Origin of the sequence: Paenibacillus plantarum, from assembly GCF_013141695.1 — a bacterium.
GTDB lineage: Bacteria > Bacillota > Bacilli > Paenibacillales > NBRC-103111 > Paenibacillus_E > Paenibacillus_E plantarum.
Genome location: NZ_WHNY01000059.1, coordinates 1 through 115,343, shown reverse-complemented (window position 1 = coordinate 115,343; position 115,343 = coordinate 1). Strand labels below are relative to the sequence as shown.

The following is a 115,343-nucleotide window of genomic DNA, read 5'->3' as shown; positions in this document are numbered from 1 at the left end:
GTTCACGGATTTAGGACTAGAAGATATTCGGACCATGGGCAAAGAAAAACAGCATTTGAAGCTGGGGCTATCTCAAGCTAAGGAAGAAGTTAGCTGTACGGTAGAAGCCGTAGGCTTTGGTAAAGGTAGTTTAGCAGCATTAATTGCTCCCTCGGCCAAAGTAGATGTCTTGGGCGAGCTCTCGATAAATGAGTGGAATGGTGTTCGAAAGCCACAGATCATCATGCAGGATCTGCGAATCCCGCACACGCAGGTATTTGATTGGCGTGGCACGGGACAATTGCACCTGAAGCTTGCAGCGCTTGTGAGCAATCTCTCAGCGGGACCAGCGGCGCCACTACGCTCTCCCGGAATCGTGCTGTTTGATGAAGCGGATGCAGCGTTGTATCAAACCGTAGCTGTACAAGTCGGACATCAAGTGCCGTATTGGATCGTGCAGGATACTGGGCAAGTAAGGCCAGCCAATGAGGCTGCGAACGGAGTGGCGTTCGACGAGCTGCAAGATGTCATTCTGTACACGTTGCCCCGTCGTATTGATAGTTTGAAATCAGTACTTCAACAGGCGACAGGGATGATGCGGTGCTACCCTGTATTTGCTGAGCTAGGGCAGGATAGCGGCAATACGTTGCCTTCAAGGGATATGTTCAAGATGCTCTATGGCACCTTGCAGAAGGAGAAATCACTTCAACTCCAAGATACCAGAATGATGACATCTTTCAGTAAACGGTCAGGATTATCACTCGGAATGATTCATTTTATTTTATCTGTTTTTGAGGAATTAGAATTTGTCGTAAAACATGATAATATGGTTACATTAAGTGCCACTCCGGCCAAACGAGATTTAACAACATCACGATTGTACCAGCATCGATTGCATCGTCAAGAAGTTGAAGCCATTGTCATGTATTCTTCAGCGAAAGAGCTGGAGCAATGGATCGCTGATAACATAATAAAAACAGAGTTTACATTGGAGGAAATCATATGAATTTCAAAGATTATATTCGCGTTATCCCGGATTATCCACAGCCAGGCATTCGTTTTAAAGATATAACAACGCTGTTGCAGAATGGCCCTGTGTACAAAGAAGCGATCGAGCAATTAAAACAACTGATCCAAGACAAGGAAATTGACGTAATTGCAGGTCCGGAAGCGCGTGGATTTGTCATTGGTGCCCCTCTAGCTACAGCACTCGGCGTGGGCTTTATTCCAATTCGCAAAAGCGGCAAATTGCCTGGCGAAACGATCGAAGCGGATTATGCCCTTGAGTACGGCAAAGATAAGCTAGCTATGCACAAGGATGCGATTAAGCCTGGACAGAAAGTGCTTATTGCAGATGACTTGCTTGCAACAGGCGGAACGATTCAAACATCCGTTGATTTGATCAAACAGCTTGGTGGAGAAATCGTCGGAGCTGCTTTCTTAATCGAGCTTACGTACTTGGACGGCCGCAGCAAATTCGAAGGTTTTGATGTCGTTTCACTTGTTCAATATTAAGACAGGGTTGGAGAATCGAATGTTCGTTATTCGATTCTCTTTTTCATAGCATTTTACGGAGTAAATGTGAAGTGTTCGCGGCAGCTATGATGGTTTTTGTCGAAGCCTGTACGTGAATAGTTGACGAGGGGCCTGACTTGCAGGCATAATGAATAAAAATCGACTAAAGGGAATGGGTAGATGCATGGGTATAGAGCAGCTGCTGGAAAAGGCCGCCACCTATCTGAAAGAGAATGATTTGCAGAGGATTCGGGAGGCCTATGAATTCGCGGATGAAGCCCATCATGGCCAAGTGCGCAAATCAGGTGAGCCCTATATTCTGCATCCACTCGCTGTTGCAGATATATTGGTGAATATGCAGATGGATGTCACTTCGGTGATTGCCGCGCTTCTGCATGATGTGGTTGAAGACACGACAGTTTCATTGGAAACTGTTTTAGATAAATTCGGGAAAACCTGTGCGATGCTCGTTGATGGTTTGACGAAGCTGGAGCGCATTAAGTTCAAATCCAAAGAAGAGCAACAGAATGAGAATTACCGCAAAATGTTCGTTGCGATGGCGCAGGATATTCGGGTTATTCTGATTAAGCTTGCGGATCGTCTGCATAACATGCGGACACTCAAGTATCAATCGGAAGAAAGCCAGCGCCGCATTGCGGAAGAAACGCTGGAGATTTTCTGTCCGATTGCCCATAGACTCGGTATTTCCACAATCAAATGGGAGATGGAGGACATTGCCCTCCGTTATTTGAATCCGCAGCAATACTATCGGATTGTGAATCTCATGCAGAAGAAACGGACTGAGCGTGAGCAATACATTGAAGATGTCATTCACAGCATCAAAGAGAAGTTAGATGAGATGGGAATTCAGGGAGATATTTCGGGAAGACCGAAGCATCTCTACAGCATTTACAAAAAAATGAGCTCCCGCGGCAAGCAGTTTAACGAGATCTACGATCTCATGGCATTACGCGTCATTGTTGACGGCATTAAAGATTGCTATGCTTCTTTGGGTATCATTCATACGTTATGGAAACCGATGCCTGGCCGCTTCAAAGATTATATTGCGATGCCGAAGCCCAATATGTATCAATCCTTGCACACGACCGTTATTGGGCCGAAGGGTGAGCCGCTTGAGGTTCAGATCCGGACGTGGGAAATGCATCGTACGTCCGAGTTCGGGATCGCCGCACATTGGGCGTACAAAGAAGGCGGCACTGTTGTTCCATCCGGCACCTTCGAGGATAAAATGAGCTGGTTCCGCGAAATTCTGGAGCTTCAGCATGAAACGAACGATGCGTCTGAGTTCATGGAATCCATGAAGATGGATTTCTTCTCTGATCTTGTTTTCGTCTTTACGCCAAAAGGGGAAGTTATCGAGCTTCCAGCAGGTGCAGTTCCGTTGGATTTTGCCTATCGGATTCATACAGAAATCGGCAACCGTACGATTGGTGCCAAAGTCAATTCGCGGATCGTTCCGCTCGATCATAAGCTTAAAACCGGCGATATTATTGAAATCCTAACTTCTAAGCATTCCTATGGGCCAAGTCAAGATTGGATTAAAATCGCCCAATCCTCCCACGCACGCAGTAAAATTAAGCAGTGGTTTAAGAAAGAAAAGCGTGAAGAGAACGTTGAAAAAGGTAAGGATATGATTGAACGTGAGCTTAAACGCTTAGCCATCGATCCTCCAACCTTAATGAGCGATGATAAAATGCTGGAAGCGGCGAGAAAGTTTAATTTTAGCGATATTGAAGACATGCTCTCTGCGGTTGGCTTTGGTGGCATTACGGCCGCACAAATATGTACCAAGCTAACGGAGAAGCTGCGTAAGGAAGCGGAAGAAGCTCAGATTATTAAGCTGAGCAGTGAAGTGAAAGAGGTCAAAGCACCCCCATCCACGGAGCGCAAAAGCCGTCCTACAAACGGTGTACGCGTCAAAGGTGTAGATAACCTGCTTGTCCGATTTGCTCGTTGCTGTAATCCGGTTCCGGGGGATTTCATTATTGGTTATATTACTCGCGGACGCGGCGTTTCTGTCCATCGCTCGGATTGCACGAACATTCCGACGAGTATGGGCGAGGAAGAACGGGTTATTGAGGTGGATTGGGCAGAGGCTGTTGAGTCTAATTTCAATGTGGAAATTGAGATTACAGGCCACGATCGCCGCGGCTTCTTAAACGAAGTGCTGCAAGCTGTATCCGAGAGCAAGACGATGATTTCAGCTGTTTCTGGGCGTTCCGATAAGAACAAAATGGCGACCATTCATATGACGATTTTGATTAAAAATATTGATCATCTACAGTCCGTTGTAGAAAAAATAAAACGTGTCAAAGATATTTATTCCGTTCAACGGATTATGCAGACCTAGCTAGTAAGGGGATTTAGGAACGATGAGAGTTGTTGTTCAACGTTGTAAGAGCGCGGAAGTAACCGTCAATAATCAAACGATCGGTCGCATTGAGCAGGGGCTTATGCTGTTGGTTGGCATCACCTATGAAGATACCGAACAGGATGCGAAGTATCTTGCGGATAAAGTGGCCGGGCTTCGAATTTTTGAAGATGAAACAGGTAAAATGAATTTGTCTGTCCTTGAGACAGGGGGAGCCATTTTGTCTGTGTCACAATTTACGCTATATGGGGATTGTCGCAAAGGCAAGCGGCCGAATTTCATGTCAGCAGCGAGGCCAGAACAAGCAGAACCGTTGTATCAGGAATTCAACAGAATGCTCAGAGAGCAGGGGTTACAAGTTGAAACGGGTGCATTTGGTGAAATGATGGATGTTTCCCTGACGAATTGGGGACCTGTTACCTTGATGATCGATAGTAAATAAGCTACTTTGGTGAAGGATTCAGGATAGGCAGCCTGGTCACTGGTTATACTAGACATGTATAAACTAGCGGTTAGGAGCCTACAGATGCGTCAATCCATAAAAGAAAAGATGATGACTGCCCCGATACAGCAACTGTTCCATTCCTCTATGGCTGAGCGGATGAGTCAAGGGAATGCTTTTGCGGATGTTGAAATCAGCGCAGAATTCACTTCGGATCAGGAAAAAATGAAGAGTATCCCAAAGAAATCGTTCCGGTAATTCATAAAACCACGTGTGTGCTGTATATCAGCTCTGCGTGGTTTTATTTGTGCCGAAGGTAGAATTTCTCTCCTCCATCAAATTGTGGTAAACTAGCCTATGGAATTATTGTAAGACATGCAGGAGATAAGGTGGGTGCTAAAAGTCGTAATGGCAAATTCAAATCGGAACAAATCCACATCCAGAGGTTGGCTATGGTTAATGGTAGTATTGATTGTACTTACGCTGGTTGCTGCAACGGCCGCCATGTACTATCAATATAATCACCATAAGAACGGCGCCAAAGGACATAGTGATCAGCAACAAGCCCTTGAAGAAGTGAAATCGGTAAAAAAGGCCAAAGAAGCCTATGATGTCATTGTAATTGGTACGGACCCGGAGGGCATTGCCGCAGCGGTTTCGTCAGCTCGGAATGGATTAAGCACGCTGCTTGTTGATGGCCGGGATCGTGAGATTTTTGGCGGATTAATGACGCTAGGCTGGATTAACTCCTTGGACATGAATTATTCCACGAGCAAAACGTTGCTCGGCAAGGATGATGTATGGAATAAAGGGTATTTCTCGGAATGGTATGCCAAAACGGAAGGCGATTCCTTCGATGTGAATACAGCGGCGAATGCCTTCTACGATGCCGTAAAGAATGAAAAGAATATCGATGTCTTGATGAAAACGAAGAAAATTGATCCGCTGCTTTCGCAAAATAAAAATGCGGTGCAGGGCGCGACGATCACACTTGAGAATGGCAGTACGCAAGATGTTAAAGCCGCGTCGGTCATTGATGCGACACAAGATGGTGACTTCGCAGCAGCAGCAGGGGTTCCTTTTACCATGGGACATGAGGATATCGGAGATCCAAAATCGAAAATGGCCGTCACACTGGCGTTTCGATTGAAGAACGTCACACCTGAAGTATGGAAATTGATGGCTAACCGATTGAATGGGGATGACAATTCGGGTACGGGTGTTACTGATGTGAGTGTATTTGGATACAGCGAAATGAGCAATTATCCTGCACTTAACAAGGATAGAGCCAAAATGAGAGGCCTCAATATGGGGAGGCAAAACAACAATACGGTGCTTATTAATGCCTTGCAAATTTTTGGCGTTGATACCTTTGATCCGAAGTCGGTTCAAGTGGCATTCGATATTGGGAAAAAGGAACTGCCGAATATTGTTGCTTATATGCAGAAAACGTTCCCGGAATTCTCATCCGTTGAGCTCGATGGTTCAGCACCAGAGCTTTATGTGAGGGAGACCCGACATATGCAGGGCGAATACCGACTCAGTATCGTCGATGTTTGTACAAATGCAGATCAGTGGGATCGCATCGGATTCGGGTCTTATCCCGTTGATATCCAGCGTATAGCGCCTACAGACTCAGGTAATGTCGTGTGTAAGCCGAAACAATACGCGATACCATTCCGCAGCATCGTTCCACAGAAAATTGATGGCCTACTCGTAGTAGGCAGAGCGGCAAGTTATGATACACTGCCACATGGAAGTGCTCGCGTTATGCCGACGGGCATGGCAGAGGGTGAGGCAGCTGGAGCTGCGGTGAGTTTGGCGAAAGCAGAGAATATGACGTTCCGTCAGATTTCTGCATCCAAGGACATGATTGCGAAGCTGCAGGCTCAGTTGAACAAGCAAGGCATGGAAGTTCAGCCGATGACCATTAAGCCGCAGCCATTTATGGAACATAAGTCATTCGAAGGTTTGAAAACGGCGATGATGCTTGGATTGGCATCTGGTGCTTATGATAATAACTTCCGTCTAGACGACGCGGCCAATCCGAAGCGAATGGTCAATGTGGTTGGCAGCGCAAGGAAGATGAAGCCGGATGCATTTGCAGGGGATGTTAACCAAGCCATCACTAAGATGGACAGTGCGGACAAAATTCCGTTGACTCTTGAGCAAGCTAGCTATACCTTCACGCAAGCACTTGGCATTAAGGGCACGGCTGCTGAAGCGCAAGCGAAGCTCGTTGAGGGGAAACTGCTAACAGCAGCTACGATCAATGGCATTGCAGATAAGCAAAAACTGACCAATGCAGACACGTACATGATGATTCGCGACGTTAAGATTGGTTTGACAGGCAAGCCTTAGATTACATCAATAAAGAGCCTTATTGCCGCAGTAGATGTGGCTGTAAGGCTCTTAGTTTGTAGTTGGCGATGAGTGTAAAGATGATGGCGGTTACATTTCTTAGTCTTCGTCGGCAGCTTCTTCGTCCGCTTCTGCTTCAGCGGATTCCTCTGCTTCTTCTTCGTCGGCAGCTTCTGCCTCCTCATCTGCGGATTCTTCACTTTCAGCTTCCTCTGATTCCTCAGCTTCTGCTTCTTCCTCATCAGCCGCTTCTTCTTCCGCTTCTTCTGCATCCGTATCTGACTCTTCAATGGCCTCTTCTTCGGCTGCTTCTTCGTCAGCAGTTTGATCGTCTACTTCGGCTTCGGTTTCGGATTCCTCAGAGAAAAGCACCACGAGATCTTGACGTTCCTCTTGAAACTCGTTTTGTAGTGTCATTGTTACAGCCTCCAGATGTTATATTCAAGGCCATCTGCCTTGTTGTACATGTATATGTGAAAATAGCCTGAATATACGAATGAAACGAAATGAAAATGCTTGAAAGTAAACGATATTTTGGTGTAATCAAATTGTAATACGAGCTTCATGTTCCTTTAATCTAGGCGGGATATACTAATAGTCGACCCCCTTTAAAATATAAACATTTGAAAGCCTGTTGCCCCGTGCTGCAGGCTATTTTCTTTGCATACAAAGAAAAACCGCCACAGCCTGAGCTGGACGGTTTGAAAATCATTTATTACATAAGTGCATCAATGGAGTAGTCACCAGCGCCAATTAAAGCAACGCCAAGCGCAATGACTAGTAAGGCTAAATTATATTCAAATCCATTGGAAGTCACCCAGTAGCCGTTTTTGCCATGAACTTTAATAATAGCCATGATCATTGTAATAATAATAAGAGCCGCGCCAACTTCTGTCCATAAACCAGCGGCGAAGAGCAGACCGCCACCTAATTCGATCAAACCAGCAACAACCGCCATCATGACACCTGGTTTGATCCCGATGGATTCGAAGAATCCGCCTGTACCTTTGGGTCCGTAACCACCAAACCAACCAAATAATTTCTGTGTACCATGTGCCGCCATCGTTAACCCAATCACCAAACGAATAATCAATAGTCCTAATGCCATACTAACATCTCCTCTATAAATATATTTTGTTTAACAACTTACTTTATGTTAGTATATTATTACGAAGCACTTACTTTTGTCAAGCGACTATGTTAAAATAGTTATTACAGAAGTGTTTGGTGCCGTAATCGGCAAGAACTCGAAGGAGATGATTAAGATGGAAAATGATCAACTATGTCCCAAATTCGAGCATGCATTCGAACTTCTGGGAAAACGTTGGACAGGACTTATCGTGAATGTATTGCTATCTGGGCCTAAGCGGTTTAAAGATATCTCCGTATTAATCCCAAGTATGAGTGATCGCATGCTCTCAGAAAGATTCAAGGAGCTCGAAGCTGCCGAGATTATTATTCGACATGTTTATCCAGAGACGCCGGTACGGATTGAGTATGAATTAACGCCTAAAGGGAAAGGACTTCAGCCTGTAATGGATGAAGTACAGAAATGGGCGGACACTTTTAACTAAATATAGGTTGAGGACGCAGAGTAAGTGTGGTTGTCTCTTGACTTTGCCCTTACCAATGTTTACAATAACCATAATGTAATTCCATACGAATGTGATCCATTGAAGGGACACAGTAATTCGCCCCCACATGTACAGAGAAGGAAGCCTAGGCTGCAAGCTTCCCATGATGAGTGAATGAACAGACCTCCCCGAGGACCAACTGGGAACAGCCATGAGCTCATGTGCTAAGTAGTAGTTGTGCGAATAGCGGGCGTTAACCGCAAAGAGCAAGATGTGTTTGATTGCGCAAGCAAGCAACATAGCATGCTGAATGTGGGTGGTACCACGGGTGAATTTGTTAATCAAATCTCTCGTCCCTGACGTAAGTCGGGGATGGGGGATTTTTTGCTTTTAGAAAAGACACGAAAGCGTAAGTAGAGAAAAAGGGAGGTTACTTCGATGAGTATTCAGAAGCCGAAAGGTACACAAGATCTGCTTCCAGGCGAGGTGGAGAAATGGCAGTACCTAGAGTCCAAAGCGAGAGACTTGTGTCAACGTTTTAATTACAAAGAAATCCGTTCGCCAATTTTCGAGAGTACTGAGCTTTTTTCGCGCGGGGTTGGAGAAACAACAGATATCGTGGAAAAAGAGATGTACACCTTTCTTGATAAAGGTGACCGCAGCATGACGCTTCGTCCTGAAGGAACGGCGGGGGTCGTTAGAGCGTATGTGGAAAACAAACTGTATGGTATCCCTGACCTGACAAAGTTGTTTTATGTGGGACCTATGTTCCGCTATGAACAGCCGCAAGCGGGGAGATACCGCCAGTTTCACCAGTTCGGTATTGAAGCTTTCGGATCCGTGGATCCGAGCATTGATGCAGAAGTGATCGCACTTGGCTACACGTTCTATAAAGAGATTGGACTCAAAGAGGTAACCGTGGAGGTTAACTCCGTAGGTACACCTGCGGTTAGAACGGCTTATCGTGAGCAGTTGCAAGCTTTCTTTGCCCCAGTGAAGGATCAGCTATGTAAGGATTGTCAGTCGCGCTACGACCGCAATCCAATGCGTATTCTCGATTGCAAAATCGATCAAAAACATGGTGTTGGCGCACCTGACATCCTGGAGTTCTTGGATGAAGAGTGCAGCACTCACTTTGCACAGGTTCAAGAACACTTAACTGCAATGGAGATTCCATTCCGAATTAACCCTCGGCTTGTGCGTGGTCTGGATTACTACACGCACACTGCGTTTGAATATAAGGCAGCAGGTATCGGTGCGATCGACACGATCGGTGGTGGCGGACGCTACAACGGTCTAGTCGAACAGATCGGTGGTCATGGTACAGATCAACCAGGTGTAGGCTTAGGTCTTGGTCTAGAGCGTATTCTACTCGTACTGCAAGCGCAAGGGGTTGAAATTCCGAAACCTGAGCCGCTTGATGTGTACTTGATTGGTCTAGGTGAAGCTGCGGAGAAAGAAGTTACAAAACTTCTGCACCAGCTTAGAGTTCAAGGTTTAAAAGCAGAGAAGGACTATCAGGGCCGCAAGATGAAGGCTCAAATGAAGTCCGCTGATCGTTTCCAAGCTACTTATGTGGCGATTCTTGGTGACGATGAGTTGGCACGCGGCGAAATTACGCTGAAGAAGATGGAAACAGGAAATCAAATCACGCTAAGTTTAGTGGATCTTGCTTCAAACGCTGCAAAGACACTATTCGAATAGATAACTACACCAATATGGACACTACGAGGAGGAAATAACAATCATGATGCTCAAAACACATCATTGCGGGCAGCTAACAAAAGCCCATGTAGGCGAAACAGTAATACTTAATGGATGGGTGCAAGTAAGACGCGACTTTGGCGGACTTCTTTTCATCGACCTACGCGATCGCAGTGGCTTAATACAAACGGTGTTTAGCCCGAACTTCTCTGGCGATGCATTGGCAATTGCAGACCGTGCACGTAATGAATACGTGCTTGCAGTTAAAGGGAAAGTCGTAGAACGTGATGCTGAAACAGTGAACAAAAACATTCCGACAGGTGAAATCGAAATCCAAGTTACAGAAATCGAAATCATGAACGCAGCGAAAACACCTCCATTCTTCATCGAAGATGGCGTAGAAGTGGATGAAGCGGTTCGTTTGAAATATCGTTACCTTGACTTGCGTCGTCCGGAAATGCAACGTACGTTGATGCTGCGTTCCAAAGCATCCAACGTGTTCCGTAATTTCTTGGATGCCCAAGGCTTCATCGATGTTGAAACACCGATTTTGACAAAAAGTACACCAGAAGGTGCGCGTGATTACTTGGTACCGAGCCGCGTGCATCCAGGCGAGTTCTTTGCACTTCCACAATCCCCACAAATCTTCAAGCAATTGTTGATGGTTAGTGGTCTTGAGCGTTACTACCAAATCGCTCGTTGTTTCCGCGACGAAGATCTTCGTGCAGACCGTCAGCCTGAGTTCACACAAGTCGACATCGAGACTTCCTTCCTTTCTCAAGATCAGCTTCTTGATATCCTCGAAGAGCTTGTTGTGAAATTGATGCAAGAAACAGCTAATGTTAAAATCGAGCGTCCGTTCCAACGGATTACGCACGCAGACGCGATGGCGAAATACGGATCCGATAAGCCGGACCTTCGTTTCGACCTTGAGTTGAAAGATGTATCCGATATCGTGTCCACTTCCGGTGTTCAAGTATTCGCGAGCGTAGTGAACGGCGGCGGTCAGGTTAAAGCTCTTAATGCCAAAGGCTGTGGTACTTGGAGTCGTAAAGAGATCGACGATCTTCTTCCATTCGCAGCACGTTATGGCGCGAAAGGTCTTGCTTGGATTCAAGTGAAAGACGGCGAATTCAAAGGGCCTATCGTGAAATTCTTCAACGAAGCTGAAATCGCAGCTTTGACCGAGCGTTTGGGCGCAGAAGATGGAGATCTACTTCTATTCTCTGCGGATAAAAAGAAAGTCGTTGCTGATGTACTAGGTAACCTTCGTCTGAAAATCGGTCGTCAACTAGGTCTTATCGATGATTCCGTATTCAAATATGCTTGGGTCGTAGACTTCCCACTTCTTGGGTATGATGAAGACGCAAAACGCTATGTGGCTGAACATCACCCGTTCACTCGTCCGAACGAAGAGGACATTCATTTCTTCGATACAGATCCAGGACAAATTCGTGCGCAAGCTTACGATCTTGTCTTGAATGGTTACGAAGTAGGCGGCGGATCCATGCGGATTTACCAACGTGATGTGCAAGAGAAAATGTTCACAGCGCTAGGTTTCTCCAAAGAAGAAGCGTACGAACAATTCGGCTTCTTGCTGGAAGCATTTGAATACGGTACGCCTCCACACGGCGGCTTTGCCTTCGGATTTGACCGCTTGGTGATGCTAATCACAGGCCGTACGAACCTGAGAGAAACGATCGCATTCCCGAAAACAGCTAGCGCAACAGACTTGTTGATGGACGCTCCGGGAACTGTTGATGATAAACAACTAGAACAACTATCGATTCGCTTAGCGCTTAAGCAGCCTGCTGCGAAAGCCTAAGAACTTTGAAGAGGAAGTGTTCCCATGCTTCACCAATTTTCGAGAACTGAACTATCGATTGGACCTGAGGGTCTAGAAATTATGAAAAATAGTACGGTTGTCGTGCTCGGCATCGGCGGCGTTGGTTCCATCGCTGCTGAAGCGCTGGCGCGCTCCGGCGTCGGACGTTTAATTCTGATCGACAAGGATGTTGTCGATATTACGAATATTAACCGTCAGATCCATGCGCTTACGACAACGGTGGGTCAGCCGAAGGCTGATCTGATGCGTGATCGCATCAAACTGATCAATCCCGATTGCGATGTCATTTCCCTGCGGATGTTCTACACAGAGGAAACGTATGAGCAAGTATTCGCTTACCCAATCGATTACGTGTTGGATGCGAGCGATACGATCTCCTACAAGATTCATCTGATTAAGCAATGTCTCGAACGCAAAATTCCGATGATTTCTTGCATGGGTGCTGCGAATAAAATGGATCCGACGCAATTCCGAATTGCTGACATTTCCAAAACGAGCATGGACCCTATCGCACGCGTGATTCGTCAACGTTTGCGCAAGGAAGGCATCAAGAAGGGCGTGAAGGTCGTATTCTCGATGGAAGAGCCAATGAAGCCTCGGGAAGACGTTACAGAGCAAATCGTGCCTGCAGATGCACCTGATAGACGTAAGGCGCAGCAGCCGCCTGCGAGTAATTCTTTTGTACCTCCTGTAGCGGGGCTTATCATGGTGAGTGCAGCTGTGAAAGATTTGCTTGCGATTGGTGCGAAGAAGTAATCATAGCAATGAGGGATGCCCGTGAAAATGGGTGTCCCTTTTTTTTATTTTATAATATATCAACTAAGTATATATTGACTCGATATAGGTAATCTGATAAATTGAAAAGAGATCGAGACAGTTACCAGTAAAATGGAGGTTTCACAGCATGAATAGTCAAGATGTGATTTTGGGTTTATTAATGCACCATAGCTTATCTGGCTATGACATCAAGCACAAGATGGAGACGGTTCTATCCTACTTTAATAACGCGAGCTTTGGAACGATTTATCCCATGCTTAGCAAAATGGAGAAGGAGGGCTTGATTACCAAGGAAAGTGTCATCCAAGAAGGCAAACCGAATAAAAATCTCTATTCCATCACGGAGGAGGGGCAGCACCAATTTAAACAGTACATGTATAGTCCAATTGAAAACGATGAGTTCAAGTCGGATGCGATGACACGGTTGTTTTTTGGCGAGTTTGTAGAAGCACATATCATGGTTGGTGTGTTAGAAGAGTTCCTTAAACGCACGAAGGTAGATTTGGAGAGACTACGCCAACTGTACGTGGACTGCCAGCACGAGATGTCGCCTACACAGGAAATTTGTATTCAAATTGGCATCAATAATTCAGAAAGTAAAATCCATACCCTGACACAAGGGATAACACGGTTGGAAAATGTAGAACAGAAGTGAGGTAGATTTCGAAAATGGCGAGTAAGAAAACAGGTTTGATTATTTTGGCGATGGCACTCGGACTTCTCATGTCCGCATTGGACAACACCGTGACATCAGCAGCGATTTCGCACATCATTAGCGACATTAATGGGTTTGATAAAATAAGCTGGGTATTCACCGCCTATATGCTTGCCTCCACAAGCACAATGCTTGTATTTGGAAAGCTATCGGATATGTTCGGTAGAAAATTGTTTTATATGATTGGAATTTCGATCTTCCTAATCGGGTCGGCTTTATGCGGTATGGCACAAGATATGACTCAGCTTATTGTGTTCCGTGCCATTCAGGGTATCGGTTCTGGAGCGATCTTCCCGATTTCGTTTACGATCATTTACACGATATTTGCTGACCCCAAACAGGCGGCGAAACTGTCAGGTGTTTTTGCAGGGATATTTGGATTATCTTCTGTTGCTGGCCCGCAAATCGGTACGCTCTTGGCTGAATCATGGGGCTGGCGCTGGTGTTTCTACGTGAATTTGCCGCTTGGTGTATTGTCGTTCCTTGTCTTGTTCTTTGCTCTAAAAGAATCTCGTTCCGATCGTCGTCCGAAAATCGATTATCTAGGCACGTTGTTTCTCATTGTCACAACGGTATCACTTATGCTGGCGCTGGAGTTCGGTGGTAAGGATTACGCCTGGGGTTCGTGGCAAATCATTAGCTTACTAGCCGTTGCGGTTATCATTGGTTTCTTCTTTATTCAAGTGGAGCGCCGAGCGCATGAACCCATTCTTCCGTTGCCTTTATTCAAAAATCGGATGGTCCTAGCGACAGTCTTAGCTTGTCTATGTCAAGGTGCGATTATGTTTTCGGCCATTGCCTATTTACCTATTTTCTCAACAGCGGTTCTAGGGAATGCGAATTCGAATAGTTTGCTGACGCCTATGATGTTTTCCCTCATGGTTGGTGCTGTCGGCTTTGGGTTCTTGCAGCGGTACTTCAGCTTCCGTGCTGTGTTCGCTTTCAGCATGACAGCGGGTATAGTAGTAAGTTACCTACTCAGCGTAGTAAGTCATGATGCAAGTAAGTTCTATATGATCGTGCTTATGGTCATTCTTGGTGTTGGTGCAATCGGACCATTAATGAGTGTGGCTCAAAATGCCGTTGCGCAAAGTGTAGATCGCAAATATATCGGTGTCAGTTCTTCGATCGTAGGGTTCTGGCGAAATATTGGCGGGGTTCTAGGAGCGTCAATTATGGCAACCATCGTGAACAATAACTACAGTAGCCTCATCCAAGATGGTGCTGCCGCTCATCAAATGCCACTTGATAAACTGGCTACATTGGGCAACCCCGAGCAATTAATACGTGCGGGTTCAGAGCTGCCACCAGCTACATTGAACTTCCTGCGCGATTCGCTTGGAACAGCGATCAATCATGGGTTTATTCTAGCTATAGCCTTCGGTGTTGTGGGGTTAGGTGCTGCCTTTATTGCGGGACCGTTGCGTTTCGCAGCCCCAGCACCTCGACAGGACGTTCAGACCGAGCCGGTTGTTTCTCATTAAATATAGCTCCTCCATGCGGTATCCAGCCGCATTGGAGGAGTTTTTTGTTTGGCTAGACATGACATGCCAATCCAGGCAAGGTATAATGGACAGACCAACTTAAAGCACCAAGTAAAGGAAACTAATCATGGATTTGTTTACATATGCGTCATCCCAAGATCCAGTGGGCAAGCTGCTCGCCGACCGGATGCGGCCAACGACATTGGATGAATATATCGGCCAAGAACAAATTGTTGGCAAAGGCAAGCTCCTCCGACGGGCAATTGAAGCTGATCAAGTGACTTCGATTCTTCTCTACGGACCACCTGGGACAGGGAAGACGACGTTAGCGAACATTATCGCTAATCGGACCCAAGGCGAGTTTATGAAGCTCAATGCCGTTGATGCTTCCGTGAAGGACGTCCGTGAAATTATTGAGCTGGCCAAAAACACCAAAGCGATGTACGGGCGTAAAACGACCCTGTTTCTGGACGAAGTCCATCGCTTCAACACCTCGCGGCAGGACGCGCTGCTTCCTGCGGTAGAGCAGGGCATCCTCATCTTCATCGGGGCGACCACAGAGAACCCCTTTCACCATGTGAACGGGGCCCTCTTGTCGCGCTCGACGCTGTTTCAGCTCGAGCCGCTCACGGCGGAGCATGCGCTCATCGCCATGCGAAGAGCGATCGCCGATCCTGTGAAGGGGCTCGGCTTCATGCGCCTCCACGTGGACGAGGAGGCGCTGCAGCACATCGGGCAGATGGCCAATGGCGACATCCGCCGATCCTTGAACGCGCTGGAGCTCGCAGCGCTGACGACCTCACCTGAACCGGACGGCACGGTTCATATCACGCGCGAGGTGGCGGAGGAGTCGATCCGCCGCCCGATCGTGAAAGCGGACGAGTCGACGCAGTATGACGTCTTGTCCGCCTTTCACAAGAGCGTGCGCGGCTCTAGCGACGCCGCGCTGTTCTGGTTCCTCTATGCCGTCGAGAAGCTCGGCATGGATCCTATGACCTTCCTGCGGCGTCTCATCGTCGCTTGCAGCGAAGATATCGGACTCGCCAATCCGCAGGCGATGGTTCAGTCGGTAACGGCGATGGACGCCTACCATAAGATCGGCTGGCCGGAATCGAAGTACATCATTTCCCAGGCAATTTTATTCGCTGTGGAAAGTCCGAAGTCCAACTCGATCCCGCTCGCCATCATGCGTGCACAGGAGTTGATGGAGCGGGTGAAATCAGCAGAAGTTCCCTTGCATTTGCGTGATACACACTACAAAGGTGCGGAGAAACTCGGTCATAAAGGTTATATGTATCCGCATAATTACCCAGGTCATTTCGTACGACAACAATACTTGCCGGATGACATTCAGCATGAAGTGATCTTCGCGGCAACCAATCAAGGCACAGAAGAGAAGATGAAGCTTAATCAGCATAAAAGAAGAGGGACGCCTACAGATTCATAGAATCCGTAGAGTCCCTCTATTTTCTTGCTCCATCAGAATGGTAAATACCTTTTCTGTAACGGGATCATAACGAATGGAGACGATGAGTGGGAATTCAGCGCCATTCTTTTTGACCCAGAAGCGAAACTGCTGCTGTACGACACCTGGTGCCACGTTGGACTTTCCGATATATTTGTAATCTAGCAACGTATACACCTTACCAGCTTCGTGAAAAGCAAGACGGCTCCACTTGGCATAAGAGGGGTCCTGAATGGGCGCACTTACGATTTGACCGCTATTGCCATGTTGGTTGGCGTCTACTGCAAGTGCAGATGAAGATCCTACCCAGCTCAAGCCAAACATGAGTAAAATAGCTATGATTTTGCTCAGTATCGCTCACACCTTTCGAACTTAGCGTGTGCGACAGTGGGAGCTTGCATGCTTCTTCGTGAACGGTAAATAAAAGCAATAATAGGGTTGATACCCACTCAAGAATTCCTAATTTATTTCCTTCTTCGAAAGGGATCCTAGGAACGCTATTTGTGCGCAATAACCTAGAATTCCTAGTGAGGGGAACGTCAGTGCGCTATTTGTTCAAAAAATGAGCATTTGGCCTTCTTTTCGAGTGAATAGTGCCTCTACGTTCCCTTACGCGTCAAAGTGAGCTTATTTCGCTGGAATAGCGTACTCTCGTTCCCTTGCTCCCTTTGGGGGTAGAATAGAGGCTGAATTAAACGTATGCAATCAACAAAAAAGGAGCACCGAAGTGCTCCCCCCAATTACAGCTTAAAGATTTTAGTTAAATACTTACCAGCAGCCTCGCTGTACTTTTCCTGCAGCAGCGTACGTAGTTGAGCTTTCGCTTCAGGTGTTGGCAGTGTATTCTTCGCAATGCCATGCAGCTCCATCCAATGCGAAGCGGTCATATAACAGGTGCTGTTCCAGCCGTTTTTGGTACCATTGGCGTTCAGACGCTCACTAATCCCCGCAATTACGATATCAGCTTTGCTCTGCAAGTCAATCAAGGCACGATCAAATTCATTCTTGGATTCCTTCGATTTCAAATCGGTCGCAGCGCGCAGAGCTTTCACATCAATGCCTTCATTCCCAGCAATTGCGTGATACACATCTACTGCCGCTTTGGACAGCTCCCCATCCGAATAACGCTCGTCCACCGTATAGGGATCTTCCAATAAGTTTTTGATCAACGGAAATAGCTCAGAAGAAATTAATAAGGGCTTCTTGGCGAAAAACCGTCCATAAGCCGCAAGACCCTCACCTGGAAGGAGATCACGCCATAACCAAGGATCTGTTTCGAGTCCTGTATGCCATTGCTCATGGACCGTTAAGGATTCAAGAGAAGGATGCTCAGGGATAAATGAAGAGAGGGGCAGTATACCAATTTCCTTAACGAGCCTCTTCACATCTTCATACGTATCAGCTTTAATCGTTACCTCATTCATAGCCATACACATTCTCCTCCACACTAATCTTTGCCTGCTATACGCTCAAATCTCCGCGCTCTTACTTATGAACCTTATCAATCACACCGCCGCCTAGACAAATCTCTCCATCATAAAAGACAACGGATTGGCCTGGCGTAACCGCTTTTTGCGGCTTATCGAAGACAACTTCACAGCTGCCGTCGGGCTGCAACGTAATCACAACGCCTTGATCCGCTTGGCGATAGCGGAATTTCGCTGTACAAGTGTAGGCACCTTCTGGCTTTTTCGGTGATATCCAGTTCACATCCGTTGCTGTCAGACCCTTGGAGTAAAGCCCTGGATGCTGTTCACCTTGCACGACGAGCAATTCGTTCGTCTCCAAATTCTTGTCCACAACGAACCATGGCTCACCAGAGCCGGATCCACCAATCCCCAGGCCTTGTCTTTGGCCTAATGTGTAATACATTAACCCATCATGACGCCCTTTGATTTCACCATTGCGTATATCGACCATATTGCCTGGGCGAGCAGGGAGGTATTGGCTGAGGAACGTCTTGAAGTCGCGCTCACCAATGAAACAAATCCCGGTGCTATCTTTCTTCTTCGCCGTTGCAAGACCAGCTGCTTCAGCTATTTCACGTACTTTGGACTTGGGCAAGTGACCGATCGGGAACATCGCTTTGGCAAGTTGCCCTTGATTAAGGACGTTAAGGAAATACGTTTGATCCTTATTGGAATCATTTCCACGCATCAACACGAATTCACCGTCTTGTTCCTTCACTTGTGCGTAATGTCCAGTCGCGATGTAGTCGCCGCCTAGATCGAGGACCTTTTGCAGCAATTCCCCGAATTTAATTTCACGGTTGCACATGACATCAGGGTTTGGCGTGCGGCCTTTGGTGTACTCGTCCAAAAAGTAGGCGAAAACTTTGTCGTAATACTGCTTTTCAAAATTTACTGTATAGAAAGGAATGTCGAGCTGGTCACAGACCCGTCTGACATCCTCTGCGTCTTCTTCTGCGGTACAATGACCAAATTCGTCAGTATCGTCCCAGTTTTTCATGAAAATGCCAATAACTTCATAACCTTGCTCCTTGAGCAGCAGCGCGGCAACCGAAGAATCGACACCTCCAGACATACCTAAGATGACACGTTTTTTTGTTTGCATAGCGTAAACCTCTTTTCCATCTTGCTGGACTTTGGTGGAGCTGTTCATTTTGAACACTACTATTATACATGCCAATTGCTCAAAATTAAAATATTTCATGAGAATGTCATTGTTTTTCCCCCACAATACAAGGGTTTTGTGATAACATAGATACGATATACGGATGTTTTGGAATGTTTTTGCGAAAAATGGAAACGCTGTTTACCTAGATAGGGACGACCCTGGTGTTTAGTGTGGGTAGCAAGGTTGGTAAGCATTTCAAGTTTTAGCGATATATATACAGACTCCTTGATGGCATATCTTGTTGAATGAGGTGTTAATTTTGAAAATTTCCACAAAAGGTCGTTATGGTCTAACGATCATGATGGAATTAGCTAACCGAGTGGGTGAAGGGCCAACTTCACTGAAGAGCATTGCTGAGAGACATCAGCTTTCTGAACATTATCTTGAGCAGCTTGTAGCTCCTTTACGGAATGCGGGTTTAGTAAAAAGTATTCGCGGAGCTTATGGTGGTTATATTCTTTCTAAATCTGCCGAGCAGGTAACTGCAGGTGAAGTAATTCGTGTACTTGAAGGACCGATCAGCCCCGTAGATTTTACGGAAGAAGATGATCCTGCCAAACGTGACTTGTGGATTCGCATTCGCGATAGTATTGCGGATGTACTGGACTCCACGACATTGGCGAATCTGATTTCTTTTGAGGATAAAGGTAAAAACGATAATTACATGTTTTACATTTAAGGTGACACATGGAACCTATTTATCTTGATCATGCTGCAACAACGCCCGTACATGCTGATGTATGGGAGGCTATGTTGCCTTTCTATACAGCAAATTATGGTAATCCATCCAGTACGCATAGCTTCGGCCGTGCGGCAAGAACTGCGTTGAATCGCTTCCGTGACGGTATGGCGAAATCTTTAGGCTGTATGCCTGGTGAGCTTATCTTTACAAGCGGCGGAACAGAAAGCAATAACATGGCGATCTTTGGGATCATGCATGGGGATCAAGCTGGCAGAAAGCATATCGTGACGAGTGCGATCGAGCATCATGCTGTGCTTCATCCCTGTGAACGATTGGAAAGCCTTGGATTTGAAGTCACATACGTCCCAGTAGGTTCAGATGGACTTATTCAAATAGAAGATGTGGAAGCAGCTATTCGTCCCGATACAGCTTTAATCTCTATGATGTATGTGAACAATGAAGTAGGGACTATCCAACCCATTGAGCAAATTGGTCGGTTAGCACGTAAACTTGGCATTACCTTTCATGTCGATGCGGTGCAAGCTTTAGGGAAGATTTCCCTGAATCTTGCCGAACTGCCGGTCGATCTCGTGAGTTTGTCTGCCCACAAAATTTATGGCCCCAAAGGCGCAGGTGCCCTCTACGTTTCCAAGCATACGAAACTGCTTCCTCACGTATTCGGTGGTTCACAAGAACGCAAGCGAAGAGCTGGAACTGAAAATATCCCCGCCATTGCCGGCTTCGCTAAAGCAGTTGAAACCATTCTTCCGCTCCAAGAACGCAACTACACACAAGCTAGTAGGCTTCGCGAACACATGATTTCCATCTTAGAACAGCAATTGGGCTGTGAGGGGTTTGTGATTAACGGGCATAAGGCTTGGCATGTCCCGCACATTCTAAACATTTCTTTTCCAGGTGTTTCTACAGAAACGCTCTTAATGAACCTTGATTTAGAAGGGGTAGCTGCTGCAAGCGGCTCCGCATGCACGTCTGGCTCACTTGAAGTTTCACATGTCTTACAGGCCATGAAACTTCCAGAAAATGTGACACACTCCGCTGTGCGATTTAGCTTTGGAATGGGGAATTCTAAAGAACAAATCGAAACGGCTGCCCAGAAAGTTGCAACCATTATCCAGCGGTTGCGTAATAAGTAGTACTGGGTGGTTCTAGGAGGCGTTACGCTTGCGCAGAGCGCATGAATTAATAGGACTTCCCGTTGTAACCGTTGAGTCGGGCAAGCAAGTTGGTGAAGTAAAGGATTTATTGATTGACCCAACGTGGAACATAAGCGGCATTATACTCGAAGCGAAGACATGGTTCTCGTCCTTACGATATATTTCATGGGATGGAATCGTTTCTGCCGGAGAGGATGCTATAACCATACCGAACGATAGTGTCATTTGCGAATTTGGGCAGAAGAATGAGTGCCATGCTTTTCTTGAGGGAAGCGACAAGATTAAGGGACTCCCGGTCATCACAGTGGGAGGGCACGAATTAGGCGTGGTAGAAGATGTTTATTTAAACCAGAATTGGGGTAAACAAATAGTAGGTTATGAATTGTCCGAAGGGTTTATTTCTGATTTAAAAGAAGGGCGAAAGTGGCTTCCCATGCCAGAATCGGCAACGATGGGGGAAGATGCAATCATCGTGCCTGGACATTGCGCTCAGGAAGTAGAAGAACTCTTCGTATCCAAAGAAGAATAGGGTGAGCATGATGCGTTGTCCAAACTGTAATTCCAAAGATATTGGAAAGATCGGTTCCCATCAATTTTACTGTTGGGGTTGTTTCATTGAACTCAGCGTAAACGGAGATAAGATGTCCGTCTATCAAGTTGAGGAAGATGGTACGTTAAGTTCGCTGGATGATTTGTTTTTTGAGGAAGAAGTTTCTCATATCCACGAGCACGTGAACTAAAGTTAACAAGTTGAAGCGTTATTGGTCAGGCGAGGAATCGCTTGAACAATAACGCTTTTTTGTCATGAGATGCTAAGTCAGGATTAAATTGGACAACTAGTACACATACTGTATGAACGTTACATTGAATTCATATGACAGAGGTGGAGGCAGCATGGAACGATTTTGGAGTAATAAATGGTTTGTGGGGATGATATATGCCTTATTAATCTTAGTCGGGTTATATTTGCTTTTGCTGATTAAACCTATCTTGTTTCACATGTTCACATTCATTAAAGCCATCGTGATGCCGTTTTTTATAGCGATAATTATCTCGTATATATTAAATCCTGTGGTCACGATTCTGAATAAACGCAAAATGCCGCGAACAATTGCCGTATTGCTGATTTATGGTGTGTTTATCACATCAGTGACGGTCATTATTATGAATATGACTCCCATGTTTGTGGAGCAAGCGGCTGAATTAAATGAACATATGCCACAAATGGCGATGAAAGCACAGTCCCTTGTTGATGGCTTCAATCAGAATCAACTGCTGCCTGACAGTGTTCGAAATGGCTTTAATCATTCCATAGGGAAGTTGGAAACGAAGATTTCTATGGCGGTTGCGAATTACATGAATCAAATTGGGACGACGATCAATATGCTGTTTATAGCTTTCATCGTGCCGTTTCTGGCTTTCTACATCTTGAAGGATTTTCAGATTATCGAGAAAACCGCGCTAGCCATTGTACCGATGAAGCATCGCAAAAAAACCGTCTCCCTGCTCATGGACATTGATACGGCGCTGGGCAACTATATACGAGGGCAGCTCCTCGTGTGCTTGATTATTGGCGTGCTAGCGTATTTGGGCTACTGGCTGATCGGAATGCCGTACCCGTTATTGCTTGCAAGCGTAGTCGCGATCTTCAATATCATCCCGTATATGGGGCCTTTTTTTGGCGCGGCACCGGCCATTATTATGGCTTCAACCGTCTCGTTGAAAATGGTGCTGTTCGTCGCACTTGTCAATTTGACCGTGCAGATTCTCGAGGGAAATGTGATATCGCCACAAGTCGTAGGGAAAACGCTGCACATGCATCCGCTATTTATCATTTTCGCCTTGCTTGTTGGTGGCGAAGTAGCTGGAGTTGTGGGATTGATCTTGGCAGTACCCTTCTTCGCCGTAATGAAAGTTATCGTCCAGCATGTGTTCATCCACTTCGTTCATAAGCAAACAACTTAGGCATGCTGATCAGGAAACAGGCCAAAAGACGCACAAAACCCCTTGAGCCATGACTTGCGGGATCATGGTTCAAAGGGTTTTGCACGAGGGTTGAGGAGTTAGAAAAGGTTGTGGCCCATACGTAAACCATGAAATGGACTACGGAATAAGTGAGTAATAAACTTGCTGTTAGTTGTTGCCTCTGACAATGAAAATCATTATCAATAAACTTAGTATACTTCTATTGAGAATCATTGTCAACGGTGAATTTGTGATGAAATTAAACGAAGCAAAGGACTACTTAAGATGCTTATCTTTATCATCACCTTGGCTGTCATCTTCCTCTTTTTGTTCCTTTTGTTCTTGGAATTCGACATGCGATTGCCCCGTAATGTAGTCAAACGGGTTGTAACGGCTGTCCGGAATCTGCTTCCTAATGACTGTTTTCGCCATAATGTAAATGATTAAGACGAATATGGGGAAGATGAGCCCAAGCAAAGTAAGTGTTGAAATGTCCATGTTAAGCACCTCCTTATTTCTACATTCTACAGTATAATGCCCTCATATTGACAGGCCCCTTCCATAAAGTTATAATTTGCCTTATCTATATGTGAATTAAAGCGTTGATGAAACTTAGTAAGCCATAGCTCATCGTCAGAGAAGAGGTTCCGCTTGGCAGCGAAAGCTGCGAAGATCGGCTGGAAGAACCTTGCGATGCTAGGATGGCCCAAAGCTCGTTTCGGAGCGTGGATGAACTCCACCGGTTGGACCCGTTACAGATCCGCACAAGGAGATTGGATTCGCTCTACGCCGTAGGCAAAGGGAGCACGAAACCAATAACCAGGGTGGTACCGCGATGATTCGTCCCTGTTAGCTGCAGGGGCGTTTTTTGTTTTTTGTAATCTTATCCTAAATATGGAGGCTCACAGAGATGAAAGCAAGTGAAATTCGTTCGAAGTGGTTGCAATTTTTCGCAAGTAAAGGGCATAAGGTTGAGCCGAGCTCCTCGTTAGTCCCGCACAACGATCCAACTTTATTGTGGATTAATGCAGGGATTGCACCCTTAAAGCCCTACCTGGATGGACGTGAAATCCCAGAGAATCCACGGATTACGAATGCTCAGAAATGTATCCGTACGAATGATATTGAGAATGTAGGTAAAACGCGTCGTCACCATACATTTTTTGAAATGCTAGGCAACTTCTCTATTGGTGATTATTTCAAGAAAGAAGTTATTCCATGGGCGTGGGAGTTCCTAACGGATCCGCAATGGATCGGCTTTGATCCGAATCGAATCTCGGTAACCGTTCATGAAGATGATGAGGAAGCTTTTGATATTTGGAACAAACAGATTGGCATTCCAGAAGAGCGTATTTATAAGTTGAAAGAAGATAATTTCTGGGATATTGGTGAAGGTCCTTGTGGTCCTTGTACGGAAATTTTCTACGATCGCGGCGATAAATACGGTGACTTGTCGGATCCGGAATGCTGGCCAGGTGGGGAAAATGAGCGCTTCCTCGAAGTGTGGAATTTGGTATTCACACAGTTCAATCATAATTCCGATGGCAGCTACACACCGCTGCCTAATAAAAATATTGATACAGGCGCAGGATTGGAGCGTTTCGCTTCCATTCTTCAGGATGTTGACTCGAACTTCGATACCGACCTGTTCTTGCCGATCATTGAGAAAACGTGTGAGCTTACAGGCGTTGCTTACCACGCGAATGAAGATCATGATGTGGCACTTAAAGTCATCGCTGACCATATCCGTACAGTAGCTTTCTCCGTTGGAGATGGCGTTCTTCCTTCCAATGAAGGTCGCGGCTATATCATTCGCCGTTTGCTGCGCCGGGCAGTACGCTACGGGAAAGTACTTGGGCTGGATAAACCGTTCTTATTCAAACTAGTGCCAACGGTTGGTGACATCATGGGTGTTTACTATCCAGAGGTTGTAGATAAGCGTGAGTTCATCGAGAAAGTGATCCGTACCGAAGAGGAGCGTTTCCATGAGACGCTGAGCGACGGGTTGATCATTCTTGCCGAGATGGTTCAGAAAACACAGCAAGCAGGCACGAATCAAATCAGCGGACCTGATGCTTTCAAACTTTATGACACGTATGGCTTCCCATTCGATTTGACGGAGGACTTTGCGTCGGAGAAGGGATTAACCGTTGATCGTGCGGGCTTTGATGCTTCGATGAAGGAGCAGCGTGATCGCGCCCGAGCAGCTAGCAACAAAGAAGGCGGCATGAAGGTTCAAGGCGGACCCCTGTCCGAATTAACGATTAAAAGCGAATTTGTTGGATATAATGAATTGGTAGTTACTGCTAATATCGAAGCGATTGTGCATGAGAATGAGTTCGTGGAGCTTGTTGGTGTTGGTGAGACTTGTCAGGTTGTTCTAGATCGTACGCCTTTCTATGCAGAGAGCGGTGGTCAAGTTAGTGATCATGGTACGATTCGTAACGATCAAGTAACGCTGCAGGTTGTTGATGTGATGAAAGCGCCGCATGGCCAACATGTACACAAGGTTATTGTTGAATCTGGCGTACTTCGCAAAGGTGACTCGGTAGAGGCGATAGTAGCATCTGCACCACGTACGGATATCATTAAGAACCATACGGCGACTCACTTGCTGCACAAAGCACTTAAGGAAGTGTTGGGCACGCATGTTAATCAAGCGGGGTCCCTCGTTGAACCAGATCGCTTGCGGTTTGACTTCTCTCATTTTGGCTCTATCACTAGTGAAGAGCTGCAAGACGTAGAACAACGTGTGAATCAACAAATTTGGAATAGCACGAATGTAGATATCTCTCTCAAAGCGATCGCAGATGCGAAAGCAATGGGCGCTATGGCGCTGTTCGGTGAGAAATATGGCGATATCGTTCGCGTAGTACAAGTCGGCGATTATTCCTTAGAGCTCTGTGGAGGCTGTCACGTTCAAAATACAGGTCAAATCGGCTTGTTCAAAATTGTAAGTGAATCAGGAATTGGCTCCGGCGTACGTCGGATTGAAGCCGTTTCTGGACGCAGCGCATACGAATATTTAGATGGTCAACTGCAACTGTTAAAAGAAGCAGCTGGCTTGCTGAAATCGAACATCACGGATGTTCCGAAACGCGTTGATGCTACCTTGCAGCAATTGAAAGAGCTCGGGCGCGAGAATGAGTCACTTCGTGGTAAGCTTGGTCGTATTGAGGCTGGCTCGCTTACGGATCAAGTGAAACAAGTTGCCGGTGTTGCCGTTCTAGCAGCGCAAGTCAATGCGGCTGATATGGATTCTCTTCGTAACATCGTTGATGAAATGAAAGGGAAGTTGGGTTCGGCTGTTATCGTTCTTGGCGCTGCTACAGAAGATAAAGTCAATTTAGTGGCTGCAGTAACACCTGATCTGGTTTCCAAAGGCTTCCATGCGGGTAAAATTATTAAAGAAGTCGCTGGGGCCGTTGGCGGCAGCGGTGGCGGTCGTCCAGACATGGCGCAAGCTGGCGGTAAGGATGCATCTAAATTGCAAGCGGCTTTAGCTAGTGTCGAGGGGCTGCTTTCCCAATTTGTATAATTATTTTTCAAATGGACAGGAATTTTTAAAACCATAGAGAATATATCACATGTATAACGCAAGTTTTTTCAATTATTTTACAAAGGTCACAAGGAAGTGGGGTGCTCCTGATGAGTTCCATGGACAAAACGATGAAGTTCAATGTGAAGGCAGAAGAGATCGAAACTTCGCCGAAGGATGTATTGCTGGCGGTGTATGATGCTCTTCAGGAAAAAGGGTATAATCCGATTAACCAGATTGTTGGTTACTTGCTTTCGGGGGATCCTGCCTACATTCCGCGTCACAATAATGCGAGAAGCCTCATTCGTAAACGGGAACGGGATGAACTGATTGAAGAATTAGTTCGTGCTTATCTGGGTCAACACAAATAGAAGAAAAGAGAACCAGCATGAGATGGATGGGCTTGGATTATGGGGATAAAACCATTGGTGTCGCATTAAGCGATGAGCTTGGATGGACAGCCCAAGGGCTTGAAGTGATTCGCCGCAATAAGCCGGGAGAAGACATTGAACGGCTTATACAGATTGTTAATGAATATGGCGTATCGCAAGTTGTTGTGGGGTTGCCCAAGAATATGAATAATACGATTGGACCCCGCGGCGAGATTGCGATTGCCTTTTCGCAAGAATTAGAGCAAAAGATCAGTGTACCAGTACACCTATGGGATGAGCGCTTAACAACCGTAGCTGCGACTCGGACGCTTCTTGAAGCGGACGTAAGCCGGAAGAAACGGAAGTTAGTCATTGACAAGATGGCTGCACAGCTTATTCTACAAGGGTATATGGATGCCAATATGAAGAGGTGATTGAACGTGTCCAAAGAAGAATTGCGTGAAGAAGAACCAGAAATCATTTACATCCCGGACGATGAAGGCAACGAAGAAGAGTTCGAGGTTATCATGAAATTCGAAGTGGACGGTTCAGATAAGAAATATATGATGGTTGTGCCTACAGACGGCGGAGATGAAGAATCCGACGAAGTGTATGCATTCCGTTACGAAGAAGACGACGACGGTGAGGATTTGAAGCTTTTCACCATTGACGACGAAGAAGAATGGAACATTGTGGAAGAAACGTTCAACACCTTAATGGCGGAGTTCGATGAGGAAGAAGAAGCATGAGTTTGACAACACCTTCTGATGTATTGCGCAAAATTTACGGGGATGATATCCTGTTGTCTGACGACCAAAGTGAGTCGACGGTATATCAACTTCTGAAAGAATTCGTCTATGAGAACCAAACCTATGCTGTTATGCAATCGGAAGCTTTGAAGAAAGAAGAGGAAGTTGCTCTCTTTCGTGTCATTTCCAATGCTGACGGTGAATATGAACTAGTTACCATTGACGATGATGATGAGTGGGAAACGGTTTCCGAGTTATATGACGAGATGGTTTTCCCTGAGCAAGATGACTTGTGAGAAGTAGATAACCGAGCGGATGATATCCGCTCGGTTTTGTTGTGCATATGGTTAATGCTAGTAAGGTAAGCTACTGCCAAAGGCTTGATGAGGGACATTCTTAGGAGGAATCGAAGCGTTGTGAATATGGATGATGAGCTAGAAGAATTGCAGAAGCCTAAGCGTAAAGTGTTGAAATGGGTATTGCTTAGCTTTAGTATTGTAGTATTGCTTGTTCTCGGCACAGCAGGCGGCATTGGATTGTTTATTGCGAGTGCGCTGCAGCCAGTTGATGCTTCTGATCAAGAGGTCCGTGTATCTATTCCGCAAGGCTCCAGCTCGATCAAGATCGCAGATGAATTAGAGGCAAAAGGACTCATTAAGAATTCTTCCATTTTCACCTACTATTTAAAATTTAAAAAACAGGGCTCCAAATTTCAAGCTGGAGAATATGCGATGAAGCCAGGCATGACATTTGAAGCGATGATTGATAAGCTCAACAAGGGAGATGTCGTAAAGGAAGAAATGATTCGCATCACGATTCCTGAGGGCTATACAATTGAGCAGATCGCCGCGAAAGTGAGCGAGCAGAGCACTTGGAAGAAAGAAACGTTTCTGGGGCTTGTCGATGATCCTACGGGCTTTAAAACGGAATCGACGCTTTCTATTCCAGACACTAAAAATATCAGACATCGACTAGAGGGATATATATTCCCTGAAACGTACGAGTTTAAGAAAGGCTCTACCGAAAAAGAGTTTGTCGAACGTTCTTTAGATCAACTAGATAAGCAGCTTTCGACGCTTCCAACTGACTGGAAGGACAAGTTGAAGGCGCGTAATCTCACCGTGCACCAAATGTTGACGATTGCTTCGTTGATCGAGCGGGAGGTTGTTGTTGATACGGAACGTGCGCTCGTTTCTGGGGTCATCGTGAACCGCTTGAAAATGAACATGCCGCTTCAGATCGATGCGACGGTACAGTATTTATTTGATAAGTCGAAGGAACGTCTATTGGAAAAGGATCTTCAAATCGAGAGTCCGTATAATACGTATTTGAATACAGGCTTGCCTCCAGGTCCGATCGCGAGTCCTAGTCTAGCCTCGATTAAGGCAGCAATCTATCCAGAGGAAACGAAATATGTTTTCTATGTGACGAAGAAGGATGGAACCATGGGTCATTTGTTTGCAGAAACCTTTGAAGAGCATAAGAAGAATATTGCCAATAGTAAGAAGGCTACGAATTAAGTTGACAGAAGGTAGGTAAGCACGTGAATAAACCAGAATTAGTCATCAGCTGTGGTTCAATCGCTGAGTTGAAACAAATGATCCTTGCAGGTGCAGATGCCGTTATTATAGGGGAAGATCGATATGGACTTCGACTGCCAGGCGAAGTGAAGCTGAACGAGATCGGGGAAGCCGTTGCATGGGCTCACGAACGGAACGCGAAAGTGTATGTCGCGGTTAACAATATTATGGACAATCAAACACTCGAAGGTTTAAAAGCGTACTTAGCCGCCCTTCAGACTAATGGTGTTGACGCCATTATTTTCGGAGATCCAGCTGTCCTCATGACGGTTCGTCAATTGCCTGAGTCGCTGCCGCTTCATTGGAATGCGGAAATGACTTCAACGAATTATGCAACCGCGAATTATTGGGGGAAGCAAGGCGCAGTTCGCGTTGTACTCGCGAGAGAGTTGAATATGGAGCAGGTGCTTGATTTTAAAGCGAAGTCAGAGATTCCTGTTGAAGTTCAAGTGCATGGGATTACGAACATTTATCACTCCAAGCGCGAGCTGGTCAAAAATTATATGGCACATCAAGGAACAACGCCGGAAGCGGACCGTTCGAAAGGACGAGGACTATTCCTCATTGAACACGAACGACGCGACCAACGTTATCCTGTTTACGAGGATTGCAATGGCACGCACATTATGAGTTCTGAAGACTTTTGTATGCTGGAAAATTTGCCAGAACTTATCGACGGAAATGTGGATAGTTTGAAAATTGAAGGCTTGCTTAAATCATCGCAGTACAATGAAACGGTCGTGAGAAGCTATCGTGCTGCGATTGATGCTTATCTTGCGAATCCCGAAGGCTTTGAGTTTCAGCAAGAGTGGCTGGATGCGATTGTGGAACTACAGGATCCTGAACGTGAGCTAAGTTTCGGATTTTTCTATAAAGAACAGGTATATTGATCGAAGAAAGAAGGTGCACTCCTAGATGACGACAGCCGTAGAAGCACGAGCCAGGGGTAAGCGTGTAAGACTTAATAAGCCAGAGCTTCTAGCTCCAGCAGGTAATTTGGAAAAGCTCAAATTTGCGATTCATTATGGCGCAGATGCTGTATATATCGGTGGACAAAAGTATGGTTTGCGTTCGAACGCCGACAATTTCTCCAAAGAGGAAATGCGTGAAGGCGTCGAATTTGCTAAGCAATATGGTGCCAAAGTTTTCGTAGCAACGAATATCTACGCACATAATGAGGATATTGAAGGCTTAGATGAGTACTTACGAGGGCTGCAAGAGGTTGGTATTTCAGCTATCATCGCGGCAGATCCCATCATCATGGAAACGTGTCGACGGGTTGCTCCAGAGCTCGAAGTTCACGTTAGTACGCAGCAGTCGGTGATGAACTGGCAAACGGTCCAATTCTGGAAAGATCAAGGGATCGAACGCGTCGTATTGGCGCGTGAGGTTAGCATGCAGGAAATCGATGAAATCAAGGCGCATGTGGATGTTGAAATTGAAGCTTTTATTCATGGTGCTATGTGTAGTTCGTATTCAGGGCGCTGTGTGTTGTCGAATCACTTTACGGATCGTGATTCGAACCGCGGCGGCTGCTCGCAATCGTGCCGTTGGAAATATGATCTATTCACGAAGGATCAGCCGCTTGATGCACCGTTGGCAACGGATTTCCCTATGTTTGCAGAGGATGATGATGCATTCACCATGGGCTCCAAGGATTTAAGCATGATTGATCATATCGCGGATATGATTGAATCGGGTGTGGATAGCTTTAAGATCGAAGGCAGAATGAAGAGCATTCACTATGTGGCAACTGTCGTGAATGCCTATCGTCAGGCGATCGACGCTTATTTCGAAGATCCTGAGCATTTCAAGCTCAATCCTGTGTGGCAGGACGAAATTCATAAAGCGGCGAATCGACCGTTGAACGATGGATTCTTCTATGAAGCGCCAGGTCATGAGGATCACATTTTTGAACCAGAAGATAAAGTCGTTGGCTTCGATTTCGTTGGATTGGTTATGGGGTATAACGAAGAAACAGGTGTTGCTCTTGTTCAGCAAAGGAATCATTTCAAGCCTGGCCAAGAAATTGAGTTTTTCGGCCCGGAAGGGACGCATTTTAAACAAACAGTTGGCGTTATTCAAGATGAGGCGGGTCAAGAATTAACTGCAGCTAGACATCCCTTACAACTAGTTCAGATAAAAGTAGAGTTTCCTGTAAAAAAATGGGATATGATGCGGAAGAAAACAGGCAAATAGTACCATGGAAGCTTTCTCCAGTGTGAGTTATATTGGAGGAGGCTTTTTTTATTCTTTTATATCGTTTTATAGAGGATATTGGAAATGAATGTCGAAATTCATGTATAACAATGTATGTAAACCTTTTCATTTGAGTAAGTATTCAAAAGAAGGTTAATTAGAAACTAATGGTGGTGAACGAAATGACAAAAAGACTCCAAGGTATGCGCTCCATTTTAAACAAAGTAGTTCAAGCAACTGGTCAAGTTCGAAGGGGTCGAAATGACACGGCAGGTGGTGGATCAGCTTCACCGAATGGTACATACGCATTCAAAGGACCGAGCAACATTAGGCTCGAAAATCCTGTAAAATCAGTTGGTATGAAGTTATTTCTGATGTTTTTTATTAGTATTTTGTTTTTCGTTCTCGTAGTAGGGATGATTTCGTATTCCGTCTCCAAAAGTGTTATTAAGGATAAGGTGTCCCAATCCAGTTTACAAACCGTGACACAAGCAGGTCAGAAATTAGATTTCCTGTATCAGACCTTTGATGATGTATCGTTACAAATTATGCTGAATAAAGAATTGCAGGATTTACTTGATAAGGTTCCTAAAATGGAGGCATCCTCCTATGAAGCACTAGATGTTACACGTCAATTAACAGAGAAATTAAACGTAATTACCTTCTCCAACAAATCAATTAAAACGCTTCATTTGTATCGTCCAGATGGTAAGTTGATTGTGATTACTGGAGCTGGCGGCTCTCCGGCAACTGAAAATTTAGCTTCGACAGAGTGGTTTAAAGCAACTATAGAAAACGCAGGTAAAGTAACTTGGTTAGATAGTCAAGCCAAAGGATATTCTAGCAGCTCCTCGAATACGTTTGCGATCAGCCGTCTGATGCGTAATACGTTAACGAACTCGTCAACAGCTGTTCTAGTTATAGAGCTGAGCACAGACATCTTGACGAAAGAGCTAAGCGGTATGTCTTTAGGAGATGACAGTAATGTCATCATTACGAATCAGAAAAATATGAATATCGCATTAAAAGATATGAGTCAAATTGGCAAAGAATCTTCTATCCAACTAACGAAGGAACAGTTTGAAGAAGAACATGGTTCCTTTATCACGAAAGATGATCATTTAGTAGCTTTCTACAAATCAGCTGTATCGGGCTGGAACTTAGTTGGTGATATTCCGGTCAGTGCGCTCGTGAAAGACGCGAAGAAAATTTTCAACTACACGCTTCTGATCGCATTATTTGCAGCGATTGCAGCGGTCATTATCGGTATCATCGTAGCTAGAATGATTGGTAGTCCACTTATTAATCTGCGTAACCTGATGCAGCAAGGTGCCAAAGGTAAGCTGACAGTTCGCGCCAATTACAAGTCTCAGGATGAGATTGGGCAGCTAGGTGCAAGCTTTGACGTCATGATGCAGCAGATCACGACATTGGTACAGCAAACGAGTACGTCTGCACAAGCTGTATTCGAAACGGCGCAAGAATTAACGAACTCTTCTAAAGTTACGGCAACAGCGGCAAGAGAGATTGCTGTGGCGACGGATGAGATTTCCAATGGCGCAGGCGGTTTGGCGACGGAGTCTGAGAAAGGCAACGAGCTGACGCACCATATCGGCATTCAAATGAAGCAAGTTATTGAAGCCAATCTTGAGATGGGAACTGCAGCGGCGGATGTACAAACGTCCAGTGAGCTTGGAACGAAGTACATGTCAGAGTTGATTGCCAAAACGAATCTGACGGAAGAAATGATCCGCTCCATGGTTGATAAAGTGGATAAACTGAAAGAAAGTACACGTTCGATCCGTAAAATTTTGGATCTTTTGAATAACATTTCGAAGCAAACGAATATCTTGTCTTTGAATGCCACAATTGAAGCAGCACGTGCAGGTACAGCGGGCAAAGGCTTCATGGTCGTTGCGGATGAAATTCGTAAGCTTGCTGATCAGTCCAAACAATCCATCGATGTTGTTGGGCAAATTACGGAAACGATTCAAGGTGAGATTGATGAAACGGTTAAAGTTCTTTCAACAGCAACGCCAATCTTCCAAGAGCAGATTATGGCTGTTAAAGAAGCAGATACGATTTTCAAACAAGTAACGAATCATATGGGTGACTTTATTGTTCAGTTGAGTACCGTTAGTGATTCCATTTCGACACTCGAACAATCACAAGTGGTGCTGTCGGATGCCATGACGAATGTCAGTGCAGTTGCTGAGGAATCGTTGGCGACTTCCGAGGAAGTTGCTTCCCTAAGCTCCGAACAGCTGAGCATTAGTGATGGTTTGGTGAAATTGTCAGACAAGCTGGATCAACTGTCCCAATCATTGACCGATACATTATCCAAATTCGAAGTATAATAGCGAAGACGAGTCCACTCTCCCTTAGGAGGGTGGATTTTTTTATTTAAGCGTGTGAAGATGAGTGGTGGCTCCTGTGCTCCTGGTGAATAGATGGATTTTATGTGGTTAAATTTTGGGATTTTCCGATCAAAAGAAGAATAGATGGAAAATATGCTGTTAATTTTGACCATTTTACTCGATCTGAACGAAAGAGGTTATTTTACCTACATATTTTACAGTTAAATAGAGATTTCGAGGGAATTTCGTGGGAATAGCTGTACATTTTCCAGTTAAATATGTTTAGTACTCGCTTTCTTGATCAGGCAAAAACTATGCATGTGACAATTGTTCGATTGGATTCGATGGGATGCACCTTCAACTCTCTTTGATCGAAGTTTTTCTCGTTATCGTTATACAGATCTGGTTTGATGTGATGCTAGAATGCCGATACTGGAAGCAATAAGGTCATTATGAACCGTATAAAAGGGGATCGTACCATGAGTGAGAATCAATTATCATCGATGGAGAAGAGACGTATGTTTTTGATGCTCTTTTTGATTCTGCTTTTATTTCTAGGTATATTCGGTAAGCTGTTCTGGATCCAAATCGCCGCAACGGAAAGCTATTCATCACGAGGAATCAATTTGGTGAAAAATTCCGTGATTCAAAGGCAACGTGCACTTGTCTTAGAGAGTGGAAGGGGCGAGATACTGGATCGCAATCTGCAGCCATTAACAGGCCAAATTGTGAAAGCATTAGTTGCTTTCCCGATCAATAGCGAGTTTGCGATGAATGGGCAGGAAGTGAGCCAACTAGCACGTATTTTGAAGACGAATAAAGAGAGTTGGTTATCTTTTGCTCATAATTTGAAAGAGCCGCAAGTATGGGGGACGCAAGATGGGGGGAAGGCACTCTCGTTGAGTTCCCAGCAAGTGAAGGAGATAGATGGATTAGGCTTAGCGAATATTAAGGTAGTTGAAATGGAAGACCGCTATCCTACGGGCATGACAGCGCGTCAGCTAGTTGGCTTTATCGGTCAAAATCCAGATCGCGTGATGCAGATCTACGGCTCGGATTTGGAAAAAGGGCGAGTGGCTCTAACTTCGAAGATTGGGGGAGCAGGCCTTGAGAAGTCATTTGACGCATGGCTTCGCGGTGTGGGTGAAACCTCCATATCCTATTTCACGGATGCGGGAAAGAGGCCTCTAGCGGGATTGGACGCACGGATGATCGCACCGGATAACTCTTTCTACCCTGTGAAGCTAATTACGACCTTAGACAGCCGTGTGCAGCAGCAAATCGAAGCGCTAATGGATAAGCTGAATATTCGCGAGGGAGCGGCAGTTGTGCAAGAAGCAGCACATGGCGATGTCATCGCCATGGCAAGCAGGCCGAACTACAACCCTTTACAGGTAGATCTAGCCAGTAATAATTGGAGCAATTATGCAATCAAGGCGACGGCACCTGGTTCGATTTTCAAAACAATTGTAGCCGCGGCAGCGTTGGATGAGAAAGTTGTGACGCCTACGGAAACGTTTGATTGTGAAGGCGCGCTCGGGAAGTACGGCTTTACTTGCTGGCGGAAAGATGGTCATGGACCTTTAACCTTAGAAGAGGGATATGCGCAATCGTGTAATATCGTGTTCGCGAATGTCATGCGGCGTCTGACAGCCACTCAACTAGAGAAATATGCCAATAAGCTAGGTGTACTAAATGAGGTAGGCTGGACAGGGAAAACAGATACGAGAGATGCTTTTGAACAATTTGATTCCGAAGAGAAAGGGCAACTATTTGCTGCACATACCCCAGAGAACGATGAGGGGGTTCTCATGCAAACGGCGATTGGTCAAAGGGATGTCAGAATGACGCCACTACAGGCTTCCAATATGGTAGTGACATTGTTGAATGATGGGAAGGGCTTTACCCCTAGAGTTGTGCAACAAATTCAGTATCAAACGGGGCGTGAGATGGAGGCGTTTCCTGTTAAAAGCCTAACTTCTGATGCTGGCAAAATTTCAGCTGCAACGAGTCGTACCTTGCTGAGTTGGATGAGAGAGGTTGTTACAGAAGGGACAGGTCAAGGCCTGCAAGGTGCGAAATGGAAGCTGGCAGGTAAGTCTGGGACAGCGCAGATTCAAAATGGTAACCAAGAGAAAGTGAATCAATGGTTCATTGGCTATGGACCTGTAGAAACTCCTCGTTATGCCGTATCCGTCGTGATCAAAAATACGGACCCAACTGAAAGTAATAAGGCAATTCCTTTATTTAAGGGGATCATGGATATTTTGGCGAGCCAAGGGTTGTCAAACAGCAAATAACAGGTATGATGGAGGTTAAGCCTATTTGGCTACCCACGCTGATGACACATACTAAACTCAGGAGACTTAACCTTATGGCGACCCAACTGCCTTCAACCTTACGTTTGCTAGATCGTTCAAATGATACCGAATCCCAACCAATTTTATATGCGTTTGCTTTAGAAGAGCTCTTATGCCGTGCAATTGGGCAAGGAACACCTCCCATCTTACATATTTGGCGGCACCCGCGTGCGTTCGTCATGGGATTAAGAGATAGCAGATTGCCAAGCGCAGCGACTGCAGATGCGTGGCTGCGAAGCCAGGGGTATGATACCGCTGTACGTAATTCTGGCGGAGCAGCTGTACCCTTAGATAAGGGAGTCGTTAATATTTCTTTGCTGCTCCCGAAAGAAGCGGGAGATATGGAGCATCGCAAAGATTTCGATCTGATGGTCGGGGTGATTCGAGAAGTGATGGCTTCCATTACGGATCAAATTGACCAAGGGGAAATTATCGGTTCATTTTGCCCAGGGGAATTCGATCTGAGCATTGGAGGGCGTAAATTTTGTGGTATTGCACAACGCAGGCAGCAACTTGCTATTTCAGTACAAGCTTTTCTAATCGTTGAAGGCCGCGGCGAGGAAAAGGCAGCATTAGCTCGTGGATTTTATGAGAGGGCTGCCGTAGCAGCAACCAAACACGATTATCCGATTGTTGCGCAGGAAAGCATGTCGAGCTTAGCGGAGTGTTTGCACTTGCCTTTAACTGCGGAGTTGTTCGTTGAGCAATTACGACAAGTAATGAACAAGCGGGGCATTCAGCTTGCTCAAGCTGAGGAAATCGCCGGCTATCCCGACGATTCTCAGATTCAAGAAATGATTACATTGATGAAGGATCGTTATGCCATTTCATCCTAAAAAATAATGAAGCGTCGCTGGCAGTTCAATTTGCCAAAAACCCCATATATGTTTGCCAGGTTTCTCTGTATAGTGAAGCGTGGCATTTTTGTCTTGCAAAAACGTATGAGTCAGTCTATTTTCCCGAACGAAATCGAAAGTGCCGCGCTCTGTTGTAACGTCAGTTTCATCTGTGCCGATTAACATATAAATCTCAAGCCAAGATAAGTCATCTTCTTGTTTGATTCTTTCACGCGTTATGTCGAAAAATGCGCCTGACAAGGATATAACTCGGCAAAAAAGGCTAGGATAATCTAAGGCGAGATGCAAGGAAACTGTTCCACCAAGTGAATCTCCTGCAAGAATGCGTTCTGATCGCTCCGTACGGACGGGATAACGACTTTCTACATAAGGGAGAAGCTCCTCTGCGAAGAATTGACAGTAGGCATCATGACGCTCTCCTTCAGGTGCATATTCGGATGTTCGATTAGCATTATTCACATCGACTCCGACTACAATGGCCGGCTCTAGATTCTCATCTAGGATTAATCGAGTAAGGGTTGTAGCAATTCTGCCGAAATTAAAGAACTGTTCACCATCTTGGCAGTAAATAGCGGGATAAGAGAGCAGTTCGTTATAACCAGGGGGGAGATAGATCCGCAGGGGACGATTTTCTCCGAGCAGGCTCGAGGTTACTTCATCTTTTACAATAGTACGCTTATACAAACGGGAGTCATCAAGCATCGTGGATCTCCTTCTCAATTGGGGTAGGTGTATTATAGCAGTTGTTGTTTCCTTATAAACTGTATTATATATTTTGTTAAACTGTACTATTCACTAACAGTAAAAAAGGTGAGATACCCCGCCACTACTGGTGTACAATTCACCAAAACAGGATTATAATAATACTATAACAGAAGTTCAGATAGTAGGCACCAAAATCATATAAGAGGTGAAATGGTATGAGTAAGCCACTTGTCAGCCAAGCAAATTATGAAGTGACCACAGAAAAGGTTGAGCCATTGCAGGTTCTTGCTCCAGATGGCACAGTCGTAAATCCCGACAAAATGCCGAAGCTTAGCGATGAACAATTAAAAGAATTAATGAGAAGAATGGTATTTACACGCGTATGGGATGAAAGAGCAGTCAATCTAGGTCGTCAAGGCCGTCTTGGTTTCTATGCACCGGTTTCTGGTCAAGAAGCATCCATGATTGGTAGTGAATTTGCCCTAAATAAAGACGATTTCATTTGCCCAGGTTACCGCGATATGCCGCAATTGGTATGGCACGGTCTTCCACTTTATCAAGCATTCTTGTATTCCCGCGGTCATCAACATGGCGGACAAATTCCGCAAGATGTTCACGTACTAATGCCGCAAATTATTATCGGCGCACAAATTCTTCACGCAACAGGCGTAGCGATGGCTTTCAAAAAGCGCAACCAACCGCGTGTAGCAATCACATACACAGGTGACGGCGGAAGCTCCGAAGGCGATTTCTACGAAGGTATGAACTTTGCAGGCGCATTTAAATTGCCTGTCATTTACTTTGTACAAAACAATGGTTACGCGATTACAACACCTTATTCGAAACAAACAGGAGCACTTTCTGTTGCACATAAATCCGTTGCTGCGGGTATCAAAGGCGTGCAAGTAGACGGCATGGACGTTCTAGCTGTTGTTCAAGCTGTTACTGAAGCTGCTGAAAGAGGACGCAGAGGCGAAGGCGCTACGTTGATCGAAGCATTGACATACCGTTTCCGTCCACATTCCTTGGCTGATGATACGACGAAATACCGTACCAAAGACGAAGAGTCCGATTGGGAGCCAAGAGATCCGCTTACACGTATGCGTTTGTTCTTGACGAAAAAAGGTCTCTGGAGCGAAGAAGAAGAAGCGAAAGTGAAGGAAGAAGCGAAAGCTACTGTTGCTGAGCACATCAAAAAAGCGGAAGAAACAGAGAAAATGACAGTCGCTGGTTTGATCGACTCCATGTTCGAAGTTACGCCTTCACATTTGGAAGAACAAAAAGAATTGTATAAATAGAGTAAACGTTCGAAACAAGTTTTAACTTTAGGAGGCACAGAGTAGTCATGGCACAAATGACAATGATTCAAGCGATAAAAGACGCGATGCGCGTAGAATTAGAAAGAGATCCTAATGTTATTTTGTTCGGTGAAGACGTTGGTAACGTTGGTGGCGTGTTCCGTGCAACAGAAGGCTTACAAAAAGAATTCGGCGAAGAGCGCGTATTCGATACGCCTCTTGCTGAGTCCGCAATAGGCGGACTTGCGGTTGGTTTAGGCGTACAGGGCTTCCGCCCAATCGCTGAAATCCAATTCGTAGGTTTCATCTATGAAGCACTTGATCAAATTTGCGTGCAAGCAGCTCGTATGCGTTACCGTTCCGGCGGTCGTTATAACTCCCCTATCGTATTCCGTACGCCATTTGGCGGCGGGGTTAAAGCGGCTGAGCTTCATACGGACGCACTTGAAGGTCTACTTGTTCAAACACCAGGGATCAAAGTTGTTGTTCCTTCCAATCCTTACGATGCAAAAGGTCTACTAATTGCAGCTATTCGCGATAATGACCCTGTTTTCTTCATGGAGCATTTGAACTTATACCGTGCTTTCCGCGGCGAAGTACCAGAAGGCGAATATACAGTCGAGCTTGGTAAAGCGAATGTTGTTAAAGAAGGTTCTGACGTTACAATCATTACTTACGGCGCTATGGTTCACACTTCCATGAAGGCCGCTGAAGAAATCGAAAAAACAGAAGGCGTGAAAGTCGAAGTTATCGACCTTCGTACACTTCTTCCATTGGATATTGATACCATTGTTACGTCCATTAAGAAAACAAATCGTGCGATTATCGTTCAAGAAGCGCAAAAAACATCTGGAGTAGCTGCAGAGGTTATTGCTCAAATTAATGAAAAAGCGATTCTACATCTGGAAGCGCCAGTTCTACGTATTTCACCACCAGATACGGTGTATCCATTTGCACAGATCGAAGATGCTTGGTTGCCAAGTCCAGCAAGCGTTATTGCTGGAATTAAGAAAGTACTTGAATTTTAATTCACCCAGTCGAAGGTAACAGGAGGTCGTACACGTGGCATTGTTTGAATACAAGTTCCCAGAGCTTGGTGAAGGCATACATGAAGGCGAGATCGTGAAAATGTTAGTTAAAGCGGGTGATACCGTAACTGACGAAACGATTCTTATGGAAGTACAGAATGATAAAGCAGTCGTTGAAGTTCCTTGTCCGGTTGAAGGCAAGATCGTCAGCGTTGCAGTCAAAGATGGACAAGTCTGCACAATCGGTGAGCTTGTGATGACGATTGAAGTAACGGGCGAGATGCCTGCGGCTTCGATGCATCAAGGATCCAGCCACGCGGCACCAGCCGTGGCTGTAGCAACTCCACCTGCTGCGGCGCCTGCGCCAGCAGCAGTGGCAGCACCAGCAGCAGCGCCTGCGGCAGCAGCTGTACCAGCAGCCGCGCCTACAGGTGGCGCGGGCCGCGAAGTGCTTGCGACGCCTAGCGTACGCAAGCTTGCAAGAGAGAAAGGCATCACACTCGCAGAGGTGACGCCTACAGGGAAGCACGGCCGCGTAACACGCGAGGACGTGCTTGGCTTCACAGGAGCTGGCGCAGCTGCAGCTCCGGCAGCAACAGAGGAAGCAGCTCCAGCAGCTTCTGAATCAACAACAGCACCTGCTGCTGCACAAGTGGTTGCAGTTGGCGATCGCGTCGAAGAACGGATTCCGTTCAAGGGCATCCGTAAAATCATTGCGAACGCGATGGTGAAATCCGTGTACACGGCTCCGCACGTGACATTGATGGATGAAATCGACGTGTCGGCACTAGTCGCTCTTCGTGAGCGTACGAAGCCTCTAGCTGAGAAAAAAGGCGTGAAACTGACATACCTTCCTTTCATCGTGAAAGCATTGGTAGCAGCTTGTCGTCAATTCCCGGTTATGAACGCGATGATCGACGAAGAGAAGCAAGAAATCGTCTACAAAAAGTACTACAACATCGGTATCGCAACAGATACAGACAACGGCTTGCTCGTTCCTGTTATCCATGATGCTGATCGTAAAAACGTCTGGTCGATTGCTTCTTCAATCAAAGATTTGGCTGTTCGCGGTCGCGAAGGCAAATTGTCTCCGAACGAAATGAAAGGCGGCACCATTTCCATCACGAACATTGGTTCCGTTGGCGGTATGTTCTTCACACCAGTTATCAACTTCCCTGAAGTTGCAATCCTAGGTGCAGGCCGTATCACAGAGAAACCAGTTGTGAAAAACGGACAAATCGTTGCCGCACACGTTATGGCGCTTTCCTTGAGTTTCGATCACCGTATCGTAGACGGAGCGACAGCGCAAAGCTTCTTGAACTACATCAAACAGCTTCTGGCTGATCCAGAGCTTCTCGTCTTGGAGGTGTAACATCATGGTTGTAGGAGATGCTTCTTTAGATATAGATTTGTTGGTTATCGGTGCGGGTCCTGGCGGTTACGTTGCTGCGATTCGCGCAGCACAGCTTGGACAAAGCGTTCTTATTGTTGATAAAGAGGCTTGGGGCGGGGTCTGTTTGAACCGCGGTTGTATCCCATCCAAAGCTTTGATCTCAGCAGCACATACGTACGAGCATGCTCAGCATGCTGATAGCATCGGGATCTCCGTAGAGAACGTGAAAGTGGACTTTGCGAAGGTACAAGCTTGGAAAAACAGCATCGTTGCTAAACAAACAGGCGGCGTTAGCGGCTTGCTCAAAGGAAACAAGATCCAAACGTTCCAAGGTGAAGCGATGTTTATCAATGAGCACGAAGCACGTGTGTTCAATGATGCAGAAGCACCGCGTTACCGTTTCAAAAACTGTATTATCGCAACAGGCTCCCGTCCGATTGAGTTGAAAGCTTTCCCTTACGGCGGAAGAATCATCTCTTCGACAGAAGCGTTGAACTTGCCTGAAATTCCGAAAAGCATGATCGTTATCGGTGGTGGCTATATCGGGATCGAGCTTGGTCAAACGTATGCGAAATTCGGTACGAAAGTGACTGTATTGGAAGGCTCTGATCACGTGCTTCCTGGCTTCGAGAAAGAATTAACGAAGCTGGTAGCTAAGAACTTAGAGAAAGTTGGCGTAGAGGTCCATACCGAAGCGTTAGCACAATCCTGTACGAAAACAGACAACGATGTTACGGTTACATTCACAGTTAAAGGCGAAGAGAAACAAGTCACAGCAGATTACGTTCTTGTAACTGTTGGTCGTCGTCCGAACACAGATGGCGAACTTGGTCTAGACCTGATTAACTTGAAAATGACAGACCGCGGTTTGATCGAAGTCGATAACCAAGGTAGAACGAGCATTCCTCACATTTTCGCAATTGGTGATGTTGTTCCTGGTCTTTCCTTGGCACACAAAGCTTCCTATGAGGCAAAAGTGGCGGCTGAAGCGATTGCTGGTCACGCAAGTATCGTTGATTACAAAGCAATGCCTGCTGTCGTATTCTCCGATCCGGAGATTGCTGGCGTAGGTCTAAGTGAAACCGAAGCAAAAGCGCAAGGAATCAATGTTACCATTGGTAAATTCCCTTATGCGGCTAACGGACGTGCGAACTCTTTGAACGCGGCACAAGGCTTCGTGAAGCTTGTTGGCGACAAAGAAACAGGTCAATTGCTTGGTGGACAAATCGTAGGACCAGAAGCTTCCAACTTGATCGGTGAGTTAGCACTTGCTGTTGAAATGGGCGCTAACCTGGAAGATATCGCACTTACGATTCATGCACATCCAACATTGACGGAAATGATTATGGATGCCGCTGAAGGTGCGCTTGGACATCCGATTCACCAACTTGGTAAATAATTTATTTCATACGGTTATTTCATGCCTTTAGATAAAAGTCCCGAGAGTTTGGCTATAAGCCGCTCTGCGGGACTCTTTTAATTTCTGCGGGGGTTGAAGTCCGAACTATTGTCCTGTACGATTGTCATTGAAAAGAAGACTTTGGATAAAAATAAGTATGATTACAAACACACGGAAAGAGTGAGGTTATGTCCAACATACGAGAGCGATTTCAAAATTATTTACTTGGTACAAGCCTTCAGAAAAAGCTCATTATTTTATTCCTTCCGTTGGCCATTATCCCCTTATCCATTCTTGGAACCTTTTCCTATTATAAATCGTCACAGGTCGTACAAACACAAGTGAGCAAAACGATTCTTGAAAGTTTGTCTCAAGTGAATTACAGCTTGAATTATTTCGTTAAAGATATCGAGCAATTGACCATGTACATCTATAGCAACAGAGAAATACAAGATGTACTGTCTAAGGAGCAGGGGAGACCATTAGCAGAGAAGCACCAGGATGAAAAAAGAGTCAATGATATTCTGGATACTTTTCTGGGCTTCAAAAACTGGAATATTGCCATTTACTTGCTTGGAGAGAATGGGGATCGTTATTTTACCGGCAACCTTCTTCCTAATCAATACGACGATTATAACTTGAATTGGGGATTGTTTCGTAAAATGCGGCTAGCAGGAGGCAATATCATATGGGATACGCATTACAGCATGAAAAAGACGGAGGATTTTGGTATTGTTTTAAGCAGTGGCAGGCTGCTCAAGAAGATTGAAACGAACAAACCGCTTGGTTATATGATCGTGGATATTATGGAGAATACGCTGGCTGACAAGTATAACAAGGCCCACTTGCAGCCTGGCGGACAGATGTTATTGTTGGATCGAAATGGCTATGTCATTTCGAGTACGCCGTCCAAGCATATCGTGGGTACGAAGTTAGACGAACCTTATTTAGATAAAGTATTATCAGGTAACAAAGGATTTTTCGAACCAACCAGCAAAGATTCAGCTCCTGTCATGGTCGTTTACGATACATCTGAGATTACGGGATTCAAGCTGGTTAGTATTGTCCCAGTAGCCATTTTGACAAAGGAGAGCAGCAGCATTCGTAATTTGATGTTATTTATTATGATCTTATTCGGTGTTGTGTCCTGCTGGGTTGCCTATGTGTTATCGGTAACGATTACGAATCCGCTGCGGAAGCTGAAATCGCTGATGTATCTCGTGGAAAACGGTAATATGGATGTTGCCTTTTCTTCCAAATATAGAGACGAAGTCGGGCAGCTAGGTCTCAGTTTCAATAAAATGGTACAGCGGATCAAGCAGTTGATTGATGAGGTTTATAAGAAGCAATTAATGCTGAAGGAAGCTGAAATCAAAGCCATCCATGCTCAGTTCAACCCGCATTTTCTCTATAATGCACTGGATTCGATCAATTGGATGGCACGTATTCATAAAATGACGGATATTAGTAAAACAGTTGTTTCACTTGGAGAGTTGCTGCGGTTTAGCATCCGCAAAGGGCAACCTTTCATCCAAGTTAAGGAAGATATGTATCAAATCCGCAACTTTCTTGTGATTCAACAGATGCGTTACGGGGATAAATTGGAAGTCGAGATTGATATTGATGAAGAAATCGAATCCTTATATACGCTCAAACTGTTGATTCAACCAATCGTGGAAAATGCCATCACGCATGGATTAGAGATCAAACCGGGAATAGGACATCTTTCCATTAGGGGATGGCGTGATGAGGGATTTGTAAGCTTCGAAATTCGAGACAATGGTGTAGGGATGTCATCCGAAATGGTGGAACGTATCCTTAGCGGCAAATACGTATCGGATAGTGAGCAGAGTACGGGTATTGGACTTGAAAACTTGATCAAACGGCTTCAGCTTTATTTTGGCTCGAACTATCGTTTTGAAATCGAGAGTGAGGTCATGCAAGGAACGATTATTCTTATCGAAATTCCCATTATGCGCTCAGGAGAGGATCATCGTGTATAAACTATTCATAGTGGAGGATGAGTGGCTTGTCCTACAAGGGCTCAAACTGACAATTCCTTGGGAAGAAATGCACTGCACCGTGATTGGCGAAGCAAGGGACGGACAAGCAGGTTTAGAAGGAATTATGGCTAACCCGCCAGACATCCTACTGACGGATATTCGGATGCCAGCCATGGATGGCATTCAGCTTGCTGAGAAAGTGGCGGAGCTGCTGCCACATGTGAAAATTGTATTTCTTACTGGCTTCGATGATTTTATATATGCCCAAAAGGCAGTTAAGCTGGGGGCTGCTGATTTTGTGCTCAAGCCTACCAATCCGGATGAGCTCATCCAAGTCATTGGACGCATTACATCCAAGCTCGATGAGGATCGCCGATTGCAATCACAGCAGGAACGAATGAAGGTTAAGTATGGCTGGGAGCAGCCGTTGATTGAAGAGAAGATTCTCTATGATCTTATGCTGGATTATGCGGGGACGCTTGAAAGAGAATGGTTTTTGGAGTTTGGTACTGGGATCGAAAGCACAGAAGGAGGAGTTGTTATCCCTCCATATCGCGTTTTATTGCTGCAAATGGACGGTCTTAAAGACATGGGTACGGATAGCATCCAGCTTAAGGATCAGATCAAGGAACGAATCAAAGAGCTGTCAACCCTTACTTTAGTGCGAATAAACGAGACGCGTTATGCGCTTTTGGCCAATCGTCAAGTCGAACGAGCCGATCTGGCGATCTTCATAGATAATTTAATGATGTTAGTATCTTCCTCTGCGCAAAGATGTGTTCTAACGGTCAGCCATTCGTTTACAACGATCGATTTGATTCCGATTGCCTATATCCAAGCGATGCGGGCTTTGTATCAAACTGTCTTTCTAGGTGGCGAGAAAATCATATGGTTTGAAGACATTGAACAGCAGCAAGAAACGGCGAGTGTGAATCATACCGTGTTGAAGGATTTGATCGAATTGGTCAAATGGGGAAATGCTTCATCCATCGAAGCCCAAACCCGGCTGTGGTATTCGCATCTCATACACCTCCATTCTGATGGATTGGAGGCAAGAAGAAGCTTTTTCGAATTTATCGTAACGTTAAATTCCCTCCTGCTACGAGATAACGAATTGCATAACATCGTTATCGATAGTGGGTTTCTTTTAACATCAGTGGAACGAGTGGATGATTCGCTAGATCAATGGTTGATTCGCTTAAACGATGCGTTATTTGAGTGGAACCGTCAATGTGTGGAGCAATCAGATCCTCAAAAGAAGAGCGGGTTCGAGGAGATCGAGCTGTTTATCCGAGAACATTACGCTGAGGATATTTCTCTGCAAGGTATCGCGGAGCGCTATCATATGAGTGAAAGCTACTTCAGCAGGTTGTTTAAAAAACAGGTTGGAACCAGCTTTCTTGAATACGTGACTTTGATTCGCGTACGACAAGCCAAGGAGTTGCTGACGAATCCCCGTCTTAAAATTTATGAGGTCTCCGTACAAGTCGGTTATCAGGATCCGCGATATTTCAGTCAACTATTTCGCAAGTATACGGGGGAGACTCCTACAGAGTTTCGCAAACGGCTTGGGATTGAGTCCCTTCCCCTATAGGCATAATATGAAAACTCCACTGCATGACTTGGTGGGGTTTTTATTTTGAACAAAAATTTCAACAAATACGAAAATTCGTCACATTGAGAGTGCTTACATTTGAACGTATAGTAAAACTAGAAAGATAAAGACACAAAACATATGGAGGGTTAACAAAATGAAAAAATCACTAACCAGTCTTTTATCCTTGTTGCTTGTCGGTTCTTTGATCGGATGCGGTGCCAAAGAGACCCCAGCAGCGAAACCGAATGAATCTTCAGGACAACCTGCTGCTAGTCAATCCTCACCAAAGACAGGCGGTAAGCTTACCTTGTATTCCCCGAATGCAGCTGAGCTCAATAACCCGATTATTAAGGAGTTTCAGGATCGTACAGGCATTGAGGTACAGTTGATTTCCGGTGGTACAGGTGATCTCTTGAAACGTGTACAAGCTGAGGCGACCAATCCGCTGGGCGATGTGTTTTGGGCTGGCGGTGCTGATTCTCTCGAAGCGTATAAAAAATATTTTGAACCTTATAAAACAAAAGAATACGACAATATTTCTCCGCAATATGTAGACAAAAACAATGTGTGGACACCATTTGCTGCACTGCCAATGATCATCATGTACAACAAAGAACTGGTTAAAGCAGGCGAAGAGCCTAAGGGCTGGACAGATCTGACGGATCCGAAATGGAAAGGGAAGATTGCTTATGCGGATCCTGCAAAGTCCGGTTCTTCCTATACGCAATTAATCACCATGCTGACAGCAAACGGAAAAGACCAAGGGTGGGGTTTTATTAAGAAGTTTGTAACCAACCTGGATGGTAAAGTATTGTCAGGTTCCGGCCAGGTTTATAAAGGGGTAGCTGACAAAGAATTTGCGCTTGGAGTTACTCTCGAGGAAGCCGCGTATCGTTATGTTGAAGGTGGTGCGAAAGTCGGCATTATTTATCCAACCGAAGGTACTTCAGCTGTACCTGATGGAGCTGCAATCATCAAAGGTGCTAAAAATATGGAAGATGCGAAGAAATTTATCGATTTCCTAGTAGGTAAAGACGTGCAGTCTCTCATTCAAAAGGAATTCAAACGCCGTTCCGTTCGTAAGGATGCTGAAGTGATTCAAGGTATCGCACAAGCCAAGGATATCAAGCTCGTCGACTATGATTTTGATTGGGCTTCCACCAAGAAAGACGAAAATATTAAACGTTTTGGCAAAATTGTATCTGGACAAGAATAAGATTTGTTCAAATGAGCGGTGCCTTACTTTAACGGTCTAGGCACCTTTTTCTTAGACATTGGAGGTAAATAACATGCAAAAAATCGTCTTTGACCACGTGACTAAATATTTCGGAACCGCCAAGGCGGTCAATGATGCTCATTTAACAATCCAAGAAGGGGAATTCTTCACTTTACTTGGACCAAGCGGATGCGGTAAAACAACGCTATTGCGGACAATTGCTGGTTTCTACCGTCAAGAAGAAGGCGATATTTACTTCGGCGATCGTAAGATAAATGATGTGCCGACGCATGAAAGAAACATTGGAATGGTTTTTCAAAACTATGCGATTTTTCCACATATGACCGTCTTTGAAAATGTGGCTTATGGATTAAAGGCTCGGAATGTGAATAAGAAAGAAACGGAACAGCGCGTAATGGAAGCGTTGGAGATGGTTCAGCTACAGCACTTACGAGATCGTGTTCCTTCTAATATGAGCGGTGGTCAGCAGCAGCGTATTGCTTTGGCACGGGCTATCGTTATTCGTCCAGGCTTACTATTAATGGATGAACCGTTGTCCAACCTTGACGCCAAATTACGTATCAAAATGAGATCGGACATCCGTAGGCTGCAAAAGGAACTGAACATTACTACGATTTATGTAACGCATGATCAAGAGGAAGCGTTGGCTGTTTCCGACCGCATTGCTGTAATGAGCGAAGGTATCATTCAACAAATTGCTCCTCCAGAGGACATTTATGCCTATCCGGCCAACCAATTTGTAGCAAATTTTATCGGTACATCGAACTTTATCGAGGCCGAGTGCCGCGGCACTAGCAGCGATCAAAGCGAAGCAGAGATTCAATTGCTCGGAACGTCCTTCCGGTTACCTCTCTTGAAGCCATACGAAGGGAAATCGATGTTCTCGCTGCGTCCAGAACGTATACGTCTTGAATCCGAGAACACAGGCGAGAATTTGATTCGAGGTACTGTCGAATCCGTTACTTTCCTTGGCGAAAAAGTAAGCTATTTAATCGAGCTTCCAAATGGTTTTGTGATCGACGTTCAAGAGCATGCAGTTGAACCCCATCAGCTGCGCAAGGTGAAACAGGTTGTTTATGTGAATTTGCAGCTGGACAAAGCAACGATGTTTGATGAAAGCGGCAAGGAGGCGGTCTACCGTGCAAACCGTTAAGAAAAGCCGGTGGTTCTCCTTCAAACAATGGGACTTTTGGTCCTGGGTAACGCTGTTTGTATATCTTTTTCTACTCGCTTTTATTGTATACCCGTTATTCTCCTTGTTGTTCAACAGCTTTTTTAATGACCAAGGGATGTTCTCATTAGTTAATTACGCGAACTTCATCAAGCTGAAGTATTATTACAGTGCGCTTTGGAACAGTTTAAAGTTATCCGTATTTACAACTGTGTTCTCGATCCTAATAGGAGTTCCGCTTGCGTATATTACAACTCGCTACAATGTGAAATTTAAAGGTATTATTCAAATTCTTGTTATTATGTCCCTACTTTCGCCTCCTTTTATCGGAGCGTATTCTTGGATTTTGATGTTAGGCAATAACGGCTTTTTAACACGTTTCATGCATGATATCGGGATTCCATTTACCTCCATATATGGATGGAAGGGCATTGTTTTCGTCTTTACCCTTCAGTTCTATCCACATATTTATTTATATGTTTCAGGTGCACTGAAAACAATTGACACTTCGCTCGAAGAGGCGGCAGAAAGTTTGGGACGTTCAAGCTTCCACAGGCTGCGTACCGTTACGATTCCGTTGATTTTTCCTACATTGTCAGCTGGTGCATTAATGGTGTTTATGGCATCGTTTGCGGATTTTGGTACGCCGATGCTGCTAGGCCAAGGTTTCAAAGTACTGCCAATCTTAGCTTACGAGCAGTTCATTAGTGAGATGGGTGGGAACCCCGCCATGGCTAGTACGTTAAGCGTGATCCTAATTGCTTGTTCTACGAGTATTCTATTTCTTCAACGATATTTTGTCTCCCGCAAAAATTATACGATGACAGGTATGCGTACACCGAAAGTGGAAATTCTGGGGCCGATGAAGAAATGGCTATTTACTGGTTTTGCTCTGTTGGTCGCTTGTGTATCGATTATTCCTCAGGCGACGGTCATTGTGACCTCCTTCATCAAAACGAAGGGACCCGTATTTCAAAAGGGATTTAGTTTAGATAGTTATAAAGAAATTTTATTCCGCGTACCTAAGGCGATCTTAAATACGTACACCTACTCCTTAATATCCATCGTGATCATGGTCGTGATGGGGATGCTCGTAGCCTACGTGTTGGTGCGCAGGAAATCGAAGTTGACAGCGATGCTCGATTCCTTGATCATGATACCTTATGTCATGCCGGGAACTGTTCTGGGGATCAGCATGATCATTGCTTTTAATAAGCCTCCTGTCGTACTAACAGGGACATGGGTCATTCTGGTCATCGCTTATGTGGTACGCAAGCTGCCATACACGATTCGTTCCAGTACGGCAATCTTGTATCAATTGGATCGCAGCGTAGAAGAAGCTTCAATCAGCCTTGGTGTTCCGCCGATGAAGACATTCTTCAAGACAACGGGACGCTTGATGGCACCCGGTGTATTGTCCGGAGCCATTCTGAGCTGGGTAACGACTATTAATGAGTTAAGTTCTACGATTGTTCTTTACTACGGGGCGACAGCAACCATTACGGTGACGATTTACAGCGAAGTATTTACCGCTAACTATGGCACAGGTGCGGCTCTGGCATCGATCTTGTCCCTTACCACGCTAATCTCCTTGATCATAGCTAATATGCTTAGCAAGAAGGGGCTGCAGTTGTAACGGCTTACGTGAGAAGCGTCCTTCATGAAGGCTCATGATTTCAGGAACTTGTCGTGCTACAATGAAAAAGATTGTCATGATGAGCTTACCAGGAGGAAACATGAAGCTAAACAGATGGATAATTTGGAGCATAGTGATACAACTGATCCTTATAATTGTTACTTCTTTTATGTTTAATCATAGGAAATCGAATACTACGAGCGGAGAATTTGTTAGTGGAACCGCCCTTTCCATTTGGGTTTACAGTCAAGACTTGGAAACCTCTATTAATGAGTTTCAGCAAACGTATCCTAATATCGATGTGGATGTGAGATACTTCCGCTCGAGTGATCATTTATTTACGGAGTTGATGGCGGCTATTTCCGCTAATGCGGCGCCACAGCTTGCTGAAATTAAAAGCTTTTATGGAATTGCCCAGTTAGTGGATGCCGGGGCGGTGCTTCCCGTAGATAATTTATCCCTACCAGAATGGAAGAAACTGCAGCCTACGTTTACCGAGCCCTTCCACTATTCGGACCTAGATTGGGCTGTGCCGATCGGCGGGAGCATACCGTTGCTTTATTACCGGGAGGAACTGATGAAGAACTCTCAAAACGGTTCGTTTTCGGGGTGGAGTGAAGTCGTGAATGCTGCAATAGAAACAAACTTGATTGGGAACGAAGGCGCTACCAAAGGGCATTGGGGAATTGCCATCGACAAAGAAGTGCCATGGTATTTGAAAAGCCTAAACGTAGAGGCGAGCAATGGCAATCCCGCTGAAAATACTAAGTTCGACTCTGCTATTTCGATGTGGGGAGAGTGGGTTCATAGCTTGAATATTATGAAGCCGCTCACTCATCGTCGGGCTGCAAGTGATTTCATTAATGGGAAAATCGGTTTATTCATAAGTTCTTCTGAACAGTTGCAAACGGTAGAACGATATATTGGCGGTAAGTTCAAATATAATGCCCAGCGGTTACCCGGGCAGGAAGAACAGGGAATTGTGCCAAGCATCGATGGGTTGATTGTTTTAAACTCTTCAGAAACCAAAGTGAAGGCGGCAAACAGCTTTATTTCATATATGATCCATGAGAAGACGCAAGATTCTTTATGGCGTAGTAGTGGTCTAATTCCTGCGCGGTCCGATGTCCTCATGAAACTGCAAGAAGAAGGGCAATGGAGTACGAGTCAAAAGACGATTCTTGATTCGGTACGTATGTTCTCAGTAAAGAGGCCCGCTAAGGACGACTTCGAACGCTGGGAATATACGCAATCCCTTCTGGAGCAATTGGAACAAGAGCCAAAACTTGTAAAGGAAGTACATTTTGAGGATGAATTCGGGAATTGATCTCGCACATAGAATGAAGAATGCACGCATACACGAGAAAAAGGTGGCCTAACAACTATGAATGTAGAAAAAATCTCCTTGCAGGGTAGCGGTGAATGGAATGAAGATGCACTCGTCGGCAACGAACGTTTAAATTTATTTGGGGTATTGGATGGTGCAACTTCTCTGCATCCCTTTCGGGGCCCTAACAAAGAAACGGGAGGGTACTTGGCCTCACAAGTGATCAAACAGTACCTGGAATCGCTTCAAGTGGAGGATGTTTCAGATGTTGATCTCAAGCAATTAGTGATCCAAGCCAATATCCGATTAAGAGAGAATATGGCGGAAGTCGGTATCCAAACATCGGATAAATCAGCTTTATGGACGAGTTCACTCGCTCTCATCCGAATAGAGGATAATTATATTGATTATGCGCAGGTTGGAGATTGCATGATTGTTGCCGTTTATCAGGATGGATCGTTTCGAACGATATCACGCGATCAGGTCGCGCATATTGATCTAGAATCCAAACGCATTTGGGAACAAGGTATCGAAAATGGCATTGTTAAGCGAGAAGACCTTTGGGAGCTCGTCAAACCGATCATTTTACAAAATAAATCGAAAATGAATACGATGGCCGGCTATACCGTTTTGAGCGGAGAACCACATCTGGCCGACTTCATCGAGTACGGTAGAATCAACCGTATTCAGTTGAAATCATTGCTGATTGTTAGCGATGGGCTGTTCCCGCATACAGAACTTGGCAGCGAGCCGATTGACGTCATTCACGAGCTGACTACCAGCATTACAAACAGCACATTGGCTGGCTATGCGGATTGGTTGATTAATCTTGAATTAAATGATAAGGATTGCCTGCGTTACCCACGTTTCAAGTTATCGGATGATAAGACAGGGATATGGATTCAATTTGAATAGCGTGAGCGGCCATTTTTTTATGAATAGAAGGTAGTTGATATATGAGATTATCTGTCGGGAAAAAAATTATGCTCGGGATTGCCATCATTTTTGTACTCATGCTTATTATGGCTCTATTTTCACTCAATCGAATGAATATCATGAAGGAACGGATTGATTCCATAACGGCTGTCTCATTGCCGGGCGTAGAGTTAATCAATGAGTTGAATTTCGAGGTGGAGCATGTCATGCGGTTGACAATGATGCATCTAGAAGAAACGCTCAAGACTGGTAAAGACAGACAGGAAAGCAGTATTGCTCAAGTGTACCGAAAAATAGATTTAACGATGACCGAGTATGATAAAAAGGTTGTCTTGGAAGAAGATCGCAAAAATATCGATGATTTTAAGCTTAAATGGAACGAATATAAAGACCTCAACAAACAGATTTTAGAAGCAAGTCAAAATAAGAATGGCGCTAAGGCTGGACAGTTGCTTGCAGAAGCAGAAGGGCTAAATGTGAGTGTCCAGGCCATCTTTGACAAAATGAAAATATATAATAAAGGCGAGGCCGTCCATGCAACGAAGGAAGCAATCGACGCCTTCTCTTCAGCGAAGACTGGTCTGACCTTATTGTTGATCTTTAGCTTGCTTGCAGCGGCAGCAGTCATTGTGAGTGTTCATCTGTTAGTTTCCAAAACCTTACATAAGGTTACTTCCCATATTGTCCAAGTAGCCAAAGGGGAACTAGATGTACAGCCTTTAAAAATAAGAAGCAAGGACGAGTTGGGGCAATTGGCCAAGGCAGCGAACGACATGGTTGTTCATTTGAGGGAAACTTTGCAGCAAACGGCAACAACCTCCGCTCAGGTCGCTATTTTATCCGAAGAACTTGCAGCAAGTGCTAATCAAACAGCTGCTTCTTCGAGACAAGTTGCCACAGCCGTTCAAGAAGTTGCTGGAGGGGCCGCTGATCAGCTCATCAGTACAGAAGAAGCTGCTAAGGCTATGGAAGAAATGGCTATAGGAATCGGACGAATTGCAGAAACGTCATCCGTCGTTTCGGAAAAGTCCGTTGAAACCTCGATACAGGCAGAGCAAGGAAATGAGTCTATCCGTCAAGTCGTTACTCAAATGGGATTCATTCAAGATTCATCCACCACAACGGCAGACTTTGTTGGGCGGCTGGGGAAGCGATCGGAAGAAATTGGTGCGATTGTATCGATGATCTCTGATATTGCAACCCAGACTAACTTATTGGCATTGAATGCGTCTATCGAAGCAGCAAGAGCGGGCGCAGGAGGAAGAGGGTTTGCCGTTGTTGCAAATGAAGTGAAAAAATTATCTGCACAATCCAGCTCATCCGCTAACGAAATTGCTGCGTTAATCCATGAAATTCAAAAAGAAACTAAGCACGCTGTAGAGGCGATACAATCCGTTACTCGTGAAGTTACGATAGGGATCTCTGTGGCTGAAACGACGAGTGAAAAGTTCGGCTCTATTCTCGATTCCATTCAGCATATCAACAATGAAATTCAAGAGGTTTCAGCTATTTCAGAGCAAATGGCCGCTTCATCCGAGCAAATCACAGCATCTATTGTCTCGACGGCATTCATTGCCAGAAATGCTAACGATAATACACAGGCTGTTGCCAGTGCATCAGATATGCAGTTGGTTTCGATGGAAGCCATTTCCTCATCCGCTACCCATCTGTCTGAAATGGCTGAAAATCTGCAGCATTTGATCCTCAAGTTCAAATTATAGTGTCTTAATGTCTATGAACAAGTTGAACTCATACCGCGCGCACCGATTAGATATGGCACGTGCGGTATGAGTTTAGTGTTTTTTCTGGGCAAGAGGGAATCAATTCAACTATAATTTGAATATAAGCGAAATGTGGGAGGGTTCATTATGAGCAAACATTTTCCGATTGTAATCGGTCATCGAGGAGCCGCTGGCGAAGCGCCAGAAAATACGTTAGGTTCTTTTGCGCTAGCCTTAAAGCAAGGGGCGGAAGGTATCGAACTGGATGTACATCTAACGAAAGACGGCAAAATTGCAGTCTGTCATGATCCTACCTTGGATCGAACGACGAATGGTTCTGGACTGATTTGTGAAAAAAGTTGGAGTGAGATCGAGTTCTTGGATGCAGGATCTTGGTTTTCAGAGGCTTATGCTGGAGAGCGCATACCACTGCTGAGTGAGGTATTCGAGCTTGTGCCGAAAGGCATGCTCATCAATGTCGAAGTCAAAAATGCATACGAAGGGCGTATGGAGAAGGCGTTGCTAGCCTTTTTACATGAAGTGAAGCGGTTTGACGACGTTGTCGTCTCTTCTTTTGACCATAAAGTGATTCAGGGCTTAAAACGGGCAGAACCTGAGTTGAAGGTGGGCTTACTGTTTGGAGCGAATTTCATTGAACCTGTGGCGTATGCGAAGCTGCTTGAGGTTGAGGTCTACTCTCTGCATCCGCATCATCGTTCCTTTGATCAAGCGGATATGTCGTTGGCAAGGACAGATGGGCTAGCTGTCTATCCCTATACGGTGAATGAAATTTCGGATTATCAACGGATGATCATCGCCGGTGTTACGGGTATCATCACAGATTTCCCCGGCAGGTTGAAAACCTATTTGGATACATAACCAAGAATAAATAGACCGAAGCATACAGATGCTGAGGTCTTATTTTTTTTTCCCGCATACAATGAACTATTGACAGACTCGAACGAGATACCAATAGGGGGAATTTCCATGTTCAAATGGATGTTCGTAACGCTAGTAAGTCTTTTACTTCCGTGCTTGCGTCTGTTTGTGTTGCTTGCTTTTAAGGTGAAAGTGACGGGCATGGCGAAATTCGATCTGACGGGCAAAACGGTGCTCATTCCGAACCACGTATCTTTGTTGGATGCGGTGGTACTTGCTTTGATTTTGCCTAAAGATGTGGCATTTGTTGTAAATACGAACATTGCGAAGCGATTTGCGTGGGTACTCCACTTCAGGGCTCATATCACGGTAGACACCTCGAATCCCTATGCAGTTCGTACAATGTTAAAAACGATCCAAAGTGGAACACCACTTGTTATTTTTCCAGAAGGACGGATCACGACGACAGGCGGTATGATGAAAATATACGGGGGAATCGGGTACCTTGCCTTACGATCACAGGCTCGAATTATACCGATTTCGATTGAAGGTTTGGAGCATTCAAAGTTATCGTATTTACGTGGAAAAATAAAGCAACGCTGGTTCCCGCAGGTGAATATAGCGTTTGGTGAAGCTTTTCAAGTCCCGGCAGGGGATGAGCGCTTCACGAGAAAACTTCAAAAGGAGCAGGCGACGGAGGCGATCCGCACGAAGTTGTTGTGTCATATACTGAATAGTCGGCTCCAGCCCGAGGTTAACTTATTCAACGAGCTGCTGGCGGCGGCTCAAAGGCACGGTCAATCGAGAGTCATTTGCGAAGATGTGATGAGTCATTCATCTTTGACGTATCGGAAGCTGCAGTTGAGCAGCTATACATTGGCAGGTCGATTGGGCAAGCTTTTGGATGGACAAAAGCGGGTAGCCTTGTTACTGCCTAATGCCGCGGGGCATGTGGTGACGTTGTTTGCCCTATTCCGATTAGGCGTTACGCCGGCGATATTGAATTACTCTGCTGGTAGGCAAGCGATGCTGGAAGCGTGTGAAACGGCCGAAGTGAGGACCGTGCTGACGTCTAGAGTTTTTATCGAAAAGGCGGGTTTACAGGATTTTATTCAGAGTACTAGCGGGTTATTCAATGTGATTTATCTTGAAGATGTGAAGAAAGCGCTAACTTTAGAAGATAAGTTCCATGGTTTGTTGGACTTTGTTCTGCGGAAGAAGGGGCCAGTTGGCGCTGGGCTTAATGAAGTTGTGCTTTTCACTTCAGGCAGTGAGAGTAAGCCTAAGGGTGTCGTTCTGACGCACCGAAATATTTGCGCGAATATACAGCAGGCGAGGCTTGTTATTGCTTTTAATAGTTCAGATAGCGTGCTTGGCAGCATGCCGATGTTTCATTCGTTTGGGCTGACAGCGGGGACGATGCTTCCGATTCTTTCGGGGGTGAAGCTGGTCTTATATCCGAATCCCTTGCATTACAAAGTCATTCCAGAGCTCGTTTATGATCGAAATATTACGATATTATTTGGCACATCAACGTTTCTAGGTGCTTACGCGAGAACGGCGCATCCTTATGATTTTGCCCATTCCTTGCGATATGTAGTGGCTGGTGCCGAAAGGCTGAAAGAGGAAGTACGTCAAATGTGGCAGGATAAATTCGGGATTCGCATTCTGGAGGGTTATGGAACGACGGAGACAACTCCCGTTATTTCACTGAACACACCGATGCATGGGAAGAAAGGTTCAGTAGGTAAATTACTGCCTGGTATTGAGGCTGTCGTGGAAACGGTAGATGGGATTGCGACTGGTGGTCATTTGCTCGTTCGAGGCCCGAATGTGATGAAAGGGTATTTGATTCATGGTCGGGGCTTCGTTCCTGCTTCGGAGTGGTATAGCACCGGGGATATTGTGACGTTGGATGATCAAGGCTACTTGTTCATTCAAGCACGTTTGCAGTCTTTTGCTAAAATAGGTGGCGAAAAAGTATCGCTTCTCATGGTGGAGGAGCTCGTTACGAAGAGTTTGAAAGCACCTGCGGTTTGCGCTGCTGTACATGTGCCTGATCGGCGAAAAGGGGAACGAATCATTGTTTTTCATACCAGTAAGGTGAGTCCTCTTGAAGCGCTACGCGAGTTGATGAAACAGGAGGGGCAGGCTGGGATTTATATGCCTTCTGAGTTTCGTTATATTGAGAAGCTGCCGCTACTGGGGAGTGGGAAGACAGATTATGTGACGATGAAACAATGGGCACTGACAAGTGATGGTGATGGTAAACCCACAGCTTAGGCTGTGGGTTTTGAACGTATGACGGAAATGCCGGCGGGGATGAGTTCGATTTGAATAGGCGTGGAGCCAGCGAACTCCCCGTCTGCTTGGACAAGCAAGGGCTTTTCTGTCCGAATAGAAATAGATTTTCCCTTATAAAAAGATACTGCAGGATGCTCGGTGTGCTTGCCTTGGTACACGGTGAAAAGAACGGGCAGGAGGCGAATTCGGCTGTTGCTTTGAATAACAACAACATCGGCCATACCGTCAGTTGGACTTGCTGTTGGACAAATTTGAATCGACCCTCCGTAGAATGGAATATTCGCTACGGCTGCCAGCCACATGTTAGGTAATTTCGTTAGATGACCGTCTACCTCTATCCATGCGGTGGAAGGTTGATAGGTTGCGAACACACGAAGGATTGAGATGAAATAGGATAACCTACCTAGTCCAAGACGGTTGAGGAACTTTTTGTAGCTGGCTTCATTCGTAAGTTTGGCGACCATCCCGTCAAAGCCTGCGCCAATGCTATTAACTGCCACTTGGTTGATCTGAATGGCATGGAGAATGTCAATTTGCACTGTGCTGGGAGCAGTTAATGCGATTTGAAGGGCCTCCAATGGATGATTAGGTATGCCGTAGGCTTTTGCAAAATCATTGCCTGTTCCTGCCGGAATAACTGCGAGGGAGCAGTATGGGGAGGAACCGTTGCTATTCTGATGCTGCCAAATGCCGCCCGCTGCTTCATGAACGGTGCCATCTCCGCCAATGATAATCAACGAATGAACGTGATGCTCTTGAATCAGTGTAATGGCAAGTTGCGCTGCTTCTCCTGCTTGGGTTGTTAATTTAGCCAGATATGTGATTCGATTCGCTTGGAGGTAGGGTTGGATGACTCCCCAGATGTTAGCTCCTCTGCCATTGCCTGAAAGCGGGTTCACAATAATTCCGATGGATTCCATGTGTATTTGCCCCTTATCTTTTCGTTTAGGTGGTAGTTTTTGGTAAGTGAAACGATTGCTGCACGTAGGTTTTATGCGAATTTTTCTTTACATAAGGGGCACTGTTTTGTAAAATAAACCATAGGTTAATTAATTAATTTTGATGTCAGATTTTATGTCATCGGAAAAAGCTGTATGATTTACACTCGGGGGGAGAATGGGTAATTTTGAAATTGAAATCTGAATTGAACAGCATGCAAAGCACAGGAAAGTTCAACGTCAACCTGTCCGTCCTTCGTAATCTGAAATTTCGTTTTAAACTGCTGTTCATGAATGCGATTGCCATTTTATTTTTATTAATTGTAGGGATTACAGGCTATTATTATATGGACAAGATGTCTAGCAACTCTACTAAAATGTACGAGGAAAGTCTGCTATCTGTCAAATGGATTAATCAACTAAAAACAAATTTCAATGAAACCGAATCTAATTTGCTAGAGATGATGTTATCCACGGATGTGAAATATAAGGCCAAACTTAAAGCCAAGTTGGATGAGAACTCGGGTACGAATAAGGATTTAGTTACGAAAATTGCAGGGATTGCGTTGAATGGGGAAGAGGCTGGGGCTTTCAAAAGCTTCGAGGAACTAAACCTGAAATATCGTGAAGTCGTCACTAAAACGATGGATCAAGCGACACAAAATAATCAAGTTGCTTATCAGGTTTACAATAATGAAGTATCCCCGCAAGGTGATAAAACGGTAGAAGCATTAGATAAACTCGTAGCGCTAAAAGAAACCGCGGCTGAACAGTTCCAGAAGTCCAGTAGTTCGGATTCAGCAACGTCGCATTGGGTCATTATACTTACGATCATTATAGCGATTGTTGTGATGACGTTGGGCGCATTGACATTGGATATGATCATCTCGACACCCATTCGCAAACTCCAAGAAAATATGGAAAAGGCAGCCGGTGGAGATCTGTCCGTCAAAGGGGACTACACTTATGCGGATGAGGTAGGTAAATTAACGAATTCCTTTAATGTCATGACGGGGAGCTTGCGCGGCCTAGTTATGCAAATCTCAGATAATGCTTTAACGCTTTCAGCTAGTTCCGAAGAGCTTCTTGCCAGCTCCGAGCAAAGTTCTCTAGCGGCAAGGCAGGTTGCTACTTCTAGTCAGCAATTGTCGGAGGATTTCGATAAGCAATTTGCGGGTGTGACGCAAGCGAATGAGGCCGTTGGTCTTATGCTGTCTAGCACGAAGCAAATTGATGAGTCGGCGCAAGTGGTTGCTGCGCTCGTGAATCAAGCGACGCAGGCCGCTCAGCATGGTAAGCAATCGGTCGTTTCGATCGCAGGGCAAATGACAGAGATATCAGACGCGGTTCGTGATGTTAATGTTGTTATCGAAGCATTGGGTAAAAATGCACACAAAATTGGTGAAATCGTCAATGTCATTAACGAGATTTCGACGCAGACGAATCTGCTTTCCTTGAATGCAGCGATTGAAGCAGCACGTGCAGGGGAAGCGGGGCGCGGCTTCGCGGTCGTTGCTGGAGAAGTGCGCAAACTTGCGGAGCAGTCGTCCACTTCGGCGCGAAATATTACAGAGCTAGTCTCGACGATCCAACGACAGATCAATCAAGCTGTTAGCTCCATGCATACCGGAGCAGGGAAAGTGCAAGAGGGATTGACGATTTCGGAGGAAGCGCAGGAATCGTTCGTACATATCGAGACTTCGGTCGAGAAAGTGAATACGAAAGTGGAAGATGTAAATCGGAACATCCACCAGCTGGTAGATGCGAACTTACGCATCGAGCAAGTGATGCGCATTGTGAGCTCCGTTTCGGAGACGGGGATTTCCGTCAGCCAAGAGACATCCGTTGCGAGTCAGCAGCAAATGTCGACCACGGAGGAAATCGAGAATTCCGCGAAGTCCCTGGCTGGACTAGCGGAAGAATTACAAATTTCGCTGCAGAAATTTAAGGTGTAGAGGAGGACCCGCGGGCGTTGAGCCTGCGGGTTTTTGTTTGTATTGCTGTAACGGTGAAAAACGCGCTTACAGCGTGAGAATCGCGAGTAATCAGCCGCCAAGCAAGCTGTAACGGTGAAAAACGAGCTTACAGCGAGAGAATGGCGAATAATCGGCCGCCAAGCAAGCTGTAACGGTGAAAAACGAGCTTACAGCGAGAGAATGGCGAGTAATCAGCCGCCGAGCCAGCTGTAACGGTGAAAAACACGCTTACAGCATGAGAACGGCTAGGAATTTGCCGGTAACAAGAGCTCGAGCTGCATTTCGCGCGCTATCCTATTAATTGTTCTAGCGCTTCAGCTGTCGGGCGGTAGTATTTTATCCTCTGTGTGCCCTTTCCCGCGCTTTCAAGGAGTTCTTTCTCAAGCATGACCTTGAGTACTCGGCGCGCTTTCTGCTCCTTTATGGACAATACCTGACAGACATCTTGAATTGTAAGTAATGTCTCTAAGTTTATCGCATACCGCAAGACTTCCTTCTCCACGTAGCTTATCAGTTGGACTGAGTCGTCGTTCATCCCCAAATAACGGCCCATGAATTGTTGTAGGACTTGTTGGCACATGCGTGGGCGATCTTTGATATCGTCGTAGGAGAAACGGAGGATTCGCCAGCCATCGATAATGAGGTGGTTCTGACGAATGAGGTGATCGGAGAATTGGGAGCGGCTAATTTGTGAGGCGTGGGTGGTAAAACCATCGATTTCGATGGCAAGTTTGAGTGTATGTTTGATAAAAGCAAAATCAAGGAATCGGGTTCCATCTCGGAAGTCTTTCACTTCATATTCGGGATGAAGATCGTTGAAATGTTTAAAAGCAGGCCACCAAACCTGCAAAAGAAATAGTTTTTCAGCATGGCTGTGGCCATCCAGCAGTCTGCGAAGCGAGTCACCTTTTCGAGTAGATGCGTGGTAAGCGATAAATCCGTCATGTGCAACTTCGAATGCTATTTTCATGTGGATGCCTCCTTGAAATGAATAAAGCCGCTTCTCAGGAGCAGCCAAGGCTGAACTTGAAAAGCGGCGTATGCTTTACGACCAACTATGTCAACATTGTAGCACACACACTCCGTATATCACCACCGTATTGACATGCATGTACTATTATTATATAATATTGAAGTTGATTGAAATGAAACCATATAAACACTTCATATTAGCCTCATTTACCCCACACGAACGATTAGCGAGAAGAAAGTAACCCCCTCTCCTTGTTTGTTTTTCTCCCAATGCGCAGTCCATCAGCTCATTTATGGTAAACCCGAGGCAACGTAAGTGTTTCGGCAGTAAGTGTTTGTAACGCAATTCGCACTGGCGCGGTCATTGGAGCCGCAAGGATGAAAGAGAGGTAGGGCTTTCATTGTTTTGATATTCCAACACATGAATTACGCAATTTCATAGAGATCAATTGAAGTTAGATAAATCGTTTTCGTGCTGATTAGGTGCGGGAACGATTTTTTATGTTGTTTGAATGACTGGTGAATCCCGTTCTCTTCCTTTACAATAAAATCAAATCAACCAAAGGTTTGCTGGAGGCTTGCTTGAGGTTTGAGGGTTTAAGGTAAGAGGTAAGAGGTAATAGGTAAGAGGTATGAGATTTGGAAGGTTTTACGAAAGGTTGAATGTGATTCGTGTGTTTGTTTCAATATAAGGTTTTGATCATACATAGAAAGAGGCGTACTTCCCATGTCAGAGCAAGTTTTTGAACTTAAGGCCACATGGTCAGGCGGTCTTGATGGGACCGGCCAACTCCAAGCGGATGGCTTCCAGGCATCCATTTCCGTGCCAAGCGAATTTGACGGACCTGGCTTAGGGACGAATCCGGAAGAAATGCTGCTCGGCGCCGCGGCAACCTGTTATATCATCACCCTGGGCACGCTACTGGCAAGAGAGGGCATCGTATCTCTTGAACTCCATTCCCACATCTACGTCCAGAATCAACCAACAATGAAAGTGAACGCGATCGTCCATCGTCCTCTAATTTCTGTGCCACCACATATGACCGAAGCTCAACTGGATAAAATAAACAAAGCGGCCTTCCGTGCGGAACAAACCTGCATGATTAGCAAAGCTTTGCGAGGCAATGTACAAATAAGCGTTGAGCCCGAGATTCGAATCTCGGATACGTAGTCAGTAGTTGAACTAATCCATTGTCCGATTCGATCTAGAAGGAGCGCAGCGCAGCGATGAATCTGAACAAAAAAGTATTTATCGGTTTTTTACTTTTCATCATCATCCCATTATTCGTCCTAGGGTCAGCGGTGTACACAGTCTCCCAGCAGCTTATTGAGAAAAAATATGGGGATCTCACAGAAGTCACGCTGCAAGCGATCTCTCGTAATATTTACTACATGTTCAAGGAAGCGAACTATTTCTCCGATTTCTGGATGGTCAAAGATAGCATCCAAGGCATCTATCGCACGATAGATGCTGCAAAACCGAACGAAGATCCCCTATCTTCGTATGAATTGAACACATTTGATACGCTGCTTCGCGGCTCGATTCTGACTTATTCGCCTGTTCAATCCGTCGTCATCTACAACAATAGCGGTAAATCCTTTAGCGCAGGGCGAACGAGCGGAAGTTCGATTCCGTGGCAAACGATTCAGCAAAGCATGGCCTTCCAGCACATTCAGGAACTGAATGGCAGTCCACTCTGGATTGGACCCTCCGAGTTCAAAGAGTTCGGTTCAGGCCGCGGCGAGTTCTATCAAGCGCGAATGGTGAAAGATTTTTGGACGATGGATAATCTCGGCTATATGCTGTTGAAATTTAAATTTAATGAACTGGATCAGATATTCAAATCGTTCAATACGAGTGAAGAAAGCTCGAAACGTTATTTGCTGATCAACAAAAACGGTCTTATTTTTTACGATAATAAGCAAAGTTTAGAAGGGGCGAATGTCCTGCAATTAACGCAAGGGAAATTGGATCTTGGATACAACAATTACAGCTTTCAGGCTAATTTTCAAAATGAAAAAAGTCTGATTTCCCTCTATCATTTGAATATTAATGGGATGGGGGTTCAAGACTGGAGTGTCGTGTCGATCACGTCATGGAAATATGTCGCTGGGGAAATCGAGACGATTATGAAGCTCGTGGCAGGAATTACGTTTATTTGTTTGTTCTTTGCCCTAGTGTATAACCTTGTCTTCGTAAGACGTATTATTCAACTGATTCTTCGCATGCTGTCCTCTATGAAAAAGGTGGAGCGTGGTGATCTGACGACCCGTATGGAAGTGAGCGGTAAGGATGAAACCACAGCATTAGCGAGAGGATTTAATAGTCTAGTTGTAAGGGTCGAGGATTTACTCGAAGAGGTGAAGCGCCAACAGGACCGCAAAAACAAGGCAGAGCTCATGCTGCTGCAAGCACAGATTAAGCCTCATTTTCTTTTTAATACACTCGAGTCCATTAATGTCCTAGCCATCCAAAACCAAGGGAAGAAAGTTAGCCAGATGGTGATTCGACTTGGGAATTTGCTCCGGATCGGGATGGAAAACCGGGAAGAGATTACGTTGAAACAGGAGCTTGAGCATTTGCGCAGTTATTTGGAAATTCAGGAGTTCCGCTTTGAGGATCAGTTTCAATACACGATTGAGGCGCCTCCGGAGCTGCTTCATGAGGACATTTTGAAGCTGACCTTGCAGCCTTTGGTCGAGAACAGCTTACAGCATGGTTTTGAACCGATCGACTATATGGGGCTGATTGCGGTAAAGGTAGTGGATGAAGGGAATCGTATTGGGCTATATGTGACGGATAACGGCGTAGGCATTAGTAACGAAAAGCTAGCGAAATTCCATTATAAAACCGAGCTGGAGACGCCATTTCATGAAATTCTGGAATCGAATGAAGAGCGAAGAGGCCTTGGTGTAAGTAATGTTGCCGATCGTGTTCGGATTCAATATGGTGAGCACTATGGGATGTTTATTTGTTCTCAAGAAGGTCAAGGTACGACGATGAAGGTGATTATTCCGAAAAGGAAGAGGGATGCAGAGTGAGGTTAAAAGCGATTTTGGCAGATGATGAGCCTAACATTTTACGTAATTTGCAGGCGGTCATTCCTTGGGAAGAGCTCGAAATTGATATTGTAGGCACAGCCAAAAATGGGTTAGAAGCCTTAGAACTCTGTGTTCATCATATCCCGGACATCGTGATGAGTGATATTCGGATGCCGCAAATGGACGGAATTACATTTATCCATAAGTTGCGGGAAATCAATGAGGACTGCACGGTGCTGATGGTGACGGGGTATCAGGATTTCGACTATGTGCGCTCGCTCCTGCGGGTGGGGGTGAGTGATTATATTCTAAAGCCGATCAATTACGAAGAGCTTGAGAATTCGATTCGTAAGCTTGCCGCCGAAATTCGTGCTAAGAAACAGAACCATCAGGAAGAACTCCTGAAGTGGGGGAAGATTAGAAGCTTGGCTTACGAGAAGATTTTGCAGGATATTATGATGGATTATACGGATATTACGGCGAGTACACAGCTTCCCATTGATCAGGGAGATCTAGAGACACTGCGTTATGTGTTCGCGATTATTGACGTAGATAATTATTCTCAGAAATCATTGCTGTGGAGTGAGCAAGAACGTAAGCTTTGGAACTTCGCTGTGCGGAATGTCCTACAGGATTCGTTGGCGGACGAGATCTCACAGCATACCGTTCTTCAGATGCGAGAAGGAGAATGGTCGCTGCTCATGGCGTGGGAGGAGGCAGACCCTACAGACCCTGCTTCCGTAGAAATGAAATTGCGTGAGTTAGCCCCTAAACTACAACGAAATGTCAGTCAATCTGTGAAGCTAGGGATTAGTGTGGGCTACTTTCCAGGGCCAGTAGGACTGCAACAGCTAGCGGATACCTATCGAAAGCTGCAGAGATTCATGCAGTTGAATTTAGACAAGCAGCAATCCGTACTGCCCTATAAAGAGGCCAAAGAATCTTCGGATGCGAGTAGTTCGCTTTGGTTTTTGGTAGAGGAAATTGTTACGGGCATGAAGCAGTTGAATCGTCCGAAGACCGAGGATGCGCTGGATCGTCTTAAGCTGTTGCTGGAAGGTTTGTCGGAGGGATCATTCGCTCGCGCTTATCAGATGCTGCACTATTTAATCCTGCATGTACTGCGAGAGTTGCGTGAAATGAATGCCCTCGATAGTCAGGAAGAAGAACAGATTTGGCGTGAGCTGGATAAAAGCGAAAGTATCCCACATTTGCTGCAGGTTATGGTACAACTTGTATCGAACGGGCTCGAAGGTACGAACAAGAAGAAAAATAGTGAGCTCCTCATGGCCTCTGCTAAGGAATATATTCGAACACATTATTCAACAGATTTCGGCATTGAGGATATTGCCAGCTCCTTGGGAATTAGCTCGAGCTATTTCAGTTTGTTATTTAAACAACACTTTGGGGAAACCTTTGTGGAGTATGTGACGAAGCATCGGATGGAGCAGGCGAAATCCTTGTTGCTGCATAGTGACAAAAGTATTACGGATATTGGAAAATGCGTGGGCTATATTGAACGACGCTATTTTACCAAGGTATTTCAGAAGTTTACGGGCGAAATTCCTTCCGAGTATCGGGATAAGCGAAAGGAAGGGAACTAGAGGAATTTGCCCCTAGATTAGGAATTTATCTGTCTTTAGTACACGTTGAGGTTCAACTATACTTAAATGGTAAGCTTAAAGGAGAACCAAGTGGATGAGAAAACGAACACTCTTATTAGGTGCAAGTGCCATGGCTCTCACGTTCATGCTGTCGGCATGCAGTATATTTTCGGATAAATCGGATCCAGGGCATGATGCGTCTAGTGGAAAAGGTGTCCAGAATGCGCCAATCTTGCTGACCATCCGGCATACACAGGTAAAGGATACGCAGAAGAAACGCCTTGCCATGCTGCAGGATGTTGTCAAAGCGACCGAAGCCAAAGTGCCTGGTTTGACGATTACGTTAGATGGTGTTGAGGATAAGGTGAATCGCTTCGAAAAGCTGCGAGCAGAAATGGCTGCAGGGAATCCGCCAGAAATATTCGACTTGTTCGGAGGCACGGATACGAAGGATTATGTGAAGGCGAATCGACTGCTGGACCTTACCCCCATCCTGCAAGAGCTTGGGTTAACAGATAAGTTCTATAGCTTTGAAGAGTTCACGGTGAATGGCAAAATCTATGGGATTCCGATGGCTGGCTATGTGGAAGGCCTGTACTATAACAAAAAGATTTTGAAAGAGCAGGGAATCAAGCTGCCCGAAACCTGGGATGAGCTGGTAGCCGCAGCGGCGAAGCTGAAAGCTGCCCAAATTACCCCGTTTGCCATGGCGGCTAAGGACTCCTGGGTTATTAATATGATGATTAATACGATGTGGGTGCGCACGGCAGGAGCGGATTCGATCGAGGGGTTTTTGAATGGAAGCATGCATTGGACGGATCCCGAGGTATTGAAAGCTTTTGAACAGTATCGAACGCTCATTCAGAAAGATTATTTCCAAGATGGCAGTCTAGCACTTGCCTATGCCGAACAGCAAAATACATTCAGCAGTGGAAACGCAGCTTTCATGTTTGATGGCAGCTGGGCGAACACGCCGCTTCTTGATCCTGATAAATCAGTCATTGCACGGGATATCGGTTTCATGAACTTCCCTTCTATGGGGGGACCTGGTGATGGGTATATCAATGGGGGCTGGTCCAATGCCTATGGCTTTTCCAAAAAGGTAACCCCCGAACAATTGCTGGCGATCAAAGAATTCATTAAGCAAATGTATACGGAATCGATGCAGAAGAGGCAACTCGTTGAAGAGGGGATGCCGCCAGCGATGAAGCTGCAGGATACGAGTCAAGTGAACCCCTTGATAACGGAAATATTGAATGTGTTTGCGACTAGTAAAGGAACTTTTCCAGCCTTCGATTCCCGCATACAAACGAAGGTTCGTGAAAAGCTTGAACGCGGAATGCAGGAGTTGCTTGGCGGAAGAACAGATCCGGCCTCGCTGATGACGGAATTACAGAAGCAGCAAGATGCTTCGAATAAAGAAGAAACCCATTCCAAATAGTAGTAGGATGACATATGAACCAGATGGGAAGACATGTATGGGCGTACACGCTCTTTACTTTGCCGACGCTGCTCATTTTTGCGATTTTTTTCATGTATCCAATGTTGATGTCGCTGCGTTACGGGTTTACGGAGTGGAACGGCATCTCCCCGGCAACATTTAATGGGCTGGACAATTTCGTTGCAGCTTTTCATGATCCTTATTTCTGGATTGCCGTACGAAATAATATGTACTTCATTGGCTTTTCTATCGGGATTCAAATTCCCGTTATAGTTGCTATCGCACTGCTTGTGAGTAGATTAAAGCGTTGGATCAGGATGTATAAGGCTCTGATCTTCCTTCCAACGATTCTATCGACTGCGGTCGTAGGTGTGCTCTGGGAATTTATTTATCATCCGCAGGCGGGGCTGCTTAATCAAGTCTTAGAAGCTGTCGGTTTATCGAGCTGGCAGCATGCTTGGCTGGCAGATGGCGCGACGGCGATGCTCGCTATTTTGATCACCAATGCTTGGCAATGGATGGGGTTCTATGTGGTGCTTGTGGTATCTGCCATCTATGCCATTCCAAAGCATCTGGTGGAAGCTGCTCAAATGGATGGTGCAGGGGGCATCCGTCAAGCTTGGTCAATCATTTTGCCGCTGCTAAGACCCGTCATTATGGTTATGATGCTCTTATCGATTACGGGCGGCATGAAAGCCATGGACATTGTAGTTGTCATGACAGGTGGGAATCCCTATGGGATCACGGAGGTTATGGCATCTTATATGATCAAAAAAGCGTATCGTATCGGCGAGTATGGCTACGCGAACAGCATCGCGGTATTGATTCTCCTTTTTACGGCTATGTTAACGTCCGTATTCGGATGGTTCACAAGGAACCAGGAGGAGGTGCGCTTATGAGAGGAAGCCTCCTGCGCCGTATTTTCCCACATGCGATTTTAGTGATCTACATCGGGTTGATTTTATTTCCACTTGGGTGGACGTTGAATTCATCCTTCAAGACCAATAAAGAAATTATTACTGCTCCATGGTCCTTTCCCACAGAGTTTTCGTTATTGAATTATTGGAATGCGTGGACTGGCGCACATGTGGGCCATTATTTTATGAATAGTGTAATCAATTCGACGGTTTCAGCTATTGTTTCGTTAGCGCTAGGAACTGCGACCGCTTATGCGCTAACTCGGATGTCTTTTCCAAAGCTAAGTCTCGTTCTGAAAAGGATTCTGATCTTGGCCTTGCTTGTGCCTGCCGCTTCCTTGCTGGTCCCTTTGTATATGCTGCTAAGGAGCTTGCATCTCTATAACACACCGCTGGCTTTAATTTTGCCCTATGTGACATTAGGATTGCCGTGGACCGTGTTTATGGTCAGCAGCTTTCTGAGCTCCATACCGAATGAACTGGAAGAAGCGGGTATCATGGATGGGATTTCCATTTATGGGTTGTTGTGTCGGATCATCGTCCCCATTTCACTACCGTCCCTATTTACCGTATTTATGTTGAACTTTCTAACGAGCTGGAATGAATTCATTATGGCGAATTTATTTTTGACCAAAGAGAAACTAAGAACGCTCCCCGTGAGTATGGTGGCCTTCTATGACCAGTTGAATATGAACTATGGCTCGCTATGCGCGGCAATCATGATCAGTGTGATTCCTGTTGTTGTGATGTATCTCCTTCTACAGAGAGGCATCATGGAAAATATCAAAGCCTAATTAAACTCTCAAGGAGCGTGTACAACCATGTCAGCAGCTGGAAATTCGAACTATAAGCCACTCACGTTACGTCAAAAGGTAGGGCAACTATTCGCTTGTGGGTTTGACGCACTGGAACCAAATCCTCATATTAAGCAATTAATTGAGGAGTATGGGATTGGAGGCGTTATTTATTTCCGTCGTAATGTGAAGGACGCTCATCAGCTTGCTCAGCTGTCTGCCGATTTGCAAGACATCAGCCTGAAGAGCGGAGGTCAGCCGCTATTTATCACAGTCGATCAAGAAGGCGGCATGGTGTCACGTATCGAAAAAGGGGCGACGTTATTGCCGGGGAATATGGCATTAGGTGCGGCATTTGCACCATCTGGCGTTTATGCCAGCGCTAAGGTGATGGGCAAAGAGCTACGCCAAATGGGCGTGAACATGAACTTGGCTCCTTGCTTAGACATTAATAATAACCCGCTAAACCCTGTAATTGGGGTCCGCTCTTATGGGGAAACGGCAGCCATTGTGAGTGATATGGGCACGCACGCAGTCAAAGGCTTGCAAGACATGGGCGTTATCGCTACCGTGAAACATTTCCCTGGACATGGGGATACGACAGCGGATTCGCATCATGATTTACCTGTAGTTCCGCATAGCATGGAGCGATTGATGGAGCTGGAGTTAGCCCCGTTCATCAAGGCGATTGAAGGCGGTGTAGATGCGATTATGTCCGCACATGTGGTCTTTGAAGCGTTGGAAGAAAGCAGTGTACCATCGACATTATCGTATAAAATATTAACGGAATTACTGCGTGGTCAGCTTGGCTTCAAAGGGCTTATCGTCACGGATTGCTTAGAGATGAAGGCGATCTCCGAAGGGGTTGGCGTAGCGGAAGGCGCGGTTCGTGCACTCGAGGCGGGAGCGGATATTTTGCTGGTAAGCCATGAGCTGGAGCGTCAGATAGCGGCCATGGAAGCGGTTGTCGCCGCTGTGGAAAGCGGTCGGGTTTCAGAAGCGCGTATTGATGAGTCTGTTCTTCGTATTATGACATACAAGTATAAGCGTGAAATTCGCTTTGATACACTAACGCAAGTTCCGGAGGGGCCGATCTCGACACCAGAGCATCAGGAGCTGGCGAAGGAGTTAAGTCGCAAAAGCATCACGAAGGTCAAGGATGAAGTTGGCAAGGACCTTCAAATTAACGATAAAACCTGTGTGATCTGGACAGAAGTCCAATCGGGGACGGAAATCGATGAGGTTGTTGATCGTGAGGGAACTCTTGGCAGCGTGTTGTCCGAGTTGACTGGGGAGCACGTGCAAGAGATGTACTTGGGTTTATTTCCTTCTGATGAAGAAATTGAGGAGACGTTGAAGCGTTGCGAAACCTATGAGCAAGTGGTTATTGTGACCTACAATGCGACATTCTCTGAGGGACAAACTAAGCTGGTTAAGGCATTGGTACAGAAAGAAGATGTGCATCTCATCGTCGCGGCAGGGCGTAATCCGTATGATTTGCTTGAGTTCCCAGAAGTGAAAACATACTATGCTTGTTATGAGAATCGACCGCTGGCGATGGTTTCTCTAGCGAATGTGTTACTTGGTCGTGAAGCAGCTGTCGGAAGGTTACCTGTAACTTTATCCGAGCAATATCCGATTGGCTGGAGACAGGACTAGGGGGAAAATGAGTATAGAAGTTCTTTCTCTAGCAATTTGAAGCATTCTCCTTGTAAAATCAGATAGGCTTGTGAAACTTTTCGTTTCCAATTACGTAGGAACAATGCGCACATTTCACGCATTTCACAAGCGATCTAATTATGAAGGGGTGTTATTTCTCAAATGAGTCAAGCAGACGCTCAAGCTGAGCCAACGATGAAATCGTTTTTTGCGAATCGATTCGTTCAAACGATTATGTTATCGGGCATTTTGCTTCAAATCGGAATTTGGATACGTAACTTTGCGATTCTACTCTATGTCACAGACATGACGAATAATGATCCATACTCGCTTTCCTTAATCTCGGTAGCTGAGTTCGCGCCAATATTTATCTTCTCCTTTATCGGTGGGGCATTCGCCGATCGTTGGAGGCCAAAGCTCACGATGGTGTGGTGCGATTTACTTAGTGCAGCATCCGTTTTTGTAATCTTGATCACCTTGTATATGGGGTCTTGGAAAGCGATCTTCTTTGCCACTTTGGTGTCATCGATTCTTTCCCAATTCTCTCAACCATCCAACATGAAGCTATTTAAAGTACATGTCCCTGCTTCGCAAATGCAATTGGGGATGTCGATGTTCCAATCAATGATGGCGATTTTCATGATTTTGGGGCCAATGCTGGGCTCATTCATCTATTATCGTTTCGGGATCGAAACGGCCGTGGCCATCATGGGAGCATGCTTCCTGTTATCAGCTCTGGTTCTTACTTTCCTACCTAAAGATTTGAAAGAAGATACATCGGAGCCGCGCACGACGCATATTTTCACGGAAATGGGTCAAGGCTTTCGTTATGTGCTAAGGAACCGTATGCTAGTCATCCTTGGCGGTTGTTTTGCAGTCGCTGGTCTAGCCATTGGGTTGATAAGTCCTCTTGGCATTTTTCTAGTAACTGAGCAATTAGGCTTAGAGAAGTCGAGCTTGCAGTGGTTTATGGCGGCGAATGGGGCCGCGATGATTATAGGCGGTGGTGTAACGATGGCTTTTGCCAAAAAAATATCCCCACAAGCGATGCTCACCGTCGGTATGGCGGTTAGCGCAATCACTTTTGCCATGCTAGGTGTGACGCATTTGGTATGGTTGGCACTTCTGATGCAGTTTATCTCAGGACTTGTCATGCCTGCTATCCAGATCGGGATTAGTACGTTGATTTTAGGGAATACCGAGGAATCTTTCGTTGGGCGTGTGAATGGTATTCTAACACCGCTATTTATGGGTTCCATGGTTATTACGATGAGTTTGGCGGGTACGATTAAAGCATCTTTCTCCCTTGAATCGATCTATCTCACATCAGCGTTGCTATTTGTTATCGGTGTTGGCATAATGGTGCCGTCTTTGAAAATGAAGTCGGGCCCAATTGCACAGCCGAGCAGTGAACTGAAATAAACATGAATAGCGAAAAAGCGATATCCCTGGGCCTGATGGCTGGGATATCGCTTTTTTGTTTTATAGAAATGGAGTTCCCGATTCCTTGAACGCCAGCTTCATTTCAGGTGTGATGGAGGAGTCGCTGATGATACCGACGGCTTCCTGCACCTCGCCAATCACAAACAAAGAGCTTCGACTAAACTTGGAATGATCAGCAACGAGATACGTTTCCATCGATTGCTTCATCATCCGGCGATTCGTTTCGGCTTCAAGCTCGTTGTAGATCATCATGCCGCGGGAGAGGGAGATACCGTCGCAGCCCATAAATGTTTTGCGGATACTGAGATTCTCAAGTGTGGCATTCGCCAATGGACCGGAGAGTTCAAAGGTTTGTGTGCGAATCACACCACCAGTTAGAATCAGCTGCAGCCCCGGCGTGCCGATGAGCTCGTAGGCAATATTCACGGCATTCGTAATGACGGTCAAATTTTTGAATTGGTTCAGCTTTTTGGCGATGAAAGTCGTAGTCGTTCCACCTGTTAACCCAATGATATCGCCATCTTCGATGTAACGAAGGGCTTTATCAGCAATTTCTTTCTTCTCATCTGTGTAGAGGTCCATTTTATTAAAGAAGGGGACTTCCACTTTCAAGCTCTCAAGCACTGCTCCGCCAAAGGTGCGGATACAGCGTTTCTCTTGCTCGAGAATTTCTAGATCCCGTCGTGCAGTTGCTTCAGAGACATTGAATTGCTTCACAATATCCGTCAAGGCAATGGAGCCTTTATCTTTAATTGCATGCATGATGGCATCTCGGCGAACATCGGTCTTTCCCATGGTACCTCCTGACAGCTTTCCGTCTGGAAAGCTAAGTAACGATTCTATGTTAATAGGCTTATTTGGCTAAAAATAACGCTTCCTTCTATCTTATCATGGCGAAGGAAGGTCGTCTATCGGATCGAATGTTGTTTGATTTGTTCTCTTTCAATAATTTATGAAAGGAGTACAAACCGATATCCATTCCGCTTCGTTACCTTAAGAAGGAAAAGCATTCTAACAAAATTGAGTTTGCTTCACCCCATTTAAGGAGGCGTGTACGGGTATGAGATATTTGAAGAAATTAGTTCTTTCAGCTGTTGTACTTCTAGGTGTTATCATGGGTTTGACCGCGTTGACAGCGATTGCAGCTGAGCAAATGCAAGTCAAATCGGAGACAGATGTGGCAGGCGATCTGGGAATCTTACAAGGAGACGGCAACGGTCTTACGACGGAATATCTAAGTAAGTCTACAACGAGATTTCAAGCAGCGATCATGTTTTTACGTTTAAAAGGACTGGAAACTGATGCATTAGCTTACAGTGGGATGACTAATTTCAAGGATGCGAGTCTTGTCTATCAAGAAGGCCAAGCGGTTCTTGGTTACCTCAAAGCACATCCTGAGTTAGGCTGGCAAGGCACAGGCGGAGACCAATTTGATCCGCTAACTGGCATCACAGCGCAAGCTTACTACAAGGTATTGCTGGAAGCCCTCGGATACAAGCAAGGAACAGATTTTGAATTCGCTCAGGCACTTGCTTTTGCTGAACAAAAGGGACTATCCAAAATCGCAGGTGCTGGCCAGCTCGTCAACATGAATGTGGCAACTGCGACAATCGAAGCTTTGCACGCGACAGTGAAAGGCAGCGACAAAACACTCGCAGCTGTGTTATCAGAAAAGGGGATCCTGGCTGCGAATAAACTTGAAGCACTTACATACAAGTCACTGCAATTAAAGAAGAACGATGCGCTTGGAAGCTATCTGGCTGATTCCAAAGGAATGACGCTCTACTATTTTACCAAAGATGCAGCTGATCAGAATTCTTGTGTGGATGCTTGCTTAGCAAAATGGCCTATTTATTATGATGATCAACTGATGGTGCCAGCAGGCTTTGAAGCAGCCGATTTTACTGTGTTACTGCGCAAAGACGGTAAGAAACAATTGATGTACAAAGGTTGGCCTTTATATTACTATGCTATGGATCAAGCAGCAGGCGATACGAAAGGCGATACGGTTGGTAAACTTTGGTATGTCATTAAACCTGCAGCTGGGATTGCAGTAGGGACCAAGGCCGATCTTGGCAACTATTTGACGGACACCAAGGGTATGACACTTTATTATTACGATAAAGATACGAAAGGTGTCAGCAACTGTGCAGGAAAATGTTTGGAAAAATGGCCTTTATACGATGCCGACCATATTGCTGCACCTACGGGTATGAACTCGGCTGATTTTGGAACTATTATTCGTGCGGATGGCAAGAAGCAAACGACTTACAAAGGCTTTCCTTTGTATTACTGGGTAGACGATAAGAAGATGGGGGATACGACAGGACAAAATGTAGGCAATGTATGGTTCGTCGTAGATCCAGCGACTTTCAGTGGAACGAAAGCTGTCAACAGTTCGGTAAAAACAAGCAAATCTGATCAACTTGGCACATATCTAGTTGATACGAATGGCATGGCGCTGTACTTGTTTACCAAGGATAAAGGTGATGTGAACGCTTGCGTCGGTGCATGTATTGTGAACTGGCCGATATTCTATGATGCGAATCTGACAGTGTCAAGTGATTTGAATGCAAGCGATTTTGGTGAATTCACGCGAACTGACGGAACAAAGCAAAACACCTACAAAGGTTGGCCATTGTACTATTGGGTTAAAGATAAAAATCCTGGAGATACAACAGGCCAAAATGTAGGAAAAGTGTGGTTCGTTCTAGATCCTGCAAAAACTGAAATCAGGTAATTGGTACAAAAAAAGCTGTGATTGCGAACTTCAACCTACTGCTTACGGCAGAAAGGTTGGAGTTTTTGTCTGTACGAGCTGAAAATATGGTAATGTAAGAGTTAATTAGACATCACTTTCACTCGGGGAGAGCCAAGCTATGCGAAATCGAACAGATGGGGAGCTTATGCAGCTAATTATGGCGAAAGAGCATTCTGCTTTAGAAGAGCTCTACGATCGTTATGCTAAGCTTGTGTACTCGTTTGCTATGAAATCCATGAAGAATGAGCAAGAAGCTAGAGAAATCGTACAATTAGTGTTTACGCGTCTGTGGACAACCAGCAAGGGCTATGATGCCAGCAAAGGCGTGTTCGTCAATTGGATCATTACGATCACACGCAATATTACGATTGATTATGTACGCAAAAATCGTAAACTGGGCCAAGTCGTTCGATTTGAGCCACGTGAGTGGGAACAAGCACTCGTTTCGGGGGATTCGAATCCGGAGTCGGTCATATCCCGTAAGTCGACGGTTGAACAAATTCAACAAGCTTATGTGCATTTATCAACAAATCAGATTGAATTGATCGAAATGATGTATTGGGAAGGCTATTCGTTAAGTGAGATTGCTTCTAAAAAGAATGAACCAGTAGGCACCGTAAAGAGCCGACTACATCAATGCTTAAAAATACTTCGTAAGCATTTGACATCACGAGGGGAGGATGACATATGAAAGAACAAGAACCTATTGACTGCAGCTTTATCATCAATTATTTAACAGGCGAATGCACGGAATGGGAACGTGCTTCTTTCGAACGGCATCTGCGTACCTGTGACTCATGCAGAGAAGAACTGCCAGAATTGCGCGCTGTCTGGCTAACGCTGCCTTACCAGATGGAAGAAGTGGAACTTCCGCCGGATTTGAAGGGGCAAGTGATGGAGGCCATCCGTAATGAGCCGATTCATAAAGAAATGAACCATAAAGAAGAGATTCATAACGTAGAGCACAATAAAGGTCCAATTCTTAAGCGGCGTTCATTTGCATGGATGTATGGGGCAGCTGCCGTGGTCGTGCTTGGTATCGTTGTAGGTGCTATATGGAACTATGAAGCTTTTCACACCAAGGAAACAGCAAGTGGTATGAGTGAGCCATCAAAGGTTGTCAATACGTTCAATTTGACATCGGCGGACACTTCCATGCCAGCAGCCTCGGGAACAGCTTGGGTTGTGCAGTACGGGGATGTTCATAAAGTTGTCGTGAACTTGTCGGGACTGAATGAAACGAGTGGCGATTGGACTTATCAGGTATGGTTGAATCATAACGGGAAAAAGTACAACTGCGGAACGCTGCGTGTGGATAATAAAGGGGTAGGCGTACTGTCTTATGATGTTCATGCCAAAAATTTGAATATCGATTCCATCGGTGTTACGTTGGAACCGGATCCTAATGGCAGCCAGCCAAGAGGGAAGAAAGTGTTGGGGTCAGTTTAAGCTGGGAAGAAAAACGGGCATTCCCTCTTTGGTTTAAAGAGGGAATGCCCGTTTTTTTGTTACGACAATAGAAACTCTCCATATACAGCGAGAAGTCCAGGAGGGCAGTGTTCAAATAACTGGATTTTCTGTAGCTAATTCAAGCGAAATGCCGTGATTTCGCAAACTAACTGGATTTCCTCCCGTTATTTATGAGCGAAATCGGCAAACGGGTAATTTTGAGCAAAAATAGATGTAGGAAATCCAGTTAAACTCCAAATAAGCTACTTTTACTCGAAAATAGATGTAGGAAATCCAGTTAATCCTTAGAGCTACCCCCTGGTGAGACAAAAGAGCTCTAGATTAGGAAGTTGCTCCTATAAGAAACACGTTGAGAAGTCCCTCATGACCTACTTCATACCCGAAAGCCAATTCGCTAAGGCTTCGATTTCGTCTGCTTTCAAGGTGTCTTTGAAAGGGGGCATCTCGATCTTCCCGTTCATAATTTGCGCGGTAATTTGTTCCTTCGTCTTACGCGCACCGACCTTGGTCAGATTGGGTCCATAATCTCCTGTAAGACCTGCGCCATGGCAGGACAGGCAGTTGTTTTTATACAGCAGTTGAGCTTTCTCGCTGGAGTCGGCGGCGCTTAGCGTCGCCTGTGGCTGAGCGGTAGGCGATGGTGAAGGTGTAGCAACTGGCGAGGGGGTTGGCTTCGCGACAACCGGTGTTGGTGTAGGCGCAACCGTTGCAGGTGTCGCCGAAGCTTGTTGCTGCGGCGTTGCACTGGCTGAAGGCGTAAGGCTTACCGACGCTATGGGCGCAACCGTTGTGGTCGCCACTGGAGTCGGCGTAGCTGGTGTCACTGTTGCTGCAGGCGCCGGTGTCGGAGTCGGTGAACTCGCGACTGCTACAGCCGCAGGGGTGGGTGAGCTGGCGGCTGGTTCGGCTTCTTGTTTGCTGCATCCTGTAGCAGCGAGAATGACGATTACAAAGATGCTTGCATACATCCATTTGTTCAAAGTGACCAACTCCTTTATATGTACTAATTGAGGTAACGAAGGGGCTTTGATTTCGGTTTGATTTTTGTAAGAAAAATCGGCTTACAAAATCGGAAGTCTTTGAAACGTAAACTATCTGATGAGACATGGATGGAGATCGCGATTTCTTCTCAATGTAACTTCATTTCAGTTTTCAGCAGCATGTACAAATACCGCAAGCAAGTAAAGGCACAAATGGAAGGCGAGAATCACGGATCAACGTAAGACTTATATTCATTATCGAGGGTAATTCTTGTTTTTCCTAAGTAGGTGATTTATTTGATTTGTACCACCAAATGAAAAGTAAAATAGCAGCAATAATGAATATTGGAATAGCGACAATCAAATTTAACATTGGCTCAAACCCATCCCCACCTTGCAGAGCGATGAATAGAGCTAAGAATGTTAGGAGTAATGCAATATAAAATAACCAGTTCATAAGAAAACCTCCATTAAAAGCAAATATATCCGATTAAAAATAGAATAGGAATTACTCCTATACTGCTAAATGTACGCTTTGAAATTGTATTGGTTCTATTTCTAAATAAAGCCATAGAACTGCATAAAAAACATAAGAGAAATAGTAAGTAATAGGTAAAGTATTCCGACAATATTTCGTTAAGATTACTCCAAACAGTACCTTGCGCAACAACTGCTATGAATTTAGGGAATCCGTAAAAAAGTAAAAATAAAATTATTAGATTCAATGAAAAGATGATTATGTTAAATACTCGCATTTAAGCCCTCCTCTAGAGTTAAATTGAATATTAGGCCAAGCTTTCTAGGGTGATTAGCGTCACAAAACCTAAAACTAAGATTATTAGAGCACTTAATAAACAATATAAGAAAAAGCTGAACATTCTTCTTAGGATATACGGCTGTTTATAGTTATTAAATTTAAAAATAGAACTCTTAACAGCTAAGTGTATGATGGAAGCTACCGTGCTGATCGTTCCAAGTGCAGTGAGAGTAAAACCCAAAATACCATAACCCAAATTGTCGAACCCTTCTCCAGGTTTGTGAATTGCAAAATTCCAAAAAAACACACCAAAAGCAAATAACAAAATACTTAGTGAAATATTTATTTTATGTTTCAAAATGACCACCGTCCTTTAAATGAATCATATCAATCATTACAATGTTAAATAAGTACTAGTTTATTGTAGTACTGAAGTAATAAAGGAGCTTATGAATGAAAAGGTGGTACATGTTGATTCGTTGCTTGCGCGGATAACAAGGCGAAGATCACCCAGTAGGCATACCATTTATTTTAGTAGGGGAACGTTATGGAAAAACAACTAAATGGTTCGGACGATAACTTCCGTAAGCCATAAGACAACACTGAGGAAAGGGGAACGAGGAGGCATATAGCGTATTTGCGTTCCCTTTAAAACAACGCTATTTATCATGTGTTCAGATATCGGAAACCTCAGTGGATTGTGTGTTTTGCGGATTGGCGAGTATTAACCTTGGGTGTAGGATTATTGCTGACTTGTAGCTTTGTGGACGCATGGTGACTGACTATATTCGTGTTTAGATGTATAAACTACAGCTAATTTGCTCGAATCTGAAGCATTTTTGTGAATAGATGGAAAAAGTACATCTAATTTGTAACAAAATTGAAGAAACGAGCAAATCGAAGGAATATAACTACAGGAAATACAGTTAATCCTTCGAATTCGTGGAATCCGCTTCAAATAGATGGAGAAAATCCAATTAGATTGCGGGAAGCAGGTTTACGCATCGGTCAATAACGAAAAAAGAGGCTGTCTCAAAAAGTCGAAATTGACCTTTGAGACAGCCTCTTTGCGAGCATTATGGTGCTACACCGTAGCTCCAGTCAAATCAAGCCAGGCCAGCTCTTGCGCCGACAGCACTAGCTCTGCGCCATCGCGGCAGGAGACCATCTCGGCCTCGGTGCGCGGACCGATCAGCGCGCATGCCGGAAACGGCTGGCTTAACACGTAGGCGAGGGCGATTTGGATAGCGCTCACGCCTTTTTCCTGTGCGAGCTGCTGCGCACGCTGCAACCGCGTCCAGTTCTCGTCGCTGTAGAATACGCGAACGAGATCCGCGTTATCGCGGATTTCCGGCGAGAACCGGCCCGTGAAGAAACCGCGCGCTTGCGAAGACCATGACAGCAGTGGAAACTGCTGCTCTTCGTACCAGCGCAAGGCTTCTGTATCGGCAGAGACGCAGCCAGCCCAGAACGGCTCATTTGGCTTAGCGAGACTGAGGTTAGGAGAGCTGAAGCTAAAGCCGACGAGGCCATGCTTCGCGGCATATTCATTCGCTTCTTGTAAGCGCTGATGCGTCCAGTTGGATCCGCCGAAAGCGCGGATTCTGCCAGCTTCCAGATGCTCATTCAAAGCTTCGACAATGACGCCAACAGGTGTTGCAGGGTCGTCACGGTGTAAACCGTACAAATCGATGTAGTCGGTGCGCATCCGATCTAAACTTGTCATTAAGTCCTGACGAATAGCTTCCGGATTCACGCGAGGACCGTTGTTATCATGATGAGCACCTTTGGTGAATAACACCATTTCTTCTCTTTTGCCCGTTTCGTCCAACCAAATACCAATCGCTTGCTCGCTTTGTCCACCACAATAAATATGAGCAGTATCAATCGTGTTCCCGCCAATAGTCAAATAATGATGAAGGATTTCACTAACTTCGTGCGGGTTATCTAGTCTGAAAAAGTCAGATCCCATCACCAACTTGGATACCGGTTTATCTAATCCTTTAATTTGAATGTGTTTCATGTATGATCTCCAGCCTCTCGGTTTGAAATATTAAAGCTGAACGCGCGCGCGTTCTGTTGCGGATTGCAAGCAGGCGTCGATAACTTTCAAATTTAAAATGGCATCATGTGCAGGGAAACGCTGCGCTTTCTCACCCCAAGCAGCATAGGCCATATCGTCCACCTGCAGGGCGTACTGGTTAAGGAAAGGGACTTTCTCTTCGCGCTGCTCGTTCCCGACAAAAACTTGGAAATGACCGGATTCTTCAGTTGGAGTTACAAAGGCCGATGGAATCACAATGCGCCCCTTAGAACCTAGAATCTCAAGTGTATTTCGGAACGAAGCCCACATCCCGCAATCGAACGTGAGGGCTACATTGCCACTGAATTCAACAAGTCCGGACATCATCATATCGACGTTATCATGTTCCGGTGAGAAGAACGCATGAGTGGTAACAGCCTCAGGTTCACGTTCTAGCAAATATCTAGCCGCACTTAGCGGGTAACAGCCAACGTCATAGACCGAGCCGCCTCCCCATTCGCGGACGTAACGAACATTTTTGCTATCATCCGGGTTGCTGAACGTAAATGTACCGTGAATACCGCGAATATCTCCGATTTCGCCAGATTGCATGATGGCTTTCACGCGTTCGTAACGAGGGTGATGGCGGTACATGAAAGCTTCAGCGAACAGCACGCCAGCTTCTTCGCTAACCGTAACCATTTCCTGGGCTTCAGCGGCGGTCAGAGCAGCAGGCTTTTCACACAATACATGCTTTCCTGCCTGCGCTGCGCGGATCGTCCACTCTTTATGTAAATGGTTCGGAAGAGGAATGTAGATCGCATCAATATCTGGATCAGCAATCAATTCTTCGTAGCTTCCATAAGCTTTCGGGATATCAAGTCGAGTGGCAACCTCTTGAGATTTCTCCAGATTGCGACTAGCGATTGCGCTTACAACACCGGTTTCGGACTGCTTAATTCCTGGGATACAGGCACGGATGGCAATACCCGCACAGCCTAGAATTCCCCAACGAAGTTTAGTCATAACAGCATTTCTCCTTTTTTTGAAGCGGAATGTGTAACGTTATATTGCTATTATAAAATGAGTTATTTAAAATGAATATAACAATATATTGAATCGACTATCGTAATATTGTCATTAGAGATGAGGTCTTATTCGATGCGCCGACAAGTTATGTTACCTACCTTACAGCAATCCATGTATTTCATATTCCCAGAATCCGTTGGCTGGTATAGCGAAGAGCCCCAGCATGAAGTTGAGCGGCCAGAGGGTTTATGGTCGACGTATAGTTTGCATTTTGTCATCTCAGGAAAAGGTTATGTGGAGATCGAGGGGCAGTCATACACCTTGCAAAAGGGGGATGCCTTCTTATTTCCGCCCTATCAAGAGCAGCGTTATTCCAGTTCCAAAGATGATCCGTGGGATGTGCGGTGGGTGCATTTTTATGGGGATCAGATTAAGGAGTTCCTGTTGGAGAAGGGATTTTTGCGCAATTTATGGACGTTAAAAAGAAATGCAGAGCTTGAGAAAGCTTTCAATGAGCTGCTTTTAGAAGCGGAAGCCCATCAAATACTTCGCCCCACGCAGTTGAGCACGCTGATGTATATGATTTTGTGCGAATTCATGAGCTATGCCTCGCCATTAACGGTCAATCGTGGGACGGAATCCGTGGATCGGATTCTAGCCTTGCTTCCAGAGATGCAGCGTAGAGCTTGCGAGCCTTTTAATCTCGAAGAGTGGGCGGAGCTCACGGGCGTCAGTACGTATTATTTTTGCAAAATATTTCGAAAAGCCACTTCGATGACGCCGTTGTCGTTCATCACACTTTGCCGAATTCAATTCGCTAAGCAGCGCTTAATTGAGAAGGAAAATTGGCCGATCAAAGACATTGCAGGTGAAGCTGGGTACACGTCTGCGAGCTATTTCAATCAGCGATTTCATGAACATGAAGGCATGACACCGAGTGAGTTCCGCAGCCTATACATGAAAGGATCTTTCAGCTAAATGAGTGATCCCGGGCTCGGTACTAGAAAAAGTTAGTACTTTTGGAAGGCATGCTAGCACGGTACTCTTAGTCTGTAGAGACGATAAGGGGGCTGCGCAGATGCAAAGTCAAGGGAATAAGAAATCTTTTCAAACCAATTGGATATTGCATATGATTCTGGTTGTGTGGCTTGGAGTGTGGGGATGGTTGGCAATTGCGCCGCATAGTCGCGGGGATTGGGTGTTAGAAAATCTTTTGACGTGGGCAGCATTACTTGGACTGATCGCTACGTATAGAGTATTTGTTTTTTCAAATCTTTCGTATGGCTTATTGGCGAGTTTCCTGTTGCTGCATAGTGTTGGGGCTCACTTTTCATACAATGGGACGTGGTTCGATCCTTGGTTGCGGAGCATATTTGGGTCAGAGCGGGATCATTTTGATCGGCTGGTTCATTTGAGTTTCGGATTGCTTTGTGCCTATCCGATCTATGAAGGTTTGAGGGGCTGGACAACACTTGGGAGAAGATGGATTTATGTGATGACGTGTGTTATCGTTTTGGTTATGGGTGCTTTCTATGAGCTTATCGAAATGTGGGTTGCCATGATCGTAGCTCCTGAGATCGGTACGTTATTCGTTGGGGCGCAAGGGGATCCTTGGGATGCTCAGCATGATATGGAACTTGCTCTGTACGGAGCGATTATTGCGATGTGTGTGACGGCTTTTGGGAAACGAAGGCGTGTGGAAGATCACTTATAGGGGAAAATGGGAGGCAGAGTTGGGAATGGGAAATGAGCGTGAAACTGCGATTAGTGATGCGAGTGTGAATGCAAATGCAAATGCAAATGAAAGTGAAAATACAAGAGAAAATACAAAGGCGTTTGTGTATGTTGGTTCATACACGGATGATCAGCATCCAGTTGGCATTTCTTTATATAGCTTTGATGGGCAAAATGGTGAATTGACGCTGGTCGAAACGTATAGCGATTTACCGAATGCTTCGTTTCTGGCGGTGAACAAGGATAAAACCGTTTTGTATGCTGTCAGTGAAACTGTGACATATGAGGGACGGTTCGGAGGCTCGGCAGCAGCCTATGCGATTGAAGCGGGCACGGGGAGATTGAGCAAAATCAACCAACAGCCAGCAGATGGCTCTGCGCCTTGTTACATTAGCTTGGATGCATTGGGCCGCAGGGTGTATGTGGCGAATTACTTAAGCGGCGATGTAACGGTGTTTCCCGTTGAAGCGGGCGGTGGTTTGGGCGAGCGCACGCAGCTGATTAAGCATGAAGGCGAGCTTGGACCGCAAGTGGATCGCCAAGAAGCGCCGCACGCGCACTCGATTGTCCCGTCTCCGGACAATCAGTTTGCTGTATCGGCCGATCTGGGCCTTGATCGGCTGGTTGTTAGCCGCATTGACGCGGAGAGCGGCGACCTGCTGCCGCATGGCGGAGCAGGGGTCAAGCCGGGCGCGGGCCCGCGGCATGCGGTATTTAACGCGGACAGCACGCATGTGTACGCGATCAATGAGCTGGACAACACGGTGACCGTGTTGTCTTATGAGGCGGACGCGGGCCGCATGGCCGCTGTCCAGAGCTTGTCGACACTGCCGGAGGACTTCAGCGGTGTCAGCTATTGCGCGGACATCCACCTCTCCGGGGATGGCCGTTTCTTGTATGCATCGAACCGCGGACACGATAGTATCGCGGTTTATGGGGTCGACCGAGACAGCGGCACGCTGTCGGTCGTGGGTTGGCAGTCGACGCGGGGGCAATGGCCGCGGAATTTCGCACTTTCGCCGCAGGATGCGTTCCTGCTCGCGGCGAATCAGAACTCGGACAGCATCGTTGTCTTCCGCAGGGATGCGGAAACAGGGATGCTGCAAGAAACAGAGCAAACCGTAGCGGTATCGCGACCGGTTTGCGTAAGGTTTCTATAAGAAGCGCTGAACGCGCAGCGTTAGGCGCTATTTCTGAAAAGGAGGGGCAAGTTTCGACTTGCTCCTTCTTTTTTTGCATGGCGTGTGCTGTAACGGTGAAAAACACGCTTACAGCTGCTGAAAGCGCCAAAACTACCAGCTTACCGTGCTGTAACAGTGAAAAACACGCTTACAGCTGGAGAAAGTGCCAAAACCATCTGCCCTGCGTGCTGTAACGGTGAAAAACATCACTACAGCCGCAAAACCCGGCCAAACCAGCCGCCCCCAGGCTCCATAGTGATGAAAAACATCACTACAGCCGCAAAACCCGCCCAAACCAGCCGCCCCCAGGCTCTGTAGTGATGAAAAACATCACTACAGCCGCAAAGCCCGCCCAAACCAGCCGCCCCCAGGCTCCATAGTGATGAAAAACATCACTACAGTCGCAAAACCCGCCAAAACCTACTGCGCCCAGGCTCCATAGTGATGAAAAACATCACTACAGCACAAATCTCCGCCAAAAATTAGTTGCACATGCAACGTATTCGGCGTACACTAAATTAGTGGCAAGTGCAACGATTCGGTAGGTTAGGTGCATTTTAGCAGTAAAATCAAAACCAGGAGGGGTTGTTGCAGTGATTGAAACGCGAAATTCGATTCCAAGGTGGGTATCGCTGATTTACCGGTACGGACAGATGTATATTGGTGACCATTTGAAGCAATTCGAGATCGGTAGAGGTCAGCATATTTTCCTCAATGCGTTGTATAAAGAGGACGGTTTAACACAAGAGGAGCTGTCCGACTATTTGAAAATCGATAAAGGAACGACGGCAAAAGCGCTGAAAAAGCTAGAAGAGCAAGGCTACATAACGCGCACAGTCAGTGAAAAAGATAAGCGATGTTACGAGGTTTTATTGACGGAAAAAGCTCGCGGAATTAAGGAGGACGTTCGCAAAGTTCTCACGGATTGGCGTGAGCGACTTACGTTCGGCATGTCGGATGAGGAGAAGCAGATGGCTCTTACGATTTTAGAAAAAATGGGTCACAATGCGGCTCACTTTGCTGAGGAAGAGGTAGACCAATGAATATGAGGGCTGCGGGAGCTGTGTTCATTGATCGTCATTTCCATGCGTTGACACACAAGAATTATCGCTATATGTGGTTAGGACAATGTGTATCGCTGATCGGCACATGGATGCAAAATATCGGGCAGTCCTGGCTCGTTCTCACACTGACGGGCTCGTCTCTTAAACTTGGGATTGTGGCAGCGTGTCAGTTTCTACCGATCCTTTTGTTTTCGCTGTTTGCCGGCATTATCGTGGATAAATTCCCGAAGAAGAAGATTCTTATACTCACACAGACGGTATCGATGATACTTGCCTTCGCATTGGCCACATTGGTACTTACGGATATGGTTCGATATGAATATATTCTTGTCTTAGCATTGCTTCTAGGCTTGAATAATACGTTGGATATGCCTACAAGACAGGCGTTTAATGTGGAAATTGTGGGTAAAGAAGATTTGATGAATGCGATTGCCCTCAACTCAACGACGTTTAATATGGCAAGAATTGTTGGCCCTTCGATTGGTGCAGTCATGATGGCCTGGTTGGGAGCAGGTTGGTGCTTTTTGCTAAATGGAGTCAGCTTCATAGCTGTTCTATATGGACTGATTCATATTGAGGCAGCACCTTACGTACGTAAGATGAGAGCGAAGGAAGGCATTCTGAAGGAAATTAAAGATGGTATCGTCTACATTGCCAAAGATCCGATCCTCTCACCAACTGTGTTGCTGGTAACCGTTATTGGTACGCTTGCTTTTAACTTTAATATTCTAATTCCTGTGTTCACCAAAAATGTCCTGCACATGGGAGAGACGACCTATGGTACGTTGATGTCTTGTTTGGGAGTGGGGTCCCTTGCAGGGGCTCTGACGATGTCATTTCGCAGTAAGCGAGGTCCGAAGCTGAAGTTGAGTATGGCTGCAAGCTGCTTGGTTGCCATTTGCTTAATTCTTAATGGACTGAGTGGTTCCGTTTGGGTCTGTGGTACGCTGCTTACGTGCACGGGGTTCTTTAATATTTTATTCGCGACAAATAGTAATTCGGCTCTTCAAATGTACGCGAAGGATGAGTATCGTGCACGTGTCATGAGTGTGTATTCCCTTGTATTTGCGGGTTCTACACCGATTGGCAGTCTGTTCTCTGGGTTCATAGCGGATCGATTTGGGGCGAATGGGGCATTTATTGCTTGTGGGGTTCTAACGGGCTTGCTCTGCCTATTCATTACTTGGAAATATAAGTCATCACTCTCGATACAATCATTGAAGGAGCAGGAAATGGCTTGAAATGAGTAAATTCGACTTTTATTTTATAAAGATTCCATCATTTGGGTTGTCAATTAACTTGGGATTCGCTACAATATGAGGATAAGTTCATGTGTGAGGAGGGATCTTGTGCTGGGGATATTGAAGAAATGGATGCAGAAACCAATGCAGGAACCGAAGCACACGGTGGATTACCAAACGATGGAAATCGACGTTGTCATTAAATGTTTTGTTTCGGATAAGGAGAAGCCGTTTCGAGTCATCTTTAAAGTAGAGAAACAAGGCTCTTTCTTTTCGAAAGATATTTTTGTGAAAAATGTGGATTCGAAAACATCCTATGAGCTCATTCATAACTTTTCCACGCTTGGCATGAACAATGAAGAGTTGAACAAGTATGAAAGCACAGATTATGCTGAATACAGCTTCGCTACGTTGGAAGAAGCCAAAAAAGTGAAAGATACAACCGTCGATTACATACGCTTTCTGATTCGCGAGCATCAGCAAGAGACACTAGCTAAAATTTCATAATGGTATAAACAAGGAAGGAGCTGGCGATCAATTCGCTCGGCTCCTTTTTTGGTGCTTATATTCGATTGTGCCTATGCTTCAGCCTTTAGTTGCAAGACAATCTCTTTCAACTTATGTTGGCGAAGCTTCGTAATCGACGTGTATTTGGATTCGGATCCTCTACCTTCGAAGAACACTTTGCCGTCCCCAATATGTTGAATTTTACGAGTGTTCACATAACAATCTGTGTTTACTTTGAAAAAGCTGCTGTCTGAGGTCATATTTTGGATCTCTTCCGTATTTAAGCGTTTCTTAATATGGTAGTTCTTCCCATGAAAGGAGACTAGGCCATGTTCACCAACGCGGAAATACATAATGTCCTTTTCTAAAATAAAATCCTCATATGTATTCTTTACTTCGAGCGCTACATTCATTTTATTTGCCCCCTTCTTAAAATGATAACGCTTACATTACTTAAGACGGTTTTATCTTACCATAATCTGTGAGGTATGGGAAGGCTTTTTTCATTAAAAAAAACCAACATGATTCGCCCTCAAAGGCAGAAAATGTTGGTTTTATGCTGATTTTGACGAACGAGCAATTATTTCCTCGGAAATAATTTACAGTGGAATATTACGAGCAACCCATACGCCAGCAGCACCTGCTTGTGCTAATCCTCGTGTAATTCCTGCTCCGTCACCGCCACAGAAAAGACCTTTGATTTCCGTCTCAAAGCTCTCAGTCAGCTTAGGTCGAGCAGAGTAAAATTTGGCTTCAACTCCGTAGAAAAGCGTATGTTCGGAAGCGATACCTGGTGTTACTTTTTCAAGTGCGTGGATCATTTCAATTAAGCTTTTCATTGTATTGTAAGGAAGAACAAGACCAAGATCCCCCGGAACGGCCTCAGAGAGAGTGGGTTCTAAAAATCCTTCGCGTATCCGTTCAGCTGTGGATCGACGTCCTCGCATAATATCGCCGAATTTCTGAACGATGACGCCTCCGCTTGATAAGTCATTCGCGTGCTTACATATTTCTCGTGCATATTCATTCGGTTTATCGAAAGGCTCCGTAAATTTATGAGAAACAAGTAATGCGAAATTCGTGTTGTTAGATCCAAGCGCAGGATCTTTGTAGGAATGACCATTAGCGGCCATAATACCGCTGTGATTCTCAACCACAACATGTCCAGAAGGGTTGCTGCAGAAGGTCCTAACGCGTGTACCAACGGAAGTGTTATACACAAATTTACCTTCATACAGATGTTCGTTAATTTCACGCATGACGACATCAGAGGTTTCGACACGGACACCAACATCGACTTGATTGTTGGACATTTTGAGTCGGCGTTTCTTGAGCACCTGCGTTAACCAAGCCGAACCGTCTCGTCCTGGAGCCAGCATGACATAGTTGCTCAGGAGCTCCGTGCCATCTTTTAAGCGGATGCCTTGAATGACATTTTTATCTTCTTTTTTCGTTGTGATGATATCATCGACTTCGGTTTTGAACTGCATATCGATGCGTGTTTTCAAATATTCATAGATAGATTTGAGGATCATTAGATTTTGCTCCGTGCCCAAATGACGAACCTGAGCGCGAAGCAGCTTTAAGCCCGCCGCGTAGGAGCGTTGCTCAATATCTTTCACTGCTTCCGTTGTAGGATCCGTAATATTTTCTGTTGCGCCATGCTGAAGATTGATGCTGTCTACATAACGAATGAGCTCCATAACTTTACTTGGGGCCAAATAATCCGTCATCCAGCCACCGAATTCGGTTGTAATGTTGAATTTTCCATCGCTGTAAGCACCTGCTCCGCCAAAACCGGAGGTAATGGAACACGCGGGAAGACAGCCAGAGAAGTCCTTCTTGCCAGCCGGAGGTGGACAAAGCTTGATTTTATTTTCGAGAATCGGACAACTGCGTTTGTAAATATCGTGGCCTTTGTCAACGAGTAAAATGTTCGCGTTAGGGTGAAGCAATGTCATCTCATAACATGCAAAAATACCGGCAGGTCCTGCACCAACAACGATAAAATCATAAGCTTTCATAAGCAGCAATCTCCTCTGGAACAGTCATATTTGGACGCAAAAAAACCTAGCCATACGGGTATGCGAAAAAGAGCACCCGTCGTAGCTAGGAAGTTATGGCTTCCTCTAGAGACCCCCAAGCCAATTCTCGAGGATATACGAACGATTCAAAGTTATGCGGCTGATTGTCATCGCCTTGACTATCATAATACGAACATTATTTATTGTCAATGGGTTAATGTTCGTGAAATTGAATGGGAGCTGTATAGCAAAAACAGCCGTATGCCTCATGCACACGACTGTTTTTTTTGTTATTCTCACAATGGTAAACGTGTAATCGTAACGACGACTGAGCGTGGGTTTTTGTCTCCAGACTTATGCTGCCATTGACTTGCTGGTTTGTTGGTTCCTGCACCTGTTGAGCCTGGATGGCTTTATTGGATCATGATCAGGATGGTCGTATTCAAATTGATGATGTTGTTACTTTTATTACTTCCGATAGTCCTGCGCGAGATTTCAATCTTGATGGTAGAATCGATCGGAATGATATTACTTTCATACTGAGTCTGATTTCTCCGATGATAGACTAGATTTGGATAAGCCCCGAAAAGGGGCTTATTTTTTTGCGTAGAGATCTGTCAAATGGTATCGACAATTTATGGTTTATTTTGACAAAATATTCACTTCATAAATTTGGATATGTGATATGATAATAGGTATAAAGTCGCATATGTAGCACCGAGAATCTAGTACTGGCTTTATTCCTGAAATAAGTATGTCAGAGAGTTTTACTAGCTTTGGAGGGGAAATAATGATGCGTTCAATGTTAAAAAAAGGAATGATAATCCTATTTGTATGGATGATGGTATTGGGTGGAACGAGCGGGATACTTGGCGGGAGCAATGAAGTAGCCGCGGCAGGTAACGATTGGGTATACTGCGCTGGTGAAGGGGCATATTGTCACTTTACAGGAGAGAAATTAGTGCGATACGGGATTGATAATAATGTGGTATACGCTAGATTCACCGACGGAGTGAGTTGTGATACGGCGACTTTCGCACAAGGTGATCCAGCGCCTGGGGTAGTTAAACAATGTGAGTATTGGGATGAATTTGCAGGAGGAAACGGAACGCAGCAACAACCCTTTGAAATTACATCTGCTAAGCAACTTGATAATGTAAGGAATAATATGGAGCTGGGTCTATATTTTAAGCTGAGCAATGATATTGATTTAAATGTTAGTCCATACAATGAGGGGGACGGTTGGCAACCGATCGGCAGTGATGGCTCAGCTTTTCGTGGAAATATAGACGGCAACGGTCACATAATTAGAGGGCTAACTATTAGAAAGTCAACCATTGATTTTGTTGGGTTATTTGGTCAACTAGAATTAGGTAGTACTGTTACGAATATGAGATTGGAAAATGTAAATATAACTGGAAATTGGGTTGTTGGTGGTTTGGCAGGACACAATAGGTTTGGCTCCATCAGCAACAGCTATGTTACTGGAACTGTAAATGGCAATCATGCTATCGGCGGTTTGGTCGGATTTAATGATGGTACAATCACGAATAGCTATGCGTCAGCTAGCGTAATTGGAAATGTTGAGATTGGCGGTTTGGTTGGCGTAAATATGAATGGAACGATCACCACTAGCTACGCCACAGGGATTGTGAGCGGGACTAACCAATCTGGTGGATTGGTGGGGGTAAATAATAGGACGATCACCAATAGCTACTACAACAATGGTTCATCACACCAAGATGATACGGGGAAAGGCACTGGTTTAACGGTTAGCGAAATGAAAATGAAAACTAGTTTTAATGGCTGGAATTTTGCGTCAGATTGGTTTCAACTTCCGAATGAATATCCTCAACTATGGGCTTTCACAACGCTGACGAAGGGGACGAACCCAGGAACAACGAAGCTGAATAATACTCGAAATGGTATGGAGTACTCCGTGAAAGGGTCAGCTTATATTCCGATTACTGGCACATCAACCGATAATATTATTGTAAACGTAGGGGATACGATTAGTATCCGTGATGCAAATGATGTGGGAAACATAAAAACCATTATGGTAAAGCTAACAGACATTAATTCGCCATCCAGCAATGCCCTGTTGTCTAACATAAATGTGAAACAAAGTACGTTAACGCCAGGTTTTGAGCCATCGAATGTGTATTATTCAGTAGATGTACCGAATGAGATTTTAACTTTTCAATTCGAGCTCATCCCTGCGGATCCCTATCAAACGATTGCGGTAACAGGTGCTGTACGTAACATACTTGCAGACAATGAGTTCACCTATGGCGTACCAAATCTAGTAGAAGGAAATCACACGATTCAAATTACGGTATCCGCACAGGATGGCAGCATACAAAATTACCAAGTATTCGTAAACCATTTGCCCATCGTGTTGGCAGATTTAAACGATGATGGAGATCGTGATATCGTTGATGTCCTTTTGACAATGAAACAAAGAGAGGATCAGTTAAGTAGAGGACAAATTGAACAGTTACTGCAACAGATAATACCAAAGTTTATTGAGTTGGATTAATGAACTAGGCGTCGTCTAGGAGGAGGCACCCTTTTGGGTGTCTTTTTATTTAACTTCTGTTCTTTTTTCCCCACGCCAAAGAACCCCTAAAATAGAATAGATGAACCTGATAGTTTCTCTATTGTCTATTATAGGGGGCAGAGGTTTTATATGTTATGGCTTAATATTAAGCATTCGAACAATAGCTGTAACGGCTTCCGCTCTGGTAGCAAGCATAGATGAGGCGAAGTTATTACCTATGGTGCCGCCAAGTAGGTTGTTTTTGCTAGAAATGACCGCCGCTGGCTTAGCCCAATCTGGAATGTCGGCATCATCGGCATAGCCTGTTGGGATACCTGCCATTAGGGGGAGACCCAGGGCTTTTACGACCATAGAAATCATTTCTGCATGGGTAATGTTGGCTGTCGGTCGGAATGTGCCATCGGGATATCCGCTGACGAGACCAAGCTGAACGGCTTGTTTGACTGAATTTGCCGCCCAATCTTCTACCAGGTTCGTATCGGTGAAAGTGAGCGGTACACCCGCTAAGTTAGGCTTCAAACCATTCATTACCATAACCGTAAACTCAGAACGCGTAATGTTAGCATTCGGCTTGAATGAGAAGTCCGGATAACCGCTCGCGATTTTACGCTCATAGGCCATGCTAATCTCAGGACTTGCCCAATGTCCTTTCGTGTCTGTAAAGGGACTTGTATCTGCGGTTGTAGTCGTTGCAGGGCTAGTTCCTTCTGTGACAGTGACCTTGCTCTGTGTAGACAAGCCGTCTCCGGAAGTTGCAGTAATTGTTACTGTACCGGGGATGAGTGCACTGACTTGCCCGTTGCTGTCCACTGCTGCAATGTTTGGATTACTGCTCTTCCACGTTGTTTTATGATTGGATGCATAGCTGGGGGAAATCGCGGCGCTGAGTGAGACGCGTTCCTCCACTTGAAGGTTGAGTGTGGGTTTATTGATCGTTATGGCTGTTACAGGAACTTTGAGCGCGTACATGTACAAAACAAACATGTCTAATAAGCCCTCGGACTTAATTTCATCTTGATCGGCAAATTTGGTGGATACTTCGTAGAGGGTCCCATCATGTCCAGTGAATAAGGGTAAAATCTCGTTAGTATCAATCTTGTATTGCCACTGAATGGTACCGTCGGGGCTAAGCGCGTAAATCGCTTTATTTGCTGATGAGTTGGTATAGATAAGTCCATTCGGCCCAAGAAGTGGCGGGGTGACCGTACCGCCTGCTGCGAATTGCCATTTTATCGTTCCACTAGGTAATAGTGCGTTGAGCTTTCCATCTTGTGATCCGAAATAAACACTTCCGTCTGGACCGACAGATGGCGCATATAGGATGCTGCCTTGATCGAATTCCCATTGTTTAGTTCCGTTAGGTGAAACGGCATAAAGCTTATGATCATCAGATCCAACATAAATGGTACCATCTAACCCGATAGTAGGTGTCGATGTTGCTAGACCACCTATTGGAAATGTCCATTTCTTCGTCCCATTTGGCTTGATCGCGTAAAGCGATTTGGCACCCATGGTTACATAAATGGTGCCATCAGGGCTAAGAATCAGCTTCGCCTGGTTTTTTACCTCCAGATCAAGCCACCAGATTTCTGTGCCATCCACAGGATTTAGTGCATGTAGAATGCCATCTTTAGATGCGACATAAATCGTTCCGTCCGCCCCAAAGATCGGCACTGATGCGACTTGATCGCCTGTAATGAAAGACCATTTCAATGAACCATCTGCTCGAAATGCCATTAGCTTGCCTGGCTCACCGGCTCGGCCAGTACCGACATAAATGGTGCCATCCTTATCGATGGCAGGTGATGTTAAGATAGTTTCATTGATTGCAATTCGCCATTTCTTCGTCCCGTCAGGCCAATGTGCCGCAATCCCGTTTCCAGCCAGTATTGTAAAAGTGAAATAAATGGTATCGTCGGGAGCAACAGTGGGAGTACCGATATACGATATTGCAATTGTCGGAGCTTTCCATTTTAGTTGTACGAAGCTAGAATTCTGAAACATGATGAGGTCCTTGACGTTAGGATTAAGGTTCGTAATTGGTGTAATCGTCTGCACAGGATCTATCGTGATTTGAGCTGAAACAGGCAAGGTAGTCGATGCGAAACCTATGAATAATACGAGTAGGCTGCCTATGAAGCGTACATTCTTCAACTGGACACTCTCCCTTTATATAACAGATATTAAGTTTAAAATTTTATGGCCAAACTGTAACTATCAGGATCGATACTTCTGCGGATGAATGCCCGTATATTTCTTGAAAACGGTACTGAAATAGTGTGGGTTTTCATAACCTACCTTTTCAGCGACTTCCAGAATTTTTAAACTGGTGGATTTCAAGAGATTTTTGGCGTCCTCCATACGTAGACTGGTAATATATTCGGTAATTGTTACCCCCGTTTCTTGCTTGAAGATCAAGCTGATATAATTTGGCGTTAGATAGATTTCTTCTGAAATTTTCATGACACTGATGTCCTCTTTATACCTCAGCTTGATGATATCCATCATTTTTTGGATCACTTTAGAGTTCTTTTGATTATATTTATTAGAAAAATATTGTGCCATAAGATGGAACAGGTTTGATATATAGTTGTTTAAATCCTGAGCATTTTCTTTCTTATAAATAGATTCAAAGATACTGGATCGTTTACCAACAATTTGATCGAGATCCTCGCTTAGATCCTGTGCAGTTCTGGATGCGATGCATACCATTTCTAAGCATATGCTTTGTATGTAATCTACAGGCATGTTTCTCAACTGATCGAACATGTTACTAAGGATATTTGAAACACCGCTGCTGTCTCCAAGCTTGATAGCATTCATGAGCAGGTTCTCATTGTCGTAGAAATCGGACCTATCGACCGAATTGGCGGAGATATCATTGATGCTATAAATATCGCTTATATGGAGGATTGAATTTTTTCCAGTATGAAATTTGTACTTTAATGCCATACAAGCATCCTTATAGGAGGAGTGAATGGCTAGAATGTTATTCACGGGGCGTCCGATTCCAATGGAAATGGAAATCTTCAAATACTTCCTCAGGCACGCGAGTATTTCCTCACATATTTCGGTATGTCGGTTAGAACCCTCTATGTTCGAATTGAAAATGAGCACGAATTCATTTTCGTTGGCACAGAAGCTTACGCCAGAGTGAGCACTGCTGATAATTTCCTCAACAATATTAGATACGCTAAAACTAAGGATTTGTTTATCCTCCTCAGATTTATTTTCCGTTATTGTATCGTAGTCATCAATTTGTAAAACAGACACAAGATGGCTTTCCTCCGCACGCAAAGGTAATTGATAAAAGCTTAATTTCGCATGTATTTCTCTCTCATTTGAACTTACACCCCAAATTAAATTGCGGAGAAATTTTTCGCGAATCAATGGAAAGTGCTCGTGCAGTTGCTGCTTTAAATGCGTCATTTCGGAATGCAGATTGCGTTCCATCTTTATGCGATGCACCACTTTAGTCACCATCTCGACGAGCTCGTTGATTCTAACTGGTTTTAGAATATAGCCTTCTACGTGGATGTCGAGGGCTGTTTTGGCATAGTTGAAATCCTGGATGCCGCTGATAATAATGACTCTGATGTCGCTTTCCCATTCCTTCAGCTTCATTGCAACCTCAAGTCCATCGACAAGCGGCATGCGTATATCGGTAAGTAGAATATCTGGCTTAAGCTCTTGACACAGCTCCAGGGCTTCCTGCCCATCGACGGCTTCGGCAATAACCTGGATTCCCAACTCCTCCCAATTCACACTGTTGCTGAGTCCATCCCTGACAATAAACTCATCATCTGCTATGATCATCGTTAACATCGTAACCCTCCATTGTTGTAACGGCTGGGAGTCGCAAGCGGACTGTAACGCCGGATTCTTCATTGTCATAAAATTGAATACCATATTCATTCCCGAAAAAATGTTTGATTCGTTCATTCACATTTTGGATTGCAAAGGACTTTAAGCTGTTTGGGTCTTGTAAGATGGCATTTAGTTCCTTCACATCCGCCCCAACACCATTGTCGCTGATGCTGATTTCAATCAGGGAGTCCAATCGCTCACCTTTGATGATAATGGTTCCGATTCCCCTTCTTTTCTCAATTCCATGGATAATTGAATTCTCTACAATAGGCTGTAAAATCAATTTAACCGTTAAGTAGCCTAGGATCTCCTGAGGGAAATCGATCGAATAATCTAATTTATCTTTAAAGCGGATTTTCTGGATTTTCAAATAGCTTTCTACTTGTTTTTTCTCATCTAAAAGCGGAATGATCGTATTGCCTTTACTTAAGCTATATCTGAACGTATCCGAAAGCGAAGTCACCATGGTGCTGATATCCGGTACATTATGCTTAATAGCCATCCAATTTACGGAATCTAGGGTGTTATATAAAAAATGAGGGTTGATCTGAGCCTGCAAGGCTTTTAGTTCTGCTTCGCGTTTGACCTTCTCACTTATAAACAGCTTATCAATCAAACTTTTGAGTTCAATCAACATTTTATTATAGGTTTTAAAAAGGTAAGAAAATTCATCGTTTCGTTTGTAGTCCAGTGAAATTTCGAAATTGCCGTTTTGGACAATTTTCATGGATTTAACAAGCTTGCGGATAGGAAATGAAATGTTGTCTGCAAGCAATAAGGCCATTAACAAGGCAAGAATCGTGCATAGGATAATGACGATATAGATGAATTTATTAAAAGCGTTCAGCTCACCGTTTAATTCGTTCATAGGTGTTAATGAAACGATCGTCCAATTTAAATCGGTCATGTGTTGATAAGAAACAAAGATATCGCCATGGCTGTGTTTTTCAATGAATGATCCGGCAGCCTCTGGGTTGTTTGTAATCGTTCCACTCATTTCCATTTCTTGACTCGCCGCTTTACCGAGTAATGAGGTATTCGGGCTAATAATAATAGAGTTACGCTTGTCAATAATGAAGGTTGAAGTACCAGCGGTAGGCTTCGACTTATTTAGGATATTATTAAAGTAATCAATGTCTACATCGATGGTGAGCAGTCCATTATAGGGAATCAGCATATCATCCAATCCGAATAATCTTTTGGCAATTTTAATGGTCGGATGGGTTGTGGAGGAAATGACGACCTTATCCAGCCCCACAACGGTATATTCGGCTTTTGGGGGAAGGTCTAAATACCAAGGTTCTTGCTCAATCAAGCTGATATCGGAAACCTTATCCGTAAAGCTGTACATCAAATACTCAGGCCTGTTGATTAGATAGAGCCTTGGTATGAGCAAAGTCTGTGTCACATTGGGAACGGAATAATTCTCCAAAAGCTTATCCAGCAAGGACATTTCACTCACCAGCGCTGTTTTATCGAAGGGATGCTGGGAGGATAACACGCGAATTAGATCGCGATTCAGGTAGATTTCAGCCGAAATATCATTGATGGCCTCCAATTTTTGATTAATATTAATCGCAATCATAGCGAGCTTTTCTTCTAAGGAGGCATTGATTTTTTGCGTAATGATGCTGGTAGATTTAGCGTATATCGTGTACGAAATAATAGAGGTTGGCAAGAGAATCAAGCTGATAAAGTACACAAGCAATCTATTGCGAATGCTCGTTGTAAAAAGAAAACGATTTAGAAAAATACGTTTAAATGTCCTCAAAAGCATCAGGATTCTCCTTTATAACAAGTTTACTTTGATGAAAACTTATCACAATATTCCAAAAAATCATATAATAAAATTTGTAGGATGAAATAACTAGATTGGCAAGGGGTGGTAAGTATCCGAATTCAATACAAAAAAATAACAGTAACACTAAGTGTCGTAAGTGTTCTAGCATGTTTCATTGCTTATGGCTGTACGAACCGTTTTTCGAATAAACAAGCGCGGATGGAGCAGGGAAATGAAGCTGTAACCGATCACGGGCAATTGGCAAAGATCCATATTCAGTACGCTCAAATGTCAGTCACTTCTGTCAAATTTGTTGAAGAGGCCATACATCGATTCAATGAGACGAATCAAGATAATATCTATATCGATTTATTGAAGATACCGCGTGATCGATACACCGAAACCTTGAATATGTTGAATGCTTCAGGAAAAGGTCCCGATGTCTATGAAGTAAGCAAGGAGTGGCTGACAAGCTATATGTATAAAGGCTGGATAGAAGATCTTTCAGCTTACGTAGATGAGTCTTTTTTTAAGCCTTTTCCGAAATGGGCTGTTGAATTCGCCAAGAATTCGCGTAATAAAGATAAATTTTATACGATACCTTCCAATCAAATTACATATCGTCTCATTTACAATAAAGATTTGTTTCGTAAAGCGGGTTTAAATCCCGAGTCTCCGCCAACCACATTAGACCAGGTTAAGAAATATGCCACTATCATCAGTGAGGCTGAAAAGGGTGCAAGAAAGTATGGCTTTGCTCTGCCGATAGGAGAGGAATGGGGAGGCTTGGTACAGCCGATGGAGGCTACCAGTGCCTACAGCGGTGTTTACTTCTATAATTTTCAAAATGGTACCTATGATTTAGCTGGATTTAAGCCATGGTTAACGACATATAAGTCGATGGAAGAAAACGGGGCACTATTTCCAGGAATGGGCGCAATGAAAGATGATCTTGCGACTGCACAATTTGCAGAAGGCAATATTGGCATGATGTATGCAGCAAGCTGGAAGCCTACCCTATTTGCAGAACAATATCCTCCGAAAAATGAATGGGGCGTAGCTATGCCGCCTGCAACAAGCGAAGCCACGGTCGGTAAGGGCGCGGTATCTATCCATGCAGCAGGATTGAATGTAGTGAAATCGGGTACGGCCCACTTGCAGGAAGCGGTCAAGGTATGGAAATATCTATATTCGATAGATTATATCGGGAAGTTATATCAGAGCGGCAGTTTAATTCCCGTTATGGAGGGGGTGCTAGATAACCCGCGTTACACGCCGTCAATAGCTCACTTTAATGAATTTTTACCAGGAAGCAGGGATTCGATTTACCCTGATACACCGTTGAACATGGATGAGTGGGCTCGCTCTAAAGCCTATATTTCCGCTATCGGCGATGGGAAATCGATAGACGAGGCCTTGCAGGCTGAAAGCAACAGACTAAATACATTATTGAATGCTTTCTTCACAACATTTGGCGTGAATAAAAGCGATTATACGAATTCATATTTTGACCCTCAGCATCCATTAGAAAAATAACAAGAATAAACGATTTATAAAAGTGTAGAGAATTTTAGACTTTATTATAGTTTTGTTTATTTTGCTTCTTTTTTGTTTCGTTTATAGTGAACTTGTAAGCGAAAACAAGAAAGGAGGAAACGCAATCAACAGCCGATCTTACTCAACAAGCAAGCCTAACCGACCGAATAGATTCAAAAGTATGTTGAAGGAATTTAAGAAAAATAAAGTATTATTGTCCATGCTCATCCCAGGGCTGATTATTCTGCTAATCAACAATTATTTACCGATGTTTGGCATTTTGCTGGCGTTTAAAGATTTTAAGTTTACGTCAGACAATTTTTTTACCAGTCTTCTTGCCAGCGATTGGGTAGGATTTAAGAATTTTGAATTTTTCACCAAATCCATTTATATTTTCACGATCACCCGCAATACACTGCTTTATAATGGTGCTTTTATCATTCTTACGTTAGTTACTGCTGTCCCTGCTGCTATCCTCATGAATGAATTAAGAAATCGTACGCTTGCTAAGTTCTATCAGTCGGCAATGCTGTTGCCGCAATTCTTATCTTGGGTCGTTGTCGGTATTCTCGCATTTTCATTCTTGAGTATGGATATGGGGTTTATTAACAAGAATGTGCTGGCTCCACTGGGCTTCGATCCTATTCTTTGGTATAACGAACCGCGTTATTGGCCGTATATACTGCCACTGGTGCATATTTGGAAGACGTTAGGATATTACAGTATTATTTTCTTAGCGGGAATTACTGGCATTGATTCGGAAATCTACGAGGCAGCTGTCATTGATGGCGCTAGTAAAACAAAGCAGATCTTCTATATCACGATCCCGCTGCTTTTTCCGCTGATGACTATTCTCACACTGCTGCAGATTGGAAGAGTTTTTTATGCAGATTTCGGCCTTTTCTATCAGACCACACAAAATTCAGGCATCTTGTACTCGGCGACCAATGTTATTGATGTGTATGTGTATAATGCATTAAGAGTGACTGGGGATGCCAGTATGGCAGCTGCCGTCGGATTATACCAAGCTACTGCAGGCTTTATTCTGGTTATTACTAGTAATTGGATTGTCAAAAGAATAAATAAAGATTCTGCTTTGTTCTAGGAGACGAATGCAATGGGATTTACATCACACAAAAAAAGAGAACTAAATGCAGTTTCGAAGACGACTAATGTTGTCGCAAATGTTATTTTTATGTTTTACGTTATCCTGTGTATATGTCCTTTAGTGCTTGTTTTTATGGTATCGATTACAGATGAACAATCGATCGTTACTAACGGCTTCAGTTTCTTCCCAGAGAAATTTAGTTGGATGGCTTACACCTATATTTTCAATGATTCAAGCCAAATCATCCGCTCGTATGGGATCTCGATCTTCGTTACGGTCGTGGGCACACTAGTCAGCCTGTTAGTGACAGCGCTCTATGCTTATCCCATATCAAGACCGGATCTAAAGTCGAGAAATATTTTCGCATTCCTCATCTTTTTCACATTGCTCTTTAGCGGTGGGCTTGTACCTTATTATATGGTTTACAGTAACGTCCTGCATTTGAAGGATACCTTGATTGTTCTCATCCTGCCGTTGTTGCTTACACCGTTTTATGTCCTGATTATGCGAACTTTTTTTGCGACAAATGTACCAGATGCCATTTTGGAATCAGCCAAAATAGATGGAGCAGGCGAGTATCGCATATTTTTCAGCATTGTGCTCAATCTTTCCAAACCTGTACTAGCCACAATTGGTTTATTTAACACAATTACGTACTGGAATGAGTGGTTTACGGCATTATTGTTCATTACGAATCCTAAACTCATGCCGCTGCAGCTACTCCTGCATAATATTCAAAGCTCGATTCAAATCATACTCGACTTAGCAGATAAAGGCCAAGGCAGTATGTCCTTGGAAACTTTACCTAGTCAAAGCGCACGTATGGGGATGGTCGTTATTGCGATTGGGCCCATTATCTTAGCCTATCCGTTTTTACAAAAATATTTTATTAAGGGATTAACGGTAGGCGCTATTAAAGGCTAGATTCGACCAAATGTTGCTTGGGTGGGATACTTGGTTGCTTTAGTATAGAATTGTCAATTTGAAAGGGGAAAACTATGTTTAAAACAAAAAGATACGTAGGATTTACGCTTGTACCAGCTATCATGCTAACGGCAGCACTAACCGGCTGCTCCAAAGAGGAGGCAACCGATAAGGCATCCACTACGCCAGTAACTACGGCATCCGCAACACAAGCGGCTAAAGAATCACTCCCCCCTGTTGAACTAAATTGGGCTATGCCCGTTGCTGGAACAGGTGCTCCCAAGGATGTTGCACTCGTAGAAGCGGAAATCAATAAGTACCTGAAGGATAAAATTAACGCTACGGTTAAGCTGAATATGATACCGTTTGGAACTTGGGCGGATAAATCAAATGTCATTATCTCTTCAGGTGAAAGCGTAGACATCATGTTTACAGCTGGTTGGTCCAACTATAGACAAAATGTGATCAAAGGCGCTTTCATTGATATGACGGATTTAATTACTAAGTATGCGCCAAAAACAAAAGCAGCTTTAGATCCCGCATTCTTAGCAGGCTCGAAAGTAAATGGCAAGAACTATGCTTTACCTACGCAGAAGGAATTGGCTCATCAATACGGTTTCTTATACCGTGCGGATATTGCGGAGAAATACAATATGGATCTTTCCAAGGTGAAAACGTTAGATGATTTGGAACCATTCCTGAAAATTATTAAGGAGAAGGAACCGAACATGTATCCGATTCTGGCGGGTCAGGTTCAAAACAACAGCTTAACGCTAAATTTGGATTATGATCCAATTGGAGATGCTACCATTCCTGGCAAGCTGGTTCCAGGCGGCAATACAACAGTCATTAATGATCTGGCTACGCCAGAAACGAAAGCCCTCTTCACCCTATGGCATAAGTATTATACGGCTGGATACATTCGTAAAGATGCAGCAACTGTACAGGATATAACCTCTGATAGAAAAAGCGGGAAATTTTTCTTGACGATCGGTACCTTAAAGCCATTAGCTAATGAAGAAATAGCCGCAGCCAATGGAGGATTCCCTTACAAACAAATCTACTTGCGCCCAGCTTCCATTAATGGCAATGATACACAAGGCTCGATGCAGGCCATCTCCCGTACTTCCAAAAATCCAGAAAGAGCGATGATGTTCCTGGAATTGCTTAATACGGATAAATATCTTAACAACTTGGTCAACAATGGGATTGAAGGTAAACACTTTGTCAAAGTATCGGATAATGTCATTGATTTTGCTCAAGGTGTAGATGCTCAAAATTCTGGTTATTACCCTGGCGTTTACTGGGTATTCGCCAATCAATATTTGAACTACTTCTATAAAGGACAGAACACAACGAAATGGGATCAATTCAAATCATTTAACGCTTCTGCCATTTCAAGTAAGTTAATGGGCTTTAATTTCGACCAAGAGCCTGTCAAAACAGAAATAGCTGCGATAGCTAACGTAAATGCAGAATTTAATGCTGGATTAAGTACGGGGACATTAGATCCTGAGGTCTATCTGCCTAAGTATCTTGACAAGCTTAAGCAAGCAGGTGTGGATAAAGTTATCGGAGAGAAGCAAAAGCAGGTTGATGCCTGGTTGGCTGCTGGCGGAAATAAATAACTAAGTTTCAGATGAGTTGGCGTAGATGTTTATTGCGCCAACTCGATTTATATCTAGAAGGAGGTTGCGTTACTGGTAAGTGAAGAGGCTCCCTGTTACGTTTATCAAAATAGTAATGGAGGTTATATGATGGGTAACCCAGTTGATTTCAAAGGGAATTTAAAGAAGATTACACTATTTTGTTTAGTTGTTGCGCTTGTATTTCAAACATTCGTTGTATTGCCAACGACGACAAGGGCAGCTGTAGCCTCATTGCCAAGCCCAGGATCTCCATTAATGGTTGATGATTTTATTGGAGGCGGAAGCTTCGGGAAAAGTGGAAGCCCCTGGGCGAATTGGTATAATCAGTCGGGTGGTACGGGTACTTATGCAAGAGCAACGGTAGATGCGCTTACGGTTGGTAAATTTACACAAACGCCCGCATCAAGCTCCTCACAGGCCAAGTTCGAACCGCAGCATTTTAATGCGAACCTTGAAGGCTATCGCTATCTCAATTTATCCATGAAAAATCCAGGATACACGGGAAGTCGCATCAATATTTCGATTGAGGATGGCACTCATTCCTACAGCTTGACGAATGGATTCGTAAGCGTGCCAACTAGCTGGACGCCTTATGCCTATGATTTAAATCTCTTCCCGAATTTAGTAAAATCCAGTGCTCATATTGTCGTCTGGCTTAATCAAGCTACTGGTGTTTATGGTGAGATGCTAATCGATAATATCCAAGCGACGGATACTTACAGCGGTACGGCTCCAACATTGACTGCGACTGGAATGACGTCAAATTCGGGTGCCATTCATAATGAAAACACGGTGTATACGTTTGTGGCAACCTATACAGATGTGGATAACGATAAACCCTTTGCCGTACAGTTAGTCATTGATAATGACACTGTTTATGATATGACTGCAGTAAATATGGCAGATATCACATACACAGACGGTAAGGCCTATTACTACTTTTTAAAGCTGCTTGTGGGAAGCCATTCCTATTATTTTCGTACAACGGATAACAACTCCGATGTAGTGACAACGTCACCTGTGTCAGGTCCTACGGTTGTAAGCGCTGCACAAACAATTGACATCAATGATAATACGATAGGAACCGGCAATAACCAAATGGCATATGCAGGTTCTGGTTGGTCCTATGTCGCTGCCCCAGCAGGGAATTATCAAGCAGATAACCATGTATCCGCCATTGCTGATGATACGCTTACTTTTCGATTCGTCGGTACCAAGGCACGTTTATACGGTGTGACCGCAGCCACATATGGGATCGCCGCAGTATCCATTGATGGTGGAGTGGAAATCAATATTGATACGTACTCTGCCAGTCGCGTGGAATCAGCCTTGCTGTATACAAGTCCGAATCTTCCCAATCAGCTGCATACAGTCAAGGTCAGGGTTACGGGGCAAAAGAATGCAAGCTCAAGCGGATATACGGTTGCTATCGATAAAATTAACGCAGATACGTACACAGGCAGTTTGGTCAATGATGTCGTCATTAGTCAAGCAGGCTATAGCGCAGCTGCTTTCAAGAATGCCAAAGTAACGGCCAATGATGAACTAAGTGATACTTCCTATCAGGTCTTAAACGGTTCAACGGTAGTTGCATCAGGCAATATGACCTATGAGGGTGTTACCTGGAATAAACATGTGTACTCGATAGATTTTTCTGGCGTTACCACAGTAGGTACCAACTATACAATTAAAACGAATAACATTTCTTCCTATCCCTTCCAAATCCAAACGAATATTTGGAACCAATATAAGGATGAGATGACGGCATTCTATCGATTGCAGCGTTCGGCTGTGGATACTCGCGTTTCTTATCCAGTTGGCTACAGCAGTGATACAGCTCCTTCAGAGAAGGTTTTCCATCCTGCCGGACATTTGGATGATGGCTTATCTCCAGATGGCAAATCGCATTATGATTTGTCGGGCTCCTGGTATGATGCTGGGGATTACGGTAAGTATGGAGGGAATCAGTGGGTTGCTGGTGAAATTGCCTTAGCTTATCTTCGCCATGCATCGAACGCGAATGTCAGATACGATAATGATCACAACGGTGTTCCTGATTTGATTGATGAAGCCAGATTCGGCAGCGAGTATTTGGTCAAATTTGCAAATGCGTTCGGTGGAGCCATGTATAACCTGCCGAATAATGCCGGGTTCATCCATCCAGAAAAAGAAACGGACAATATTATTAACACACCAGATGATCGAAAATATGGTGCTATTGGAATCGGCGGCTCAGCCAAAGCAGCTGGTGCTCTTGCAGCTACAGCGCGTGCCATTCAAAGCGCACTTGCAGGGGGATATATTCCAGCGAGTCAAGTCGCGGAGTTCACTACTTTTGCTGCCTCATGTCAAACTGCTGCGATAACGTTCTATAACTTTGTCGTTGCTAACCCCTATCTTGCACAGGGGAGTTATGAAACAATTGGCGGCGTACCGAACACGTTACTGTGGGCCGAAGTGGAGTTATATCTATTAACTAACGATACTGCCTATAAAACTTCAGCAACCGCGCGTATTAGCACACTAACATTCAAAGATATTAAATCCACCAATTATTGGGATATGCGGCCCATGTCTATGGCTGAGTTTTATCCTGTTGCAGATCCTGCAACACAGACGATTATTCATACGCTTCTCAAACAACAAGTCGATTATTTCTTGTCATCTACAGATGATACCCCGTATGGCGTACTTAACGAATTTGGACCGTTTGGTGTGAATGAGCCACACGCTGGATTTTTGGGTGATATGGTGCGGTATTATGAATTGTTCGGAGATCCCGCGGTTCTTCGTGCTGTGACCAAGGGAGCTTATTGGATATTTGGTGAAAACCCGTGGAATATAAGCTGGGTCTCTGGGATCGGTACAGATTATGTAGATTTCTTGCATACACGTCTAGACGAGAACTCTTATAATACGGCAAACACAGGCGTTGTTATTCCTGGTGAAATGGTCAGTGGACCGAATATGAAAGATACCAAAGATAAAACAAGTGTAAGCCCATGGTATGTAGACAGAGGACTCTTTGCGGATGATGGCAACCAATGGAGATACAACGAATCCAGTATCAGTATTCAAGTGGGGCTTCTGTATACCATTATGGGTCTAACGGATCTCAATGCTGAAAGCACTTCAGGCGGCGTAGTTCCAGCTAAATTGCCCATTACTTCGCCAATTATTGGCGATTATGTTCGCGGAAATGTCACTTTGTTTGCACAACCTACGACGGAATTGAGCTCCGTATATTCGACAGTTAGTGATCTTGTTTATGGTGCCAACTATAGTCCTATGACGGTGGGTGGAGGCGTTTACAGCACCACAGTGGATGTCAGTTCATTGGCTCCTTATACGAGTAAACGAGTGAATGTAAGAGGGACGGATTCACTCGGAAACGAAACCTATAGTTCTACGCATTACACAGTTGCACCACCGCTCCCTGACCCAGCACATCCGCTGCTTTATGATGATTTTAATAGAAAAGGGTTGTTTGGGGTTCAGAAGCTAGATTGGGTTAACTGGTGGAATCAATCTGGAGGTACAGGTAAATTTGATAGGGTGAATATTAACAACACCTACGATGTTGCACAATTCAGCCAGACTCCTGCGACGAGCGCCTCACAGGCCAAGTTTGAACCTTGGCATGATACGGTTGATTTGTCAGGATATCGTTTTCTGACTTATACAATGAAGAATCCAGGCTACGCCAATAGCCAAATCAATCTGACGATTGAAGATGGTAAGAATAGCTTCAGCCTGACCAGCGGCTTCGTGTCTGTGCCAACCACTTGGACGACTAGAAGCTATGACCTGAATGCATTCCCGACACTGAATAAGAAAACGGCTCATCTCGTTATATGGCTTAAACAAGCAACAGGCGTGTATGGTGAAATGCTTCTGGACGATATCCAGGCTACGAACGTCGCGAGTGGAACGGCACCGATCTTGACTTCAACGAATGTGACGCCAGCCTTGGGTGATTCAACAACACCCTTTACTTTTACTGCCACCTACACAGATGCAGATATCCAGAAACCTTTTGCGATGGAAGTGATTGTGGATGGCGTTATTCATAACATGCAGGAAACGACTCCAAGCGATGTGACTTACACAGATGGTAAAACCTATAGTTACACTACAAAGCTGCCGGCAGGCACGCATTCCTATTATTTTAATACAACAGATACGACTTCTGATGCGGTAAGATCAACACTGAATTCTGGACCTACTGTCATAACCAAGTTGTTCTCCGATGATTTCTCGGGTGGTCTAGCAGATAATTGGACGCCTACAAGCGGAACATGGTCTGTCGTAAATTCGGAATATAATGGTACAGCCGGCTATGGCACAAGCTTATCCACCGCAGGCAGCTTAGCTTGGATGAATTATACCCTGCAGGCCAAGGTAAGGGTCATGACGAATTCGGGTGGCAATAATGATGCTGGTTTGGTGTTCAGGTATACGGATCCCAATAACTATTACGTGTTGGCGATTCGAAATAACAATCATCCCTCAGGCAGAAAAATGGAAATCTACAAAATTGTAGGTGGCGTGCAAACACCGTTGGGTTATGCCGGGCCGAGCACAGCCGCTAATACAGACTACACGTACAAAGTTGTAGTTAATGGGAGCTCTATTCAGGCCTATCAAGATGGCGTCCTACAGCTGAATATATCAGACAACGCATTAGGCAGTGGCAAGATAGGCGCACGTGTCTATGCCACATCGAAAATCATTATCGATGATGTCACGGTAAGCCAATGAGATAAGGTTAAATAAGTTTTGTATTGGGAGGTTTTGAGTCGTGAAAGTAACGATTTGGAATGAAGGCAGACATGAGCAAATTAATGAAATTGTCGCGAATCTATATCCGAGGGGAATCCATGGTGCGATTGCGGAAGGATTGAGCGAGCATGGCATTAATGCGCGAGCAGCTACACTAGATGAGCCCGAGCATGGATTAACACAAGCTGTGTTAGATGACACCGATGTCTTGATCTGGTGGGGACATATGGCACACAACGAAGTTCAGGACGAAATTGTGAACCGTGTTCAGCAGCGAGTGCTGGCTGGCATGGGACTCATCGTGCTGCATTCAGGCCATTTTTCCAAAATATTTAAAAGGCTGATGGGAACGACCTGCGACTTGCTTTGGAGAGTGGCAAACGAGAAGGAGCGGCTCTGGGTTGTGAACCCAGGGCATCCTATCGCACAAGGGCTTCCTCGCTATTTTGAACTGGAAAAGGAAGAGATGTATGGAGAATACTTTGATATACCAGAGCCGGATGAGCTCATATTCCTCAGCTGGTTTCAAGGCGGTGAAGTATTCAGAAGCGGGTGCACGTTCCGACGCGGGCTTGGGAAAATCTTTTATTTCCGGCCGGGGCATGAAACGTTTCCAACTTACTATCAGCCAGCTATTCGCCAAGTCATCGCCAATAGCGTACGCTGGGCTGCGCCAGAGTCTGGGCTTGTACCTTTTCCAGCACAAAATGGACAGTTTCCGGCACTCGAACCGACACCAGGCAAAGACGCATAATGAAAAGGAGCTATCGCTATCATGACAATGTTGAAAATAGCTGTTATCGGCACAGGAGGCATTTTTAAAGCCTTTTATTGGCCGCTTATCCAGGAAAACAAAGAAATTAAGCTATTGGCTCTATGTGATATTATTCCTTCCAAAGCGAAAGCCTACGCAGACGAATCTGAGGTCCCTGTTTATGGTGATTTTTACGAACTTCTCGAACAGGAGAAGGAAATTGATGCCGTCTTCATCTGTACACCGAATCTGTATCACTCGGAGTATGCTATAGCAGCAATTAATGCGGGCAAGCATGTCTTCTGTGAAAAGCCCGATGCCGTGAGTGTAGCGGAAGCGATAAAGATGAAGGAAGCAGCAGAGCGAAATGGTCGCCATCTAATGGTCATGAGAAATAATCGCTATCGGCCTGAGGCCAAGTGGCTAAAGCAGGCCAGTCAAAGTGGGTATTTCGGAGAGCTGTACGCAGGACGCTGCGGATGGATCCGAAGAAGAGGCATACCCGGCAAGGGGGGCTGGTTTACCACGAAGGAATTATCAGGCGGCGGGCCGCTCATTGATCTTGGCGTCCATATGATTGACCTTGCAGTCTGGATTATGGGCAATCCGAAACCGGTTACGGTCAGTGGAGCCACCTACTGCAAGTTTGCTAATTCCGACTTGGCGGATTCGGTACATAGCCAGTTTGGCGAGAGCCAATCTGAGGGTCATTTTGACGTAGAAGATCTGGCAAATGGTTATATTCGGTTCGATAATGGAGCGACCCTGCAGATCGAATTCAGCTGGGCGTCGAATATTGAGCAGGAGCGCAACTTCGTGGAACTCCGTGGAACACAGGCAGGCTTTAGCTTAGATGGAAATGAATTAAAAGTGTTTTCTGAGCTGCAAGGCGCACTTTGTAATACGCAGCCGTTGTTACCTCAAGGAAAAGGTGGACATCCAGCGAACTTGGAGCATTTTATTGATGTACTGCTTCGGGAAACAGAGCCTGATTTCACACCCTCTCAGGGCGTGGATATGATTAAAATTCTGGAAGCGATTTATGAGTCGGCACGTCTCGGACGCGAGGTTGCGTTATAAAACATCAGAGCTATGAATATTCCAGAAATTATGTTCAGCCAATCGGTTGAACATAATTTTTTTTCTACTATAGTATAAGTACTTACTAGAAAATGGTAATTATTTGAAATGTTGTATGTAAGCCAGATGAGTGAAGATCATAGTGTAAAGGAGCAATACATTGAAAAAGTATATGTTGATCATGATTTTTTTGATTATTTTTTTGTTATCCGTTTGGGATGATCGGGCTAAGATGCCGCCTACTAACATGCAGCCTCTGTCAGTGCAAAAAGTGACATTTTCAGAGAATCATGCATTAAATAAAACCATTCGTGAATTAGGGCTTCCTAATTTAGAAAAAAACACGGCGAGGGAAAGGAATGTCAGGTTTTGTGGGAAGGAACCTTACAGAGTTGAATTTGGCGTGAAGATACAACTATTAGAAGCTGAAAAATACTTAGTTGTATTATCTGAAAAATGGAGAAACGAAGCAGATCATCAGGAAAAATTAAATCGGATTCGTTTTTATTACGTATCTTCTGAAATCTTTGAGCTGATGTATCAGGATGGCTCGATTGTGGCAACCATCGGAGATTGTAGCGATGATCCATATGGCTTGAAATCATTTCAACCGGTTTCACCAGGTGTTTTCTTTCCACAGAAGGAACTCGATCAGCTATCCAACATTGGCGCTGAGAAAGATGCCATTCTTGCCTTTGTACATGCCTGGGCATCCAAAAACCGTGAAGAACTTGCCCAATTGGTAGTACCAAGCGCGATGATGAATGAAATGCTTGATCGTTTGACGAACGATCGTTACTCTTACGCCTTTACAGGAATTGATGGTTCCATCATGCAGAGTGAAGGGGGCGAATACTGTATGGGTGTCGACTATCGTGTGAGTGATTCCGTTGAAAAAGAAGAACGGGAAATAAATAATAGTGCCATCTGTGTTCGGCCAAACGCTAGTGGTAAATGGAACGTGTATATGATTGATTAACATAATTAATTCAAAACAATATCCCCTTTTCATGGACACTCAATTGAATTTCATCTTAGGATGGGAGCATGGGTGAATAGATGGAAGGGGATATTTGTGATATAGTATTGTGAGAATGATTATCATTTAAACATGGAGGGATTCGGAGTGAATCACGACACGAACCACGACGTGTACTTACAAGGGACATTATTAGAGCTAATCAAGCTTGAAAGTATAACTGAAATAACGGGATGGAAACGAACTGCGGAGAAAGTTGTCCATCATACACTCCTTTTCTTTGTTAAGACGAGAGGCCAGCTTCAAATCAATCAGACTGACGTTCAAGTTCATGGCAAAACGTTATGTTTACTGCTCCCAGGTATGAGTGTACAAGCATTAAATTTGGCGGGCAATGAGAATGGTATGATCTACCAATTGGAATTCGATATATTTCGAATGGTAGAGCAAACACAAACACGTAAAGTGTATGACCGAGAGCTCGATTTTCCTTTACAAGGCCAAATTCAAACCGATTTACTCCTTTTTCAACGGAAAATACAACTTCTTGCTTCTGTGAGTGGAGATTCAAGTGTAAGGGAGCACTTGCGGCAGCAGTATTTATACGCCTTAGTAGAAATGATCCTGAAAGAACAGTCTCCGGCTATAACAACATTGAAGGATGCTGAGGATTCCATTCAGTTGACGATTACCTACATGCAGGATGCTTACCATACAGACATTAATTTAGATAAGCTCGCAGAGATTGCAGGCATGCATCCAGCGTATTATTCGCAGCGTTTTAAGCAAAAAATGAATAAATCACCGATTGATTTTCTCACGCAATTGCGGATGAATAAAGCCAAGGAAATTCTTCTTGTTTCTGCACCTCAGATCCGAGAATTGAGTGGACGGGTGGGGTACCGTGATGAGTTTTATTTTAGCCGCCGATTTAAAGAGAATTGTGGTTATGCACCAACGCATTATGCGAAAGAGATATTAACCAATATTGTTTCACTCTCGTATCCCTATACGGATCACTTACTGACCCTAGGCATTATTCCGTCAGCAGCGCAATTTCATCGTGTCAAATACTTGCCTGATGAAAGCCAATCGCTTACTTTGCCACTTCATGCAACGGAATCTTGGGAAATAGGCAGACAAACTTTTATTGAGGCAAAACCAGAATTGATTCTATGTAAAGAGAACGTTGTTTTGAAAGCGAGAGAGCATATTGGCGACATTGCGCCTATTATTTCTGTGCCATGGGCTTCACAGGATGTCTATGATCAACTCAAAGAAATTGCTCACCTTGTTGGTCGCAGGCCAGAGGCGAAAGAATGGATGGAACGTCACGCTTGTAAGGAAGAGTTGGCTCAGAAAAGAGTGAACAAGACATTTGGAAATCCGACGGTGGCTATTTGCCGCTTGATGAAAACAGGGATGAGATTATATGGTGCTCGAAATGTAGGTCATATCTTTTATCGTTCATTACAGTTGAAGCCTCCTAGTCGTGTTGCTCAAGAAATCAATCAGCACAGAGCAGGTACGAATTTCAATTGGCTATCGGTGACGCCGGAGGAAATGAACGCGTATGAGTCGGACTATGTCATCTTCATGAACTCAACAGCGCATTCGGCATCAGATCTGCATCAGCAGATCATGACGGATCCCGTTTGGCTGCGTCATCCGGCGATTAGGCAGGGGCGGTATTTCATCCTGCAGTGGGATGAGTGGATGGTCTACGCACCACAAGCGATTGGGCAGCTGCTGGATAAGGCGGTATCCCTACTAAGTGGAAACTCGCAGAATCAGCGTACGAATGCCAATCTGAAAATAATCCAAGGATAATATCTATGAATATGTCATGGACGTAAACGGTAGAGATTTTTATAATTAGTTTATTGATAATGATTATCAATATTATTGAGAGGCATGGATCATATCCAATGAAGCTGGGTCTTGCAAGCATGAAAGGAATTACCTATGGTTTGATTTGCTTTATCACGATAATCGCCTTACTCATCGTCATGTTTATAGCGATTTCGTACGGAGCCAAAAGTTTGACATTGGAAACCGTATGGACTGCCGTATTTCATTATAATCCTGAGGTAACAACGCATCAGATTATTCATGAATTACGTTTGCCACGCGTTCTTGGTGCGGCCATTATAGGAGCTGGGTTTGCTGTTGCAGGTGCTTTGATGCAAGGAATAACACGCAACCCATTAGCTGATTCTGGGATTCTGGGAATTAATGCAGGCGCAGCCTTTATGGTTGCCTTAAGTTTCGCTTTTTTCCCGAATCTCCCCTATTCAAGCCTTATCCTGGTGTCATTTCTAGGGGCCGTGCTCAGTGCAGGTTTCATCTTCTTGCTTAGCGCATCTACTCCAGGCGGGCTTACTCCGCTCCGTCTAACGATTGCGGGTTCTGTTGTAGCTGCTTTGCTGCATTCACTCAGCTCTGGTATCGCGATCTACTTTAATCTTAGTCAGGATCTTGCGTTCTGGTATGCCGGGGGCGTTGCCGGTGTGAAATGGCAGAATTTGAAGCTGCTGGTGCCCGTCATTCTTCTTACGATTGCTGGGGCTGTGATGATCAGCCGCTCCGTCTCCCTGATAGCTTTAGGCGAAGAGGTTTCCACCAACTTAGGGGTCAAAACAGATAGAATTCGATTGGTAGGTATTGGTCTGGCTATTATTCTTGCTGGTGTGGGTGTTTCAGCGGTAGGCTCCATCGGATTCGTGGGACTTGTCATTCCTCATATTGCGAGAAAGATCGTTGGCGTGGACTATCGTTTCAGTATTCCTTTGTCTGCTTTGCTCGGAGCTATGCTGCTCGTGCTTGCTGATCTAGGAGCTCGGATGGTTCATCCGCCCAAAGAGTTCGCCATCTCTTTGATGATTGCGCTGGTAGGCGTACCTTTCTTCCTGTATTTGGCGCGGAAAGAAAGGAGGAGTCTGTAATGAATTCGCACAGTTCTATCCAACGCAAGAGAAAGAGTATCTTGGTCGGTCTTTGTTTGATTCTCCTAAGTGTAGCTGTGATCCTGATTAGCCTCAATACAGGCTCGATCCGACTTTCGCCGTTCGAGGTATGGCAAACCTTCGCAGGCTATGGCAGCCCAGATAGTCAACTGGTCCTATTCGAATATCGCTTGCCGCGTATCCTCATTACGATTCTAGCTGGTATCGGGTTAGGTGTATCCGGCGCTATCCTTCAAGGAATTACGCGCAATGGACTTGCTGATCCTGGCATTCTTGGGCTTCATTCGGGTGCAGCGCTAGGCTTAATTGTTTTCGTCAGCTTTTTTCACTCCATGAAGGGCACACTGGCTTTGCTAATTCCGTTATTCACGTTTGCCGGAGGTGTCATAACCGCTATTCTGATTATAGCTTTGGCCTATGACCGACATAAAGGGATTGTGCCCATACGATTGATTCTTGTCGGAATCGCGATTGCCGCAGGCTTCAGCGCTGTTACCTTGTTCTTGTCACTTCGCTTAGATGAAGCAACGTATAGCTTTACAGCTAGATGGCTGATAGGCAATGTATGGGGGAGAGATTGGGTTCATGTGGTTGCGCTGCTTCCTTGGATTGCGATTCTCATTCCTCTGGCATTAAGTAAATGGCGAATTTTGAATACATTTTCACTCGTAGATGAAATGACGTCCGGCCTTGGCGTTGCAGTAAATCGTGAACGATTGCTGTTGCTGATGACCGCAGTTGCTTTGTCTAGTGCCAGTGTAGCTATGACGGGTGGTATTGGTTTCTTAGGTTTGGTTGCACCCCATCTGGCCCGTCGATTGGTGGGCCCACAGCATCAGTATGTTCTGCCGATATCAGGCTTGATCGGACTAGTTATTCTCGTTACCTCGGATACGATAGGACGCTCGATCTTTCAGCCTAACGCCATTCCAGCAGGTATAGTTGTCGCCGCAGTCGGGGCACCTTACTTTTTATTTTTACTGGCAAGAACGAAATAATGTCATTATAAAGGGGTTTGTATGATGAAAAAGAAAAATATGGCTATTCTAACTATGGTAAGTTCGCTTTTCGTTCTGACGGCATGCGGGCAAACAGCAGCACCGAAAGATGCTGCAACAACAGCCTCAGCTGCGCCATCGCCGGTTGTTGCAAGTTCAATGAAACCGACTGAGCTGCCGCAGCCGCGTATTGCATCCATGTCTATTCATTTAACGAACGACTTGCTTGCGCTAGGCATTACACCAGTGGGATCTGTCATGGGGGGCGATCTTAAGGCCTTCTTGCCGCATGTCGCTGACCGTTTGCAGAATACCAAGAAACTAGGCGTTGTGGCCGAACCTGATATGGAAGCTGTGCTGGCCTTGAAGCCAGATCTCATCTATTTGGATCAACAATTCGCAGGCAATGATGTCGCCAAGTATGAGAAAATTGCCAAATCCGAAGTGTTTAACCTAGACGATGGCACGTGGCGCGATCAATTGATCAAAATTGGCAAACTCTTGAACCGTGAGCAGCTGGCCGATACGTACATTAAGGATTACGAGAAGCAAGCAACGAATGTGAAAGGTCTCATTAAAGCGAAGATTGGCGACGGAACCGTGATGGCGGTTCGTATTACAGCCAAAGAACTACGTGTGATGGGGATGAAGCGTCCACTAGGGCCAATCCTGTTCACAGATTTAGGTCTGAAGCCGGCAAAAGGTGTAGAGAAGATCGACAAGGCTTACGAAACGATATCTCAAGAAGTCCTACCTGACTATGATGCAGATGCCATCTTTGTCATTGTAAATAACGATGATGCGGCCAAGAAGCTCTTCGAACAGTTATCTTCCAATCCCATTTGGAAGGGACTTAAAGCGGTTAAAGCGGGGCATGTTTACCCAATTGCCGACCAGCCATGGCTCGATTATTCTGCGATTGGCAATAAAATGGCACTAGATGCAGCTGAAAAGCTATTTGCTAAATAAGAAAGCTTAAACAATAAAGATTAAACAATAAAGATTAAACAATAAAGCGATCCCCCTTTCATTTCGGATGAATGGGGGATCGCTTTATTTAACACCAGATGACTTCTTCGTGTAAGTTATTAGGTACAGGCACTTCTAGGCTCCCACCCACATACACTAATACTAAGCTCAAAGCGGAGACTTCCGAACAGCTAAGATCCGCTAACACTGAAGGGGGTGGCTGGAATGCCTGGATTGTTTAGCGCAATAGCCGTATTAATTAAGCAGCTAACCTTACTTGTATCCTATGTCAAAAATAATGCGTTTCCACAGCCTCTTACCGAGGAAGAAGAAGAACGGCATCTGAGGCTTATGGCAGAAGGTAATGATCACTCTAGGAACAAGTTGATAGAACACAATTTGAGATTGGTCGCCCATATAGTAAAAAAATTCGATAACACAGGGGAAGATTTGGAAGATTTGATCTCCATCGGGAC

At 44.8% G+C, this 115,343-nt stretch carries 96 protein-coding genes, 1 pseudogene and 1 riboswitch (1 of these 98 running past the window's edge); of the genes and pseudogenes, 78 read left to right on the top strand and 19 right to left on the bottom strand.

The window, feature by feature from the left end; all coding sequences use genetic code 11:
• From recJ to GC096_RS18105, 6 genes are all read left to right on the top strand, one after another.
• Positions 1 to 985, top strand: the 3' end of a protein-coding gene (gene recJ / locus GC096_RS18130; protein WP_171632100.1) for a single-stranded-DNA-specific exonuclease RecJ. It extends 1,463 nt beyond the left edge of the window; only the last 985 of its 2,448 coding nucleotides appear in the window; its start codon lies beyond the left edge, outside the window; the stop codon is at positions 983 to 985.
• Positions 982 to 1,494, top strand: coding sequence for an adenine phosphoribosyltransferase (locus GC096_RS18125; protein WP_171632098.1), 513 nt, complete (start codon positions 982 to 984; stop codon positions 1,492 to 1,494). Before recJ ends, GC096_RS18125 begins: the two co-directional genes overlap by 4 nt.
• Before the next feature lie 184 nt (positions 1,495 to 1,678).
• The gene (locus GC096_RS18120) at positions 1,679 to 3,865 is read left to right on the top strand and encodes a RelA/SpoT family protein (protein ID WP_171632097.1); all 2,187 of its coding nucleotides are present in this window, start codon (positions 1,679 to 1,681) and stop codon (positions 3,863 to 3,865) included.
• Between the two features lie 22 nt (positions 3,866 to 3,887).
• The gene (dtd, locus tag GC096_RS18115; protein WP_171632095.1) at positions 3,888 to 4,328 is read left to right on the top strand and encodes a D-aminoacyl-tRNA deacylase; all 441 of its coding nucleotides are present in this window, start codon (positions 3,888 to 3,890) and stop codon (positions 4,326 to 4,328) included.
• An 84-nt stretch (positions 4,329 to 4,412) separates the two neighbouring features.
• Positions 4,413 to 4,586, top strand: a complete 174-nt coding sequence (locus GC096_RS18110) for a hypothetical protein (RefSeq protein ID WP_157256822.1) — start codon at positions 4,413 to 4,415, stop codon at positions 4,584 to 4,586.
• Positions 4,587 to 4,721: 135 nt separating this feature from the next.
• Positions 4,722 to 6,689 carry an FAD-dependent oxidoreductase gene (locus tag GC096_RS18105; protein ID WP_312886298.1) on the top strand — a complete coding sequence of 656 codons (1,968 nt, stop codon included), beginning with the start codon at positions 4,722 to 4,724 and terminating at the stop codon, positions 6,687 to 6,689.
• A 99-nt stretch (positions 6,690 to 6,788) separates the two neighbouring features.
• Here the strand turns inward: GC096_RS18105 and GC096_RS18100 are convergent, their stop codons facing one another.
• A complete protein-coding gene (locus tag GC096_RS18100) occupies positions 6,789 to 7,106 on the bottom strand; it encodes a hypothetical protein (protein ID WP_171632093.1) in 318 nt (105 codons plus the stop codon).
• A gap of 298 nt (positions 7,107 to 7,404) precedes the next feature.
• A complete protein-coding gene (locus GC096_RS18095) occupies positions 7,405 to 7,797 on the bottom strand; it encodes a DoxX family protein (protein ID WP_056610438.1) in 393 nt (130 codons plus the stop codon).
• Between the two features lie 157 nt (positions 7,798 to 7,954).
• Between GC096_RS18095 and GC096_RS18090 the strand changes: the two genes are divergently transcribed.
• From GC096_RS18090 to GC096_RS18060, 7 genes are all read left to right on the top strand, one after another.
• Complete coding sequence (locus GC096_RS18090; RefSeq protein ID WP_056610440.1) at positions 7,955 to 8,263, top strand: winged helix-turn-helix transcriptional regulator; 309 nt, start codon at positions 7,955 to 7,957, stop codon at positions 8,261 to 8,263.
• Positions 8,264 to 8,701: 438 nt separating this feature from the next.
• Positions 8,702 to 9,967 (top strand): histidine--tRNA ligase, encoded by a 1,266-nt coding sequence (hisS, locus tag GC096_RS18085; protein ID WP_171632091.1) that lies wholly within the window; start codon positions 8,702 to 8,704, stop codon positions 9,965 to 9,967.
• Positions 9,968 to 10,010: 43 nt separating this feature from the next.
• Positions 10,011 to 11,792, top strand: a complete 1,782-nt coding sequence (gene aspS / locus GC096_RS18080; protein ID WP_171632090.1) for an aspartate--tRNA ligase — start codon at positions 10,011 to 10,013, stop codon at positions 11,790 to 11,792.
• A gap of 24 nt (positions 11,793 to 11,816) precedes the next feature.
• On the top strand, positions 11,817 to 12,569 hold the full coding sequence (locus GC096_RS18075) for a tRNA threonylcarbamoyladenosine dehydratase (RefSeq protein ID WP_171632088.1): 753 nt from the start codon (positions 11,817 to 11,819) through the stop codon (positions 12,567 to 12,569).
• Between the two features lie 148 nt (positions 12,570 to 12,717).
• Complete coding sequence (locus tag GC096_RS18070) at positions 12,718 to 13,245, top strand: PadR family transcriptional regulator (protein WP_171632086.1); 528 nt, start codon at positions 12,718 to 12,720, stop codon at positions 13,243 to 13,245.
• Between the two features lie 14 nt (positions 13,246 to 13,259).
• Positions 13,260 to 14,789 (top strand): MFS transporter, encoded by a 1,530-nt coding sequence (locus GC096_RS18065; protein ID WP_171632084.1) that lies wholly within the window; start codon positions 13,260 to 13,262, stop codon positions 14,787 to 14,789.
• 127 nt (positions 14,790 to 14,916) lie between these two features.
• Complete coding sequence (locus GC096_RS18060) at positions 14,917 to 16,236, top strand: replication-associated recombination protein A (RefSeq protein WP_171632083.1); 1,320 nt, start codon at positions 14,917 to 14,919, stop codon at positions 16,234 to 16,236.
• On the opposite strand, the gene GC096_RS18055 is transcribed toward GC096_RS18060, so the two are convergent.
• The 3 genes from GC096_RS18055 to mnmA all read right to left on the bottom strand — a co-directional run bounded on the left by GC096_RS18055 (position 16,231) and on the right by mnmA (position 18,828).
• Positions 16,231 to 16,578 (bottom strand): DUF3889 domain-containing protein, encoded by a 348-nt coding sequence (locus GC096_RS18055; protein ID WP_171632081.1) that lies wholly within the window; start codon positions 16,576 to 16,578, stop codon positions 16,231 to 16,233. The genes GC096_RS18060 and GC096_RS18055 overlap by 6 nt on opposite strands.
• Before the next feature lie 416 nt (positions 16,579 to 16,994).
• On the bottom strand, positions 16,995 to 17,684 hold the full coding sequence (locus tag GC096_RS18050) for an AlkZ-related protein (protein ID WP_171632080.1): 690 nt from the start codon (positions 17,682 to 17,684) through the stop codon (positions 16,995 to 16,997).
• Between the two features lie 55 nt (positions 17,685 to 17,739).
• A complete protein-coding gene (mnmA, locus tag GC096_RS18045) occupies positions 17,740 to 18,828 on the bottom strand; it encodes a tRNA 2-thiouridine(34) synthase MnmA (RefSeq protein WP_171632078.1) in 1,089 nt (362 codons plus the stop codon).
• Positions 18,829 to 19,150: 322 nt separating this feature from the next.
• Between mnmA and cymR the strand changes: the two genes are divergently transcribed.
• The 5 genes from cymR (at position 19,151) to GC096_RS18020 (ending at position 22,713) form a co-directional block, all read left to right on the top strand.
• A complete protein-coding gene (cymR, locus tag GC096_RS18040) occupies positions 19,151 to 19,570 on the top strand; it encodes a cysteine metabolism transcriptional regulator CymR (protein ID WP_056610615.1) in 420 nt (139 codons plus the stop codon).
• 8 nt (positions 19,571 to 19,578) lie between these two features.
• On the top strand, positions 19,579 to 20,727 hold the full coding sequence (locus tag GC096_RS18035) for a cysteine desulfurase family protein (protein ID WP_171632076.1): 1,149 nt from the start codon (positions 19,579 to 19,581) through the stop codon (positions 20,725 to 20,727).
• A 28-nt stretch (positions 20,728 to 20,755) separates the two neighbouring features.
• The gene (locus tag GC096_RS18030) at positions 20,756 to 21,277 is read left to right on the top strand and encodes a PRC-barrel domain-containing protein (protein WP_171632075.1); all 522 of its coding nucleotides are present in this window, start codon (positions 20,756 to 20,758) and stop codon (positions 21,275 to 21,277) included.
• A 7-nt stretch (positions 21,278 to 21,284) separates the two neighbouring features.
• Complete coding sequence (locus tag GC096_RS18025; RefSeq protein ID WP_028555750.1) at positions 21,285 to 21,488, top strand: YrzR-like zinc ribbon domain; 204 nt, start codon at positions 21,285 to 21,287, stop codon at positions 21,486 to 21,488.
• 154 nt (positions 21,489 to 21,642) lie between these two features.
• Positions 21,643 to 22,713 carry an AI-2E family transporter gene (locus GC096_RS18020; protein ID WP_171632073.1) on the top strand — a complete coding sequence of 357 codons (1,071 nt, stop codon included), beginning with the start codon at positions 21,643 to 21,645 and terminating at the stop codon, positions 22,711 to 22,713.
• Positions 22,714 to 22,989: 276 nt separating this feature from the next.
• On the opposite strand, the gene GC096_RS18015 is transcribed toward GC096_RS18020, so the two are convergent.
• On the bottom strand, positions 22,990 to 23,211 hold the full coding sequence (locus GC096_RS18015; RefSeq protein ID WP_171632072.1) for a DUF3951 domain-containing protein: 222 nt from the start codon (positions 23,209 to 23,211) through the stop codon (positions 22,990 to 22,992).
• 153 nt (positions 23,212 to 23,364) lie between these two features.
• On the opposite strand from GC096_RS18015, the gene GC096_RS18010 reads away from it, so the two are divergent.
• From GC096_RS18010 to GC096_RS17955, 12 genes are all read left to right on the top strand, one after another.
• Positions 23,365 to 23,508, top strand: a complete 144-nt coding sequence (locus GC096_RS18010) for a hypothetical protein (RefSeq protein WP_171632070.1) — start codon at positions 23,365 to 23,367, stop codon at positions 23,506 to 23,508.
• Between the two features lie 115 nt (positions 23,509 to 23,623).
• Positions 23,624 to 26,251 carry an alanine--tRNA ligase gene (gene alaS / locus GC096_RS18005; protein WP_171632068.1) on the top strand — a complete coding sequence of 876 codons (2,628 nt, stop codon included), beginning with the start codon at positions 23,624 to 23,626 and terminating at the stop codon, positions 26,249 to 26,251.
• A gap of 110 nt (positions 26,252 to 26,361) precedes the next feature.
• Positions 26,362 to 26,622: an IreB family regulatory phosphoprotein gene (locus GC096_RS18000; protein ID WP_028555746.1), complete on the top strand. Its 261-nt coding sequence runs from the start codon at positions 26,362 to 26,364 to the stop codon at positions 26,620 to 26,622.
• A 17-nt stretch (positions 26,623 to 26,639) separates the two neighbouring features.
• Positions 26,640 to 27,056, top strand: a complete 417-nt coding sequence (gene ruvX, locus GC096_RS17995; protein WP_056610483.1) for a Holliday junction resolvase RuvX — start codon at positions 26,640 to 26,642, stop codon at positions 27,054 to 27,056.
• Positions 27,057 to 27,062: 6 nt separating this feature from the next.
• Positions 27,063 to 27,371, top strand: coding sequence for a DUF1292 domain-containing protein (locus GC096_RS17990; protein WP_056610485.1), 309 nt, complete (start codon positions 27,063 to 27,065; stop codon positions 27,369 to 27,371).
• The gene (locus GC096_RS17985) at positions 27,368 to 27,667 is read left to right on the top strand and encodes a DUF1292 domain-containing protein (protein ID WP_171632067.1); all 300 of its coding nucleotides are present in this window, start codon (positions 27,368 to 27,370) and stop codon (positions 27,665 to 27,667) included. Before GC096_RS17990 ends, GC096_RS17985 begins: the two co-directional genes overlap by 4 nt.
• A 126-nt stretch (positions 27,668 to 27,793) precedes the next feature.
• Complete coding sequence (gene mltG, locus GC096_RS17980; RefSeq protein ID WP_171632145.1) at positions 27,794 to 28,891, top strand: endolytic transglycosylase MltG; 1,098 nt, start codon at positions 27,794 to 27,796, stop codon at positions 28,889 to 28,891.
• Between the two features lie 23 nt (positions 28,892 to 28,914).
• Positions 28,915 to 29,841 carry a peptidase U32 family protein gene (locus GC096_RS17975; protein ID WP_312886296.1) on the top strand — a complete coding sequence of 309 codons (927 nt, stop codon included), beginning with the start codon at positions 28,915 to 28,917 and terminating at the stop codon, positions 29,839 to 29,841.
• A 25-nt stretch (positions 29,842 to 29,866) separates the two neighbouring features.
• Positions 29,867 to 31,150, top strand: coding sequence for a peptidase U32 family protein (locus tag GC096_RS17970; RefSeq protein ID WP_171632065.1), 1,284 nt, complete (start codon positions 29,867 to 29,869; stop codon positions 31,148 to 31,150).
• A gap of 182 nt (positions 31,151 to 31,332) precedes the next feature.
• A complete protein-coding gene (locus GC096_RS17965) occupies positions 31,333 to 33,507 on the top strand; it encodes a methyl-accepting chemotaxis protein (RefSeq protein WP_246302818.1) in 2,175 nt (724 codons plus the stop codon).
• Between the two features lie 479 nt (positions 33,508 to 33,986).
• Positions 33,987 to 35,807, top strand: coding sequence for a peptidoglycan D,D-transpeptidase FtsI family protein (locus GC096_RS17960; protein WP_171632064.1), 1,821 nt, complete (start codon positions 33,987 to 33,989; stop codon positions 35,805 to 35,807).
• 74 nt (positions 35,808 to 35,881) lie between these two features.
• A complete protein-coding gene (locus GC096_RS17955; RefSeq protein WP_246302817.1) occupies positions 35,882 to 36,703 on the top strand; it encodes a lipoate--protein ligase family protein in 822 nt (273 codons plus the stop codon).
• Here GC096_RS17955 and GC096_RS17950 read toward each other — a convergent pair.
• Complete coding sequence (locus GC096_RS17950; protein ID WP_171632061.1) at positions 36,695 to 37,426, bottom strand: alpha/beta hydrolase; 732 nt, start codon at positions 37,424 to 37,426, stop codon at positions 36,695 to 36,697. The genes GC096_RS17955 and GC096_RS17950 overlap by 9 nt on opposite strands.
• A 218-nt stretch (positions 37,427 to 37,644) precedes the next feature.
• Between GC096_RS17950 and pdhA the strand changes: the two genes are divergently transcribed.
• The 14 genes from pdhA (at position 37,645) to GC096_RS17880 (ending at position 57,337) form a co-directional block, all read left to right on the top strand.
• Positions 37,645 to 38,727 (top strand): pyruvate dehydrogenase (acetyl-transferring) E1 component subunit alpha, encoded by a 1,083-nt coding sequence (gene pdhA / locus GC096_RS17945; RefSeq protein ID WP_068665588.1) that lies wholly within the window; start codon positions 37,645 to 37,647, stop codon positions 38,725 to 38,727.
• Between the two features lie 47 nt (positions 38,728 to 38,774).
• Positions 38,775 to 39,755 (top strand): alpha-ketoacid dehydrogenase subunit beta, encoded by a 981-nt coding sequence (locus GC096_RS17940; protein WP_057311951.1) that lies wholly within the window; start codon positions 38,775 to 38,777, stop codon positions 39,753 to 39,755.
• 34 nt (positions 39,756 to 39,789) lie between these two features.
• On the top strand, positions 39,790 to 41,127 hold the full coding sequence (locus tag GC096_RS17935) for a dihydrolipoamide acetyltransferase family protein (RefSeq protein WP_171632060.1): 1,338 nt from the start codon (positions 39,790 to 39,792) through the stop codon (positions 41,125 to 41,127).
• Between the two features lie 4 nt (positions 41,128 to 41,131).
• A complete protein-coding gene (gene lpdA / locus GC096_RS17930; RefSeq protein WP_171632058.1) occupies positions 41,132 to 42,547 on the top strand; it encodes a dihydrolipoyl dehydrogenase in 1,416 nt (471 codons plus the stop codon).
• A gap of 188 nt (positions 42,548 to 42,735) precedes the next feature.
• Positions 42,736 to 44,550, top strand: a complete 1,815-nt coding sequence (locus tag GC096_RS17925) for a sensor histidine kinase (RefSeq protein ID WP_171632056.1) — start codon at positions 42,736 to 42,738, stop codon at positions 44,548 to 44,550.
• Entirely contained in the window at positions 44,543 to 46,144 is a 1,602-nt protein-coding gene (locus tag GC096_RS17920) for a response regulator transcription factor (protein ID WP_171632055.1), read from the top strand. The genes GC096_RS17925 and GC096_RS17920 overlap by 8 nt, the downstream gene beginning before the upstream one ends.
• A 157-nt stretch (positions 46,145 to 46,301) precedes the next feature.
• A complete protein-coding gene (locus GC096_RS17915; protein WP_171632053.1) occupies positions 46,302 to 47,363 on the top strand; it encodes an ABC transporter substrate-binding protein in 1,062 nt (353 codons plus the stop codon).
• Between the two features lie 73 nt (positions 47,364 to 47,436).
• Positions 47,437 to 48,537, top strand: a complete 1,101-nt coding sequence (locus tag GC096_RS17910; protein WP_171632052.1) for an ABC transporter ATP-binding protein — start codon at positions 47,437 to 47,439, stop codon at positions 48,535 to 48,537.
• Positions 48,524 to 50,191, top strand: coding sequence for an ABC transporter permease (locus GC096_RS17905; protein WP_312886295.1), 1,668 nt, complete (start codon positions 48,524 to 48,526; stop codon positions 50,189 to 50,191). The genes GC096_RS17910 and GC096_RS17905 overlap by 14 nt, the downstream gene beginning before the upstream one ends.
• Before the next feature lie 100 nt (positions 50,192 to 50,291).
• Complete coding sequence (locus GC096_RS17900) at positions 50,292 to 51,518, top strand: extracellular solute-binding protein (protein ID WP_171632048.1); 1,227 nt, start codon at positions 50,292 to 50,294, stop codon at positions 51,516 to 51,518.
• 57 nt (positions 51,519 to 51,575) lie between these two features.
• Complete coding sequence (locus GC096_RS17895; RefSeq protein WP_171632047.1) at positions 51,576 to 52,433, top strand: protein phosphatase 2C domain-containing protein; 858 nt, start codon at positions 51,576 to 51,578, stop codon at positions 52,431 to 52,433.
• A 41-nt stretch (positions 52,434 to 52,474) separates the two neighbouring features.
• Complete coding sequence (locus tag GC096_RS17890; RefSeq protein ID WP_171632045.1) at positions 52,475 to 54,175, top strand: methyl-accepting chemotaxis protein; 1,701 nt, start codon at positions 52,475 to 52,477, stop codon at positions 54,173 to 54,175.
• Between the two features lie 147 nt (positions 54,176 to 54,322).
• Positions 54,323 to 55,054, top strand: coding sequence for a glycerophosphodiester phosphodiesterase (locus GC096_RS17885; RefSeq protein WP_171632044.1), 732 nt, complete (start codon positions 54,323 to 54,325; stop codon positions 55,052 to 55,054).
• Between the two features lie 108 nt (positions 55,055 to 55,162).
• On the top strand, positions 55,163 to 57,337 hold the full coding sequence (locus GC096_RS17880; RefSeq protein WP_246302815.1) for an AMP-binding protein: 2,175 nt from the start codon (positions 55,163 to 55,165) through the stop codon (positions 57,335 to 57,337).
• Here GC096_RS17880 and GC096_RS17875 read toward each other — a convergent pair.
• Positions 57,334 to 58,278, bottom strand: coding sequence for a diacylglycerol/lipid kinase family protein (locus GC096_RS17875; RefSeq protein WP_171632042.1), 945 nt, complete (start codon positions 58,276 to 58,278; stop codon positions 57,334 to 57,336). The two genes, GC096_RS17880 and GC096_RS17875, sit on opposite strands and share 4 nt — an antisense overlap.
• Before the next feature lie 206 nt (positions 58,279 to 58,484).
• Between GC096_RS17875 and GC096_RS17870 the strand changes: the two genes are divergently transcribed.
• Positions 58,485 to 60,251 (top strand): methyl-accepting chemotaxis protein, encoded by a 1,767-nt coding sequence (locus GC096_RS17870; RefSeq protein ID WP_171632041.1) that lies wholly within the window; start codon positions 58,485 to 58,487, stop codon positions 60,249 to 60,251.
• Positions 60,252 to 60,561: 310 nt separating this feature from the next.
• Here the strand turns inward: GC096_RS17870 and GC096_RS17865 are convergent, their stop codons facing one another.
• Positions 60,562 to 61,242, bottom strand: coding sequence for a putative endonuclease domain-containing protein (locus tag GC096_RS17865; RefSeq protein ID WP_246302814.1), 681 nt, complete (start codon positions 61,240 to 61,242; stop codon positions 60,562 to 60,564).
• Positions 61,243 to 61,971: 729 nt separating this feature from the next.
• Here GC096_RS17865 and GC096_RS17860 point away from each other — a divergent pair.
• The 8 genes from GC096_RS17860 (at position 61,972) to GC096_RS17825 (ending at position 72,123) form a co-directional block, all read left to right on the top strand.
• Complete coding sequence (locus GC096_RS17860) at positions 61,972 to 62,415, top strand: OsmC family protein (RefSeq protein WP_171632040.1); 444 nt, start codon at positions 61,972 to 61,974, stop codon at positions 62,413 to 62,415.
• 56 nt (positions 62,416 to 62,471) lie between these two features.
• Positions 62,472 to 64,286 carry a sensor histidine kinase gene (locus tag GC096_RS17855; RefSeq protein ID WP_171632039.1) on the top strand — a complete coding sequence of 605 codons (1,815 nt, stop codon included), beginning with the start codon at positions 62,472 to 62,474 and terminating at the stop codon, positions 64,284 to 64,286.
• A complete protein-coding gene (locus GC096_RS17850) occupies positions 64,283 to 65,890 on the top strand; it encodes a response regulator transcription factor (RefSeq protein WP_171632037.1) in 1,608 nt (535 codons plus the stop codon). Before GC096_RS17855 ends, GC096_RS17850 begins: the two co-directional genes overlap by 4 nt.
• A 94-nt stretch (positions 65,891 to 65,984) precedes the next feature.
• The gene (locus GC096_RS17845; RefSeq protein ID WP_171632036.1) at positions 65,985 to 67,331 is read left to right on the top strand and encodes an extracellular solute-binding protein; all 1,347 of its coding nucleotides are present in this window, start codon (positions 65,985 to 65,987) and stop codon (positions 67,329 to 67,331) included.
• 14 nt (positions 67,332 to 67,345) lie between these two features.
• Positions 67,346 to 68,230 (top strand): carbohydrate ABC transporter permease, encoded by an 885-nt coding sequence (locus tag GC096_RS17840; RefSeq protein ID WP_171632034.1) that lies wholly within the window; start codon positions 67,346 to 67,348, stop codon positions 68,228 to 68,230.
• Positions 68,227 to 69,042, top strand: coding sequence for a carbohydrate ABC transporter permease (locus GC096_RS17835; RefSeq protein ID WP_171632033.1), 816 nt, complete (start codon positions 68,227 to 68,229; stop codon positions 69,040 to 69,042). Before GC096_RS17840 ends, GC096_RS17835 begins: the two co-directional genes overlap by 4 nt.
• A gap of 27 nt (positions 69,043 to 69,069) precedes the next feature.
• Positions 69,070 to 70,701, top strand: coding sequence for a beta-N-acetylhexosaminidase (gene nagZ, locus GC096_RS17830; RefSeq protein ID WP_171632031.1), 1,632 nt, complete (start codon positions 69,070 to 69,072; stop codon positions 70,699 to 70,701).
• Positions 70,702 to 70,863: 162 nt separating this feature from the next.
• Positions 70,864 to 72,123: an MFS transporter gene (locus GC096_RS17825; protein WP_171632030.1), complete on the top strand. Its 1,260-nt coding sequence runs from the start codon at positions 70,864 to 70,866 to the stop codon at positions 72,121 to 72,123.
• 60 nt (positions 72,124 to 72,183) lie between these two features.
• Here GC096_RS17825 and GC096_RS17820 read toward each other — a convergent pair whose 3' ends face one another.
• Complete coding sequence (locus tag GC096_RS17820; protein ID WP_171632028.1) at positions 72,184 to 72,939, bottom strand: DeoR/GlpR family DNA-binding transcription regulator; 756 nt, start codon at positions 72,937 to 72,939, stop codon at positions 72,184 to 72,186.
• A gap of 265 nt (positions 72,940 to 73,204) precedes the next feature.
• Between GC096_RS17820 and GC096_RS17815 the strand changes: the two genes are divergently transcribed.
• The 3 genes from GC096_RS17815 to GC096_RS17805 all read left to right on the top strand — a co-directional run bounded on the left by GC096_RS17815 (position 73,205) and on the right by GC096_RS17805 (position 76,354).
• The gene (locus GC096_RS17815; RefSeq protein ID WP_171632027.1) at positions 73,205 to 74,884 is read left to right on the top strand and encodes a hypothetical protein; all 1,680 of its coding nucleotides are present in this window, start codon (positions 73,205 to 73,207) and stop codon (positions 74,882 to 74,884) included.
• 139 nt (positions 74,885 to 75,023) lie between these two features.
• Complete coding sequence (locus GC096_RS17810; RefSeq protein ID WP_171632025.1) at positions 75,024 to 75,596, top strand: sigma-70 family RNA polymerase sigma factor; 573 nt, start codon at positions 75,024 to 75,026, stop codon at positions 75,594 to 75,596.
• Positions 75,593 to 76,354 (top strand): anti-sigma factor, encoded by a 762-nt coding sequence (locus tag GC096_RS17805; RefSeq protein ID WP_171632137.1) that lies wholly within the window; start codon positions 75,593 to 75,595, stop codon positions 76,352 to 76,354. The genes GC096_RS17810 and GC096_RS17805 overlap by 4 nt, the downstream gene beginning before the upstream one ends.
• A 389-nt stretch (positions 76,355 to 76,743) precedes the next feature.
• Here the strand turns inward: GC096_RS17805 and GC096_RS39110 are convergent, their stop codons facing one another.
• Positions 76,744 to 77,355 (bottom strand): c-type cytochrome, encoded by a 612-nt coding sequence (locus GC096_RS39110; protein WP_171632023.1) that lies wholly within the window; start codon positions 77,353 to 77,355, stop codon positions 76,744 to 76,746.
• Positions 77,356 to 77,412: 57 nt separating this feature from the next.
• Between GC096_RS39110 and GC096_RS17795 the strand changes: the two genes are divergently transcribed.
• Entirely contained in the window at positions 77,413 to 77,598 is a 186-nt protein-coding gene (locus GC096_RS17795) for a hypothetical protein (protein ID WP_171632022.1), read from the top strand.
• A 37-nt stretch (positions 77,599 to 77,635) separates the two neighbouring features.
• Here the strand turns inward: GC096_RS17795 and GC096_RS17790 are convergent, their stop codons facing one another.
• The 3 genes from GC096_RS17790 to GC096_RS17780 all read right to left on the bottom strand — a co-directional run bounded on the left by GC096_RS17790 (position 77,636) and on the right by GC096_RS17780 (position 81,161).
• Entirely contained in the window at positions 77,636 to 77,812 is a 177-nt protein-coding gene (locus GC096_RS17790; RefSeq protein WP_171632020.1) for a hypothetical protein, read from the bottom strand.
• A gap of 1,384 nt (positions 77,813 to 79,196) precedes the next feature.
• Positions 79,197 to 80,135: an aldo/keto reductase gene (locus GC096_RS17785; protein WP_171632018.1), complete on the bottom strand. Its 939-nt coding sequence runs from the start codon at positions 80,133 to 80,135 to the stop codon at positions 79,197 to 79,199.
• Between the two features lie 30 nt (positions 80,136 to 80,165).
• Positions 80,166 to 81,161, bottom strand: coding sequence for a Gfo/Idh/MocA family protein (locus GC096_RS17780; protein ID WP_171632017.1), 996 nt, complete (start codon positions 81,159 to 81,161; stop codon positions 80,166 to 80,168).
• Between the two features lie 135 nt (positions 81,162 to 81,296).
• Here GC096_RS17780 and GC096_RS17775 point away from each other — a divergent pair, with 135 nt between their 5' ends.
• From GC096_RS17775 to GC096_RS17750, 6 genes are all read left to right on the top strand, one after another.
• Complete coding sequence (locus tag GC096_RS17775; RefSeq protein ID WP_171632015.1) at positions 81,297 to 82,142, top strand: helix-turn-helix transcriptional regulator; 846 nt, start codon at positions 81,297 to 81,299, stop codon at positions 82,140 to 82,142.
• Between the two features lie 100 nt (positions 82,143 to 82,242).
• Complete coding sequence (locus GC096_RS17770; RefSeq protein WP_171632014.1) at positions 82,243 to 82,878, top strand: DUF2238 domain-containing protein; 636 nt, start codon at positions 82,243 to 82,245, stop codon at positions 82,876 to 82,878.
• A 25-nt stretch (positions 82,879 to 82,903) separates the two neighbouring features.
• Positions 82,904 to 84,058: a lactonase family protein gene (locus tag GC096_RS17765; RefSeq protein ID WP_171632012.1), complete on the top strand. Its 1,155-nt coding sequence runs from the start codon at positions 82,904 to 82,906 to the stop codon at positions 84,056 to 84,058.
• A gap of 614 nt (positions 84,059 to 84,672) precedes the next feature.
• The gene (locus GC096_RS17760; protein WP_171632010.1) at positions 84,673 to 85,122 is read left to right on the top strand and encodes a MarR family winged helix-turn-helix transcriptional regulator; all 450 of its coding nucleotides are present in this window, start codon (positions 84,673 to 84,675) and stop codon (positions 85,120 to 85,122) included.
• The gene (locus GC096_RS17755) at positions 85,119 to 86,384 is read left to right on the top strand and encodes an MFS transporter (protein ID WP_246302813.1); all 1,266 of its coding nucleotides are present in this window, start codon (positions 85,119 to 85,121) and stop codon (positions 86,382 to 86,384) included. Before GC096_RS17760 ends, GC096_RS17755 begins: the two co-directional genes overlap by 4 nt.
• A gap of 108 nt (positions 86,385 to 86,492) precedes the next feature.
• On the top strand, positions 86,493 to 86,891 hold the full coding sequence (locus GC096_RS17750; RefSeq protein ID WP_171632009.1) for a hypothetical protein: 399 nt from the start codon (positions 86,493 to 86,495) through the stop codon (positions 86,889 to 86,891).
• A 71-nt stretch (positions 86,892 to 86,962) separates the two neighbouring features.
• On the opposite strand, the gene GC096_RS17745 is transcribed toward GC096_RS17750, so the two are convergent.
• Both GC096_RS17745 and GC096_RS17740 read right to left on the bottom strand, forming a co-directional pair.
• Positions 86,963 to 87,304: a LytTR family transcriptional regulator DNA-binding domain-containing protein gene (locus GC096_RS17745; protein WP_171632008.1), complete on the bottom strand. Its 342-nt coding sequence runs from the start codon at positions 87,302 to 87,304 to the stop codon at positions 86,963 to 86,965.
• A 186-nt stretch (positions 87,305 to 87,490) separates the two neighbouring features.
• Positions 87,491 to 88,915 carry an NAD(P)/FAD-dependent oxidoreductase gene (locus GC096_RS17740; RefSeq protein ID WP_171632006.1) on the bottom strand — a complete coding sequence of 475 codons (1,425 nt, stop codon included), beginning with the start codon at positions 88,913 to 88,915 and terminating at the stop codon, positions 87,491 to 87,493.
• A gap of 62 nt (positions 88,916 to 88,977) precedes the next feature.
• Positions 88,978 to 89,076, bottom strand: a riboswitch (purine riboswitch).
• A 255-nt stretch (positions 89,077 to 89,331) separates the two neighbouring features.
• Here GC096_RS17740 and GC096_RS17735 point away from each other — a divergent pair.
• Complete coding sequence (locus GC096_RS17735; RefSeq protein WP_171632004.1) at positions 89,332 to 89,484, top strand: hypothetical protein; 153 nt, start codon at positions 89,332 to 89,334, stop codon at positions 89,482 to 89,484.
• A 221-nt stretch (positions 89,485 to 89,705) separates the two neighbouring features.
• On the top strand, positions 89,706 to 91,454 hold the full coding sequence (locus GC096_RS17730; protein ID WP_171632003.1) for a GLUG motif-containing protein: 1,749 nt from the start codon (positions 89,706 to 89,708) through the stop codon (positions 91,452 to 91,454).
• 153 nt (positions 91,455 to 91,607) lie between these two features.
• On the opposite strand, the gene GC096_RS17725 is transcribed toward GC096_RS17730, so the two are convergent.
• From GC096_RS17725 to GC096_RS17715, 3 genes are all read right to left on the bottom strand, one after another.
• The gene (locus GC096_RS17725) at positions 91,608 to 93,629 is read right to left on the bottom strand and encodes an S-layer homology domain-containing protein (protein ID WP_171632001.1); all 2,022 of its coding nucleotides are present in this window, start codon (positions 93,627 to 93,629) and stop codon (positions 91,608 to 91,610) included.
• Positions 93,630 to 93,692: 63 nt separating this feature from the next.
• Positions 93,693 to 95,300: a response regulator gene (locus GC096_RS17720; RefSeq protein WP_171632000.1), complete on the bottom strand. Its 1,608-nt coding sequence runs from the start codon at positions 95,298 to 95,300 to the stop codon at positions 93,693 to 93,695.
• On the bottom strand, positions 95,275 to 97,119 hold the full coding sequence (locus tag GC096_RS17715; RefSeq protein WP_171631998.1) for a cache domain-containing sensor histidine kinase: 1,845 nt from the start codon (positions 97,117 to 97,119) through the stop codon (positions 95,275 to 95,277). Before GC096_RS17715 ends, GC096_RS17720 begins: the two co-directional genes overlap by 26 nt.
• A gap of 105 nt (positions 97,120 to 97,224) precedes the next feature.
• On the opposite strand from GC096_RS17715, the gene GC096_RS17710 reads away from it, so the two are divergent.
• The 13 genes and pseudogenes from GC096_RS17710 to GC096_RS17650 form a co-directional block, all read left to right on the top strand.
• Entirely contained in the window at positions 97,225 to 98,658 is a 1,434-nt protein-coding gene (locus GC096_RS17710) for an ABC transporter substrate-binding protein (protein WP_171631996.1), read from the top strand.
• Between the two features lie 181 nt (positions 98,659 to 98,839).
• On the top strand, positions 98,840 to 99,763 hold the full coding sequence (locus GC096_RS17705; RefSeq protein ID WP_171631994.1) for an ABC transporter permease: 924 nt from the start codon (positions 98,840 to 98,842) through the stop codon (positions 99,761 to 99,763).
• 12 nt (positions 99,764 to 99,775) lie between these two features.
• The gene (locus GC096_RS17700) at positions 99,776 to 100,690 is read left to right on the top strand and encodes a carbohydrate ABC transporter permease (protein ID WP_171631993.1); all 915 of its coding nucleotides are present in this window, start codon (positions 99,776 to 99,778) and stop codon (positions 100,688 to 100,690) included.
• A 74-nt stretch (positions 100,691 to 100,764) separates the two neighbouring features.
• Positions 100,765 to 102,318: an ABC transporter substrate-binding protein gene (locus GC096_RS17695; protein WP_171631991.1), complete on the top strand. Its 1,554-nt coding sequence runs from the start codon at positions 100,765 to 100,767 to the stop codon at positions 102,316 to 102,318.
• A 126-nt stretch (positions 102,319 to 102,444) separates the two neighbouring features.
• Positions 102,445 to 107,100: a glycoside hydrolase family 9 protein gene (locus tag GC096_RS17690; RefSeq protein ID WP_171631989.1), complete on the top strand. Its 4,656-nt coding sequence runs from the start codon at positions 102,445 to 102,447 to the stop codon at positions 107,098 to 107,100.
• A gap of 40 nt (positions 107,101 to 107,140) precedes the next feature.
• Positions 107,141 to 107,875, top strand: coding sequence for a ThuA domain-containing protein (locus GC096_RS17685; RefSeq protein WP_171631987.1), 735 nt, complete (start codon positions 107,141 to 107,143; stop codon positions 107,873 to 107,875).
• A gap of 21 nt (positions 107,876 to 107,896) precedes the next feature.
• Complete coding sequence (locus GC096_RS17680; protein WP_171631985.1) at positions 107,897 to 108,955, top strand: Gfo/Idh/MocA family protein; 1,059 nt, start codon at positions 107,897 to 107,899, stop codon at positions 108,953 to 108,955.
• Positions 108,956 to 109,115: 160 nt separating this feature from the next.
• Entirely contained in the window at positions 109,116 to 109,934 is an 819-nt protein-coding gene (locus GC096_RS17675) for a hypothetical protein (RefSeq protein WP_171631984.1), read from the top strand.
• A 147-nt stretch (positions 109,935 to 110,081) separates the two neighbouring features.
• Positions 110,082 to 111,764, top strand: a complete 1,683-nt coding sequence (locus GC096_RS38745; protein ID WP_171631982.1) for an ABC transporter substrate-binding protein — start codon at positions 110,082 to 110,084, stop codon at positions 111,762 to 111,764.
• A gap of 98 nt (positions 111,765 to 111,862) precedes the next feature.
• Complete coding sequence (locus GC096_RS17665) at positions 111,863 to 112,879, top strand: FecCD family ABC transporter permease (protein WP_171631981.1); 1,017 nt, start codon at positions 111,863 to 111,865, stop codon at positions 112,877 to 112,879.
• Positions 112,879 to 113,898 (top strand): FecCD family ABC transporter permease, encoded by a 1,020-nt coding sequence (locus GC096_RS17660; protein WP_171631980.1) that lies wholly within the window; start codon positions 112,879 to 112,881, stop codon positions 113,896 to 113,898. Before GC096_RS17665 ends, GC096_RS17660 begins: the two co-directional genes overlap by 1 nt.
• A 24-nt stretch (positions 113,899 to 113,922) precedes the next feature.
• Positions 113,923 to 114,867 carry an iron-hydroxamate ABC transporter substrate-binding protein gene (locus GC096_RS17655; RefSeq protein WP_171632134.1) on the top strand — a complete coding sequence of 315 codons (945 nt, stop codon included), beginning with the start codon at positions 113,923 to 113,925 and terminating at the stop codon, positions 114,865 to 114,867.
• 225 nt (positions 114,868 to 115,092) lie between these two features.
• Positions 115,093 to 115,343: pseudogene (locus tag GC096_RS17650) on the top strand (RNA polymerase subunit sigma-70); the annotation flags it as partial.

Excerpts from the sequence above, each read along its gene's own strand:
- GC096_RS18125 (WP_171632098.1), top strand. The coding sequence starts at position 982 with ATGAATTTCAAAGATTATATTCGCGTTATCCCGGATTATCCACAGCCA.
- GC096_RS18120 (WP_171632097.1), top strand. The coding sequence starts at position 1,679 with ATGGGTATAGAGCAGCTGCTGGAAAAGGCCGCCACCTATCTGAAAGAG.
- dtd (WP_171632095.1), top strand. The coding sequence starts at position 3,888 with ATGAGAGTTGTTGTTCAACGTTGTAAGAGCGCGGAAGTAACCGTCAAT.
- GC096_RS18110 (WP_157256822.1), top strand. The coding sequence starts at position 4,413 with ATGCGTCAATCCATAAAAGAAAAGATGATGACTGCCCCGATACAGCAA.
- GC096_RS18100 (WP_171632093.1), bottom strand. The coding sequence starts at position 7,106 with ATGACACTACAAAACGAGTTTCAAGAGGAACGTCAAGATCTCGTGGTG.
- GC096_RS18095 (WP_056610438.1), bottom strand. The coding sequence starts at position 7,797 with ATGGCATTAGGACTATTGATTATTCGTTTGGTGATTGGGTTAACGATG.
- GC096_RS18090 (WP_056610440.1), top strand. The coding sequence starts at position 7,955 with ATGGAAAATGATCAACTATGTCCCAAATTCGAGCATGCATTCGAACTT.
- hisS (WP_171632091.1), top strand. The coding sequence starts at position 8,702 with ATGAGTATTCAGAAGCCGAAAGGTACACAAGATCTGCTTCCAGGCGAG.
- aspS (WP_171632090.1), top strand. The coding sequence starts at position 10,011 with ATGATGCTCAAAACACATCATTGCGGGCAGCTAACAAAAGCCCATGTA.
- GC096_RS18075 (WP_171632088.1), top strand. The coding sequence starts at position 11,817 with ATGCTTCACCAATTTTCGAGAACTGAACTATCGATTGGACCTGAGGGT.
- GC096_RS18070 (WP_171632086.1), top strand. The coding sequence starts at position 12,718 with ATGAATAGTCAAGATGTGATTTTGGGTTTATTAATGCACCATAGCTTA.
- GC096_RS18065 (WP_171632084.1), top strand. The coding sequence starts at position 13,260 with ATGGCGAGTAAGAAAACAGGTTTGATTATTTTGGCGATGGCACTCGGA.
- GC096_RS18060 (WP_171632083.1), top strand. The coding sequence starts at position 14,917 with ATGGATTTGTTTACATATGCGTCATCCCAAGATCCAGTGGGCAAGCTG.
- GC096_RS18055 (WP_171632081.1), bottom strand. The coding sequence starts at position 16,578 with ATGTTTGGCTTGAGCTGGGTAGGATCTTCATCTGCACTTGCAGTAGAC.
- GC096_RS18050 (WP_171632080.1), bottom strand. The coding sequence starts at position 17,684 with ATGGCTATGAATGAGGTAACGATTAAAGCTGATACGTATGAAGATGTG.
- mnmA (WP_171632078.1), bottom strand. The coding sequence starts at position 18,828 with ATGCAAACAAAAAAACGTGTCATCTTAGGTATGTCTGGAGGTGTCGAT.
- GC096_RS18035 (WP_171632076.1), top strand. The coding sequence starts at position 19,579 with ATGGAACCTATTTATCTTGATCATGCTGCAACAACGCCCGTACATGCT.
- GC096_RS18025 (WP_028555750.1), top strand. The coding sequence starts at position 21,285 with ATGATGCGTTGTCCAAACTGTAATTCCAAAGATATTGGAAAGATCGGT.
- GC096_RS18020 (WP_171632073.1), top strand. The coding sequence starts at position 21,643 with ATGGAACGATTTTGGAGTAATAAATGGTTTGTGGGGATGATATATGCC.
- GC096_RS18015 (WP_171632072.1), bottom strand. The coding sequence starts at position 23,211 with ATGGACATTTCAACACTTACTTTGCTTGGGCTCATCTTCCCCATATTC.
- alaS (WP_171632068.1), top strand. The coding sequence starts at position 23,624 with ATGAAAGCAAGTGAAATTCGTTCGAAGTGGTTGCAATTTTTCGCAAGT.
- GC096_RS18000 (WP_028555746.1), top strand. The coding sequence starts at position 26,362 with ATGAGTTCCATGGACAAAACGATGAAGTTCAATGTGAAGGCAGAAGAG.
- ruvX (WP_056610483.1), top strand. The coding sequence starts at position 26,640 with ATGAGATGGATGGGCTTGGATTATGGGGATAAAACCATTGGTGTCGCA.
- GC096_RS17985 (WP_171632067.1), top strand. The coding sequence starts at position 27,368 with ATGAGTTTGACAACACCTTCTGATGTATTGCGCAAAATTTACGGGGAT.
- mltG (WP_171632145.1), top strand. The coding sequence starts at position 27,794 with ATGGATGATGAGCTAGAAGAATTGCAGAAGCCTAAGCGTAAAGTGTTG.
- GC096_RS17970 (WP_171632065.1), top strand. The coding sequence starts at position 29,867 with ATGACGACAGCCGTAGAAGCACGAGCCAGGGGTAAGCGTGTAAGACTT.
- GC096_RS17965 (WP_246302818.1), top strand. The coding sequence starts at position 31,333 with ATGACAAAAAGACTCCAAGGTATGCGCTCCATTTTAAACAAAGTAGTT.
- GC096_RS17960 (WP_171632064.1), top strand. The coding sequence starts at position 33,987 with ATGAGTGAGAATCAATTATCATCGATGGAGAAGAGACGTATGTTTTTG.
- GC096_RS17955 (WP_246302817.1), top strand. The coding sequence starts at position 35,882 with ATGGCGACCCAACTGCCTTCAACCTTACGTTTGCTAGATCGTTCAAAT.
- GC096_RS17950 (WP_171632061.1), bottom strand. The coding sequence starts at position 37,426 with ATGCTTGATGACTCCCGTTTGTATAAGCGTACTATTGTAAAAGATGAA.
- pdhA (WP_068665588.1), top strand. The coding sequence starts at position 37,645 with ATGAGTAAGCCACTTGTCAGCCAAGCAAATTATGAAGTGACCACAGAA.
- GC096_RS17940 (WP_057311951.1), top strand. The coding sequence starts at position 38,775 with ATGGCACAAATGACAATGATTCAAGCGATAAAAGACGCGATGCGCGTA.
- lpdA (WP_171632058.1), top strand. The coding sequence starts at position 41,132 with ATGGTTGTAGGAGATGCTTCTTTAGATATAGATTTGTTGGTTATCGGT.
- GC096_RS17925 (WP_171632056.1), top strand. The coding sequence starts at position 42,736 with ATGTCCAACATACGAGAGCGATTTCAAAATTATTTACTTGGTACAAGC.
- GC096_RS17915 (WP_171632053.1), top strand. The coding sequence starts at position 46,302 with ATGAAAAAATCACTAACCAGTCTTTTATCCTTGTTGCTTGTCGGTTCT.
- GC096_RS17910 (WP_171632052.1), top strand. The coding sequence starts at position 47,437 with ATGCAAAAAATCGTCTTTGACCACGTGACTAAATATTTCGGAACCGCC.
- GC096_RS17900 (WP_171632048.1), top strand. The coding sequence starts at position 50,292 with ATGAAGCTAAACAGATGGATAATTTGGAGCATAGTGATACAACTGATC.
- GC096_RS17895 (WP_171632047.1), top strand. The coding sequence starts at position 51,576 with ATGAATGTAGAAAAAATCTCCTTGCAGGGTAGCGGTGAATGGAATGAA.
- GC096_RS17890 (WP_171632045.1), top strand. The coding sequence starts at position 52,475 with ATGAGATTATCTGTCGGGAAAAAAATTATGCTCGGGATTGCCATCATT.
- GC096_RS17885 (WP_171632044.1), top strand. The coding sequence starts at position 54,323 with ATGAGCAAACATTTTCCGATTGTAATCGGTCATCGAGGAGCCGCTGGC.
- GC096_RS17880 (WP_246302815.1), top strand. The coding sequence starts at position 55,163 with ATGTTCAAATGGATGTTCGTAACGCTAGTAAGTCTTTTACTTCCGTGC.
- GC096_RS17875 (WP_171632042.1), bottom strand. The coding sequence starts at position 58,278 with ATGGAATCCATCGGAATTATTGTGAACCCGCTTTCAGGCAATGGCAGA.
- GC096_RS17865 (WP_246302814.1), bottom strand. The coding sequence starts at position 61,242 with ATGAAAATAGCATTCGAAGTTGCACATGACGGATTTATCGCTTACCAC.
- GC096_RS17860 (WP_171632040.1), top strand. The coding sequence starts at position 61,972 with ATGTCAGAGCAAGTTTTTGAACTTAAGGCCACATGGTCAGGCGGTCTT.
- GC096_RS17855 (WP_171632039.1), top strand. The coding sequence starts at position 62,472 with ATGAATCTGAACAAAAAAGTATTTATCGGTTTTTTACTTTTCATCATC.
- GC096_RS17845 (WP_171632036.1), top strand. The coding sequence starts at position 65,985 with ATGAGAAAACGAACACTCTTATTAGGTGCAAGTGCCATGGCTCTCACG.
- GC096_RS17840 (WP_171632034.1), top strand. The coding sequence starts at position 67,346 with ATGAACCAGATGGGAAGACATGTATGGGCGTACACGCTCTTTACTTTG.
- GC096_RS17835 (WP_171632033.1), top strand. The coding sequence starts at position 68,227 with ATGAGAGGAAGCCTCCTGCGCCGTATTTTCCCACATGCGATTTTAGTG.
- nagZ (WP_171632031.1), top strand. The coding sequence starts at position 69,070 with ATGTCAGCAGCTGGAAATTCGAACTATAAGCCACTCACGTTACGTCAA.
- GC096_RS17825 (WP_171632030.1), top strand. The coding sequence starts at position 70,864 with ATGAGTCAAGCAGACGCTCAAGCTGAGCCAACGATGAAATCGTTTTTT.
- GC096_RS17820 (WP_171632028.1), bottom strand. The coding sequence starts at position 72,939 with ATGGGAAAGACCGATGTTCGCCGAGATGCCATCATGCATGCAATTAAA.
- GC096_RS17815 (WP_171632027.1), top strand. The coding sequence starts at position 73,205 with ATGAGATATTTGAAGAAATTAGTTCTTTCAGCTGTTGTACTTCTAGGT.
- GC096_RS17810 (WP_171632025.1), top strand. The coding sequence starts at position 75,024 with ATGCGAAATCGAACAGATGGGGAGCTTATGCAGCTAATTATGGCGAAA.
- GC096_RS17805 (WP_171632137.1), top strand. The coding sequence starts at position 75,593 with ATGAAAGAACAAGAACCTATTGACTGCAGCTTTATCATCAATTATTTA.
- GC096_RS17790 (WP_171632020.1), bottom strand. The coding sequence starts at position 77,812 with ATGAACTGGTTATTTTATATTGCATTACTCCTAACATTCTTAGCTCTA.
- GC096_RS17785 (WP_171632018.1), bottom strand. The coding sequence starts at position 80,135 with ATGAAACACATTCAAATTAAAGGATTAGATAAACCGGTATCCAAGTTG.
- GC096_RS17780 (WP_171632017.1), bottom strand. The coding sequence starts at position 81,161 with ATGACTAAACTTCGTTGGGGAATTCTAGGCTGTGCGGGTATTGCCATC.
- GC096_RS17775 (WP_171632015.1), top strand. The coding sequence starts at position 81,297 with ATGCGCCGACAAGTTATGTTACCTACCTTACAGCAATCCATGTATTTC.
- GC096_RS17770 (WP_171632014.1), top strand. The coding sequence starts at position 82,243 with ATGCAAAGTCAAGGGAATAAGAAATCTTTTCAAACCAATTGGATATTG.
- GC096_RS17765 (WP_171632012.1), top strand. The coding sequence starts at position 82,904 with ATGGGAAATGAGCGTGAAACTGCGATTAGTGATGCGAGTGTGAATGCA.
- GC096_RS17755 (WP_246302813.1), top strand. The coding sequence starts at position 85,119 with ATGAATATGAGGGCTGCGGGAGCTGTGTTCATTGATCGTCATTTCCAT.
- GC096_RS17745 (WP_171632008.1), bottom strand. The coding sequence starts at position 87,304 with ATGAATGTAGCGCTCGAAGTAAAGAATACATATGAGGATTTTATTTTA.
- GC096_RS17740 (WP_171632006.1), bottom strand. The coding sequence starts at position 88,915 with ATGAAAGCTTATGATTTTATCGTTGTTGGTGCAGGACCTGCCGGTATT.
- GC096_RS17730 (WP_171632003.1), top strand. The coding sequence starts at position 89,706 with ATGATGCGTTCAATGTTAAAAAAAGGAATGATAATCCTATTTGTATGG.
- GC096_RS17720 (WP_171632000.1), bottom strand. The coding sequence starts at position 95,300 with ATGTTAACGATGATCATAGCAGATGATGAGTTTATTGTCAGGGATGGA.
- GC096_RS17715 (WP_171631998.1), bottom strand. The coding sequence starts at position 97,119 with ATGCTTTTGAGGACATTTAAACGTATTTTTCTAAATCGTTTTCTTTTT.
- GC096_RS17705 (WP_171631994.1), top strand. The coding sequence starts at position 98,840 with ATGTTGAAGGAATTTAAGAAAAATAAAGTATTATTGTCCATGCTCATC.
- GC096_RS17700 (WP_171631993.1), top strand. The coding sequence starts at position 99,776 with ATGGGATTTACATCACACAAAAAAAGAGAACTAAATGCAGTTTCGAAG.
- GC096_RS17695 (WP_171631991.1), top strand. The coding sequence starts at position 100,765 with ATGTTTAAAACAAAAAGATACGTAGGATTTACGCTTGTACCAGCTATC.
- GC096_RS17690 (WP_171631989.1), top strand. The coding sequence starts at position 102,445 with ATGATGGGTAACCCAGTTGATTTCAAAGGGAATTTAAAGAAGATTACA.
- GC096_RS17680 (WP_171631985.1), top strand. The coding sequence starts at position 107,897 with ATGACAATGTTGAAAATAGCTGTTATCGGCACAGGAGGCATTTTTAAA.
- GC096_RS17665 (WP_171631981.1), top strand. The coding sequence starts at position 111,863 with ATGAAGCTGGGTCTTGCAAGCATGAAAGGAATTACCTATGGTTTGATT.
- GC096_RS17660 (WP_171631980.1), top strand. The coding sequence starts at position 112,879 with ATGAATTCGCACAGTTCTATCCAACGCAAGAGAAAGAGTATCTTGGTC.
- GC096_RS17655 (WP_171632134.1), top strand. The coding sequence starts at position 113,923 with ATGAAAAAGAAAAATATGGCTATTCTAACTATGGTAAGTTCGCTTTTC.